102 protein-coding genes, 1 tRNA gene and 1 pseudogene (2 of these 104 only partly in view) are annotated in these 115,343 nt (G+C 64.8%); 46 read left to right on the plus strand and 58 right to left on the minus strand.

Annotated features, from left to right (window positions below):
• Nucleotides 1-452, plus strand: partial view of an NAD(+) diphosphatase gene (gene nudC, locus KWG56_RS12885; protein ID WP_219355057.1) — the 3' portion only. Its footprint begins 469 nt before the window's first position; the window shows 452 of its 921 coding nt (coding positions 470-921); the start codon falls outside the window, past its left edge; it ends in the stop codon at nt 450-452.
• Between the two features lie 160 nt (nt 453-612).
• Here the strand turns inward: nudC and KWG56_RS12890 are convergent, their stop codons facing one another.
• Nucleotides 613-1,335, minus strand: a complete 723-nt coding sequence (locus KWG56_RS12890) for a 3-deoxy-manno-octulosonate cytidylyltransferase (protein ID WP_219355058.1) — start codon at nt 1,333-1,335, stop codon at nt 613-615.
• Between the two features lie 145 nt (nt 1,336-1,480).
• Between KWG56_RS12890 and KWG56_RS12895 the strand changes: the two genes are divergently transcribed.
• Entirely contained in the window at nt 1,481-2,161 is a 681-nt protein-coding gene (locus KWG56_RS12895) for a c-type cytochrome (protein WP_219355059.1), read from the plus strand.
• Nucleotides 2,162-2,231: 70 nt separating this feature from the next.
• Here KWG56_RS12895 and KWG56_RS12900 read toward each other — a convergent pair whose 3' ends face one another.
• Nucleotides 2,232-3,017, minus strand: coding sequence for a C40 family peptidase (locus KWG56_RS12900; protein WP_219355060.1), 786 nt, complete (start codon nt 3,015-3,017; stop codon nt 2,232-2,234).
• A gap of 180 nt (nt 3,018-3,197) precedes the next feature.
• Here KWG56_RS12900 and KWG56_RS12905 point away from each other — a divergent pair, with 180 nt between their 5' ends.
• Nucleotides 3,198-3,671: a hypothetical protein gene (locus KWG56_RS12905; protein WP_219355061.1), complete on the plus strand. Its 474-nt coding sequence runs from the start codon at nt 3,198-3,200 to the stop codon at nt 3,669-3,671.
• Between the two features lie 3 nt (nt 3,672-3,674).
• On the opposite strand, the gene KWG56_RS12910 is transcribed toward KWG56_RS12905, so the two are convergent.
• A complete protein-coding gene (locus KWG56_RS12910) occupies nt 3,675-5,060 on the minus strand; it encodes a leucyl aminopeptidase family protein (protein WP_219355062.1) in 1,386 nt (461 codons plus the stop codon).
• Nucleotides 5,061-5,148: 88 nt separating this feature from the next.
• Between KWG56_RS12910 and KWG56_RS12915 the strand changes: the two genes are divergently transcribed.
• Together KWG56_RS12915 and KWG56_RS12920 are read left to right on the plus strand one after the other, a co-directional pair.
• Complete coding sequence (locus KWG56_RS12915) at nt 5,149-5,952, plus strand: tetratricopeptide repeat protein (RefSeq protein ID WP_219355063.1); 804 nt, start codon at nt 5,149-5,151, stop codon at nt 5,950-5,952.
• Between the two features lie 31 nt (nt 5,953-5,983).
• Nucleotides 5,984-6,676, plus strand: a complete 693-nt coding sequence (locus KWG56_RS12920; protein ID WP_219355064.1) for an HAD family hydrolase — start codon at nt 5,984-5,986, stop codon at nt 6,674-6,676.
• 278 nt (nt 6,677-6,954) lie between these two features.
• Here the strand turns inward: KWG56_RS12920 and KWG56_RS12925 are convergent, their stop codons facing one another.
• Nucleotides 6,955-7,449, minus strand: coding sequence for a WapI family immunity protein (locus tag KWG56_RS12925; RefSeq protein WP_219355065.1), 495 nt, complete (start codon nt 7,447-7,449; stop codon nt 6,955-6,957).
• A gap of 36 nt (nt 7,450-7,485) precedes the next feature.
• On the opposite strand from KWG56_RS12925, the gene KWG56_RS12930 reads away from it, so the two are divergent.
• The 4 genes from KWG56_RS12930 (at nt 7,486) to KWG56_RS12945 (ending at nt 11,026) form a co-directional block, all read left to right on the plus strand.
• The gene (locus KWG56_RS12930) at nt 7,486-7,956 is read left to right on the plus strand and encodes an iron-sulfur cluster assembly scaffold protein (protein WP_219355066.1); all 471 of its coding nucleotides are present in this window, start codon (nt 7,486-7,488) and stop codon (nt 7,954-7,956) included.
• Between the two features lie 78 nt (nt 7,957-8,034).
• On the plus strand, nt 8,035-8,271 hold the full coding sequence (yidD, locus tag KWG56_RS12935; RefSeq protein WP_201100996.1) for a membrane protein insertion efficiency factor YidD: 237 nt from the start codon (nt 8,035-8,037) through the stop codon (nt 8,269-8,271).
• Nucleotides 8,268-10,199: a threonine--tRNA ligase gene (thrS, locus tag KWG56_RS12940; protein WP_219355067.1), complete on the plus strand. Its 1,932-nt coding sequence runs from the start codon at nt 8,268-8,270 to the stop codon at nt 10,197-10,199. The genes yidD and thrS overlap by 4 nt, the downstream gene beginning before the upstream one ends.
• A 137-nt stretch (nt 10,200-10,336) precedes the next feature.
• On the plus strand, nt 10,337-11,026 hold the full coding sequence (locus KWG56_RS12945; RefSeq protein ID WP_219355068.1) for a hypothetical protein: 690 nt from the start codon (nt 10,337-10,339) through the stop codon (nt 11,024-11,026).
• A 263-nt stretch (nt 11,027-11,289) separates the two neighbouring features.
• Here KWG56_RS12945 and dapD read toward each other — a convergent pair whose 3' ends face one another.
• Genes dapD through argB form a run of 3 tightly spaced genes read right to left on the minus strand, consistent with a single transcriptional unit; the run spans nt 11,290 to nt 13,759 of the window.
• Nucleotides 11,290-12,162 carry a 2,3,4,5-tetrahydropyridine-2,6-dicarboxylate N-succinyltransferase gene (dapD, locus tag KWG56_RS12950; RefSeq protein ID WP_219355069.1) on the minus strand — a complete coding sequence of 291 codons (873 nt, stop codon included), beginning with the start codon at nt 12,160-12,162 and terminating at the stop codon, nt 11,290-11,292.
• On the minus strand, nt 12,159-12,833 hold the full coding sequence (locus KWG56_RS12955) for a pyrimidine 5'-nucleotidase (protein ID WP_244999511.1): 675 nt from the start codon (nt 12,831-12,833) through the stop codon (nt 12,159-12,161). Before KWG56_RS12955 ends, dapD begins: the two co-directional genes overlap by 4 nt.
• Nucleotides 12,830-13,759 carry an acetylglutamate kinase gene (gene argB / locus KWG56_RS12960; protein WP_201100992.1) on the minus strand — a complete coding sequence of 310 codons (930 nt, stop codon included), beginning with the start codon at nt 13,757-13,759 and terminating at the stop codon, nt 12,830-12,832. Before argB ends, KWG56_RS12955 begins: the two co-directional genes overlap by 4 nt.
• A gap of 142 nt (nt 13,760-13,901) precedes the next feature.
• Here argB and KWG56_RS12965 point away from each other — a divergent pair, with 142 nt between their 5' ends.
• Nucleotides 13,902-15,245, plus strand: coding sequence for a glycosyltransferase family 4 protein (locus tag KWG56_RS12965; RefSeq protein WP_219355070.1), 1,344 nt, complete (start codon nt 13,902-13,904; stop codon nt 15,243-15,245).
• A 38-nt stretch (nt 15,246-15,283) separates the two neighbouring features.
• On the opposite strand, the gene putA is transcribed toward KWG56_RS12965, so the two are convergent.
• Nucleotides 15,284-18,415 (minus strand): bifunctional proline dehydrogenase/L-glutamate gamma-semialdehyde dehydrogenase PutA, encoded by a 3,132-nt coding sequence (gene putA, locus KWG56_RS12970; RefSeq protein ID WP_219355071.1) that lies wholly within the window; start codon nt 18,413-18,415, stop codon nt 15,284-15,286.
• Nucleotides 18,416-18,525: 110 nt separating this feature from the next.
• Here putA and KWG56_RS12975 point away from each other — a divergent pair, with 110 nt between their 5' ends.
• The gene (locus tag KWG56_RS12975) at nt 18,526-18,987 is read left to right on the plus strand and encodes an Lrp/AsnC ligand binding domain-containing protein (protein WP_201099541.1); all 462 of its coding nucleotides are present in this window, start codon (nt 18,526-18,528) and stop codon (nt 18,985-18,987) included.
• 76 nt (nt 18,988-19,063) lie between these two features.
• Nucleotides 19,064-20,149 carry a glycosyltransferase family 4 protein gene (locus tag KWG56_RS12980; RefSeq protein WP_219355072.1) on the plus strand — a complete coding sequence of 362 codons (1,086 nt, stop codon included), beginning with the start codon at nt 19,064-19,066 and terminating at the stop codon, nt 20,147-20,149.
• 31 nt (nt 20,150-20,180) lie between these two features.
• Here the strand turns inward: KWG56_RS12980 and glmS are convergent, their stop codons facing one another.
• On the minus strand, nt 20,181-21,995 hold the full coding sequence (gene glmS, locus KWG56_RS12985; RefSeq protein ID WP_219355073.1) for a glutamine--fructose-6-phosphate transaminase (isomerizing): 1,815 nt from the start codon (nt 21,993-21,995) through the stop codon (nt 20,181-20,183).
• A 163-nt stretch (nt 21,996-22,158) separates the two neighbouring features.
• Here glmS and glmM point away from each other — a divergent pair, with 163 nt between their 5' ends.
• Nucleotides 22,159-23,511, plus strand: a complete 1,353-nt coding sequence (gene glmM / locus KWG56_RS12990) for a phosphoglucosamine mutase (RefSeq protein ID WP_219355074.1) — start codon at nt 22,159-22,161, stop codon at nt 23,509-23,511.
• Nucleotides 23,512-23,635: 124 nt separating this feature from the next.
• On the plus strand, nt 23,636-25,651 hold the full coding sequence (locus KWG56_RS12995) for a tetratricopeptide repeat protein (protein ID WP_219355075.1): 2,016 nt from the start codon (nt 23,636-23,638) through the stop codon (nt 25,649-25,651).
• 447 nt (nt 25,652-26,098) lie between these two features.
• On the opposite strand, the gene KWG56_RS13000 is transcribed toward KWG56_RS12995, so the two are convergent.
• Both KWG56_RS13000 and KWG56_RS13005 read right to left on the minus strand, forming a co-directional pair.
• Entirely contained in the window at nt 26,099-26,665 is a 567-nt protein-coding gene (locus tag KWG56_RS13000; protein WP_219355076.1) for a hypothetical protein, read from the minus strand.
• Nucleotides 26,666-26,789: 124 nt separating this feature from the next.
• The gene (locus KWG56_RS13005) at nt 26,790-27,062 is read right to left on the minus strand and encodes a nucleotidyltransferase family protein (protein WP_219355077.1); all 273 of its coding nucleotides are present in this window, start codon (nt 27,060-27,062) and stop codon (nt 26,790-26,792) included.
• 366 nt (nt 27,063-27,428) lie between these two features.
• Here KWG56_RS13005 and KWG56_RS13010 point away from each other — a divergent pair, with 366 nt between their 5' ends.
• The gene (locus KWG56_RS13010; RefSeq protein WP_219355078.1) at nt 27,429-28,553 is read left to right on the plus strand and encodes a Mu transposase domain-containing protein; all 1,125 of its coding nucleotides are present in this window, start codon (nt 27,429-27,431) and stop codon (nt 28,551-28,553) included.
• 3 nt (nt 28,554-28,556) lie between these two features.
• A complete protein-coding gene (locus KWG56_RS13015; RefSeq protein ID WP_219355079.1) occupies nt 28,557-29,417 on the plus strand; it encodes an ATP-binding protein in 861 nt (286 codons plus the stop codon).
• Between the two features lie 229 nt (nt 29,418-29,646).
• Here the strand turns inward: KWG56_RS13015 and KWG56_RS13020 are convergent, their stop codons facing one another.
• Together KWG56_RS13020 and KWG56_RS18990 are read right to left on the minus strand one after the other, a co-directional pair.
• Complete coding sequence (locus KWG56_RS13020) at nt 29,647-30,702, minus strand: phytanoyl-CoA dioxygenase family protein (protein ID WP_219355080.1); 1,056 nt, start codon at nt 30,700-30,702, stop codon at nt 29,647-29,649.
• Between the two features lie 207 nt (nt 30,703-30,909).
• Nucleotides 30,910-31,284, minus strand: a pseudogene (locus KWG56_RS18990) (transposase); the annotation flags it as partial.
• 254 nt (nt 31,285-31,538) lie between these two features.
• On the opposite strand from KWG56_RS18990, the gene KWG56_RS13025 reads away from it, so the two are divergent.
• Nucleotides 31,539-32,192 carry a class I SAM-dependent methyltransferase gene (locus KWG56_RS13025; protein ID WP_219355081.1) on the plus strand — a complete coding sequence of 218 codons (654 nt, stop codon included), beginning with the start codon at nt 31,539-31,541 and terminating at the stop codon, nt 32,190-32,192.
• A 49-nt stretch (nt 32,193-32,241) separates the two neighbouring features.
• On the opposite strand, the gene KWG56_RS13030 is transcribed toward KWG56_RS13025, so the two are convergent.
• From KWG56_RS13030 to KWG56_RS13045, 4 genes are all read right to left on the minus strand, one after another.
• Nucleotides 32,242-33,291 carry a glycosyltransferase family 61 protein gene (locus tag KWG56_RS13030; RefSeq protein WP_219373667.1) on the minus strand — a complete coding sequence of 350 codons (1,050 nt, stop codon included), beginning with the start codon at nt 33,289-33,291 and terminating at the stop codon, nt 32,242-32,244.
• A gap of 550 nt (nt 33,292-33,841) precedes the next feature.
• Entirely contained in the window at nt 33,842-34,000 is a 159-nt protein-coding gene (locus KWG56_RS13035; RefSeq protein ID WP_219355083.1) for a class I SAM-dependent methyltransferase, read from the minus strand.
• A 166-nt stretch (nt 34,001-34,166) separates the two neighbouring features.
• Nucleotides 34,167-35,192, minus strand: coding sequence for a hypothetical protein (locus KWG56_RS13040; RefSeq protein WP_219355084.1), 1,026 nt, complete (start codon nt 35,190-35,192; stop codon nt 34,167-34,169).
• Nucleotides 35,189-37,501: a glycosyltransferase family protein gene (locus KWG56_RS13045; protein ID WP_219355085.1), complete on the minus strand. Its 2,313-nt coding sequence runs from the start codon at nt 37,499-37,501 to the stop codon at nt 35,189-35,191. Before KWG56_RS13045 ends, KWG56_RS13040 begins: the two co-directional genes overlap by 4 nt.
• A gap of 155 nt (nt 37,502-37,656) precedes the next feature.
• On the opposite strand from KWG56_RS13045, the gene rfbC reads away from it, so the two are divergent.
• Genes rfbC through rfbA form a run of 4 tightly spaced genes read left to right on the plus strand, consistent with a single transcriptional unit; the run spans nt 37,657 to nt 41,075 of the window.
• Complete coding sequence (gene rfbC, locus KWG56_RS13050) at nt 37,657-38,229, plus strand: dTDP-4-dehydrorhamnose 3,5-epimerase (protein ID WP_219355086.1); 573 nt, start codon at nt 37,657-37,659, stop codon at nt 38,227-38,229.
• 26 nt (nt 38,230-38,255) lie between these two features.
• The gene (gene rfbB, locus KWG56_RS13055) at nt 38,256-39,311 is read left to right on the plus strand and encodes a dTDP-glucose 4,6-dehydratase (RefSeq protein ID WP_219355087.1); all 1,056 of its coding nucleotides are present in this window, start codon (nt 38,256-38,258) and stop codon (nt 39,309-39,311) included.
• A complete protein-coding gene (gene rfbD, locus KWG56_RS13060; RefSeq protein WP_219355088.1) occupies nt 39,304-40,206 on the plus strand; it encodes a dTDP-4-dehydrorhamnose reductase in 903 nt (300 codons plus the stop codon). The genes rfbB and rfbD overlap by 8 nt, the downstream gene beginning before the upstream one ends.
• Nucleotides 40,203-41,075, plus strand: a complete 873-nt coding sequence (gene rfbA / locus KWG56_RS13065) for a glucose-1-phosphate thymidylyltransferase RfbA (RefSeq protein WP_219355089.1) — start codon at nt 40,203-40,205, stop codon at nt 41,073-41,075. Before rfbD ends, rfbA begins: the two co-directional genes overlap by 4 nt.
• Here the strand turns inward: rfbA and KWG56_RS13070 are convergent.
• From KWG56_RS13070 to KWG56_RS13105, 8 genes are all read right to left on the minus strand, one after another.
• Nucleotides 41,046-42,014 carry a hypothetical protein gene (locus KWG56_RS13070; protein ID WP_219355090.1) on the minus strand — a complete coding sequence of 323 codons (969 nt, stop codon included), beginning with the start codon at nt 42,012-42,014 and terminating at the stop codon, nt 41,046-41,048. The genes rfbA and KWG56_RS13070 overlap by 30 nt on opposite strands.
• On the minus strand, nt 41,996-42,667 hold the full coding sequence (locus KWG56_RS13075) for an ABC transporter ATP-binding protein (RefSeq protein WP_219355091.1): 672 nt from the start codon (nt 42,665-42,667) through the stop codon (nt 41,996-41,998). The genes KWG56_RS13070 and KWG56_RS13075 overlap by 19 nt, the downstream gene beginning before the upstream one ends.
• Complete coding sequence (locus KWG56_RS13080; protein WP_219355092.1) at nt 42,667-43,827, minus strand: KpsE/RkpR family capsule polysaccharide export protein; 1,161 nt, start codon at nt 43,825-43,827, stop codon at nt 42,667-42,669. Before KWG56_RS13080 ends, KWG56_RS13075 begins: the two co-directional genes overlap by 1 nt.
• Before the next feature lie 40 nt (nt 43,828-43,867).
• Nucleotides 43,868-44,647 carry an ABC transporter permease gene (locus KWG56_RS13085; protein ID WP_219355093.1) on the minus strand — a complete coding sequence of 260 codons (780 nt, stop codon included), beginning with the start codon at nt 44,645-44,647 and terminating at the stop codon, nt 43,868-43,870.
• Between the two features lie 907 nt (nt 44,648-45,554).
• A complete protein-coding gene (locus KWG56_RS13090) occupies nt 45,555-46,508 on the minus strand; it encodes a right-handed parallel beta-helix repeat-containing protein (protein ID WP_219355094.1) in 954 nt (317 codons plus the stop codon).
• A 1-nt stretch (nt 46,509) separates the two neighbouring features.
• Entirely contained in the window at nt 46,510-47,322 is an 813-nt protein-coding gene (locus tag KWG56_RS13095; protein WP_244999513.1) for a phosphatase PAP2 family protein, read from the minus strand.
• Entirely contained in the window at nt 47,319-47,840 is a 522-nt protein-coding gene (locus tag KWG56_RS13100; protein ID WP_219355095.1) for a hypothetical protein, read from the minus strand. Before KWG56_RS13100 ends, KWG56_RS13095 begins: the two co-directional genes overlap by 4 nt.
• A 77-nt stretch (nt 47,841-47,917) precedes the next feature.
• A complete protein-coding gene (locus KWG56_RS13105) occupies nt 47,918-48,268 on the minus strand; it encodes a ribonuclease (protein ID WP_236261252.1) in 351 nt (116 codons plus the stop codon).
• 102 nt (nt 48,269-48,370) lie between these two features.
• Here KWG56_RS13105 and KWG56_RS13110 point away from each other — a divergent pair, with 102 nt between their 5' ends.
• On the plus strand, nt 48,371-49,369 hold the full coding sequence (locus KWG56_RS13110; protein ID WP_219355096.1) for an LLM class flavin-dependent oxidoreductase: 999 nt from the start codon (nt 48,371-48,373) through the stop codon (nt 49,367-49,369).
• 104 nt (nt 49,370-49,473) lie between these two features.
• Here the strand turns inward: KWG56_RS13110 and KWG56_RS13115 are convergent, their stop codons facing one another.
• Nucleotides 49,474-50,466 carry an alpha/beta fold hydrolase gene (locus KWG56_RS13115; protein WP_219355097.1) on the minus strand — a complete coding sequence of 331 codons (993 nt, stop codon included), beginning with the start codon at nt 50,464-50,466 and terminating at the stop codon, nt 49,474-49,476.
• Between the two features lie 47 nt (nt 50,467-50,513).
• Here KWG56_RS13115 and KWG56_RS13120 point away from each other — a divergent pair, with 47 nt between their 5' ends.
• Complete coding sequence (locus KWG56_RS13120; protein ID WP_219355098.1) at nt 50,514-51,350, plus strand: aldo/keto reductase; 837 nt, start codon at nt 50,514-50,516, stop codon at nt 51,348-51,350.
• A gap of 206 nt (nt 51,351-51,556) precedes the next feature.
• On the opposite strand, the gene KWG56_RS13125 is transcribed toward KWG56_RS13120, so the two are convergent.
• The 4 genes from KWG56_RS13125 to KWG56_RS13140 all read right to left on the minus strand — a co-directional run bounded on the left by KWG56_RS13125 (nt 51,557) and on the right by KWG56_RS13140 (nt 56,695).
• Nucleotides 51,557-53,749, minus strand: a complete 2,193-nt coding sequence (locus tag KWG56_RS13125) for a 3-hydroxyacyl-CoA dehydrogenase NAD-binding domain-containing protein (protein ID WP_219355099.1) — start codon at nt 53,747-53,749, stop codon at nt 51,557-51,559.
• A gap of 17 nt (nt 53,750-53,766) precedes the next feature.
• The gene (locus KWG56_RS13130) at nt 53,767-54,972 is read right to left on the minus strand and encodes an acetyl-CoA C-acetyltransferase (protein ID WP_201099551.1); all 1,206 of its coding nucleotides are present in this window, start codon (nt 54,970-54,972) and stop codon (nt 53,767-53,769) included.
• A 205-nt stretch (nt 54,973-55,177) separates the two neighbouring features.
• The gene (locus tag KWG56_RS13135) at nt 55,178-55,402 is read right to left on the minus strand and encodes a hypothetical protein (RefSeq protein ID WP_219355100.1); all 225 of its coding nucleotides are present in this window, start codon (nt 55,400-55,402) and stop codon (nt 55,178-55,180) included.
• 57 nt (nt 55,403-55,459) lie between these two features.
• Nucleotides 55,460-56,695 carry a PQQ-dependent sugar dehydrogenase gene (locus KWG56_RS13140; protein WP_201099553.1) on the minus strand — a complete coding sequence of 412 codons (1,236 nt, stop codon included), beginning with the start codon at nt 56,693-56,695 and terminating at the stop codon, nt 55,460-55,462.
• Between the two features lie 183 nt (nt 56,696-56,878).
• Between KWG56_RS13140 and KWG56_RS13145 the strand changes: the two genes are divergently transcribed.
• The 3 genes from KWG56_RS13145 to KWG56_RS13155 all read left to right on the plus strand — a co-directional run bounded on the left by KWG56_RS13145 (nt 56,879) and on the right by KWG56_RS13155 (nt 57,946).
• Nucleotides 56,879-56,955: transfer RNA gene (locus KWG56_RS13145), tRNA-Met, on the plus strand.
• Nucleotides 56,956-56,992: 37 nt separating this feature from the next.
• Nucleotides 56,993-57,571, plus strand: coding sequence for an NUDIX domain-containing protein (locus KWG56_RS13150; RefSeq protein WP_219355101.1), 579 nt, complete (start codon nt 56,993-56,995; stop codon nt 57,569-57,571).
• Between the two features lie 66 nt (nt 57,572-57,637).
• Entirely contained in the window at nt 57,638-57,946 is a 309-nt protein-coding gene (locus KWG56_RS13155) for a hypothetical protein (protein ID WP_219355102.1), read from the plus strand.
• Nucleotides 57,947-57,953: 7 nt separating this feature from the next.
• Here the strand turns inward: KWG56_RS13155 and KWG56_RS13160 are convergent, their stop codons facing one another.
• On the minus strand, nt 57,954-58,634 hold the full coding sequence (locus tag KWG56_RS13160) for a TlpA family protein disulfide reductase (protein ID WP_219355103.1): 681 nt from the start codon (nt 58,632-58,634) through the stop codon (nt 57,954-57,956).
• Nucleotides 58,635-58,707: 73 nt separating this feature from the next.
• Between KWG56_RS13160 and argH the strand changes: the two genes are divergently transcribed.
• The 3 genes from argH to lysA are packed head-to-tail and all read left to right on the plus strand — an operon-like array spanning nt 58,708 to nt 61,589.
• On the plus strand, nt 58,708-60,072 hold the full coding sequence (gene argH / locus KWG56_RS13165; protein ID WP_219355306.1) for an argininosuccinate lyase: 1,365 nt from the start codon (nt 58,708-58,710) through the stop codon (nt 60,070-60,072).
• Nucleotides 60,069-60,311 (plus strand): hypothetical protein, encoded by a 243-nt coding sequence (locus KWG56_RS13170; RefSeq protein WP_244999514.1) that lies wholly within the window; start codon nt 60,069-60,071, stop codon nt 60,309-60,311. The genes argH and KWG56_RS13170 overlap by 4 nt, the downstream gene beginning before the upstream one ends.
• Before the next feature lie 3 nt (nt 60,312-60,314).
• Nucleotides 60,315-61,589, plus strand: coding sequence for a diaminopimelate decarboxylase (gene lysA, locus KWG56_RS13175; RefSeq protein WP_201099557.1), 1,275 nt, complete (start codon nt 60,315-60,317; stop codon nt 61,587-61,589).
• Nucleotides 61,590-61,683: 94 nt separating this feature from the next.
• Here the strand turns inward: lysA and KWG56_RS13180 are convergent, their stop codons facing one another.
• Nucleotides 61,684-62,217, minus strand: coding sequence for a phosphoribosyltransferase (locus tag KWG56_RS13180; protein ID WP_219355104.1), 534 nt, complete (start codon nt 62,215-62,217; stop codon nt 61,684-61,686).
• 18 nt (nt 62,218-62,235) lie between these two features.
• Nucleotides 62,236-63,198, minus strand: coding sequence for an MJ0042-type zinc finger domain-containing protein (locus KWG56_RS13185; RefSeq protein WP_219355105.1), 963 nt, complete (start codon nt 63,196-63,198; stop codon nt 62,236-62,238).
• A 72-nt stretch (nt 63,199-63,270) separates the two neighbouring features.
• Between KWG56_RS13185 and KWG56_RS13190 the strand changes: the two genes are divergently transcribed.
• The 6 genes from KWG56_RS13190 to KWG56_RS13215 all read left to right on the plus strand — a co-directional run bounded on the left by KWG56_RS13190 (nt 63,271) and on the right by KWG56_RS13215 (nt 68,831).
• Nucleotides 63,271-63,990 carry a cell division ATP-binding protein FtsE gene (locus KWG56_RS13190; protein WP_201099560.1) on the plus strand — a complete coding sequence of 240 codons (720 nt, stop codon included), beginning with the start codon at nt 63,271-63,273 and terminating at the stop codon, nt 63,988-63,990.
• A complete protein-coding gene (locus KWG56_RS13195) occupies nt 63,987-64,934 on the plus strand; it encodes a cell division protein FtsX (protein WP_219355106.1) in 948 nt (315 codons plus the stop codon). Before KWG56_RS13190 ends, KWG56_RS13195 begins: the two co-directional genes overlap by 4 nt.
• Nucleotides 64,931-65,575, plus strand: coding sequence for a YdcF family protein (locus tag KWG56_RS13200; protein ID WP_219355107.1), 645 nt, complete (start codon nt 64,931-64,933; stop codon nt 65,573-65,575). Before KWG56_RS13195 ends, KWG56_RS13200 begins: the two co-directional genes overlap by 4 nt.
• Nucleotides 65,576-66,313: a lysophospholipid acyltransferase family protein gene (locus tag KWG56_RS13205; RefSeq protein WP_219355108.1), complete on the plus strand. Its 738-nt coding sequence runs from the start codon at nt 65,576-65,578 to the stop codon at nt 66,311-66,313. It abuts the gene before it with no gap.
• Between the two features lie 37 nt (nt 66,314-66,350).
• Entirely contained in the window at nt 66,351-67,130 is a 780-nt protein-coding gene (locus KWG56_RS13210; RefSeq protein WP_219355109.1) for a MipA/OmpV family protein, read from the plus strand.
• Nucleotides 67,131-67,214: 84 nt separating this feature from the next.
• Nucleotides 67,215-68,831 carry a M61 metallopeptidase family protein gene (locus KWG56_RS13215; protein WP_219355110.1) on the plus strand — a complete coding sequence of 539 codons (1,617 nt, stop codon included), beginning with the start codon at nt 67,215-67,217 and terminating at the stop codon, nt 68,829-68,831.
• A gap of 95 nt (nt 68,832-68,926) precedes the next feature.
• On the opposite strand, the gene hisC is transcribed toward KWG56_RS13215, so the two are convergent.
• From hisC to KWG56_RS13240, 5 genes are read right to left on the minus strand one after another with little or no spacing between them, the layout of a single operon-like run.
• Nucleotides 68,927-70,030 carry a histidinol-phosphate transaminase gene (gene hisC, locus KWG56_RS13220; protein ID WP_219355111.1) on the minus strand — a complete coding sequence of 368 codons (1,104 nt, stop codon included), beginning with the start codon at nt 70,028-70,030 and terminating at the stop codon, nt 68,927-68,929.
• A gap of 13 nt (nt 70,031-70,043) precedes the next feature.
• Nucleotides 70,044-70,730, minus strand: coding sequence for a hypothetical protein (locus KWG56_RS13225; RefSeq protein WP_219355112.1), 687 nt, complete (start codon nt 70,728-70,730; stop codon nt 70,044-70,046).
• The gene (locus tag KWG56_RS13230) at nt 70,730-71,782 is read right to left on the minus strand and encodes a DUF2125 domain-containing protein (RefSeq protein WP_219355113.1); all 1,053 of its coding nucleotides are present in this window, start codon (nt 71,780-71,782) and stop codon (nt 70,730-70,732) included. The genes KWG56_RS13225 and KWG56_RS13230 overlap by 1 nt, the downstream gene beginning before the upstream one ends.
• 57 nt (nt 71,783-71,839) lie before the next feature.
• Nucleotides 71,840-72,313 carry a Cys-tRNA(Pro) deacylase gene (gene ybaK / locus KWG56_RS13235; protein ID WP_219355114.1) on the minus strand — a complete coding sequence of 158 codons (474 nt, stop codon included), beginning with the start codon at nt 72,311-72,313 and terminating at the stop codon, nt 71,840-71,842.
• 1 nt (nt 72,314) lies between these two features.
• Entirely contained in the window at nt 72,315-75,170 is a 2,856-nt protein-coding gene (locus KWG56_RS13240) for an ATP-dependent DNA helicase (RefSeq protein WP_219355115.1), read from the minus strand.
• A gap of 80 nt (nt 75,171-75,250) precedes the next feature.
• Between KWG56_RS13240 and KWG56_RS13245 the strand changes: the two genes are divergently transcribed.
• The 4 genes from KWG56_RS13245 (at nt 75,251) to KWG56_RS13260 (ending at nt 80,139) form a co-directional block, all read left to right on the plus strand.
• On the plus strand, nt 75,251-75,439 hold the full coding sequence (locus KWG56_RS13245) for a hypothetical protein (RefSeq protein WP_219355116.1): 189 nt from the start codon (nt 75,251-75,253) through the stop codon (nt 75,437-75,439).
• Nucleotides 75,400-77,919: a ligase-associated DNA damage response DEXH box helicase gene (locus tag KWG56_RS13250; protein ID WP_219355117.1), complete on the plus strand. Its 2,520-nt coding sequence runs from the start codon at nt 75,400-75,402 to the stop codon at nt 77,917-77,919. Before KWG56_RS13245 ends, KWG56_RS13250 begins: the two co-directional genes overlap by 40 nt.
• Complete coding sequence (gene pdeM / locus KWG56_RS13255) at nt 77,916-78,674, plus strand: ligase-associated DNA damage response endonuclease PdeM (protein WP_219355118.1); 759 nt, start codon at nt 77,916-77,918, stop codon at nt 78,672-78,674. Before KWG56_RS13250 ends, pdeM begins: the two co-directional genes overlap by 4 nt.
• A gap of 88 nt (nt 78,675-78,762) precedes the next feature.
• A complete protein-coding gene (locus tag KWG56_RS13260) occupies nt 78,763-80,139 on the plus strand; it encodes an MATE family efflux transporter (protein WP_219355119.1) in 1,377 nt (458 codons plus the stop codon).
• A gap of 52 nt (nt 80,140-80,191) precedes the next feature.
• Here the strand turns inward: KWG56_RS13260 and KWG56_RS13265 are convergent, their stop codons facing one another.
• Complete coding sequence (locus KWG56_RS13265; protein WP_219355120.1) at nt 80,192-81,694, minus strand: MFS transporter; 1,503 nt, start codon at nt 81,692-81,694, stop codon at nt 80,192-80,194.
• A 67-nt stretch (nt 81,695-81,761) separates the two neighbouring features.
• Between KWG56_RS13265 and KWG56_RS13270 the strand changes: the two genes are divergently transcribed.
• The gene (locus KWG56_RS13270; RefSeq protein WP_219355121.1) at nt 81,762-82,775 is read left to right on the plus strand and encodes a LacI family DNA-binding transcriptional regulator; all 1,014 of its coding nucleotides are present in this window, start codon (nt 81,762-81,764) and stop codon (nt 82,773-82,775) included.
• A 51-nt stretch (nt 82,776-82,826) separates the two neighbouring features.
• Here KWG56_RS13270 and KWG56_RS13275 read toward each other — a convergent pair whose 3' ends face one another.
• The 8 genes from KWG56_RS13275 to KWG56_RS13310 all read right to left on the minus strand — a co-directional run bounded on the left by KWG56_RS13275 (nt 82,827) and on the right by KWG56_RS13310 (nt 95,727).
• Nucleotides 82,827-83,369, minus strand: coding sequence for a tetratricopeptide repeat protein (locus KWG56_RS13275; RefSeq protein ID WP_219355122.1), 543 nt, complete (start codon nt 83,367-83,369; stop codon nt 82,827-82,829).
• Nucleotides 83,370-83,580: 211 nt separating this feature from the next.
• Nucleotides 83,581-85,878, minus strand: coding sequence for a beta-glucosidase (locus KWG56_RS13280; protein WP_219355123.1), 2,298 nt, complete (start codon nt 85,876-85,878; stop codon nt 83,581-83,583).
• 175 nt (nt 85,879-86,053) lie between these two features.
• Complete coding sequence (locus KWG56_RS13285; protein ID WP_219355124.1) at nt 86,054-89,290, minus strand: TonB-dependent receptor; 3,237 nt, start codon at nt 89,288-89,290, stop codon at nt 86,054-86,056.
• Nucleotides 89,291-89,567: 277 nt separating this feature from the next.
• A complete protein-coding gene (locus KWG56_RS13290; RefSeq protein WP_244999516.1) occupies nt 89,568-91,622 on the minus strand; it encodes a glycoside hydrolase family 97 protein in 2,055 nt (684 codons plus the stop codon).
• Between the two features lie 119 nt (nt 91,623-91,741).
• Nucleotides 91,742-93,511, minus strand: a complete 1,770-nt coding sequence (locus KWG56_RS13295) for a glycosyl hydrolase family 28-related protein (RefSeq protein WP_219355125.1) — start codon at nt 93,509-93,511, stop codon at nt 91,742-91,744.
• A 199-nt stretch (nt 93,512-93,710) separates the two neighbouring features.
• Nucleotides 93,711-94,271 carry an HNH endonuclease gene (locus KWG56_RS13300; protein ID WP_219355126.1) on the minus strand — a complete coding sequence of 187 codons (561 nt, stop codon included), beginning with the start codon at nt 94,269-94,271 and terminating at the stop codon, nt 93,711-93,713.
• Between the two features lie 152 nt (nt 94,272-94,423).
• Complete coding sequence (locus tag KWG56_RS13305) at nt 94,424-95,074, minus strand: trimeric intracellular cation channel family protein (RefSeq protein WP_373274059.1); 651 nt, start codon at nt 95,072-95,074, stop codon at nt 94,424-94,426.
• Between the two features lie 11 nt (nt 95,075-95,085).
• A complete protein-coding gene (locus KWG56_RS13310) occupies nt 95,086-95,727 on the minus strand; it encodes a DNA-3-methyladenine glycosylase family protein (protein ID WP_219355128.1) in 642 nt (213 codons plus the stop codon).
• Nucleotides 95,728-95,804: 77 nt separating this feature from the next.
• Between KWG56_RS13310 and gluQRS the strand changes: the two genes are divergently transcribed.
• Nucleotides 95,805-96,665, plus strand: a complete 861-nt coding sequence (gluQRS, locus tag KWG56_RS13315) for a tRNA glutamyl-Q(34) synthetase GluQRS (protein WP_219355129.1) — start codon at nt 95,805-95,807, stop codon at nt 96,663-96,665.
• Here gluQRS and KWG56_RS13320 read toward each other — a convergent pair.
• The 3 genes from KWG56_RS13320 to KWG56_RS13330 form a co-directional block, all read right to left on the minus strand.
• Nucleotides 96,649-97,461: a TIGR02186 family protein gene (locus tag KWG56_RS13320; protein WP_219355130.1), complete on the minus strand. Its 813-nt coding sequence runs from the start codon at nt 97,459-97,461 to the stop codon at nt 96,649-96,651. The two genes, gluQRS and KWG56_RS13320, sit on opposite strands and share 17 nt — an antisense overlap.
• Nucleotides 97,461-98,384, minus strand: a complete 924-nt coding sequence (locus KWG56_RS13325; RefSeq protein ID WP_219355131.1) for a sulfite exporter TauE/SafE family protein — start codon at nt 98,382-98,384, stop codon at nt 97,461-97,463. Before KWG56_RS13325 ends, KWG56_RS13320 begins: the two co-directional genes overlap by 1 nt.
• Nucleotides 98,385-98,484: 100 nt before the next feature.
• Nucleotides 98,485-101,346: a hypothetical protein gene (locus KWG56_RS13330; protein ID WP_244999517.1), complete on the minus strand. Its 2,862-nt coding sequence runs from the start codon at nt 101,344-101,346 to the stop codon at nt 98,485-98,487.
• Nucleotides 101,347-101,564: 218 nt separating this feature from the next.
• Between KWG56_RS13330 and KWG56_RS13335 the strand changes: the two genes are divergently transcribed.
• The 3 genes from KWG56_RS13335 (at nt 101,565) to KWG56_RS13345 (ending at nt 103,210) form a co-directional block, all read left to right on the plus strand.
• Nucleotides 101,565-101,774: a hypothetical protein gene (locus tag KWG56_RS13335; RefSeq protein WP_219355133.1), complete on the plus strand. Its 210-nt coding sequence runs from the start codon at nt 101,565-101,567 to the stop codon at nt 101,772-101,774.
• A 55-nt stretch (nt 101,775-101,829) separates the two neighbouring features.
• Nucleotides 101,830-102,339, plus strand: a complete 510-nt coding sequence (locus KWG56_RS13340) for a pyridoxamine 5'-phosphate oxidase family protein (RefSeq protein WP_219355134.1) — start codon at nt 101,830-101,832, stop codon at nt 102,337-102,339.
• Between the two features lie 73 nt (nt 102,340-102,412).
• Nucleotides 102,413-103,210: a hypothetical protein gene (locus KWG56_RS13345; RefSeq protein ID WP_219355135.1), complete on the plus strand. Its 798-nt coding sequence runs from the start codon at nt 102,413-102,415 to the stop codon at nt 103,208-103,210.
• On the opposite strand, the gene argF is transcribed toward KWG56_RS13345, so the two are convergent.
• The 4 genes from argF to KWG56_RS13365 all read right to left on the minus strand — a co-directional run bounded on the left by argF (nt 103,207) and on the right by KWG56_RS13365 (nt 107,442).
• Nucleotides 103,207-104,127 (minus strand): ornithine carbamoyltransferase, encoded by a 921-nt coding sequence (argF, locus tag KWG56_RS13350; protein ID WP_219355309.1) that lies wholly within the window; start codon nt 104,125-104,127, stop codon nt 103,207-103,209. The genes KWG56_RS13345 and argF overlap by 4 nt on opposite strands.
• A 105-nt stretch (nt 104,128-104,232) precedes the next feature.
• On the minus strand, nt 104,233-105,426 hold the full coding sequence (locus KWG56_RS13355) for an aspartate aminotransferase family protein (RefSeq protein ID WP_280638384.1): 1,194 nt from the start codon (nt 105,424-105,426) through the stop codon (nt 104,233-104,235).
• A gap of 118 nt (nt 105,427-105,544) precedes the next feature.
• Nucleotides 105,545-106,567 carry a M28 family metallopeptidase gene (locus KWG56_RS13360; RefSeq protein WP_201099590.1) on the minus strand — a complete coding sequence of 341 codons (1,023 nt, stop codon included), beginning with the start codon at nt 106,565-106,567 and terminating at the stop codon, nt 105,545-105,547.
• A gap of 41 nt (nt 106,568-106,608) precedes the next feature.
• Nucleotides 106,609-107,442, minus strand: a complete 834-nt coding sequence (locus KWG56_RS13365; protein ID WP_201099591.1) for an ABC transporter permease — start codon at nt 107,440-107,442, stop codon at nt 106,609-106,611.
• 269 nt (nt 107,443-107,711) lie between these two features.
• Here KWG56_RS13365 and gcrA point away from each other — a divergent pair, with 269 nt between their 5' ends.
• Together gcrA and KWG56_RS13375 are read left to right on the plus strand one after the other, a co-directional pair.
• On the plus strand, nt 107,712-108,251 hold the full coding sequence (gcrA, locus tag KWG56_RS13370; RefSeq protein WP_201099592.1) for a cell cycle sigma 70 cofactor GcrA: 540 nt from the start codon (nt 107,712-107,714) through the stop codon (nt 108,249-108,251).
• 544 nt (nt 108,252-108,795) lie between these two features.
• Entirely contained in the window at nt 108,796-109,863 is a 1,068-nt protein-coding gene (locus KWG56_RS13375) for a LysR substrate-binding domain-containing protein (RefSeq protein ID WP_219355137.1), read from the plus strand.
• On the opposite strand, the gene KWG56_RS13380 is transcribed toward KWG56_RS13375, so the two are convergent.
• From KWG56_RS13380 to KWG56_RS13395, 4 genes are all read right to left on the minus strand, one after another.
• The gene (locus KWG56_RS13380) at nt 109,820-111,340 is read right to left on the minus strand and encodes a PepSY domain-containing protein (RefSeq protein ID WP_219355138.1); all 1,521 of its coding nucleotides are present in this window, start codon (nt 111,338-111,340) and stop codon (nt 109,820-109,822) included. The genes KWG56_RS13375 and KWG56_RS13380 overlap by 44 nt on opposite strands.
• 4 nt (nt 111,341-111,344) lie before the next feature.
• Nucleotides 111,345-113,312 (minus strand): TonB-dependent receptor plug domain-containing protein, encoded by a 1,968-nt coding sequence (locus KWG56_RS13385; protein WP_219355139.1) that lies wholly within the window; start codon nt 113,310-113,312, stop codon nt 111,345-111,347.
• Between the two features lie 206 nt (nt 113,313-113,518).
• Complete coding sequence (locus tag KWG56_RS13390; RefSeq protein ID WP_219355140.1) at nt 113,519-114,436, minus strand: hypothetical protein; 918 nt, start codon at nt 114,434-114,436, stop codon at nt 113,519-113,521.
• Nucleotides 114,437-114,450: 14 nt separating this feature from the next.
• Nucleotides 114,451-115,343, minus strand: partial view of a hypothetical protein gene (locus KWG56_RS13395; RefSeq protein WP_219355141.1) — the 3' portion only. It continues 70 nt past the right edge of the window; the window shows 893 of its 963 coding nt (coding positions 71-963); the start codon falls outside the window, past its right edge; the stop codon is at nt 114,451-114,453.

Here is a 115,343-nt window from a genome sequence, read left to right on the forward strand (position 1 = left end):
CGGCCTGCGGGACCGAACATTTCCCCCGCGTCGATCCGGTCACCATCATGCTGCCCGTCTATAAGGGCGGGCCGGAGCCGATCTGTCTTCTGGGACGTCAGGCCGCCTGGCCGCAGGGCCGGATGTCGGCCCTGGCCGGTTTCCTGGAGCCCGGCGAATCAATCGAGGAGGCTTGCGCCCGCGAGGTGAAGGAAGAGGCGGGTCTGACGGTGATCGACACGGCCTATCACTCCAGCCAGCCGTGGCCCTTCCCGTCGCAACTGATGATCGGCCTGATCGCCGAGGTGTCGGACAATCAGGCGCAACCGGACCAGACCGAGCTGGAATCCGTCGGCTGGCTGACGCGGGCCGAGGCGCGGGCGGTGCTGGCGGGCGAACACCCGACGATCCAGGCCCCGCCCCCCTTCGCCATCGCCCACAGCCTGATCAAGACCTGGGCGGAGGAGGCTTAAGGCGCAATCGGCACTCAGCGAAGACTGTCATTCCGGGGCGTCCATAGGACGAACCCGGAACCCAGGAGGCCTGCATCCGCTGCGGAATGCATCGAGCGTCACGCCTGTAGACCTGGATTCCGGGGTCTTCGCTAGCTCAGCCCCGGAATGACGATGTCGGCTAAACCAGCGCGCGGGCCGCTTCGAGGTCCGCCGGGTTGTCGACGGACAGGGGGGCCTCGTCGATGACGGCGGCCCAGATCTGCATCCCCATCTCCAAGGCGCGCAGCTGCTCCAGCTTCTCGCGCTTCTCCAGCGGCGATTGCGGCGCGTCGCAGAACCGATTCAGCGCCGCACGGCGATAGCCATAGACGCCGATGTGACGCCAGATCGGCGCCTCCCCATAAAGGGTCGAACGGGTGAAATAGAGGGCGCGGGCCTGACGCTCACCCTCAGCCAGGGCCAGCACGGCCTTGACCACGTCAGGGTTGGCGCGGTCCGAGGCGTCCGCCTCCCTCGCCACCAGGGTCGCAATGTCGCACGTCGGCTCGCCATGCAGGATGGCGGCGCAGGCGGTGGCCAGACCGGGACTGGCGAACGGCATGTCGCCCTGCACATTGATGACCGCGTCAAAATCGCCTTCAGGGTCGATGGCGTCCACGGCGGCGCGGATGCGGTCGGACCCGCTGGGCAGGTCGGGGTCGGTCAGGATCGCACGGCCGCCAATGGCTTCGATGGCCGCCACGATCTCGGGATCGCCCGCTGCGACCGCAACCGGGAGGCCCGAGGCCTCGGCCTGCTGGTAGGCGCGAACGATCATCGGCACGCCGCCGATATCGGCCAGCGGCTTGTTCGGTAGACGGGTCGCCGCCATGCGAGCGGGTATCATTATCAAAGGATTCATCGGCTTCCCTGACGACTGTCGGACCCGTCATGTGCCGGGCGCGGTTGCGAAGGCCGCGCTACCGTGCCAGAGACGCCAAGGCAAGAATATGTCCGGGGCGTGTTTTGCGAGGGGCCCGGAGCGGCAGAGGGAATCGACCAGGCGCATGAGCGGCGATCTGAAGTGGAACAAGATTTTCGGTGCGGCCCTGGGGACGGCTTTCGTCATCCTGGTCGTGCAGCAGGCTTCGGGCCTGATCTATCATTCTGAGCCCCCCGAAAAGATGGGCTATTTCGTCGACGCCCCCGATGAGGCGGCAGGCGGCGCTGCGGAAGTGGAGCTGCCGCCGGACTGGGGCACGGTCCTGCCGACGGCGGATCTGGCGGCTGGCGAGGCGGCGTTCGCGCGCTGCCAGGCCTGTCACGACGCGCACCAGGGCGGAGCCGACAAGATCGGTCCTAACCTGTACGGCGTGGTCGGCGGCCCGGTCCTGCACCGCGCAGGCTTCGCCTATTCGGACGCCATGACCAAGCACAAGGCCGATGTTCCGACCTGGAACTATGACGCCCTGAACAGCTTCATCACGGCCCCGGCCAAATATGTGCCCGGCACCAAGATGTCGTTCGCCGGCATCCGCGACACCCAGACGCGCATCAATCTGATCGCCTGGCTGCGCACCCAGGGCTCGACCAACGACCCGATCCCGGCGCCCGATCCTTCGCGTCAGCCGGGCGCGGCGGCTCCGGCTGAAGGCGCGGCCCCGGCTGAGGGCGCGGCTGGCGCAGAGGCTCCGGCGGCGGCTGCAGCGGCCCCGGCTGAAGCTCCGGCTCCTGCGGCAGCGCACTGATTCAGCGACTGAATTGAGAAGGGGCGGCTCGCAGGAGCCGCCCCTTTTTCATGCCGGTGTGTCTGAAAACTCAGAGACGGCGGAAGACGGCGGGGGCAAAGCCGTCGGCGACGAAGCGCGCCTCGACCTCGGCCAAGGTCTCGATCACCACCCCACCGCGCGAGCCGGTCGAGTGGATCAGACGCTCACCGTCGATCATCAGGGCCGAATGTCCGGTCCAATCATGATCACCTTGCGGCGCCATCCAGACGACAATGTCGCCGCGCTGCAGATCATCAGGCGCAACCGCGCGGCCCAGTTCGGCCTGAGCGTGCGAACGGCGTGGTCCGGCCAGACCACAGGCCAGCAGCGCCTGCTGCACCAGACCGGAGCAATCGGTTTCAATCGATGACCGCGCGCCCAGCGCATGAGGCCGCCCCAGCAGGCGTTCGGCCACCGCAACGGGATCACGTTCGAAATCGCCGACCGGCGCCAGATCGGCCTCGGCCAAACCTTCCGCCTCGATCACCAGAGAATTCAACGGGAGAGCCGCATCGACGGCGGCGACGCGCCGGGTCGCCAGCGGCGCGCCCTCTTTCAGACTGTCCAGCACGACCCAGCCGACCACGCCATCGCGGCGCGCCCGACCAAAGGCGCGACCACCCACCGTCTCCAGCACATCGAAAATCTCGCCGAACAGCAGCTGATCGATCCGCTCATCGCTGGACGAGAACAGGTCCGCCACCGGCGCCCGGCAATGCATGGCGTCGGTCTTGCGATACCGGTCGGCGCGCACCAGCCCCTCCAGCGCCTGTTCGGCGAGGTCGGAACGGGCGAGCAGATCGCCGGGCGGAAGAAGGTCGAGGACGTCGGTCAACGTGGGCTCGCGTCTATGGAGACCTCAGACTATCCACTGATGGCGAACCGCCCGTTAACAGCCGACGATTTTCTGAGGACAATCAACAGAACCGCGTTCGGCTTGTTTGACTGTCCGGCTTGAATGGGCAAGGGGCGCGCCCACATCGATTCCATAGGGTAAGCACATCTGGGGCCCCACATGCTGCTGATATCAAGCCTGCTCATTGCCTTCGGATTGACCCTTTTTGACCGAGGACCAATCGGCGCGTCGTTAAGACTTTGGCTGGTGGAGACGCCCGCACGTCACCTATCCCGCATCTCGCGCGGACAGGTCCTTGGCCTGCTTCTGGTCGTCGGCCTTGGCGTTCTGGCCGTCGCCCTGTTCGAGGCGGAAGGCGTGCGGATATACGCGATGGCCGCGCCAGAATTGACGGGCTGGGTGCTGATGTTCGACGTGACCGTGGTGTTCGACATGATGGCTCTGGCCATCAGCCTGCGCGCCGCAGCCAGTTGGCGCGGGCTGGTTCGTCAGATTCGGTCTGCCGTCGGTATTGCCGCACGTATGGCGACAACAGCAGTCAAGGGCGTGCGGTCGAGGGCACGGCGCATCCGACCGCTTCGACCGCCGTCCGACGAAAGCAGCGAGATAGAACCTGACGCGATCTTCGCCTGACGATCAGGCGGCGTATCGCGCCCTCAGCATGGCGTAACAGGCCCGCAGCGCCTGGGCCTCAGCGCCCTCTGGATATCCGGGGCGGGCGCGGGGGTTCCAGGCGAAGATGTCCATGTGCGCCCAGGCGCCGGTTACGGGTGCGAACTTCTGCAGGAACAGGGCGGCGGTGACCGATCCGGCCTGGGCCCAGGCCGAGGAATCGTTCTTCATGTCCGCGATCTCGGTGTCCAGCGCGGCGCGGTACCCGGCCCACAGCGGCATCCGCCACAGGGGATCGCGCACCTCAGCCGCCGCCGCCAGCAGGCTCGCCGCCAGGGCTTCGTCATCCGTATAGAGCGGCGGCAATTCCGGCCCCAGGGCGATCCGCGCCGCGCCGGTCAAGGTGGCGAAGTCCAGCGTCAGGTCCGGCGAATGCTCGCCCGCCCGCGTCAGGGCGTCGGCCAGGATCAGCCGCCCCTCAGCGTCCGTATTGCCGATCTCGATGGTCAGACCTTTTCGGCTGTTCAGAATGTCGCCGGGACGGAAGGCGTCGGCGGACACCGCATTCTCGACCGCAGCCACGATGACCACCAGCCGCACGGGCAGGTCCGCCTGCATGACCAGCCGCCCCAGCGCCAGAGCATGAGCCGATCCGCCCATGTCCTTCTTCATGTTGCGCATTCCGGCGGCGGGCTTCAGGTCCAGACCGCCGGTGTCGAACACCACCCCCTTGCCGACCAGGGCGACCAGCGGCAGGTCCGTCTGGTCCAGCTTCCAGCCGATTTCGATGACGCGCGGCGCCCGGTGCGGGGCGGCGGCGCGGCCCACGGCATGAACAGCGGGGTAGTTGTCTTCCAGCAGGGCGTCGCCCGTCGTCACCGTGATCGTCGCCCCAGCGCTTTCGGCGATCTCGCGGGCGATCGTCTCGATCTGCAACGGCCCCATGTCGGCGGCGGGGGTGTCGACCATTTCCCGCGCCAGGGCGCAGGCGGCGGCGATGCGGCTGACCTCGGCGGCGTCCAGCCCCTCGGGCGTCACCAGCCGCACCAGCCCCTTGTCCGTCCGCGCCTTGTAGCGGTCGAACACATAGGTCCCCAGCAGGAAGGCCAGCGTCGCCTGCCCCGCCTGATCCGCCGCCACATCCAGCCTGTAAACCCCGCCCGGAAGGCGCGCCGAAAGGCCGCGCGCGGACATGGGGTCGAACCGGTCGCCCGCGCCGACGATCACCTGACCCACGCCGCCCTGCGCATTCGGCACGACCAGAAACTGACCGGGCTTACCCTCGAAGGCATGGACATCGGCCCAGCGCTGCGCCGCCTCATCCAGTTGATCACCCGGGCCGACGAAACGGATCGGTATCGCGTTCGCGGTGTCTTCTGCGGCGACCAGTTGGGGGTGCAGTGCGGACATGGAGGCAAACCTTTCCGGCCATTAACCAAGATTTGACGCGAACCCGCGATTCTCAGACGCAGAACCCAGGACCGTCAGGATCCACCCCATGTCGCGCATGACCGCCCGTCTCGCAACCATCGCCCTGCTGACGCTGACCGCATCGCCCGCGCTGGCCGAGGCGCGCGCGCCTGCGGATCAGGCGGCATCCAGCCTGCGCCAGGCGTCTTCGCCCGAAATCCGCGCCACCTATGACCGGATGGACGCCCTGTCGCGCTCGGTCTTCTGGGCCAGCGAACAGGAGGCCGTGCCCAATGATCCCGTCGCCGGGGTCAGGCTGGCCCAGGCCCTGCGCGAACTGGGGCGTTACGATCAGGCGGTCGAGGCGGCGGAGACGACCCTGGCCATCCAGCCGACCAATCTGGACGCCATGCTGGAGCTCGGCCGTGCCCATATCGCTCGGGGGCAGGCCTTCTACGGCATCGGTCCACTGGAGCGGGCGCGCGACCAGGCGCCGCGCGACTGGCGCGCCTATTCCTTGCTGGGCACGGCCTATGAGCAGGTGCGCCGGTTTGACGAGGCCCGCGCCGCCTGGAACCAGGCCCTGACCCTGTCGCCGAACAATCCCGATGTGCTGGCCAACGCCGCCATGTCCGCCGCGACGCAAGGGGACGCGCCGGGCGCGGAGACCCTGCTGCGCCGCGCCGTGGCCCAGCCGAACGCCTCGCTGAAGGTCAAGCTGAACCTGGCCATGGTGCTGGGTCTGCAGGGCAAGATGGGCGAGGCGGAGCAGATTCTGCGTCGTGAAATGCCGCCCGAACAGGCCGAGCGGAACCTGCGCTGGCTGCAGGATCGCGGGTCGCCTCGCACCCCCGACGGCACGCGCACCTGGACCTCGCTGCAGGGCGGTTGATCCCGACCGGGCCGCCATGCTGATAGGGGGCATGACTTCCTCCCCCCGCGCCGCCGCCAAGACCTATCAGGCCTTCCTGTTCGACATGGACGGCACCCTGATCACCTCGACCGCCGCCGCCGAGCGGGTGTGGAGCCGCTGGGCCGAGCGGCACGGCATTGATGTCGCCGCCTTCCTGCCGACCATGCACGGGGTGCGCGCCGCCGACACCATCAGGAAACAGAACCTGCCGGACATCGACCTGGAAGCCGAGATCGCCTGGGTCGAACGTGGAGAGATCGAGGATGTGGAGGGGGTCGTTCCCATTCCCGGCGCCATCGATTTCGTCAAACGCCTGCCGCCCGACCGCTGGGCCATCGTCACCTCGGCCACCGTGCCCCTGGCCCGTGCGCGACTGACCGCCGCCGGCGTAACCCCGCCCGCCGTCTTCATCACCGCCGAGGACGTCGAAAACGGCAAGCCCGACCCGGCGGGCTATCTGAAGGCGGCGCGAACGCTGGGCTTCGACATCGCCGACTGCCTGGTGTTCGAGGACGCCGAGGCGGGGGTCCGCGCGGGCGAGGCTGCGGGCGCCGACGTGGTGGTGATCACCGCCGCCCAGCAGCACCCGCTGAAGACAAACTGGCCTGAACTGGCCGACTATGCGGATGCGGAACTGACGGTCAGCAGCACCGGCCTAAACATCATCCTGCAGCACACACCGCGAGAGGAAGTCCAACCATAGCAGGAAGACGCCCGCCACGACCCGCTGGGTCAGTTCTCTTAGACCCTCCGGGTCCATCCCTGCCGCCGACGCCCAGATATAGGCCACTACAGGGAGACGGCGATGTCGAAGACGACAATCGACACTCCGACCAGAATGACGCCCGCATTCACCAGCCCGTGACCTGTGGGCCGACATCAGCGTCATCTCGTTGGCCTGCTGTCGGATGCCCCTGTAGCCGGGCGCCCAAGACACGTGAAAAGCCTTTCATATTCAGGCAAGAACCGAATGTTGAAGCCTTAGCCTTTCACGCTCAAAGCCTGAAACCGGGACAGAATTCCCCGGCATTGCCGTACGATCGCTGGCAAGTAGGATTGATCAAGTTCGAAGCGAAACCTGTGCGACTGCGTCATATGATCGGGCGTGGCCTCAACGACGAGGGCGATCTGCCCACGCACATCGATCTCCAACACCGCCTTGATCGCAGGCTCGACCGGATACAGCTCAGCCTTTCCGCTCAAATTCTCCGACATGGCTTCAACCTGCTGCAGGAAGGCCGCCACCTCGCCCCTGCGCAACCACGGCCCACTTAGCTCGACCAAGGCGCCGGGCGCCTCGACTCTGGCGTAAATGATCAGCCAGTTTCCATCATCGCCGTCATCACTGTGCGGATGCTCTCGCCCATCCACCCAGATGGACAGTCCGCCCAGCGTCAGGTGCGCTTCAGTGTCGGGCTCGAAAAACCGCGTCATGCCGAACTCTAACTTAGCCGCAAGATCAAGCAAACCGTCCATCTTCCCCCTCGCGCGCACACGTCCTATCTTCACCCCATGATCGACGATCTCTACAGCACGCGCATCCTGACGCTGGCGGCGAACCTGCCGCACGCGGGGCGGCTGGCTGCGCCTGAAGGCACGGCGGAGCGGGTCGCCAAACTGTGCGGATCGCGGGCGACGGTCGATGTGGTGCTGGACGATCAGGGACGGATCGTTGAGTTTGCGCAGGACGTTAAGGCCTGCGCCCTGGGTCAGGCGGCGGCGGGGGTGCTGGGCCAGTCGGTGATCGGGGCCAGCGTCTCCGAGATCGCCGACGCCCGCGACGCCATGTCCGCCATGCTGAAATCCGGCGGCGACGGCCCGACCGGTCGGTTCGAGTATCTGCGCGTCCTGAAACAGGTTGCTGACTATCCCGCGCGCCACGCCTCGTCGCTGGTCGCCATCGAGGCGACGCTGGCCGCCGTCAATCAGGCGCTGGAAAAGCATCACACCAACACGCGAACTCGCCTCGCCGGCGCGGCTTGAGGCCCTGCCCGGTTGATCCCCCTGCTGTGACAGGGGATAAGCACGGCGAACCCTCATCAGCCCCCGGCGAAGGGACAAATGTCTCTCTATGAACGCGGCGTGCGCGCGGCCCATCGGGGCTACAAGCTGACGCTGTCCCCCCTGATCGGCCAGCAGTGCCGATTCCTGCCGACCTGTTCGGACTATGGGCGCGACGCCCTGATCCAGCATGGTCCGGTGCGGGGGGGATGGCTCACCGTGCGCAGGCTCTGTAAATGCCATCCTTTCGGAGGGTCGGGTTATGATCCCGTGCCCCCAGTCAAAGAAAAACGATGATCGAACTGAAATTCCCCGACGGCGCGGTGCGTCAGTATCCGCAAGGCTCGACGGGCCGCGACGTGGCCGCCGCCATTTCTCCCTCTCTGGCCAAGAAGGCGGCTCTGGTCGTCTGGAACGGCGAGAAGCGCGACCTTGACCGCGTCATCGACGGCGACGGCGATTTCCGCCTGTTGATGCGCGACGATCCTGAGGCGCTGGAGACCATCCGCCACGACGCCGCCCACGTGCTGGCCCAGGCGGTGCAGGAACTGTTCCCCGGCACCCAGGTCACCATCGGCCCGGCCATCGAGGACGGCTTCTATTACGACTTCGCCCGCGACGAACCCTTCTCGACCGACGACTTCGCCAAGATCGAAAAGAAGATGGGCGAGATCATCGACCGGGGCGCCCCGCTGGAGCGCCAGGTCTGGCTGCGCGACGAGGCCATCGCCCACTTCGAGAAAATCGGCGAAAGCTACAAGGCCGAACTGATCCGCGACCTGCCGAAGACGGAAACGATCACCGTCTATAAGCAGGGCGAATGGGCGGACCTGTGCCGCGGACCGCACTTCCCCACAACCAAGTTCGTCGGCAAGGCCTTCAAGCTGACCAAGCTGGCGGGCGCCTATTGGCGGGGCGACAGCAACCGCGCCCAGCTTCAGCGCATCTATGGCACCGCCTGGGCGACCAAGGAGGATCTGGACGCCTATCTGCTGCGGATCGAAGAGGCCGAAAAGCGCGACCACCGCAAGGTCGGCAAGGCGATGGAGCTCTTCCACATGCAGGAAGAGGGGCGCGGCATGGTCTTCTGGCACCCCAAGGGCTGGGTGCTGTGGCGCGTGCTGGAGGCCTATATGCGCCGCCGCCTGGACGCCGCCGGATACGTCGAGGTCAAGACGCCCCAGGTGCTGGACCGCAAATTCTGGGAGCAGAGCGGCCACTGGGACAAGTACCGCCCCAATATGTTCGTCTGCGAGACGGTCGAGGGCGAGACCCTGTCGCTCAAGCCGATGAACTGCCCCGGCCACGTCCAGATCTTCGATCAGGGCCAGCGGTCCTATCGCGAGCTGCCGCTGCGCATGGCCGAGTTCGGCGCCTGCCACCGCTATGAGCCGTCGGGCTCGCTGCACGGCCTGATGCGCGTGCGCGGCTTCACCCAGGACGACGCCCACATCTTCTGCCGTGAGGACCAGATCGTCGAAGAGACGGCCGAGTTCATCAAGCTGGCCCGCAGCGTCCACGCCGACCTCGGCATGGAGACCGCCTATATCAGCCTGGGCACCCGTCCCGAGAACCGGGCCGGTTCGGACGAGTTCTGGGACAAGGCCGAAGCCCTGATGCTTGAGGCCGCCCGCGCCGCCGGGACCGAACCGGTCGTGACCGAGGGCGACGGCGCCTTCTACGCGCCAAAGCTGGACTTCATCGTCAAGGACGCCATCGGCCGCGAATGGACCTGCGGCACGATCCAGCTGGACTATGTCCTGCCCGAACGTCTGGACGCGACCTATATCGCCGAAGACGGCCAGAAGCACCGCCCGGTCATGCTGCACCGCGCGATCCTGGGGTCGTTCGAACGGTTCATCGGCATCATGATCGAGAACTATGCGGGCGCCTTCCCGCTGTGGCTGGCCCCGACCCAGGCCGTGGTGGCGACCATCACGTCGGACGCCGACGGCTATGCCGAAGAGGTCACGGCCAAGTTCCGCGCGGCGGGCCTGCGCGTCGAAACCGACCTGCGCAACGAGAAGATCAACTACAAGATCCGCGAACACTCAGTCGGCAAGGTGCCCGCCATCGCCGTCGTCGGCCGCAAGGAAGCCGAAGAAGGCAAGGTCGCAATCCGCCGCCTGGGCAGCCAGGCCCAGACCATCGTCACCATCGAGGAAGCCATCGCCCTCCTCACCGACGAAGCGACGCCGCCGGATCTGAAGCGGCTCGGCCAGTAAACCGAGGCATCGCCTTTCATAACCGCCTGATGGGTGGTCAATCGATAGTGATAAACAGAGAGGGGCGGGCCGATGGCGCGTCCCTCTTGTCGTTGATACTGAGCAGTATCTCCCCCAGACCAGACACCCTCAGGCCCATGCGACACGCGACAATGATCGCCATAGCCATACTGGCGGGCGCCTGCTCGCCCCCACCAGCGCCTGAAAAGCCGTCCAAGAGCCGCACACAGCCTGAGCCCTGCATGGGGTCATCCGAGAAAAGATGCGTGGTCTATGAAACGGGCGTCTTTTCCTCAGGCCCCGACGCGGACGGTGCCGCGCTTGTCTATCAGCTTCAAGGCACAGGCCCCGCCGATCCCAAGAACAGAGCGGGTTTCTGTTACGACGGCTATTGCGCCGTAGCGGTCATTCGCCAGACAAAGGACGGCCAGCGACAACTTCTGGCCCACGCCGAAAGCCAGGACGCGCAATGGTACAATCCTCCCTATCAGACGGGAGAGCTGATTGTGTTCGAGAGCAACGCTCTCGGCAGCGGCAACTACAACGACGACATCGTCTTCCATCTTTCCAGCGACGGCCGCTATTCACGGGTCGATGTCCAATCGTGGAAAGCCGAGGTGACCGGCCTGACCCTGGCCCCTAATTCCTACTTCGACTGGCACACCGATTATCGGGCTATGGTCGGCGGGACATCCCTGCTGTCAGGCGCACCAGACGAATGGCATCGCGCCCCCAAAGGCGGATGCGCCCGCGTGTTCCTGATGCTGAAGGGCGACGCCTTGACCGTGGCGGCGCCCGCCGCGCAGATTCCCGGTGGCGGCTGCTGACCGCAAGGTTCAATCGGCATTCAACCTCAGACCGTCCTTCCGGGGCGTCCGTAGGACGAACCCGGAATCCAGGAGACTCGTAATCCAGCGCCGAATACGCCCAGCAACGACGCCGCAGCCCTGGCTTCCGGGTTCTTCGCTTCGCTCAGCCCCGGAATGACAGTCTGAGATTGCGGTCGACTGGTTCTAGCGCTGCCCGCAAACGAGAAAGCCCGCCCCAAGTGAACGGGGCGGGCTTTCTGCTATCCGAAATTCAGCGAAAATCAGTCGCGCAGCAGTTCGTTCACGCCGGTCTTCGCCCGTGTCTGAGCGTCGACCCGCTTGACGATGACGGCGCAATACAGCGACGGGCCGCCCTTGGGGTCCGGCAGAGAACCCGGCACGACGACCGAATAGGCCGGAACTTCGCCGCGGAAGACTTCGCCGGTGGCGCGGTCCACGATCTTGGTCGACCCGGACAGATAGACGCCCATGGCCAGGACCGCGCCCTCGCGCACGATCACGCCCTCGGCGACCTCGGCGCGGGCGCCGATGAAGCAGCCGTCCTCGATGATGGTGGGATTGGCCTGCAGAGGCTCCAGCACGCCGCCGATGCCCGCGCCGCCCGACAGGTGCACGTTCTTGCCGATCTGGGCGCAGGAGCCGACCGTGGCCCAGGCGTCCACCATCGTGCCCTCATCGACATAGGCGCCAATGTTCACGAACGACGGCATCAGCACGACGTTCTTGGCGATATAGGTGCCCTGACGGACGATGGCGCCCGGCACCGAGCGGAAGCCCGCCGCCTGATAATCGGCCTGACCCCATTCGCCGAACTTGTTCGGCACCTTGTCCCAGAAGGGGCCCAGCCCCGAGGCGTGGTCCGACGAGATCGGCAGGACCGGGCCGCGCGATCCGGCGCGCATGATCTGGTTGTCGTTCAGGCGGAAGGACAGCAGCACCGCCTTCTTCAGCCACTGATGCGTGGTCCAGACGCCGTTGTCGCCGCGCGAGGCCACGCGCGCCTGGCCGGAGTCCAGCAGGGCCAGCGCGCTTTCGACGGCATGGCGCACATCGCCCTGCGTCGCGGCCGAGACATTGGCGCGGTCTTCCCAGGCCGCCTCGATGACGGATTCGAGATGCGACAGGTCGGTCATGCGGCGTCCTTGAGATTCAGGTCGGAGAGGAAGTCGAGAAGATCGGGGGCGATGATGTCGATGTGGTCGCCCAACGGCTTGCCATGCCCGTCGCCGATCAGAACCGTGGTCATGCCCAGCGCCTTGGCCGGCTCCAGGTTCTTGGGCGTGTCTTCGAAAAAGGCGGCGCGGTGGGACTGGATGTCGAACCGCTCCAGCATCCGCCGGAAGGTCGCCGGGTTCGGCTTGGGCGTCAGATCCCCGTCCTCGATGGCGAAGACGCCTGCGAAACAGTCGGAAATCCCGATCCGGTCCAGCACCCGGTGCGCATAGTCGCGCGCGCCGTTGGTGAAGACGAAACACTGGCCCGGCAGGGCCTTCAGCCGTTCGGCCAGACGCGGGTTCGGCTCGACCGAATCCAGCGGCACGTCATGCACTTCCTTCAGGAAGCGGTCGGTGTCGACGGCGTAGTTGGCCATCAGGCCCGCCAGCGTCGTGCCGTGCTCGTCCAGAAACTGGCGCTGCATCACCGCCGCCTCTTCCGGCGCCAGGCCCACGGCCTCGACCACGAAGGCGTTGATCCGCGCCTGGACCAGACGCATCAGCCCCTGCTCACGCGGATAAAGGGTGTCGTCCATGTCGAACACCCAGGCGTTGACGTGGCCCAGATTGGCGGGGTTCAGGTCGGTCAAGACGCCTTCACCAGGGTGCCTGCGCCGAACTCGGTGAACAGCTCCACCAGCATGGCGTGCGACCGGCGGCCGTCCAGAATGACCACGGCCTCGACGCCCGCGCGAACCGCCGCCATCGCCGTCTCCAGCTTGGGGATCATGCCGCCCGTAGCCACGCCGGTGTCGATCAGGTTCTGCGCCTCTTCCAGCGTCATCTGGCGGATGATCTGGCCGTCCGCCCCCTTGACCCCCGGCACGTCCGTCAGCAGCAGCATGCGCTTGGCGTTCAGCGAACCGGCGATGGCGCCCGCCACCGTGTCGGCGTTGACGTTGAAGGTCTGGCCGTCCTCGGCCACGCCGATCGGGGCGATGACCGGAACCCAGTCCTCGGTCTCCGAGGCGATCAGTCCGGCGATCAGCTTCGGATCGACCTTGGTCGGTTCGCCGACATAGCCCAGATCAACCTCGTGCTCGATCATGCTGTCGGGGTCGCGCTTGGTGCGGCGCGTCTTCTCGACCGTCAGCAGACCCGCGTCCTTGCCCGACAGGCCCACGCCACGCACATCGGCTTCCTTGCCGGCCATGGTGATCCAGTGGGCGATCTCTTTGTTGACCGCGCCCGACAGCACCATCTCGGCGACTTCCATCGTCGCCGGGTCCGTGACCCGCAGGCCGTCGATGAAGCTGGATTTCACGCCCGCCTTATCCAGCATGGCGCTGATCTGCGGCCCGCCGCCGTGCACTACGACCGGGTTCACGCCCATCAGCTTCAGCAGCACGACATCGGCGGCGAATTGCTTGGCCACGGCGCTCTCGCCCATGGCGTGGCCGCCGTATTTGATGACCACGGTCTCACGGTCATAGACCTGAATATACGGCAGGGCCTCGGCGAGCGTCTTCGCCGTCTCCCAGCTGCGTTCTTCGGATTGGCGTTCGGTTTCGTTCATTGCCCGCGCGAGATAGCGGGGGTGACGCGCGGAGTCACGCCCGGAAGGGTCTTTGCCACGGTCATTCTGGTCAGGCGATCACAACACATGTTAGGTCCGACACGACCCGCACGCGGTCGAGACCTCATCGAGATGCGCGGAAATGCCTGACACGAAAGCGAAGGATCGCACTGGCCAGTCCATCTGCGTTGACGGTTTCAACCTCGCGGCGACCCAAGGCACAGGAATCGCCACATATAGCCGTAATCTGCTCAAGGCGGCTGATCGTCTAGGCTTTCGAACCGAAGCACTATTTGGGCCCACGATCCCAGCCGGGCCGTTCAAGCCTTTTGGGGAGGTGGCGATACTGGATCCGGAACGCCCCGCCACACCGCTCCGCATGGCGCAGAAGTTTGATCGCGATCTGCGGACTTTCTTCAGCCCGCAAGGCCGAACAGCTCACCCTGTCAGCATTTCCAGCGACGTGATCTGGCCCGGCGGTGAAGCCGCCCGCCCCGTCGCTGCTCAGTTCTGGGCCAGTCACAAGCTGTATTTCTACGCCAACCGCGCCTTCAAGAAGCATGGTCGCGGCACGCCAGTACATTTTGCGACCGATGAGGCCCCCGCGCCTGACGTGATGCACTGGACCACGCTTCTTCCGCTGCGCGCCCGCAATGCGCCCAACATCTACACAATCCACGACCTGATTCCTCTGCGGCTTCCGCACACGACACTGCACAACAAGCAGGTGTTCATGAACCTGTGCCGTGAAGTGGTGCGCCACGCAGATCATATCGCCGTGGTGTCAGAAGCCACGCGCCAGGACGTCATCCGCATGCTGGGCGTTCCAGAGGACCGTGTCACCAACACCTACCAGGCGGTCAGCCTGCCCGAAGCCCTGATTGATCGCCCTCAGGCCGATGTCGCCATAGAACTCGAAGCGACATTTCAGCTCGGCTGGAGCGAATATTTTCTACATTTCGGCGCCGTCGAGCCGAAGAAGAACCTGGGCCGTGTCGTCGAAGCTTATCTGGCCTCGGGCGTAAAGACGCCGCTTGTCGTCGTCGGAGGCCGGGGCTGGCTGAGCGAGCCCGAAATCGCACCCATCACACACCTGAAGTCCGTAGGCGGTCCAGGCGCTGACCGGGTCCATTTCTACGAATATATGTCATTCACCACCCTGATCAGCCTGATCCGTGGCGCTCGGGCGGTCCTGTTTCCGTCCCTGTATGAGGGATTTGGCCTTCCCGTGCTCGAAGCGATGAGCCTGGGCACACCCGTTCTGACGTCCAATCAAGGCTCTCTTCCCGAGGTCGCCGGCGACGCCGCGCTTCAGGTCGACCCTTATGACATCGATGCGCTCGCCAAAGCCGTGAGAATGATCGACGCCGACGCAGGGTGGCGCGAGGAGGCGTCTGCACGAGGTCGAACGCAAGCCGCCCTCTTCAACAACGATGCCTACGACGCCCGCTTACGTGAGTTGTACAGCAAGGTGGGCGCTGAATAGCCGTAAAAATTTTCACCGCTTCAAGCCACGAATACGATTTACAAATTCAACAGCGCCGGATCTCCCCCCTGCGCTGCAATGTTCACGCTGATCGCCTTCTCGGCAGCGTAACGGATCAGGCTGTTGGGTCCGCCAGCCTTGGGGCCAGTGCCGGACAGGCCTTCGCCGCCGAAGGGTTGGACGCCGACGACGGCGCCGGTGATGGAGCGGTTGACGTAGACGTTGCCGGCGGGGACTAGGGCGACGACTTCATCGGCGAAGGCCTCGATGCGGCTGTGGACGCCCAGGGTCAGGCCGTAGCCGCGCGCAGCCAGCTTGCCCGCGACCGTCTTCAGGTCGGACGGCGCATAGCGGTAGATGTGCAGGATAGGGCCGAACACCTCGCGCTCCAGGAAGTCGGGCGTGGGGATTTCGGCGATGGTCGGGGCGAACAGGTCGCCCTTTTCGGCGCCCAGCGGCAGGTTGGCGCGGGCGATGATCCTGGCTTCCTTGGAAAGGCGTTCGACGTGGGTTTCCAGGGCGCGGCGCGACTCCGGGTCGATGACGGGGCCGATGTCGGTCTTGGGGTCGGCGGGGTCGGCGACGGTCTGGACGGCCAGAGCGCCCTTCAGTCCCTCGATCAGGGCGTCGGCGGAATCCTTGGGCACATAAAGGACGCGCAGGGCCGAGCAGCGCTGCCCTGCTGAGCCGAAGGCCGACAGGATGACGTCATCGATGACCTGCTCCTTCAGCGCCGTGGTGTCGATGAACATGCCATTCAGGCCGCCGGTTTCGGCGATGAAGGGGATAATGGCGCCGGGGCGCGCGGCGATGGAGCGGTTGATGGCCGCGGCCGTGTCGGTGCCGCCGGTGAAGGCGACGCCGTCGATGCCCGGATGCGTGACCAGGGCCGCGCCGACCGTCTCGCCACGACCGGGAACCAGAGCCAGCAGGTCGGGGTTCAGACCCGCCCGGTGATACAGACGCACGGCCTCGGCGGCGATCAGCGGCGTCTGTTCGGCAGGCTTGGCCAGCACGGCATTGCCGGCGGCAAGCGCAGCGGCGATCTGGCCGGTGAAGATGGCCAGCGGGAAGTTCCACGGCGATATGCAGGCGAAGACGCCGCGCCCGTGCAGGATCAGCTGATTGGTTTCGCCAGTCGGGCCTTTCAGCGTCTCGGGCGCGGAGAAGTCGCGTTCAGCCAACAGCGCATAATAGCGGCAGAAGTCGGCGGCCTCGCGCACCTCGGCGACGCCGTCGTTCAGCGTCTTGCCCGCCTCGCGGCTGAGCAGGGCGATCAGACGGTCCATGTCCGCCTCCAGCGCATCACCCATGGCGCGCAGGATCACGGCGCGTTTGGCGCCGCCCTGACGGTCCCACTGAACTTGGGCGTTGCCGGCGGCTTCGACGGCGGCGTCGATGTCGGCCTCGGTCGCCTCCGACACATGACCCAGCACCTGAGTGCGGTCGAACGGATTGGTCACGTCCTGGGCGTTGATCCCGGCGCGCAAGCGTCCAGCGATCAGGGGGCCGGAGGTCAGTTTTTCACGATCGACCAGCTGCAGCGCCTTGGCGTGGGCTTCGCGGTCGGCGGCCTGGGAATAGTCGCGGCCGAGGGAGTTCTGACGATCGCCGTACATATCTTGCGGAACCGGAATCTTGGGGTGACGGTCGGGCGCCTGCTCGACCAGGGAAATGGGATCAGCCGCAACGGCCGAGGCGGGAACACGCTCGTCCAGCAGGGCGTGGACGAAGGAGGAGTTGGCGCCGTTCTCCAACAAACGGCGCACCAGATAGGGCAGCAGTTCCTCATGCCCGCCGACGGGGGCGTAGGCGCGCACAATCACCGTCTCATCGGACCATTTCTCGATGGCGGCGTCGTACAGGGCCTCGCCCATGCCGTGCAGGCGCTGATGCTCGACGGTGACGCCGCGATCGCGCGCCATGCGGCGCACGGCGGCCAGGGTGTGGGCGTTGTGGCTGGCGAACTGGGAATAGATGTCGGGCGAGGCCTCGATCATGGCGCGCGCGCAGACCAGATAGTTCAGATCGGTCGCCGTCTTGGTGGTGAAGACCGGATAATCGGTGCGGCCGAAGACCTGGGCGCGCTTGATCTCGGTGTCCCAATAGGCGCCCTTGACCAGACGCACCATCAGGCGACGGTTTGAGCGGCGGGCCAGGTCGGCGACCCGCTGGATCGTCTCCAGACCCCGCTTCTGATAGGCCTGAACCGCCAGGCCCAGACCGGTCCAGCCGCCCAGCGAGGGCTCGTGCGCCAGCCGATCCAGAAGCTTCAGCGACAGGGCCAGGCGGTCCGCCTCTTCGGCGTCCATCGTGTAGTTGATGTCGTATTTGGCCGCGATCTGGGCCAGACGAAGGATGCGGGGATACAGGGTCGCCCAGATGTCGTCCTCGTGCGTCGCCTCATAGCGGGGCGACAGGGCCGACAGCTTCACCGACACGCCGTGGCCGTGTTCCGGCCCCTGCCCCTTTGACGTCCTGCCCACCGCCTCGATGGCGTCGGCGTAGATCTTTTCATAGCGATCAGCGTCGGCGACGGTGCGGGCGCCCTCGCCCAGCATGTCGAAGCTGCACAGCCAACCTTCCTTGTTCGAGCGTTTCAGCGCCGACTGGATGGTGCGCCCGACCACGAACTGCTCGCCCATGATCTTGACGGCGGTGGCCACGGCCTGACGGATGACCGGCTCTCCGATCCGGCCCGCGATCCGCTTCAGGAAGCCGGACAGGTCGGTCTTGGCCTCATCATCCACATCGACCAGCTTGCCGGTCAGCATCAGACCCCAGGTCGAGGCGTTGACGAACAGACTGTCGGATTGGCCAAGGTGCGACGCCCAGTCGGCGGAACCGATCTTTTCCGCGATCAGACGGTCGCGCGTCTCTTCATCCGGCACGCGCAGCAGGGCCTCGGCCAGGCACATAAGGGCCAGGCCTTCACGGGTGCCCAGCGAGAACTGCTGCAGGAAGCTTTCGACCACCCCCTGTTTCTTCTGACTGCGGCGGGCGTGCTCGACCAGGGCCACCGCCTCATCCACCACCGCAGCGCGCTCAGCGGAGTTCAGCGGAATCCGCGCCAGATTGGCGGCGACGGCCTCGCGCTCATTCTGAAACTTGCGCGCATCCAGACCGTCCCATGCGGCCAGGCTCGAAGGCGTGAAGGGGGCAGTGGTCATGGCGCGGCAAATCCTGTGGATTTAAGCCCTATATGCCGGAGTTCATTGAAGGTGCTTCGTATGATAGATCAACGAGCCGATGATCATTCGTATTCAGGGGCGATTTTCCGATGATTGAAATCGACGCCGTCGACCGCCGCATCCTGCGGGTGCTGCAAACCGACGCCCGCATCTCCAACGCCGAACTGGCCCGGCGCTGCAACCTGTCGCCCGCAGCCTGTTTCGAGCGGGTCAAACGCTTGCGCGAAAAGAAGATCATCACCGGCTATGCCGCCATGATCGACCCGGCCCAGGTCGGGCGCGACCTATTGATCTTCGTCGAGGTTCTGCTGGACCGCACCACCGGCGACGTCTTCGACGCCTTCGCCGAGGCCGTCCGCACCCAGCCCGAGGTTCTGGAATGCCACATGGTCGCCGGCGGCTTCGACTATCTGATCAAGGCCCGCGTCGGCGACATGGACGCCTACCGCGCCTTCCTGGGCGACGTTCTGGTGCGGATGCCGGGCGTGCGCGAGACCCGAACCTATGCGGTTCTCGAAGAGGTGAAGTCGACGACCGTGCTGCCGATCTAGCATCCGTCTCGCCATCGTCATCCGAACCGGCTAGAAGTTCCGCTCTTGATTAACGGCTCAGGGTCCGCCCGCCTCAATGCGCATCGTTCTGGCCACCGACGCCTGGGAGCCCCAGGTCAACGGCGTCGTCCGCACCCTGACCCGCACCATCGCGGAATGCCGCGCCATGGGGCATGAGGTCGAGGTCATCGAGCCCAGCCTGTTCAAGACCATTCCCTGCCCCACCTATCCGGAAATCCGACTGGCCCTGGGCGCTGAGGAAGAGATTCGCGAAATGCTGCGCGCTTTCGAGCCCGAGGCCGTGCACATCGCCACCGAAGGCCCCATCGGCATCGCCACGCGCCGCATCTGCGTGGAGTGGAAGCTGCCGTTCACGACCAGCTATCACACCAAATTTCCGGAATATGTCTCGGCGCGTTTCCCGATCCCGGTGCAGGTCGGCTACGCCTATATGAAGTGGTTCCACAAGCCGTCGGGCCGCCTGATGGTGGCGACACCGACCCTGCGCGACGAACTGGTCGAGCACGGCTTCAAGAATGTCTCGCCCTGGTCGCGCGGCGTGGACACCGAGGTGTTCAACCCCGACCTGGAGCGCATCTATGACGAGATGGGGGGAAAAGACTGGCCCCGCCCCTTCTTCCTGAACGTCGGCCGCGTGGCCGTCGAGAAGAACATCGAATCCTTCCTCCAGTTGGACCTGCCCGGCACCAAGATCATCGTCGGCGACGGTCCTGCCCGCGCCGACCTGCAGGAGAAATATCCGGAGGCCAAGTTCCTGGGGGCCAAGTTCGGCGACGACCTGGCCCGCTGCTTCCGGGATGCCGACGTCTTCGTCTTCCCCAGTTGGACCGACACCTTCGGCCTGGTGATCCTGGAGGCCATGGCCACCGGCACGCCGGTCGCCGCCTATCCGGCCCACGGCCCGATCGACATCATCCCCGGCTCCAACGCCGGCGCGATCGACAAGGACCTGAAGACCGCCTGCCTGGAATGCCTGAAGCTCGACCGCAAGGACGTGCGCGCCTACGCCGAGAAGTTCAGCTGGCGCGCGTCCGCCGAGCAGTTCGTCGAGAACCTGCAGCCCTATCCCGAGCCCGAGCGCGGCCGTTTCTGGCGCCGCCTGCGCCGCATCGCCCGCATCCGCAAACGAGCGGCGGCCTAGAGCGCACAGAAATTCACGCCGTTGAAGTCCCTCACTCGACCGTGACGGACTTGGCCAGGTTGCGGGGCTGGTCGACGTCGGTGCCTTTCTGGACGGCGGTGTAATAGGCCAGAAGCTGCATCGGCACGGCATAGACCAGCGGCGCGATCAGGGGGTGGCAGTCGGGGGCGTCGATGCGGCGGATGCCGACGCCGTGCGGATCGGGCGCGTTCTCGGGCGTGATCATGATGACCGGGCCACCACGCGCTGCGATTTCCTGAAGGTTCGACGCGGTTTTGTCGAAGACATCGTCCAGGGGGGCCAGAGCGATGGTCGGGGTTTCTTCGTCAATCAGGGCGATGGGGCCGTGCTTCAGTTCGCCGGCGGCATAACCCTCGGCGTGGATGTAACTGATCTCCTTCAGCTTCAGCGCGCCTTCCATGGCCAGCGGGAACATGGGACCACGGCCCAGGAACAGAACGTCGGTCGCCTTTGACAACTCCTGGGTCACCGCGCGGATGGTTTCGTCCATCCGCAGGGCTTCGGCGATCACGCGCGGGCTTTCGAACAGGGCCTTGACCAGTTCCGCCTCGGCAGCCGCATCGATCCGGCCGCGCGCGACGCCCGCGGCAACGGCCAAGGCCAGCAGGGCGGCGACCTGGGCGGTGAAGGCCTTGGTCGAGGCGACGCCGATCTCCGGCCCGGCGTGGGTCGGCCACAGCACCGACGCCTCGCGCGCCATCGAAGACGTATGGACATTGACCACCGCCGCCGTCGGCAGACCCTGGGCCTTGCACCAGGTCAGGCTGGCCAGGGTGTCGGCGGTTTCGCCCGACTGGCTGACGGCGACCGCCAGCGTCGTCTTCGAGACGGCGGGCGAGCGGTAGCGGAACTCGGATGCGATCTCCACGTCGCAGGGCAGGCCCGCCAGCTTCTCGAACGCATAACGGCCGATCTGACCGGCGTAGAAGGCGGTGCCGCAGGCGACGATCTGGATGCGGTCGATGGCGGCGAAATCGACGCCCTGCGGCTTCACCTTACCGGTGACCAGATCGAGATACTCCGACAGGGTGTGCTGGACGCTGTCGGGCTGTTCATGGATTTCCTTCTCCATGAAGTGACGGTACTCGCCCTTTTCGACCATGGCCGAGGACGCAGACACCTGAACCACGGCCCGGTCGACCGGCTGGCCCGAGGCGTCGAACATTTCGGCGCCGTCGCGGGTGACGGCGACATAGTCGCCCTCTTCCAGATAGGAGATCTGCTGCGTGAAGGGGCCGACCGCCAGGGCGTCGGACCCCAGATACATCTCGCCTTCGCCCCAACCGACGACCAGCGGGCTGCCGCGACGGGCGCCCAGGATCAGGCCGTCCTCGCCGTCGATCAGAACGGCCAGGGCATAGGCCCCCGTCAGCCGATCCAGCGTGGCCTTAAAGGCCTCCATCGGCTTGCGGCCCGTCTTCAGTGCGGCGTCCAGCAGGTGGGCGATGACCTCAGTGTCGGTCTGGCTTTCGAAGACATGACCTTCAGCGGCCAGTTCAGCCTTCAGTTCGGCGAAATTCTCGATGATGCCGTTGTGGACCAGGGTCACGCGCCCGGCCTTGTGCGGGTGGGCGTTCACCGTGGTCGGCGCACCGTGGGTGGCCCAGCGGGTATGGCCGATGCCGATGGTCGCCTTCAGCGGCTCTTCCGCCAGAACGGCTTCCAGATTGCGGATCTTGCCCTTGGCCCGACGGCGCTCGACCGTGCCATCCACCATGGCGGCGACCCCGGCGGAATCATAGCCCCGGTACTCCAGCCGTTTCAGGCTGTCGATCAGGCGGGGAACAACTGGGCCGTTGCCGATGACGCCGATAATGCCGCACATGTCTGGAAGGCTCCGTAACAACGCAAAAGGGTCGCCGCTTTGCACTGAGGGCGATCCGGGGTTAAGCCACAGACCAAGCCCCATTGGCCGTCTATGCAATCTTAAGGCGCGCCGCATCAAAAAAGGGGTTTCGGAACGTTACCCGAAACAAGAGGACCTCACCTTGGGCGACAGAAAATACTTCGGCACCGACGGCATGCGTGGTCGGGCCAACACCTATCCGATGACGGCGGAAGTCGCCCTGCGCGTCGGTCTGGCGGCGGGCAAGCTGTTCCGCACCAGCGACGACCGACGTCATCTGGTGGTGATCGGCAAGGACACTCGCCTGTCGGGCTATATGATCGAACCGGCCCTGGTGGCGGGCTTTGCATCAGTCGGCATGGATGTGCGCACCTTCGGCCCCGTGCCGACGCCGGGCGTGGCCATGCTGACGCGGTCGATGCGGGCCGATCTGGGCGTGATGATCTCGGCCTCGCATAACGACTACGCCGACAACGGCATCAAGCTGTTCGGCCCGGACGGCTATAAGCTGTCCGACGAGATCGAGTTGAAGATCGAAGCCCTGATGGACGCCGGTCTGGACCAGGATCTGGCGCCGTCCAACAAGCTGGGCCGGGTCAAACGCATAGACGACGCCCAGGCCCGCTATATCGAGATCGCCAAACAGGCCTTCCCCAAACGTCTCAGCCTGCAGGGTCTGCGCATCGCCGTCGATTGCGCCAATGGCGCAGGCTACAAGGTCGCCCCCACCACCCTGTTCGAACTGGGTGCCGAGGTCTTCCCCGTCGGGGTCGAACCCAATGGCGTCAACATCAATGCCGAGTGCGGTTCGACCCATCCGGCGACCCTGTCAGAGGCGGTCAAACGCTACCGCGCCGACATCGGGATCGCCCTGGACGGGGATGCGGACCGGCTGATCATCTGCGACGAGAAGGGTCAGGTGGTGGACGGCGACCAGATCATGGCTCTGGTCGGTCTGGACTGGGCCAGACGCGGCCTGCTGACCGGCGGCGGCGTGGTCGCCACCGTCATGTCCAACCTGGGCCTGGAGCGGCGCCTGAAGTCTGAAGGCCTGTCGCTGGAGCGCACCAAGGTCGGCGACCGCTATGTGATGGCGCGGATGCGCGAAGGCGGCTTCAACATCGGCGGCGAACAGTCGGGCCACATCATCCTGCGCGATCACGCGACGACCGGCGACGGCTTGATGGCGGCGTTGCAGGTGCTGGCCGTCCTGGTCGAATCCGGCAAGCCGATGAGCGAACTGGCCCATCAGTTCGACGCCGTGCCCCAGTTGCTGGAGAATGTCCGTTTCAACGCTGGCAAGCCGCTGGAGAACGACGCCGTCGTGGCCGCCATCGCCGAAGCCGAAGCTGCGTTGAATGGTCAGGGTCGGCTGCTGGTCCGCGCGTCAGGCACCGAAAAGCTGATCCGCGTCATGGCCGAGGGCGACGACGAGGCGCTGGTGAAGCGGCTGGTGGCGGAAGTTGCCACAGCAGTGAAGACGGCAACGGCATGAGCAAGCGCACCTCACGCGCACCATGAAATAGTTTCTACTTCGACCATAGCCGTGGCACAGCCCGATGCGGCACTCGAGTTCAACCCTGAGCTCTCCGCTTGGTGAACGAATATTGGACAGTCTGATGTTTATGGAGCGCAACTTGCTAAAGCGCAGCATGCGATTTTTCTATCGGGTACGGTACGAATGGATCGGACGGCAGCCAAAGTATGCAGAAAGCCTAGCGGCGGCACGAGAGGCCAGGACGGTGGGCGATTGGGGAAATGCAGCAGTTCGCTTCGAACAGGCTCTTCGCGCTCGGCCGAATAGCGGCAGTGCTCGCCTCGGCCTCGCCCATTCGCTTAAAGAGCTTGGTAGATTAGGAGAGGCTGAAACGGTTTATCGAGAAGCTGTGAAGCGATCCCCGAAATCGGCAGATGCATATGTCGGATTAGGACATGTACTCAACTTATCAGGAAAATCCGATGAGGCAGCTATCGCTTATGCTGGCGGTGTGAAGTTGAGAGCAAAGCGTCCGCTCGCAGAATCCGCAGAACAGTGGTCTAAATTCCGCAGCACACTTGTAACTCCTCCGGTTCCCGGCATTCCGAATGCCACCCCTTTTAAAATTTTAGTAGATGGGAGAGGTATTGGGCCCTCAATCCTTCTCGCAATGATTCGAGGCCTAAACAAGCAGTCTGAGACCACATGGAGAGCGTTTTTTCTAGTTGATTCTGACGTGATGAACCATTCGGTTGCAAGCAGAATGTTCCACGACAATCGATTTTCATTCTTCGATGATATTACTGCATTCAAGTCATGTAATGACACGGACAATTTCTCTGAAATTGTCACTCTAACTTCAGGCGCCATACTTACCCCTCTAGCATTGCAATGGCTGCGCTTTGCAAGCCGGCAGCTGCCGACAGATGCAATATACGCCGACCATGATTACCATCATCAGAATAGGTATAGGACGCCGCGTTATTTTTCGCCAATTTTGTATCCGGCTCCTGCTCGTATCGACATCGAGACCTGCCTGATCGGGCCGTCAGTATGTCATTTTTCACGTCTCGATTGGAACACAGCCATAGATACGCTAAGAGACACAATAAAAGGAGACTGGATCAAGACATTAATACGAGATCATTTAGATCGTCACCTACATGTTAGGCACATCCCCTTAGTTCTCTCATCGGTATGCTCGTCCGCCGCGATCATTTCCGACTACCCACCCCAAAGAGATACCGACCCGAACCATCACCACGAACGAATAACCGTAGTAATACCCACACGCGACGAGCATGAGACCTTAGAAGCGTGCATTATTTCTCTAACAAAGCATTCCGATAGAATCGATTTGCTAGATATATTAGTTCTTGACAATCGAAGCCAACAAGAAAAGACGTTTTTGACCTTTGAGAGAATTTCATCCAACAACCCATGCAAGATAATTCCAGCAGATGAACCATTTAATTGGTCGCGCCTAAACAATATTGGAGCCAGACACGTACCTGAAGGCATCATCTTGTTTGCCAACAACGACATAGAGATGCTGTCTAGTGGGTGGGATACTCGATTGAGGGAGACGTTGGCAGATCCCGATGTCGGAGCGGTTGGCGCTCGGCTACTTTATCCGGATGGTACACTCCAGCACTCCGGCGTTGTTATGGGAGGAATATCTGGACGGCCAATACATGAAGGGCGTGGCACCTTACCAAGTGACGGCGGCCCCCTGAATCGATGGAAGCGCTCCCGAGAAGTGGCGGCAGTTACTGGCGCGTTCCTAGCTGTCCGACATGATGTGTTCGAACGCGCAGGGGGATTTGAGGAAGATTTAGCTATTGCTTATAACGATCTAGACTTTTGCCTGAAGGTCCGCGCGTGTGGCCTGTCGGTAGTTTACTGCGCCGAAATTGAAGCACTGCATTATGAGAGCAAAACTCGGGGCTTCGCGTTGACGTCAGAGAAAGCGTCATGGGATGATGAGGAGTTTCAAGAGCTAAGTGATCGATGGGGTCGTGCATGCACTACCGATCCTTACGTGAACCCGATGTGGACATTTTCTTCAGACCGATCTTTTGAATCGATACGAGAACTAACGGCTTCTGAAGCGACCGCCTCCATCGAAGGAGATTTTTTAATCCGCCACGCCGGTTGATCGTCATACGCGCCCTGACACTCATCCAAGAATAGCTACGGTCTGCCTTCAACTGTGTGAAGCCAAACAACTGGGCGCCTCTGGTCAGTTCGTGCGGACGGCTTGCGCCAAGCTGGACACGGCATCGGTCAGAGTTGTGGGGCGACAGAGCTATTCAATAAAGCGCCGTCGCCCCACAACGGAACTGACCCGCAGAAATCGGGCTGTCTAGAACTAACTGTCGGCTGCTGACTCTCAGCTGACCTTCGGCAGGTTCGCTCCTGGGCTGGCTCCACACCATCGCCACAAGCCGGGACTGGCGCTCATGTCGAGGCGTCGAGGCATCTTTTCTGAGCCGCTAGCTTCATCCCATCCGGTGGATGGCCGCATCATCAAACAGGGCAAGCTGTCTTAGACGCGCCTCAGCGGCGGCCGTGTCGCCGGTGAACCAGACAACAGCGAGATCTTTCAAGGCCCGAGTGCAGCAGACATAGAACAGTCGCCTAGCGCGCTCGACCGCTGTTTCGCGACCCTCGGCGATGTTCTTGAGATCGCGGTCCGACAACGGCTTGAGCCCGAAATATTTATCGTACGAGAATGAGTGTGGGTTCCTTCATCGCCATCAAGGACGACGAGCACCCGAGGAAACTCGGCCCCCTTGATGCCCTGCTGGGTCGAGAAGGGCGATTGCTCCTGGACGTATTGCCAGTACCCCCAGAACTGCGCGGCGGGGCACGCCAAGAAGCGCTCCATCGCCGCGATCTCTTTAGCAGCCCCCTCGTCGTCAGCGGCACCGTCCGCGTCTGCCGCCGCAGGAGCGGCTTCCAGATAAGGCGGGTTGCGTGGGTCTAGCGCGAAGATGCCGCTATCACGCAAGAGCATCAGCACCTGTTGATTTGTAGCGGCAGACCCATCCGCGAGAAGTCCCCCCAGCTCTTCGGTCAGAAGGCGTAGCCGTGCCAGCCGCGCGGCAACCTCACCTCCCGCCAAGTCCTCCTTCGCCAGCAGTGGCGACTGGGAGCGCAGGACTTGCATGACCTCGAACTCGCAGCCCTGCTTCGCTGCATCCACGAGCGGCAGAACAAACGCAAGGAAGGGCCGACAGGCCAGGCCGTGGCGTCAAAAAATCAATTCTTGAAGCTGTCCGGTGCTTGGTCGTTTAATGCCGCATACAGATCACCGAAGCCGAGACGGCGAACCGCGGTCGGAGATAATCCCGCTCGACGAGATCAACCTTAGTGCCGAGCGCTGCCGCCAGTTGCCGTTGGATGCGCGCTTGATCGATCAAGGAGAAGCGCTCGGTCGCGCTTGGCGCGATGTCGAACGCAAGGTCGACGTCCGAAGAGTCGGTCTGCGTCTCTCGCGCGACAGATCCGTACAGGCAGATAGCTCCAATGCCTTGCTCTCGAAGTGAAGGCTCCAGCTGCTTCACTGTGACGATGACCTAAATGCGGCGCATTCCTCAGCATCCCACGGAGCAAGCGACAGTGCGATAAGGCTCCACACACGCGACTATGGAATGTCCGCTATGCGTCGTTAGCGGCCGTTCTGTTGGGCCGCTCTGAACGTCCGGTTTTCGCGCCGGCGTCAGCGACCGCTTCTGGCGTACCGCGCCACGGGGCGGCTCACGGGCAGAGGGGATGACGAACGCCTGACGCTTCAAGTTTGAGCATCTTCTTCGCAAAGTTGAGCGCCTCAGCCGACGACGTCCTATCGCGACTATTGCCGAAAGTTCCGCGACTACGATGTGGCGGCCCATCCGATCATGCGACAGCGTCATCGGCCGGGCGAAACTATGATGGTCGATTTCGCCGGCTTTCGGCCTCACGGGCGCGACGATGACCCAGCCAACCTGCTCCCGTTCGAGCTATTCGTCGCGGTGCTTCCGAGCTCGGATTACACCTTCGCCTGCGTCACCCGCTCCCAGCGGGTTGCCGACTGGATCTGGGCGAACGAACAGGCGGTCCGCTTCTTCGGCGGCGCCCCCCAGGTGATCATCTCAGACAATCTCAAGGCCGCCGTTATATCCCACAAGCCCGGTCAGGACGCGGTGATCAATTCGACCTTCCAGGCCTTCTGCGATTATCACGGAACAATCGCCCGCCCGGCCCGGGCCTACAGCCCCACACACAAGGCGAAGGTGGAGATCGGCGTGAAGCTGATTCAGCGCCTGCTGCGGTTGGCGCTCGCAGATCGACCGGTGATGTCTCTCGGTGAGATGAACGTCCTGCTGGCCGGGCTGCTCGCTTGTTTGAACACCAAGGCATTGCGGCGCGCGCCCGGAGAGTCCCGCGGCACTCTTTTCGAACAACTGGATCGTCCGGCGTTGCGGCCCATCCAGGCGGAGCCGTTCGCCTGCTTCGAGGTCCGGCGTCAGCTCCTGTTGGGGCCGGATTATCGTGTCGTGCACGACCAGCGCCGGTACTCCGCGCCGCATACGCTGATCAGTTGGCGGGTCGATGTTCGCGGGAACGCCGCCACGGTCGAAATCTGGCACGACGGAAAACCGATCGCTGTTCACCCGCGGGTGGCCGTTGCGGGCGAGGCTTCAACCGACCGGCCCACATGCCGCCCAACCACTTGGCCCAGCGGGCGGGAACGACGAGGACGTTGTTCTGTGGTCCCGGCTGCAAGGTCCCGGCGTTCAGGCCGTGGTCCAGGGCGAGGCTGGACGTCCATTCTTCGGCGCCGCCAAGACCGCCGTCTATCGGTCGTTTCGCGACCTGGCAAAGCGTGTCGGTCCGGTGAGATTGGAAGCGGCCTGCGCCCGCGCGGTGCGGAGCGGCGAGCCCCGTCTAGCCATGTGCGCAACATTCTGGATCGGAACCTGGAGTTCACCGATCCGGCCGACTTCGTCACCCCAAACAACACCGCCGCCACGAATGAGAACGTGCGCGGTCCCGACTATTTCGCCGGAGCCTGATCCATGAACACCACTCACATCGTCGACAAACTCCGCGATTTCGACCTCAACGGCATGGTCGGCGCGATCGAGCACCACGGCGCTGCGCCGGCGTTCGCCGATCTTCCGTTTCAAGATCGCCTGATGCACTTCCTGCAGGCCGAGGCCGCGTACCGCGATGATCGTCGCCTGAAGCGGATTCTGAAATCCGCGCGACTGAAGATCCCGGCAGCGGCCGAGGACATCGACTACCGCTCCGCTCGCAATCTAGACCGGGCCCATATGGCCGAGCTTCCGACCTGCGCTTGGGTGCGCCAGGCTGAGAACCTGATCCTGACGGGCGCCACGGGGACCGGCAAAACCCATCTGGCGTGCGCCTTTGGCGGCCACGCCGCGCGGGTGAGCCTGACGGTGCGATACTATCGAACTCACCAGCTGCTCGGAGACATGGCGATCGCCCATCAGGACGGCAGCCTGGGCCGCTTGCGGATGTCGCTGACTCGCTTTGATCTGTTGATCCTAGATGACTTCGGCCTGACGCCGCTGACCGAGCTGGGCAAGCACGACTTGTTGGACGTCGTGGACGCCCGAACCCGCTCGGCCTCGATCCTGCTGGCGGGCCAGCTCTCGTTCAAAGAATGGCACGCCTACATCGCCGTCCGCCTGCGGAGTCCGGCACTGACCAGCGCGCCTGTCATCGGGTGTCCAGAATTGTGCCCCCTCCATTCAACCAGTCGCCAGCTGCGTGACGAGCTGCTGAACGAGGCGCTTTTCAGATCCCCCCGTTCAATGCTGGAAGCCTCGGGCGGCGCTGACCTGCACCTGAGAATTGTCTCCACGCGATGCTCAAATCCGGCTCTTGTAAGGACGAATGGAATAAGGTGACCGCACAAGGCCGATCCGCTGTGCGAGTTGAAAGCCGCTCTGACAGACCTCTGGCCCCCCAAGAAACCGGAGCTCAAACCCGGAAAGGATTTTCGTTATCGCTGCATGAGAAACTGGAGTCAGGCCGGGCCTACATGCAACATCCAGCTAATATAGGCAGTTACGACTCAAGGCATCGTAGCGTTAAAAGGCTACAAATATCCAAACTGCGAAAACGCAAATCGAATCTTCACTCACCAGGACGCAAGGCACGCCCTTCTGCACGACCATGCTTGGTCCAATGGTCGAATGCATCTTCACCCGCTGCAGCAACGTCGGGGTTAGCGCGTAGATAGGCCTCAGCATCAAAATGAGCCACAGGCTGGTTGGCCTTCACACTCCGTGGCGATACAGCCTCAATAAAGTCTTGATTGATCTTGTTTCCAAGATGAAAATTCTCTGATGGCTCGCCTGTAACAATGTTAAACGGCCGCCTGAAATCGATCAGGCCAGCAGGAAGGTCAGAATTCAATGGAGTGTAGTATGCACAATCATCGAAATAATAATGCGTAACTTGAGACCACCGCGTTTTGCTCTTATCAAGCTGGATATCTCCGCCATGAAGTAGATTTGCAGCCCATACTAACGCTTTTCCCCTAGGTATCTCCAAGCGAACGGGCTCAATATTATGCACCGCCACGAGACGACTCCACATCTCCTCAAACACAGTCTGACTTGTGGAGAATGTTTCGCTATGGCGGTGTCCAACATGTTCGTTGCTATAAACTGGCCACTTATGCGATCCCGGATAGTAGACTAGCGGCCCTTGCTGCAAGCCAACATCTTCTAGAGGGATCCACACTCCACACATAAAGCGTTCTGGCATCGATGAAAAATGCACCGAATCAGTGTGGAAATGCTGCTGCGTTCCGACCGGAAAATTAAGCGTCTGAAAGGGCCACGCTTTACGTCCATATAACGCAGTTAAAAGGTCAATCACTGTCTGGTTAACAGCCAAACGCCGCACATCATCGTTGACCTGCCAGGCATCCTGGAGGCGTAACCCAACGCCTGTAGATCGAAATGCATCCCAGTCGTAACTATCGTGAAGATCACGCATTATCCGCTCGGCGACTAAGTCGATCTCCGCATCTGGAAAATCAATTATGGCGTAGCCGTTTTGGTTAAGCTGAACGGCGGCGTCGTAGACCGCAGGCGAAGTTGAGGCCGCATCAAAAAAATCGGCGAAAAACGGCGATTCAACCTTTGGAACCCCTGGGAGGAGATTACGACGTTCTTGGGTCATTACGCACCTTTGTCCGCTCATTAGGCTCTAGTTCAGGGACTTAACATCGCGCTGCGCAGTCCTCCAATAGTCAGCTTAATCATTCTTCGATATAAAGCGGATCGCGAGCGGAACTCTGAACGTGCCCATTGCTCACTCCCATCCGCCGCTCCTCGCGATATATCCGCTGCCCCCGCGACGCTACTGGGCGAAGGCCTTAAGCCGGCCTCGCAGAACACCATCGTCCGTGCGCGCCGCCTGATAGCGCGCGCTCGTCCGATCGACGCGAGCACACGGCACGTCCGCCTTTCGCTCCGCCTCGCGCAAGCCGGCGAGCGTCACCACTTTTTCCCGGTAGGTCCTTCAGGGTCACGTTTCCAGCATCGCGACCGCCAGCATCCGCTTGTGCCGAGCATTCTCGCCCTCAAGCAACTTCAGCCGTCGGGCCTCCTACAACGTCGAGCCCGCCGAACCTGGCCCTCCACCTGTAAAAGGTCGCCCGACTTCCCCATGACGCCGACACACCCTGCGCCGCCGTCAGGCCGACTTCTGCTCCTGCAGCACCCCGTTGATCTGCCCTTTCATGAACCTCGATCGCTCCACCCTGCCCGTCCTTCGTTGCGCGGACCTTAACTATTTCCACAGGAGCCTCAGGTGGGCACATCTCTCGCGGCGCCTTTAGAGCAAAAATATTTTTCACTACCAGCCAGAACTCGTGAAACTAGGCCACCCTTCCAAGTGATCTCATTGGAATTTCGCAGCACAGGAGAAAAGGAAATGCATCACCGGCCCACTTGACATCGCCGACCTCACGATAACCAACTGAACTCCCGCGCCCAATCATAGAGCTAAATGAGATGAAATCATTAGACGAAATCGGTTTGGAACACGGCACCGACAAGGCATCCAACCACCACGACTTCCTTAGATTGTATGACAGACGCCTCTCGCGACTCAGGGATCAGTCGTTCACACTCTTAGAAATCGGCGTCTATCGTGGAGGCTCAGTTCGATCATGGTCTCAATACTTCCCCAATGCAACTATAGTTGGATTGGACATCACTGAAGAATGCGTCAAATACGCTGGCGGCAACGTCCACATTCGAATTGGCGACGCAAGCCACACCGATTTTCTCTTTAGTGTAATCCAAGAATTCGGGATTCCGACAGTCATCGTTGACGATGGCTCCCACCGATGGGATCACCAGATCACCACACTGCAAATCCTATTCCCGATTCTGAAGAAAGGCGGGACTTATATTGTAGAGGATTTGGACACGAGCTTCGACGGTCACCTAAAGAACGCAGCGTTCGACGGCCTCTCACCGATTTCGGCCTTTGATTATCTGGTCAAGATGTCACGATATGTGACGGGCGACACCGCTCTCGGAGATGAGCGTCCGCACGACTTGTTTATAGCCGACAATGCGCCTTGGGTTGGCTCGGTCGAATTCGGCCGCCGCACCGCAGTACTGTCCAAAAAGACCGACCGGCACACAGGTCCCTTTTAACCAAAAGGCCAGACGGCCGCCGTCGTGCGCGACGTCTGGTTACATTTTTCTATCCAAGATCTGCAAGTTGCTGTCGTAGGACATCGGCTTCAATCGAGAAATCGCTAACCGAGAGCGCCTCATTCCAGCGCTGAGCCGTGCCGGAAAAGCACCACCGGAAATCCTGGCCCATCTGTCCCGCGATATCCCAGAAAAAGAAATCGCATAGTCCAGGATCGAACATCAGGGTCTTACAGTCCGCACCGGCCCACATACAATTGGTGAATCCCGCCCCAAGCGTCCCCACCAATCGCCCCGCCGCCGCAAACGTATTTACCTGCTGCCGAAAGCTCATCGCCCCTGGAAACAGGACTTCATAGTCGAATTCGGAAAATATGGGCGCCAAAGCGTCCCAGTTTCGTATATTTCGGCCTTCATTTGGCGATCTAATAATCATGATCCTACGATCATAATTTTGATCTATATTCAATATAGAGATCACAAGGTCTCGAAATAGCTTAAACGTTCGCGATTTTCTAGTATTGTGCGACGATACGGATGACATATAAATAGCGCGCTCAACTCGTACGAGATCGCCCAACTTGCCTATTCTCAATTCGGCATCAATTGCCAGGGCAGCACAAACTCGCAGCACCAAGTCGGCAAACATAGCGCTTCCATAAGGCATATGAAGCCTAACGGGCCCTAACCCCGCCGCCGCCAAGTTCAACAGCCGCGGCGCACACTCGGCGAGGAAATGACCAAAGTTATCGGCGCCGGCTTTACAAAAAATTACGTCCAGTCGGCCCTGCGCTCCTAGTGTTTGATAGGCGTCGCGAGCGATCTCAATTCGGACCGACTCCGCGACTTGCGCTTGAGCAGCATAATCCACGGTCGTGAGTGGTTCAAAACCATCCCCCACGAACACATGCTTTGAATCATACACGAAGACATTCGCCATCTCGAAGTACCCCTCATCCGGGCATACAACCTTCGAGACTCCTACAACGCCCTCGACGTAGGCGCGAAAGTGATCATCCTCCCAAGAGACGTGGGATATTACAGGCAGACGTCTATTATAGGAGGTTTCAAACGACGTCGGAATAAACTTACCAAACACAGAAAAATCCTAGGTTATCGCGCGTAAGCGCTTCTGGGCACATCGGTCTCGTTACCGCTTACGCGTTTCAAGAAGCGAACCCTGAAGCCATCAATGACTGGCAAAGCAAGTATGCTCGCTTCTCCTAGAGCGCAGACGGCCTGAACGCGTCCACTGAATTCTGATCGTTGAACGCATTTGTTTCCAGCCATCGCAGATCATACCCTCTTGCCAGAAGCAATTCCCGGCAACGGCGCATAGTCTCTAGCGCGAAGACATCAAAACAGACCACCGCCTGTCGCGTTCGATCAACCGACCGCCCTCGCTATAACATCATCCTCCATGCCTTCGACATTGTTCTTTATCAATTGCGCCCTGCCAGGAATCGGCAACATCAAGCGGCACGATGAGAGTCGGATAGGCGAAGCTATCATACTGCATAGTTTGTTCAGCCCCAAGAAGGGCATCGCGTAAATTCACAGCGCCGATGCTCCAGTCTAGGTCGTCGTATGTGGGACAAACCCCACCTATCCCGGCATGCCTTCCACACGCCATCGGCATGGGTTTACAGTTAGGCTTCGACGACAGGCAGATTGGCGGAAAGCAGCATTTCCGCCAACGGATGCGCCTCGAACGCAAACACCGGCGAGCAGGGAAAGCGCGAGGCTAAAAAGAGAGCATGCGTGCCGATGTTTGCACCGACATCCAAAATCACATCGCCGTCCTTCACGGAGTGCTGACTATGCTGATTTCATATTCCGCATATCCCCCCATAAGGCCTGAGCGACCTTCCGATAACGCTATCTTTTTTGGGGACGAGTATTTGACCATACCGTGTCAGTATATTGCTCGACTTCAATATCATCGAGTATCAGCATCGGGCATTCGGCGCCAAGTTAGGCCACACCTTCATTTGACAGCCAAGACTGTAGTGTTCCCTCTCCGGAAGCGTAGGGATTTGGAAAGGCCTCCTGCAGATCCTTACGATGACGATACAGCACTCGCTGGTCCTTAGAGATGGCCACTCCGTCGTCGTAGACGCCGAACGCCCAATACCCTTGGGGAACGTCGGTGCCCGTCGCGAGCGCCACCTGATCGCGGTACCAAGCCCAGAGCTCGTACACAGGGAAATTATCTAAAGCGTATCGCTTAGTCATGACGTCGCCCAATGGCCCCAGCTTTGTGAAGTGCCAGAAGCGAAGCGGGACGCCGTTCACACGAGCCATGCCCCCATGATCGATATCGACCGTGCGATGACTAAGGTTCCAACTTGCGACGTTATAGCCCGGATCCTTCAATATTTTGACATTGTCGAAGAAGCTAGGGACGTGGTCGCACCACCTCTGATCAACAAACAGACCATTTGGAATATCATCATGGCAAAATTCAAGTAAGCGGTCGCTCCACCATTGGGCCATACGCAGACCCTCGCCTGTTGTTCGCACCGCCAGAAATCCGAGATTGTATATACCGGTCTTTAGCGAGGTGATCTCATTATCGATAATCGCAGATCGTTCCTCGTCTGGATGGGTCTGGTGCGGCGTAATGACAATTTCCGACCGCTTCAACTCTTCGGTCAACGGATCTAGTGAGTTGAACAAGCAAGTGTCAGGATCAAGATAGATGACCGCATCAGCCTTGCCCTTGCATGCTTGAAGCAGATAGGGGCCCTTTACGGCCGTGCACACCTCAATCACGTCAAGTTTAAACAACCAGCTCTCAAAATTCTCGATCCCGAGGTCCTTGGCGTAGACGATTTCGTCAATGGGCTCGTCATCGCGCCATTGAAAGCCGGGGGGCGGAACATCGGTAATCAGAGCGACGCAATGCCAGTCCGGATGGAATCGCTTAACCGATGAAAATAGAACGCGAGCCCTATTCAGATACCCAAAGGTGAAGCTGCTGTAGCATATGACGTTCATCCCGCAGTCTCACTCAAAAGATCGACGGTCATTCGACCAAACTCTACCTGAAGTCTTGATTTTGGACGTCGCTTGGCGACCCGATAGACGCTCCCATCAGCGAACATCGCCTTCAACGCCGCCTCGGTGTCAAGCACTTCGCCAACACCCGTCTCGCGTACCATGGCGGCGACATTGCCGCTTTCTCGATAAGTGAGAATTGCCGCACCGCCCGCGACCGCCTCATAGGCCGTAATGCAGAACGTCTCCGGCCAGAGCGCCCAAACCAAGGCGACATCTATATCCAACTCCCTGACAGTGCGAACCATGCAGTCCAGATCCGTCATGTTGACGAGCACTTCAGTGAACTTGATCGGCAGCCCCCCCTGTGGATTCTTTCCCAGATGATGGAACTCATAGCGATCGTCGCCTTCCAGACTTAAGGCTAGATCGCGAAAAGCGCCCCACCCCTTATGAATCGAAGGCAGGCCCAAAAAGGCAACTCTCAGCGGCCCCGGCTTCCTTGGTGCTCGTTTTGATCGCGCCCCCGGCTGAACGAGAGCGGCATGCAGATGAACCCGCGCTTCGCGAACGGGGTATGAAGACGCCGAAGCCCAGACATCCAGCGCAGATTGTGAAGGCGCGACTACGCCCATATCCAGCGCTCTAAACACCCGATCATGGCTTCGAACCTGCTCAACACGCAGTGGTCGGTACGAACAGACCATGCATGCGGTGCTATTGATCGGGGGAGCGTCACAGAACTGAACGTCGTTGCGCAACAGCGTGAAGCCCGAACAAATGCTCGCGTAATCGTGAACCCAGAACCATCCACCGCGCCCGCCGGCGGCCTGGATGACATCAATCACCCCGTCAACGCCATGTCCCAGAAGACTATGGACGGCGAATGTACAGTCCGACAGTCCGGAGGCCTTCAGACCCTTGAAGGCCTCAGCGAGGTCCACAGCCTTGAAGTGCCCCAGCAGCATGCCGTTGACCAGCACGCCGATCTTCGGCTCCGGGTCTTCCATTTCGACAACAGGCAAGGGTGCGCTTGGAAACAAGTGAATATGATCGCGCCCCATAGCCGAAACCGCTTCGGCCTCACGCATGACGACCAGCTGCACGCCCCCGAAATTGCGAGTGAAATCATCGTGGCTGACCGTAATGTAGCACGCCGCCCCCATCGAACGAGTGAGCAATCCCCCAAGATCGCCTAACCTTGCTGAGGCCGTCTGGCGAACACGCGCGACATGCCGCCGATAATCCTCCACGGTGCGGTCGATTCGTTGCAGCTTACGCAAGACGTCGAAGCGATAACCCAGCTCCTGTTTAGGCAAGCGCCCTTCAAGCCGTCCGGTCAGAAGGTAGTGGTAGAAAGGGTTTATGCCACTGGCGCGAATGTCGGGATACATTTCCAGGTAGTTCGACGTGGAGAACCTCGGATTGGGATCACGCCCCTCGCGCCAGCCCGTCAGCACGAAATGATCCAGCGCCCCCTCCTCGGTGATGTCCGGATAGAGAGAAAGATAGAACTTCGCATTGAACTCGGTTGCGACCAGGTCGCGTTCGGCGTTGAAGTCATCACCGCCGGCGTCAGTGACGCTTGGCAGACCAGCGCGACCTTCCTTACGTCCTTCCGTAAGGTAGTGTAGGAAAGGATTTACTCCCGCTTGCCCGACGTCGGGGTTGGTCGCCAGATAAAACCGCGTCGAAAACTCTGGCGAAGGATCGAGACTCATTGCCCATCCCTCAAGCAAATAATGGCGGGCAAGATCGTCCGCTTGTACGCCGTACTCGGACAACTGGGCTGAGTAACTGTCGGGATCGAGGGCCTGAGCGACCATGGCCACAGCCCAATCGTCTAGGTCCGATGCCTCGCTCAACTCAACTTGGGAGACGGTAAGCGCGATTGCCACAGAATCCACCCGAACGGGCGGCAGACCACCGAGATCCTGGATACGCTGACGTTCAAGAGCACTGGGAAACCGTTCTTCAAGGTGCCCGGATGTCACATAGTGCAAAAGAGGATTGATGCCGGACGCGACTACCTCGGGATTGGCCTGAACATAAAATCGCGTCGAAAACCACCGATTTGGGTCGCGCATCTCCGCAGCCCCATGGGTGATGTAGTGTGAAAGTGGATCCAAGCCCGCGGCCATGACATCGGGATAGGCAGCCCCGTAAAAGACTGGGTCAAACCACGCTTTGATTACAGAAGAAACATGTTCGGGAATCCCACCTGCCACTTCTATAGATGAAATGGCAGCACCGCCTGATCCCAACCCACGCTTGAACTCTTCGAGCCAGCGAAACAAACTAAACACCATATGTAGTTGCTCTTTTGCTCAGATCGCCCCGCTGATAGATTACGGCATTATCGACCCATCGCCACATGCGACGGATACCCTAAGAGCAATTTCTTGTCACGCCCGTTTCTCTCGGCTAGGAGCGATCATCCAGTCATTATTGGAGCACCTGATCATTGTCTAATCCCGTCAAACTGCTCACTGTTCCTCGATTTGGTGATGATCGCGGCTGGTTTATGGAAGTGTATTCCCAGTCTAAAGCTCAGGCGGCTGGAATTGACGACATTTTTGTTCAGGACAACCAGTCGTTCTCAGCCTTTGAGGGCACGATCCGAGGGCTGCATTTTCAGCGTCCGCCCCATGCCCAGGCCAAGCTGGTGCGCTGCGTGCGCGGGTCGATCATGGATTATGCGGTGGACATTCGCCGGGGTTCGCCGACCTATGGCCAGCACGTCTCCGCCAGACTGACCGCCGAGGGCGGCGAGCAATTGTTCGTGCCGGTCGGATTCGCCCACGCCTTCGTCACGCTCGAAGCGGATGTCGAGGTTGCCTACAAGGTCACCGACGTCTACGCGCCTGACTGCGACGGCGGCATCGTCTGGAATGACCCGACCATCGCCATCGACTGGCCGCTGCCCGCTTCCGGCGCGGTCCTGTCCGACAAGGACAGGGTTCTGCCGACCCTGGCCGAGTTCGACAGCCCCTTTGCGTATGACGGCCGACCGCTTGAGCCGCTGCCGGCGCTCTGATCCGAACTCAGACTGAGAGACACCCGATGCGTATTCTTGTCACCGGCGGCGCCGGTTTCATCGGCTCGGCCCTGGTGCGGCGGCTGATCGAGCACACCGACCACGAGGTGCTGGTGTTCGACAAACTGACCTATGCCGGGGTGCTCAGTTCACTTGAGCCGGTCGCGTCCAGCAATCGCTACAGCTTCGTTCAGGCCGACATCTGCGACGCCGACGCCGTGGCCAAGGCCCTGCACGACTTCAAGCCGGACGTGGTCGCCCACCTGGCCGCCGAGAGCCACGTCGATCGCTCGATCGACGGCCCGGGCGAGTTCATTCAGACCAATATGGTCGGCACCTTCGTCATGCTGAACCAGGCCCTGGGCTATTGGCGGGGGCTGGATGATGCGGCCAAGGCCGCCTTCCGCTTCCACCACATCTCGACCGACGAGGTGTTCGGGTCGCTCGGCGAGGACGGCTTCTTCACCGAGACCACCCCCTATGATCCGCGCTCGCCCTATTCGGCGTCCAAGGCCGGGTCGGACCACCTGGTGCGCGCCTGGGGTCATACCTACGGCCTGCCGGTGCTGGTGACCAACTGCTCCAACAACTACGGCCCCTATCATTTCCCCGAGAAACTGATCCCCCTGATCATCATCCGGGCCCTGAACGACGAGCCTTTGCCGGTCTATGGCGACGGATCGAACGTGCGCGACTGGCTGTTCGTCGACGACCACGCCCGCGCGCTCCAGACCGTGTTCGAGACCGGCACGCCGGGCGAGACCTATAATGTCGGGGGCAACGCCGAGAAGAAGAACATCGAGGTGGTCACCGCCATCTGTTCGATCCTGGATCGTCTGCGGCCCAAGACCGAAGGCCGATACGCCGACCAGATCACCTATGTGACCGACCGTCCCGGCCATGACCAGCGCTACGCCATCGACGCCTCCAAAATCCGCTCCGATCTGGACTGGACCCCGTCGGTGACCTTCGAACAGGGCATCGAACAGACAGTGACCTGGTATCTGGAGAACCAGTCCTGGTGGCAGGACATCCTGGACGCCCGCTATTCGACCCAACGTCTTGGGGTCACCAATGGCTGATCCGGTCCACATCCTGATCACCGGCGGCGCCGGGCAGGTCGGGCTGGAACTCCTCGCCGCCGCCTGGCCTGGGGGCGTGGTGCTGCATGCGCCGACGCGGGCCGAACTGGATCTGAGCGACGACGCCTCGGTCCGCACAGCCTTCGCCGCCACCCCGTTCGCCGCCGTGATCAACTCCGGCGCCCACACCGCCGTGGACAAGGCCGAGGCCGAGGTCGCCGCCGCCTTCGCCGCCAACGCCATGGGGCCGGCGGTTCTGGCCGATGCGACACGCGAGGCGGGCATCCCGCTGATCCAGGTCTCGACCGACTATGTGTTCGATGGGACCAAAGACGGGCTCTATGTCGAGACCGATCCGGTCGGGCCGCTGGGCGTCTATGGCGCCTCCAAGCTGGCCGGTGAACTGGCTGTACGCAGCGGCAATCCGCGCTCGGTCGTGCTGCGGACGGCCTGGGTGCTGAGCGTACACCGCGCCAACTTCCTCAAGACCATGCTGCGCCTCGCCGCCGACCGGCCGGTCTTGCGCGTCGTCGGCGACCAGCACGGCTGTCCGACCTCGGCGCGCGACATCGCCGCCGCACTGAAGACCATCACCCTGAGGATGATCGCCGACGAGGGCGCACCGACCGGCGTCTATCAGTTCGTCAACGCGGGCGAGACGACCTGGGCCGGGCTGGCGCGCGAGATTTTCGCCCTCAGCGCCGCGAGCGGCGGACCGTCCGCCACGGTCGAGCCCATCGCCTCATCCGAATACCCGACGCCCGCCCGGCGCCCGACCAACTCGCGCCTGTCGACCGACAAACTGACCCGCGACTACGCCATCGCGCCTCGCCCCTGGCGGGCCGCTGTCGCCGAGATCGTCAACGAATTGCTCGCCGAAAGGACCGCCGCATGAAGGGCATCATCCTGGCCGGAGGATCCGGCACGCGCCTGCATCCGATGACCCTGGTCACCTCCAAACAGCTGATGCCGGTCTACGACAAGCCGATGATCTATTATCCGCTGTCGACCCTGATGTTGGCCGGCATCCGTGAAGTGTTGATCATCTCCACGCCGCGCGACGTGCCCAGTTTCCAGGCCCTGCTAGGGGATGGATCTCAGTGGGGCATGGAGATCCAGTACGCCGTCCAGCCCAGCCCTGACGGCCTGGCTCAGGCCTATATCATCGGCGCCGACTTCGTCGGTGACAATCCGTCAGCCCTGATCCTGGGCGACAACATCTATTACGGCCACGGCATCACCGACCTGTTCACCAGCGCCATGGCTCGACCGGACGGGGCGACGGTGTTCGCCTATCACGTCAACGACCCCGAACGGTACGGCGTGGTCGCGTTCGACGAACGCATGCGCGCCCTGTCGATCGAGGAGAAGCCCGCACAACCCAAGTCGAACTGGGCGGTCACCGGGCTGTATTTCTACGACAGCGACGTGATCGAGATCGCCCGCGATCTGAAGCCCTCGCCACGCGGCGAACTGGAGATCACCGACGTCAACCGCATCTATCTGGAGCGCGGCCAACTCTCCGTCGAGATCATGGGACGCGGTTACGCCTGGCTCGACACCGGCACGCCTGACAGCCTGCTCGAAGCCGCAGAGTTCGTCCGCGTGCTGGAAAAGCGCCAGGGCTTCAAGATCGCCTGCCCAGAAGAAGTCGCCTTCCAGAAAGGCTTTATCGACGCCGCAAAGCTAGAAGAACTGGCCAAATCGTTGGGGAAAAGCAGCTACGGCCAGTACCTACGGAATGTCCTGACCAATAGCGGATAGCACACGAGAAAATGAATTTGCTTGTATTAACTTAAGCCTAGCACCGTGGAACTCGAAATAGCCCCCCATACAGCCTTCCGTTAGTTTCACCCGCAGTTCCACAGGCCCAACACTCGTAAATATGTGCGAGATTGTTAACTTAAACACCCCTTCACGTGATGGAGTTACGTCGAACGACGTGAAATCGTCACCAATACCCCACTCAATGCGGAGACCGTGGACCGATCCAGCTAGATCCATGGAAAACTGTGCGGCCACCTCCCATTCCCCAGGAGGAAGAATCATATCTGGGCCATGCACTAGAGAACGAGGCCCCCCAGTCATATCCAACTCTTGGATATTAATCCGCTCATCACGACGCCGAGGATCGTACAAAAACAGGTTGTGAGACCACTCAAACGTTGCCCCTGTCGGAGGCAATCCATTCCGGTAGACCTCAAATGCTGCAGCGGAGGCACGGTCAAGATCCGACTGCGCACCAATCATCGCTGGTTCAGGCGCCTCTACAGAGAACCCCGGAAATAGTTCGACCTGCCGCCCCGTTGATGCGAGCGAACCGTCCGTCACGATGCATGATGCCGGCGTCAGCAATGTTTCGACTAAAAGTCGAGAAGCATCGATGACAGCATCACGCCCCTGCGCCCCCGTCATCACACTCGTCTGGGGAGCTGCAGTTTGAACATCCACGACGATAAGCGCGACATGAGCCATTGCAGCAGGCTGGATGAACTTGGGATTGCTGGTGAGAAATATACGATTATCATCCGGTCCCCAATCTTCTTGGCAGTCGTCGTGGAAGACGACTAGCTTGAAGTTATGTCGTTCGGCGGCGGCGGCCAATCGATTGACCCATTCGCTCCAAGACGCGGAAGGGGTCAGAACAATGCAACGGGTCATCCAGCCTTGTTTTTGCTCTACCATCACGCAGATCTCAGCCACTGATATATGTCGATGGCCTCATGGATGTCGTCAAACAGCCGAGACTTTCCACTCTCTATCAGCAACGCTTTATCACAGTACCGTTTGAGCAAGTCGACATTATGAGAAGCCATAACAAATGCACGATTAGCGCGGGCCTCAAATAGCTCCTCGTCGCACTTTCGTGCAAACCTCGCGTCACCCACAGCTACAATCTCATCGATAAGGTAGCAGTCGAATTCAATCGCCAAAGTTAAGCCAAACGCCAACCTGGCACGCATTCCCGAGGAATAGTGCTTTACCGGCAAGCGTAGCGATCGTCCTAACTCTGCGAAAGCGTCAACCCTCTCGCGCGTTTCTTCGAAATCTTTATTATATATTCTGGAAATGAATTTGATATTATCCAGACCCGAAAGACTGCCTTGAAAACCGCCGCCAAAACCGATTGGCCACGAGGCGGTCATTCGCCAGTCTATGACACCCTCGTTCGCCGGCTGAAGCCCGCCCAACAGCCTAATCAGCGTGGATTTACCTTGGCCATTACGACCAAGAATAGCCAATCGGCCATTCTTCGGCATTTCAAAAGATAGATTCTCGAATGTCGGCTTTCTCGCTGTCCTATAGGTCAGACCAAGCGACGTTACTCGAAGACCGACGGAAGCATCATATTCCATCAATGCTGCCTATGTTCACGCACGCCCGCCCAAATCAACCATCCAACCGCGTAGGCCAGAAGACATGCCGCAAAAACAGTAAGGATTGAGATGAGCCGCTTTGGCTCCCGGGCCTCTTGGGGCAAGCTAGGCGGGACTATGCGTTCAAGGTAGAGTTGCTGTCGGCGGGCTTCACTTTCCGCCGCGATCAACCCCGCAGTCGCGTGAGTTAACTCCTCAGCCGCCAATCCCCGCTTTAGGTTAAGCTCTTCGTAAACGCCGACCTTCGGCGCAAGCGAGTTCTGGTTTCCCGCTATCTTAGATCTAGCGTTTTCGATTTCGGACTCATATGCGGCAATCCGTCCGTCCATAGCAGGAAGTGCGGGACTTGATGGGGCAGAACTAGCGATCTGGCTGCGCTCCGCACGCAGCTCTGCCAAACTTGCCATTAGCGCCCCGATCATCTGCGAGCTTTCCGTCGCCGTCCTAGTTGGATCTATAAATTGCTCCCTATTTCGAAAAGACGTAAGCTCGCTCTGTATTGCGGAGAGTCGTGATTGGGCCTGTTGTTGGGCCGTCCTGGCTTCGTTGACAGCATTCTGGGAAGAACGCCGGTTTAGGCGGTTAACGAGGTTTTCACCGCCGTTAAGCAGTGCGGAAGCAATGTTCTGGGCGTCATGAGGCTGGAACGCTTCAACGCGTAATGTGCTTATGCCAGTCGTCGAGTCGTACCCTACAGTCACAAACCGCTTCATGGCGTCTTGCAAACCTTCCGCGGATAAGCTCTCACCGAACCGGGGATAGCGAGAAAACATATCAATCGTTGTTCCGCCAAAGGTGCGCCTCAAGTCGAAGCGGGATTCAAGTTCGCGGACGGCATCTACCGAGGCAATGTATTCATGGACTGCAAACGCGTCAGTTTGGCCAGCGCTCAAACCAACTCCCTGAAGCGCAATGCCGAAGCTGGAAGGAGCCCCCCCTCCGCTCGCCGTCCGCACGACAAAGCGAGCTTCGGACACATAACGCGGCGAAGCAATGAGCAGAAAGTAAATCGCTGCAATAAGCGTCGGCAATGCCACAAATATAACCAGCCCCCACGGCATTTCTGGGAGAGACTTCGACTTCTGATGAGTCAAAGCCTTTCGGAATGGGCCAATATACTCAAGTTTCGGTTCGTTCATCGGAAGTCCATAGGGAATTCTTGGGTGAGATAGATCTCTATCATTCAATGTCGACGCGGCTACGAGCGTCCGCAAGAAGTATCAGAGCTGCAAAGTTCAAAACACCGCCCACCATGATTGCGTACCACGCATTAAAGTGCGTAGGAACAAATTCGCCGAAAACTCCAGCACGGACCATCTCAATACCGTGTGGGAAAGGGAGAAGAAGGTACGGCTCTCGATATTTGTTCGGAATCCACTCAACCATGAAAAATGCGCCGGAAATCGGGATCAGCGTATACTGGATTAGTGGAACTAGTCGCTCCATGACCTCGGACCTAAGCGAGAGAGCCGCTAGAGACAAGGCAAATCCGGTGCTTATCCAGCACATGATCATCCAACCGCCAAGAAGCAGACCCCAGTCTTTTGGTGGAGTTACTTGCCCCATAATTATGAGGACGGCATACACAACGACGAATGCTGCAGTTGAACCCAAAAACTCAAGCAGGTTCCTAGTAATATAAACTGAAAGCACGTTGATCTGGCGGTGATACAGTAGCCCGATGTTACCTTGCAGCGCTCCTAGTGAGTAGGCGCTTTGGTGGCGCAAGAGGAGCAAACACATATATCCCGTCATAACGAAAGGCCCGAGCCGCACGCCGTGCTCGTATTCCGGCTTGAGGAGCGACCACATAACAAGCACCCCGATGCAAAACATGAGGGGCTCGCCGATCAGCCATAGAAATCCAAGCCCTTCCCGCCCGAAGCGGGTTACCGTTTCCCGCAGCATCAGAGCCTTGATGACTCTCACGTTCCGGGCGGCGAATTCAAAACTGCTCATTAGAGTCGTACGCGCTCCGAGACCCGCGTGGAGTTCGCGGACCATAGCGATTGACGCTAACCATGCAAGGACTAGGTCAATCATCACCGTTCAGGCAACTCTTACGAGTTCGATAGCCATCGCACTTTAAAGTAGGGTGGGTTTACCTCGCCTTCCGAGAGACTAAGCGATTCAAGGCAAACCGTCTGCCCGCACCGGACGCCGCTCCAATTGGCGCGCGTCGCGGCGGCTTTGCGCTCCTCCCATTCACCGACATTCCACAGGATATCGCGCAGATTTTCAGAGAGGATACAAAAGCCGTGGCTGTCTCGCTGAGCCCATCTGCGAACCCAAAATGGACTAGCCATCGTAGGGCATTGGCTCTTTCTCCGCTTTCCAGGCCCTTGAGGTTAACCTGTCCGTCACCTTGGCTGAACAAAGGCGCGTCATCCATCGCGTCAACCGGTCCGCCGTTAGTTCACGAGTGAAGGCCGTACAGTCGGATCGCGGGGGAAGAATTTCGGTGGCCAGGGCCTCACACCGGCTGCGCAGGCCTTGCGACGATAACCGTGACTGAGGACGAGGACGCGCCAATTGTCGCGTACCCGCTTAAATGATGTGTAGATGGGACCGTCCGGTTTCGTAGTGCGTCACCGCAAGCCATTCGAGCACCGCGCCGGTGTCGAGCTCAACCTGTTTCATCATCTGACGGGCGAACTGCCTGACGTCCGAGAGTTCTGGGCCATCCTCTGGGTTCACGACAATCCGGTAATGACGGCGGTCATCGCCCCTCCGATCGACCTCCACACCTTGACATTAGACCGATCCTCCTGTGGCACGAAAAACGCTGCTCTCGCCCCCTCTACGCCGGTGCCCTCCCTCCTGTCCGAAGTATCGCGCACAGGGGGGGCTGAGCCTGCCCAAACGGCTATTCAGTGCGGTTGTCAGCGACTCGGTTGTGGGTCGCCCCGTCGCCGTCATCGACACTGGATCCGAACGGATAGCCCGCATCCGCTGCGCAATAGGGTCGCCGTCCTTCACGTGACCCCACCACGACCGTGCGAGGCCGCAGCCAGTTGGCCCCGCTGAAGATATTGCCGGTGACCTGGTTGTAGGATGGCGTCTGATGCCGGATCACGCCGTCCTCGCCGCAGTTGCGATACAGAAAGACTCCGCCGCGCCCGCCCAGGGCGAAGCGGTTGCCGGTGATCTGATTATAGGCGGAGCCATCCACGGCGATCTGTTCGCGGCCCGTGCGGATGTCGAAACGGTTGTCGCGGATATCGGCGCCTCGGCTCTCGGCGTCCAGATAGACGACGGTGGAGGTGGAGCGGCCCGTGAAGGTCGATCCGATCAACTGCGTCCCCGACGCCCCCGGCCCGACATAGAGGGGAATGGTCCCGGTCGCCTCGAACCGGATGCGGCTCAGCGTCACGTTCAAAGGCGCCGCCGCCTGGGCTGCGTGGGTGTGATCCGCCTTGCGCGATGAGGCCAGAAGATCACGCATCGATCCGCCCGCCCCCATGCCCCAGATACGGACATTGCCGACGACGGTGCAGTTGCTCAGGCTCACTCCGACGGGGGGACGCCAGACGTCTCCGTCACGCCGCGACCAGATGGCCACTGTGGGGTTGCGCGGTCCGGCCACGCCCGACGGCGCGATGCGTCCGCCGCCGCAGTCCAGGCCCGCGCCCGAGGCTTCCGGTCCTTCGATCAGCACGCGCCGAGGCACCGTCGATCCCGACAGCACGGCCCGGCAGGTCAGGCGATAAGGCTGGGCGGACGGCGTCGTCAGGTCCCGGATTTCAGCCGCCGTGCAGGCCCGTGCAGCCGGGGGCGGTTCAGCAGCCTGCATCGCCAGAGCCGCCAGCAGCGCGATCATTCTAGGGCAGAATGGTCGGCAAGACCGCGCGCTCTGCGGCGCAACCGGGATTGGTCAGGCCCTTGGCGCGCGCAACGGCCAGTTCAGCCCGCGCCGCACCCAGGTCGGCCTGGAAGGCTGGTGTGGCGACGGCCTGGGCGGTCGCGGCCCTGCCGATGGCCTCGCCCGTGGCGACATCGCTGGGATAATGCATCCCACAGACCAGACGGCTGACGCCCAGTTCATGACCAACGCCACGCACGGCCTCGGCCCGTTCGGGATCGATTGCGGCGAAGGCCTCGCCGTAAGCCGCGCCGACGGCTGCGCTGCCGGACGGATAGGAGGCGGATTTGCGGCCCGCCTCGCTGACCACCTGACAGGCGCGGCGCTGCGGATCGTCGCCGACGGGGCGAGGCCGCGCCGCGCGGCGCTTGACCTGCTCAGCCACGCTCTCGGCGTCATGGAAGACCCGCGCCATCAGCCGGTCCAGGTTGGGCGTCTCGGTCGCGCCGAACCGCACGCCCAGCGCACAGTCGAAATGCTGCATCGCCAGCGGCGGACGCAACTCCGCATGGGCGGTCGCCATCAGCCAGCGGTCCGTGTCTTCGAACGCCCGATACCGGGCCGATGTCGCCTTGTCGCCCAGATCGGCCTCAGAGGCCGGGAGAGGCGGCGGCGGAACCGCATCGGCCAGCCGCGCCAGATCGCCCGCCGTCAGATAGCCGGTCGAAACCTCAGTCAGCTTGGGCGCGCGGTTCTCGGTGGGCGCACAGGCAACCAGGACCATCAGCAGCCCCGCCGCGCCGAAGACGCCGACCGGACCGCTACGGCTCACTGGCCTTCGCTCCAGGTCAGTTGAACCGAGGTGGCGCCGCCGTCGCCCGGCGCCGCCACGACCTGAAGCCGTGGTCCGTCATTGGCCTCGCCCGCCGCGCCATAGGCCCGGGCGTCGCCCTGATTCAGCCCCATGACCGAACGCATGCCCGCCGCCTCGGCGCGCTCCTTGTAAAAGGCCACGATCTCGTCAGGGCTGGCGGACGTGCGGAAGGTGACCAGGCCGCCCGCGCCTGCGTCGCCCGCGCCGATGGTGGGACGTCCATCCAGTTCGGCGCCCGGATACAGGGCCGCATAGGCCGGCGCGCCCGGAAGGGCCGGAATCACCGTCGCCGCCGTCGATGCCGCCGCCGCGCCAGCCCCCGTCGCTGGCTGCGCCGCCGCGTCCGAGGCCGCAGGCGCGGCGGTCGGGGCGTTCAGACCAATGTCGGAAGACGCTTCAGGCTTTTCCGCACGGTCGCTGCAACCCGCCAGGCAAAACAGAACTGCGGCGGTCGAAACCGCCAGACGGCGTATCATCGGGGGTGATTTCCCTTGGGCTCGATAGTCGAAGGCGCACCGTGGCGCCTCCATGCGGCGGCAGCAAGGCGCGAACGTCAGTCCTCGCCTCTGGCGCCCTCCGCCGGATCGCCGCCGTCGCCGTCAAACCGGCGTCCTGAGCCTTCGACCGCATCCGGTCCGGCGTTGGACGGCGAGTCGGGATCAGCGGATTCCCGGCCCTCTTCGGCCAGTCTGGCGTTGATGGCCGCCGAATCAGGATCATCGTCCGATCCGCTGGCCGACCCGCCGCGCAAGGATCCCGCACGGGTGTCGGAACCCGAGTCCGAGCCGTCCAGCGCGTCGATCAGCGTATCGGCCTTGTGGCCCCGGTCCGGCTTCTCGCCCATCTCGGCGGCTTCCAGCGCATCCTGGCCCTCACGGTCGGTCGGCGGGGGTTGATCGGTCATCACGGCGCTCCTTGTCGGTCTGAGTAAGGGGTCTCAGTTTAAAGTCGCCGCGTCTGTTGCGGTTCCCCTTGAACCGGCAAAGCCAGTTCCGATCTAACGGCCATGATCCCGTTCTCAGTCCTCGACCTGTCCCCCATCGTCGAAGGCGGCGACGCCCGCCGCGCGCTCGATGAAACCCTCGCCCTGGCCCAGGCCGCAGACCGTCTGGGCTACCAGCGGTTCTGGCTGGCCGAGCACCACAATATGCCCGGCATCGCCAGCGCGGCGACCGCCCTGGTCATCGGCCATGTGGCGGCTGGGACCGAGCGCATCCGCATCGGATCGGGCGGCGTCATGCTGCCCAACCACGCCCCTCTGGTCGTCGCCGAACAGTTCGGCACGCTGGAGACCCTGTACCCCGACCGCATCGACCTGGGCCTTGGCCGCGCGCCCGGCACGGACGGCGCCACGGCCCGCGCCCTGCGCCGCTATTTCGAGGGCGCCGACCAGTTTCCGCGCGATGTGGTCGAATTGATCCAGTGGTTCGAACCGGCGGCTGAGAACCAGCCTGTCCGCGCCGTCCCCGGCGCTGGTCTGCGGGTGCCGATCTGGCTTCTGGGCTCCAGCCTGTTCAGCGCGCAGCTGGCCGGTCAGCTGGGCCTGCCCTACGCCTTCGCCAGCCATTTCGCGCCTGAGCTGCTGCTGGAGGCCTTGGCGCTTTATCGACGCGAGTTCGTTCCGTCCGACCGTCTGGCCAAGCCCCACGCCATGGCCGCCATCAATGTCTTCGCCGCCGATACGGATGAGGAGGGCAAGCGCCTGTCCACCTCGATGCAGCAGAGCTTTGCACGCCTGACCTCGGGCAAGCCCGGCAAGCTGCCCCCGCCCGTCGACGACATCGAGGCCATCCTGACCCCGCAGCAGATCGCGGGCGCCAAGAGCCGCCTGATCTATTCCGCCGTGGGCGGGCCGGAGACAGTCCAGAAACAGATCGCCGACTTCATCGCCCTGACGCAGGTGGACGAACTGATGGTCACCGGCATGATGTTCGACAACGCTGCCCGGATTCGCGGCCTGGAGATCATCGCTGACGTGCGTGAGCGGCTGGAGAAGGCGACCTGATCTTCCTTCTCCCGGTGGGAGAAGGTGGCTCGCGCAGCGAGACGGATGAGGGTCCGCTCCCCCTCACCCTTTCGCGCCAGGACGGCGGCGAAGCCGCCGTGCGCTCAAGCCCTCTCCCGACGGGAGAGGGGTAGCGAAGTCAGAAACTCCAGCAGCAGGGCGTTCACCTCGTCCGCCCGCTCCTGCTGGATCCAGTGGCCCGCGCCCGGCACGACCACGGTGCGGGTCAGGTTGGGAACCCAGTCCTTCAGGCCTGCCTCCGCCGATCCGGCATAGTGACGGACCGGGTCGTCGGCGCCGACCACGAACAGGGCGGGCGGGAGGATCTTCTGACCCTGCACAAAGGCTGTCAGCGACCAGTTCAGGTCCAGCGCCCGATACCAGTTCAACGGCCCGTCGAACCCGCCCGCGGCAAAGGCCGAGACATAGTCCTCGAAATGATCCTCGCTCATCCAGGGCGGCAGGGTGGCGGCGTCATCGACGGTTTCCAGCAGGTCCACGCCCTCGGGCATGAAGCCGGTCGAGCGTTTGTCGGCGGGCGTGGCCCCGTCATAGGCCCAGAACAGCTTCCTCAATGTCGTCGCCGGATCGGCCTGCAGGGCCAGATGGGCGTCGCGCGCCTGGAAACGGCTGATGTAGAGATCGCCCAGCCCGGCGCGTTTCGAGATGGCGGCCATGGCGGGGGTCGGGGGTCCGTTGGAACGGCGCGGCTGGAACGGCACCGACAGGCCGGCGACCGCCGTGAACAGGTCCGGCCGCAACAGGGCGCAGTGCCAGGCCACGGGCGCGCCCCAGTCATGGCCCACCACCACGCAGTTTAGCTTGCCCAGCGCCCGAACCAGATCGACCATGTCCCCGACCAGATTCAGGATCGAATAGTCCGATGCTTGCTGCGGTTTTTCGGTCCCGCCATATCCGCGCATGTCCGGGGCCGCGACGTGGTATCCTGCCTGCGAAAGCGCCTGAACCTGCGCCAACCAACTGACGCCCAGTTCAGGAAACCCGTGGATCAGCAAGACCAGCGGCGCATCGGCCTTGTGGCCCGCCTCCAGCACCTGTTGGATCAAGCCGTCGGTCTTGATAAGCCGCGTGCGCATTCCAACCTCCGGACGGCTGTTTAGCCGCCTCATAAATCAGGACGGACATGACCCGCCTCGTTACTTTTGCAGACGGTACGACCGTTCCGGCCCTGGGCCAAGGCACATGGGAGATGGGCGACGACCCCGCCTGGCGCGACGCCGAACAGCAGGCGCTGGAGCGGGGCATCGACCTAGGCATGACCCTGATCGACACGGCTGAACTGTACGGTGACGGACGTTCGGAGCGTCTGGTGGGCGAGGTCATCGCGGGGCGCCGCGACGAGGTCTTCATCGTCTCCAAGGTGCGGCCCGAGAACGCCTCGGAAATGAAGATGATGCTGTCGTGCGAGAAGTCGCTGGAGCGGCTGGGGATCGACCGGATCGACCTCTATCTGCTGCACTGGGAGGGCCGGGTGCCGCTGGAAGAGACGGTCGACGCCTTCCGCGAACTGGTGGACGAGGGGATGATCGCCCGCTGGGGCGTGTCCAACCTGGACCTGCGCACGATGGAGCGGCTGATGCAGATCGACGGCGCCGAGGAATGCGCCTCGAACCAACTGCTCTATAATCTGGGTTCGCGCGGGATCGAGTACGACCTGCTGCCGTGGATGCAGTCGCGCGATATGCCGATGATGGCCTATTCGCCGCTGGGGCGCGGCGGCCTGCTGGAGCATCCGCTGATCGTGGACATCGCCGACCGCCACAGCGCCGAACCGGCCCAGGTGGCCCTGGCCGCCGTTCTCAGAAACGACGGGATCATCGCCATTCCCAAGGCCGCGTCTGTCGAACACGTCGAAGCCAATGCCGATGCGCTGGAGATCCAGTTCGACATCGAGGACCTGGAACGGCTGGATCAGGCCTTCCCCCCGCCGACGCAGGAAACCCCGCTGGAGATGATCTAATTCCCTCTCCCATTGGGAGAGGACTTGAGCGCACGAGTGCGCAGCAATCGTTCTTGCGCGAAAGGGTGAGGTCGCGATGGCGCCAACAAGCCCCCCGACCGGCCCTCATCCGGCCCTGTGGGCCACCTTCTCCCAACGGGAGAAGGAATAAAGAAAAGAGCCGGGAGTGATCCCGGCCCTTTCCATTTTCAGTCTTCAGGCGGTGATCAGGCCGCCTTCTTCTCCGGCGCTAACTTGCCGTAGAAGGTCTCGTTCTTGGCGGCCATGTCGCGCAGCAGCTGCGGGACCTTGAAGCGGTCGCCGTAGGACGCCGCTAGGCGATCCGCCGTCTCGACGAACTTGGCCAGGCCGATGCCGTCGATGAAGCTGATCGGCCCCCCGGTCCAGGGCGCGAAGCCCCAGCCCAGGATGGCGCCCAGATCGGCCTCGCGCGGGTCGTCGATGACGCCCTCTTCCCAGCAGCGGGCCACTTCGACGGCCTGACGGTACAGCAGACGCGTCTTCAGCTCATCGATCTGCGCCAGGGCGGTCGGCTCCTCAGGCTTGTCGATGCCCTTGGTGGTCGGCGCCAGTTCGGACAGACCGGCCCAGATCGTCTTGGGCTTGGTGTCGTAGTCGTAGAAGCCCTTGCCGTTCTTGCGGCCATAACGTCCGCCCTCAACCATGGTGGCGACGATCTTCTCGCCTTCGTTGGGCACGTATTTGTCGCCCAGGTCTTCGCGGGTCTGTTTGGCGATCTTGTAGCTGAGGTCCAGCGCCACATCGTCGTGCATTTCCAGCGGACCGCGCGGCATGCCGGTCATGCGGCCGACGTTGTCGATCAGGGCCGGGCCGTAACCCTCCTCCAGCAACGCCATGCCTTCCATCAGGAAGGTGGAGAAGCAGCGCGAGGTGTAGAAGCCGCGGCTGTCGTTGACGACGATCGGCGTCTTCTTGATCTTCAGCACATAGTCCAGCGCCTTGGCGATGGCGGCGTCGCCCGTCTTTTCACCCAGGATGATCTCGACCAGCATCATCTTGTCGACAGGCGAGAAGAAGTGAATGCCGATGAAGTCTTCCGGACGCACCGAGGCTTCGGCCAGGCCGGTGATCGGCAGGGTCGAGGTGTTGGAGCCGAAGACGGCGCCCTCAGCCAGTTGCGCCTCGGCGCGCTTGGTCACGTCGGCCTTGATCTCGCGGCTTTCGAACACGGCCTCGACCACCAGGTCGGAGCCCTTGATCAGGTCATAGTCCGTCGTCGCCGTGACCAGGGCCAGGGTGGCGTCGTACTTGTCCTGGGTCATCTGACCGCGCGACAGGCGCTTCTTCAGCAGTTCCTCGACGTGGGCCTTGCCCTTGTCGGCGGCTTCCTGGCTCTGGTCGATCAGCACGGTCTCGATGCCGGCCATGACCTGAACATAGGCGATGCCTGCGCCCATCATGCCCGCGCCGATGACGGTGACCTTCTTGGGATCAGACTTCGGCACGCCCGCCGGACGCACCGCGCCCTTGTCCAGTTCCTGCTTGGACAGGAACAGCGAGCGGATCATGGCCTGGGCCTGCGGCGTCATCAGGGTCTTGATGAAGTAGCGGGTCTCGATGCGCAGCGCGGCGTCGATCGGAACCTGCGTGCCTTCGAACACGGCCTTCATCAGATTCACCACGGCCGGATAGTTGCCGTAGGACTGTTTGCGCAACATGGCGTTGCCGACCATGAAGTTCTGGATGCCGGCCGGATGGAAGGGGCCGCCGCCGGGCAGTTTGAAGGACTTCTCGTCCCACGGCTGCACGGCCTTGCCGCCGTTCTTGATCCAGGTCTTGGCGGCCTCGACCGACTGACCTTTTTCAACGACCTCATGAACGATGCCTGCGCCCTTGGCGTCATTGGGACGGAAGGACTTGCCTTCGCTCATGGCCATCATGGCGTTCTGCACGCCGATCAGGCGCGTCAGGCGCTGGGTGCCGCCGCCGCCGGGGAACAGGCCGACCTTGATCTCGGGCAGGCCCAGCTGGATCTTGTTGTCGTTCTCGACCACGCGGTAGTGGGTCGCCAGAGTGAACTCCAGGCCGCCGCCGAGCGCCAGGCCGTTGATGGCCGTGGCGATGGGCTTGCCCAGGGTCTCCAGCGCGCGGAAGGCGCCGTTCAGCTTCCATCCGGCGTCAAACGCCTTTTGCAGGTCGCCGCCGCCCGACAGGACGCCGCCGGCCATGTCGCCGAGGTCCGCACCTGCGCAGAAGCCCGAAGCCTTGCCCGAGGTGATGACCGCGCCCTTGATGGCGTCGTCGGTCTTGATGCGTTCAACAAGTTGCGGAATTTCCGCCATGACCGAGCTGGTCAGGGTGTTCATCGAACGGCCCGGCACGTCGAAGGTGACGAGCGCGATACCGTCGGCGTCGACGTCGATCTTGAAGTTTTCCATAGTCTATCGCTCCCGGATCAGACGCGTTCGATGACGGTGGCGGTGCCCATGCCGCCGCCGATGCAGAGGGTGACCAGAGCGGTCGACTTGTTCGAGCGTTCCAGCTCGTCCAGGGCGATGCCGGTGATCATGGCGCCGGTGGCGCCCAGCGGGTGCCCCATCGAGATGCCGCCGCCGTTCACATTCATCTTGGCGTGGTCGATGTTCAGGGCCTGCATGTAGCGCAGGACGACGGCGGCAAAGGCCTCGTTCAGCTCCCACAGGTCGATGTCGTCGGGCGTCATGCCCAGCTTGCCCAGCAGTTTGCGGGTCACATACTCAGGGCCGGTCAGCATGATCGACGGCTCAGAGCCGATCGAGGCGCCGCCCAGGATCTTGGCGCGCGGCTTCAGGCCCAGGGCCTTGCCGGCTTCCAGCGAACCGATCAGCACGCCCGCCGAACCATCCACGATGCCCGACGAGTTGCCGGGGGTGTGGACGTGGTTGACGCGCTCGACCTCAGGGTAGCGCTGGCCGATCACGCCGTCGAAGGCCATTTCGCCCATCATGGCGAAGGAGGGGTTCAATGCGCCCAGAGCCTGCATGTCCGAGTTCGGACGCACGGTCTCGTCGTGGTCCAGAATGGTCAGGCCCAGCTGGTCCTTGACCGCGATGACCGAGTTCTTGAAGCGGCCCTCGGCCCAGGCCTTGGCGGCGCGCTTGTGGCTTTCGACCGAATAGGCGTCCACGTCGGCGCGGCTGAAGCCGTATTTCGTGGCGATCATGTCCGCCGACACGCCCTGCGGCACGAAATAGGTGGGGAAGGCCGAAGACGGATCAGTCGGCCAGGCGCCCATGTCCGAACCCATCGGCACGCGGCTCATGACCTCGACGCCGCCGCCGACGGCGAAATCAGCCTCGCCGGACTTCACCTTGGCGGTGGCCATGTTCACGGCTTCCAGGCCCGAGGCGCAGAAGCGGTTGATCTGAACGCCCGCCGTATATTGCGACCAGCCTGCGGTCAGAACGGCGGTGCGGGCGATGTCGGCGCCCAGTTCGCCCACCGGCGTCACGCAGCCCAGGATCACGTCATCGACCTTGGAGGTGTCCAGATCGTTGCGGTCGCGCAGGGCTTCCAGAACCTGAGAAGCCAGCGACAGGCCGGTGATCTCGTGCAGCGAGCCGTCCTTCTTACCCTTGCCGCGCGGGGTGCGGACGGCGTCATAGATATAGGCGTCAGCCATGAGAATGCGTCTCCAATAAAGGACGGGTCTAAGCTCGGACGCCAAGAACCCTACGTTTACGTCAACGTCAAGTAATAAGCCGCGTGATGCGGCGCCATGGCGCCGGATGGTTTCCAGACGCGAAAAACCCGCCACGCGGAAACGCGCGGCGGGTCATGTTGTTCGTAAGTTTAAAGAGCAGACTTTCGGGGGACGCGCCCTTCCGTCAGCGCGGCTGTGAGAGGCGAGAAGCGCCGCCGGTGATGGTGCAGGCGTATTCGGTTTCCGGCCTGCCCGTCTGCAGACCCGTCGGCGTCAGGATGCCCTGACGCTCGGTGCAGATCTTCTCAAGGGCGTTCATGTCTTTCTGGTACTGGCTGACGCCGCCCGTAGTGCCGCACGCCGCCAGCAAGGGCATGGCGATCATGGCGGACAGAATTAGGATACGCATGGCTGCTCCTGTTTCCTGAAACGCGATGCGTTCCAACACCCCCCCGGCGACGCCAGGTTACTGCGCCAGAGACAGCCTGACCAGCTTGCCGTTGCGCTCATCCGAGATTGCCCAGACAGATCCGTCCGGTCCGACAGCCACATCGCGGATACGCTCGCCCAGATCACTCAGCAGCCGCTCTTCGCCCACGACGCGGTCGTTCTGGATCACCAGACGGGCGATGTGTTTCTCTCTCAGACCCGCAACCAGCAGATTGCCGTTCCAGTTGGGGAACATCGGCCCTTCATAGAAGACGGCTCCGCCCGGCGCGATGACGGGATCCCAGTAATAGACCGGCTGCTCGGTTCCCGGATGCTGGGTCGCGCCCTCGCCGATCTGCGCGCCACCGTATTCGACGCCATAGGCGGCGTCCGGCCAGCCGTAGTTCAGGCCCGGCTTATCCAGATTGACCTCATCGCCACCCTGAGCCCCGTGTTCCACGGTCCAGACCGCGCCTGTGCCGGGCTGAATGGCGACGCCCTGCGCATTGCGGTGGCCGAAACTCCAGATTTCAGGCCGCGCGCCCGCCTGCCCGACGAAGGGATTGTCCTGCGGCACGGAGCCGTCGGCGTTGATGCGGATCGTCTTGCCCAGGTGCGAGCTCAGATCCTGGGCCTGGGGCCGCATCGGCTTGTCGGAGCGCTCGCCCACGGTGATGAACAGCGTGCCGTCCGGGGCAAAGGCCAGGGACGAGCCGAAATGCTTGTCGCCGTCATAGGTCGGTTGGACGCGGAAGATGACCTGGACATTCTCGACCCGGCTTAGATCATCGGACAGCCGCGCCCGCGCCACCGCCGTGCCGTTTCCACCCTGACGCGGCTCGGCGTAGCTCCAGTAGATCAGGCGGTCCTGACCGAAGGTCGGGCTGGTGATCACATCCAGAAGACCGCCCTGACCGCGCGCATCCACGGCGGGCAGGCCCTGAACCGGATCGCTGATCTGACCTTCAGCCGTCACCACGCGCAGACGCCCCGGCTTTTCCGTCACCAGCCAGCGCCCGTCCGGCAGCAGGGCCAGGCCCCATGGGTTCTGCAACCCCTCGGCCACCACCGTGTGCATCAGCCGCGCCTGGGTCACCACGCCGGGCGCGCGGGTCTGGCCGGCGAAAGCGGGCTTCTGGTCCGAGTTATTGGCCGGGCGCGTCTCCAGCGGCGCGCCGGTCTGGACCGGCGCGCCGGACGATTCGCCATTGGCGCCGCAGGCGGCGGCAAGGACAAGCAGAGAGGTCGAGGCGGCGACGGCGATCAGGCGCATGACAGGGCTCCGGTCTGAATTTCGGGTTCGTCTGAAAACAGAAGCTTCAGGGTTAGCGTTCCCGATCCAGCCCGTCTTGCGCTCAATCGCCGCACAATGGCGCGGAACACGACTTGAACCGGACGCGCGGCGGCGATATAGGCACGCCTCTTCCGCGCGGACCGATCCGGCGGCGGGACCCTTGGTTGGGTAGCTCAGATGGTTAGAGCGGTGGATTCATAACCCACAGGTCGGCGGTTCGATCCCGCCTCCAACCACCACCTCCCCCTTTTCGCCATTCGTGCTAAGGCGCAGCGCATGGCCAAACTGATCTCCACCGACATCCTCTATAAAGGCTGGTCCACCCTGTATCGGGCGACCATCGAGCTGGACGACGGCTTGCGTCTGGCGCGCGAGGTCGAGGATCATGGCGCGGCGGTCGCTGTCCTGCCCTATGACCCGGAACGGCGCGTCGCCCTGTTGGTGCGCCAGTTGCGCAATGGGCCGCTGGTGGCGGGCGCCGAAGAGCCACGCCTGCTGGAAGCCCCCGCCGGACTGATCGATTCGGGCGAGGACGCGGCCACCGCCGGACGGCGCGAAGCCATGGAGGAAGTCGGCGTCGAGATCGGCGAACTGGAGCCGCTGGGCGTCAGCTTCTCCTGCCCTGGCGTCTCGACCGAGCGGATCAGCCTGTATCTGGGCCAGTATGGACAGGCGGATCGGATCGCTGAAGGCGGCGGCCTGGCTTCGGAGCATGAGAATATCGAGGTGGTCGAACTGCCGCTGGCGGAACTGGCGCGTCTGGCCGATGCGGGCGAACTGGCGGACCTGAAGACCCTGGCCCTGACGCTGCACCTGCGCCTGCGCAGGCCGGACCTGTTCGACGCCGCACCTTGAGGCGCGCAACCGGGATCGCCGCACCGCGTTATCCGATACGGTTCAACCCTGACCGGAGATTCGAAGATGTCGCCGCGCAAACCCGCCCTGATCGCCGCCTTTGCCATGCTGACGCTTGGCGCCGCCGCCTGCACCCAGGCGGAACAGAACAAGGCCGAACAAAAGGCTGACACGGCCGCCAAGGACACCAAGGCCGCCGCCGCCCAGGCCGGTGAAGTGGTCGAGTCCGGCGCCATGAAGGCGGCTCAGGCCGTCGAGAGCGGCGCGGGCAAGGTCGCCGACAAGCTGGAGGACAATCAGGCCAAGGCCGCCGCCGAAGGCCGCCCCGGCGCCGTCGATCCGGCGACCGATCAGCGTGTGCCCGCCAAGAAATAGGCCCGCGTCAGCCTGCGGGCGCTTCGACGCCTTGCGCCGGACGGCCCTCGGCCAGCAGGGCGTCGATCAGGGCGTGCGCCTCGGCGCTGTCCCAATCGGCGCCGCCTGAGAAGACCGCGCGGATGCGGCCTTCGCGGTCCAGGAAGATGGTGCTGGGCATCGCGCCCTTGCCCGGGAACTCGAACGGCAGCTGGAAACGCATGTCGCTGTAGAAGGGCAGAGGCGCATGGTCGGCCATGAAGCCCTTGGCCTCGGTCGCCGCCTCCGGCGTCGCATCAACATTGATCGGCAGAACGATCAGGTCCGTATCCGCCCGATAGGTTTTGGCCAGGGCCGCCAGGGTCGGCATCTCTTCGCGGCAGGGGGCGCACCACATGGCCCACAGATTGACCACCACCACCTTGCCCCGGAAGGCGTCGAAGCGCACCGCCGTGCCATTGCGGTCGCGGAACATGTATTCCGGCGCCGGTTTCAGCTCAGCCGGGGTCTGCAACGCGGCCAGAGGGCCCACAGCGTAGCGCGACAGCTCGCTTTTCGGCGCTTCGGACGTCTTTGCGGCCTCAGAGGCTTGCGTGTCCTGCCGATGATTGGCGTATAGCGACATCGCCATTCCCCAGGCGCCGGCGAGCGTGCTGACCAGCACGATCGCGCCGATGCCTGCCCAGATCGCCTTTCTCGAGCCGCTCATGACTGAATCCACCTCTGCCGACACCAAACAACAAGGCGGATCGACTGCGCCGGTCCGGCCTGCGGGTCAAGACATGTGGGGCGGACGCTTTTCGTCGCGCCCCGCCGAAATCATGCAGGCGATCAATGTCTCAATCGGCGTGGACCAGCGCCTGTGGCGTCAGGATCTGGCCGGTTCGCGCGCCCACTGCCGGATGCTGGCCAAACAGGGCATCCTGCAACAGGCCGACGCCGACGCCATTCTGGGCGGACTGGACGCCATCGAATCCGAGATCACGGGCGGGACCTTCCCCTTCCGCGACCAGTTCGAGGACATCCACATGAATGTGGAGGCGCGCCTGAATGAGCTGATCGGCGAACCGTCGGGCCGCCTGCACACGGCCCGCAGCCGCAATGATCAGGTGGCGCTGGACTTCCGCCTATGGGTCCGCGACGCCTGCGACCGCTCGGTCGCCCAGCTCAAGGGCCTGCAGGCCGCCTTGCTGGACCGCGCCGAACAGCACGCAGGCGACCTGATGCCGGGCTTCACCCATCTTCAGACCGCCCAGCCCGTGACCCTGGGCCACCACCTGATGGCCTATGTGGAGATGTTCGGCCGTGACGCAGGCCGCTTCAATGACGCCCGCGTCCGCATGAACGAAAGCCCGCTGGGCGCGGCGGCCCTGGCCGGTTCGCCCTTCCCCATCGACCGCCACATGACGGCCCAGGAACTGGGCTTCGACCGGCCTATGGCCAACAGCCTGGACGCCGTGTCGGACCGCGACTTCGCACTGGAAAGCCTGGCCGCCGCCTCGATCACGGCGGGCCACCTGTCGCGTCTGGCCGAAGAGATCGTGGTCTGGATGACGCCGATGTTCGGTTTCGCCACTCTTCCCGACGACCTGACCACCGGCTCGTCGATCATGCCGCAGAAGCGCAACCCCGACGCCGCCGAACTGGTGCGCGCCAAGACGGGCCGGATCATGGGTTCGCTGGTCGCCCTGTCCACGGTGATGAAGGGCCTGCCTCTGGCCTATTCCAAGGACATGCAGGAGGACAAGCCGCCGGTGTTCGAGGCCTTCGACGCCCTGGATCTGGCCCTGAACGCCATGACCGCCATGGTCGCGGCGCTTCGTCCCAACACAGAGCGGATGGCCGCAGCCGCAGGCGCGGGCTTCTCGACCGCCACCGATCTGGCCGACTGGCTGGTGCGCGAACTGAACCTGCCGTTCCGCAAGGCGCACCATGTCACCGGTGCCGCAGTGAAACAGGCGGAAAGCCTGGGCGTGGACCTGTCGCAATTGCCGCTGGCCGAACTGCAGAAACTGGAGCCAGGCGTCACCGAAGCGGTCTACAAGGTCCTGACCGCCGAGGCTTCGTGCCAAAGCCGCCAAAGCTATGGAGGCACCGCGCCGGAACAGGTCCGTGCGCGCATCGCCGACTGGAGGAACCGTCTGTGACCCTGATCCGCAAGACCAGCCTGATCGCCGTGGGCGCTCTGGCCCTCATGGCCTCCGCCTGCGGGCGCATGGCCGATCTGGAATCACCGCGTCCGGCGCCGGAACGCGCCACGCGCGACCGCTGGGCCAGTCACCTGCCCGAACCCGCCACCGTCAACCGCCCGTCCAGCAGCATCCCCATCGACGGCGGCCCCTCCAACCCGATCGGCGCCGGCGCCGCACAGAACGATCCACGTTAAACCTTGCACCATTTCGATCTCAAGGACGGCGCCCTGCATGCCGAGGGCGTACCGCTGGACACCCTGGCCGACGAGGTGGGGACGCCCGTCTATGTCTATTCCACCGCCACGCTGAAGCGGCACTACAGCCTGCTGCGCACCGCCGCCGACGCCCATACGGACGCGCTGGGCGAGGCCCTGATCGCCTTTGCGGTCAAGGCCAACTCCAACCTGTCGGTGCTGGCGACCCTGGCCAAGCTGGGCTCGGGCGCGGACACGGTGTCGGAAGGTGAAATCCGTCGCGCCTTGGCGGCGGGCATTCCGGCCGAGCGGATCATCTTCTCCGGCGTGGGCAAGACCGATCCCGAACTGGCCTTCGCCATTGCTGTCGGCGTGCGCCAGATCAATATCGAATCCGGTGCGGAGCTGGACCGCCTGATCCAGGTCGCCGCCATGATGAACGCCAGCCCGGCCATCGCCGTGCGCGTCAATCCGAACATCGGCGCGGGCGGTCACGCCAAGATCACAACCGGCGGCAAGGGCGACAAGTTCGGCGTGCCGGTCGAGGAGGCGTATGAACTCTACGCCCGCGCCTCCGCCTCGCCCCATGTCACGCCCGTGGGCCTGGCCTGCCACATCGGCAGCCAGATCACCGACCTGACGCCGCTGGAGGCCGCCTTCCGCGTGCTGGCGCAGATGACGCACAAGCTGCGCGCCGATGGTCATGCCGTGACCCGGCTGGATCTGGGCGGCGGTCTGGGCGTGCCCTATTCCGGCGGGGTGAACCCGCCCTCGCCTGCCGAATATGTGGCCATGGCCGCCCGCGTGTTGGAAGGTCTGGAGGTCGAGGCAGCGTTCGAGCCGGGCCGTCTGCTGGCCGCCAATGCCGGCATTCTTCTGACCGAGGTTGTTCAGGTCAACGAACGGTCCGACGGACGGCGTTTCCTGGTGCTGGACGCGGCAATGAACGACCTGATGCGCCCGGCCCTCTATGACGCCTTCCACGACATCGCGCCCGTGCGCCCCCGCGAAGGCGCGGCCATGGACTATGATGTGGTCGGCCCTGTCTGCGAGACCGGCGACACCTTCGCCCGCGACCGCTCCCTGCCGCCGCTGGAGGCCGAGGATCTGGTCGTCATGACCGGCGCTGGCGCTTACGGCGCGGTCATGGCCAGCGAATACAACAGCCGACCTCTAGTGCCGGAAGTCCTGGTCGACGGCGACAAGTGGGCGATCATCCGCGCCCGCCCGACCTATGAGGAAATGCTGGACCGCGAGCCTTTCGCAGACTGGCTCTAGTCGTGTGGCGAGTGATTAGCGGCGAGTGGTGAGTAGAGGCTGCTGGACGTCTGTCCGACCTCGTCACTCGCCGCTCTCTACTCGCCACTTAGGATCAATCCATCGCGCAGATGTCGGGCAGGCCGCGCAGCGATCCGGCGTGATCCAGTCCGTAGCCGACCAGGAAGCGGTTCGGCGCCTCCCAGCCGACGAAGTCCGGCTCGGGCGCGCGGGGCTTGGGCCAGGGCTTGCGGGCGAAGACGCAGGTCAGGACCTCTGACGCCCCGCCCTCCTTGGCGATGCGCACAGCCTCGGCCAGCGACAGGCCGGTGTCGAACACATCATCCAGGATCAGCACCCGGCGGCCGGCGATCGGACGCTGGAAGGGCGCATAGACGTTGATCTGCCCCCGGCTGGTCTTGTCATCGCCATAAGACGACAGCCACAGGGCGTCGAAACGGATGTTCCGGCCCACGCGTGACAGGGCGCGGGTCAGGTCGGCGGCGAACCACAGACCGCCGGTCAGCAGCACGGTCGCCACCGTATCATCGTCGATGACAGGTGCGATGCGGTCCGCCAGGTCGGCGACGATGCGGGCGATGTCGGCCTCGGGCAGAAGAACCGTCGGCGTCGGGGAGGTGTCAGCCATGATGCGAGGCGATACCGCCTAGCCGTGGCCCGTGTCCACCATGTGAATCGGTTTGGCCTCAACCGGAGGCGTCACGCTCTGGCCGCCGACGCCGGGCGCCGTCGCCGGACGCAGGCCGTTGGCCGCCGCCGAACCCGGCGCCGGAGCCACCTCCGTCGGAGGGAAGGGCGCAGGCCCGCGCGAGACATCGGCGTTGAGGACCGGCGCACGGGACACCACCGACAGGCCGTTGGCGTCGGCCTGACGCTGCGACGCGGGCTGATTCGCGCGAGCCTTGGACGCAGGGGCGACGGCGAGGAAATTCACCCCGATGTCGGCGGTCGCCTGGCCCGGATCGGCGATGAGGGCGGCGAAACCCTGAACCTTGCCGGGCAGGACCGGCGCGGCGTCGATCTGCACCACCTTGATGCCGATCTCGGCCCCGTGCTCGTCCAGCAGGGATACGCGGATCGGCGGGGCGACGATTTCCCGGTCGCGCACATTCCTCAGGGCGCCGGACACCACCACCATGCCGGGGCTGCTGGGCACGTCCTTGGCGCTCAGGGCCTCGAAATCCAGACCCACCGCATTCACCGGCGCGCCGACATTGGCGTAGGCGGCGGCGGCGCGCGGGAAAATCTCGACCACCTCCACGCGGAACAGGAAGGCGGAAATGATCAGGGCGGCGAAGACGCTGGCCAGTCCGGCCCAGACGGCGCCATGGGTCGCCGCCCGACGCAGGCGACGCTGCTGTTCGGCGCGGGCGCGGAAGGCCCGGGGCAGTTCGGGCGCCGGGGTCTCGGCCAGGCTGGCCGGTTCAGCCTCGGGTTCAGTCCTGTGAATGACGCTGGGTTCAGGCGCGACGGTCAATTCCAGCGGCTCGTCATTGGTCGCGCGCCAGACTTCGCCGCACGATTGGCAGCGCACCTTGCGGCCATTTGGACCGACAGTGTCGTCCGCAATGAAATAGCTGGTGGCGCAGGACGGGCAGGTCAGTATCATGTCGTCTGACTGCGAGGCTTGCGCCCCCTCCCGAGAGGCGCGATCTCGCACCCCGTCCCTGAAACCAAGCCCATGCCGTCCTCGCCCGCAAGCGCCGTCGAAACCACCGCCACGCCCGAGACCGTCCGCCTGTCGGGCGTTGGTTTCGGCTATGCGGGCGCGCCTGACGTTCTGCGAGACGTTAACCTCATTTTGCCGCGAGGCTCTTTCCACTTCCTTACCGGACCGTCGGGGGCGGGAAAGTCGTCGCTGCTGCGGCTTCTGACCCTGGCCGAACGGCCGCGAAAGGGCACAATCCGCCTGTTCGGCGCAGATGTCACGCAGATCGAACGGCGTGATATTCCCGCCTTCCGCCGCCGCATGGGTGTCGTCTTCCAGGAGTTTCACCTGCTCGACCACCTGTCAGCCTTTGAAAACGCGGCCCTGCCGCTGCGGCTGACGCATCAGCGTGAGGCGGCCTATGCCGCCGATGTGGCCGAGATGCTGAAGTGGGTGGGCCTGGGCGACCGCATGGACGCCCTGCCGCCCGCCCTGTCCGGCGGCGAGAAACAACGGCTGGCCATCGCCCGCGCCGTCATCACCCGCCCCGGCCTGATCGTCGCCGACGAACCGACCGGCAGCGTGGACGGCGTGATGGCCGAAAAGCTGCTGCGCCTGTTCCAGTCGCTGAACCGGCTGGGTGCCACGGTCCTGATCGCCAGCCACGACCAGGCCCTGGCCGAACGCTCCGGCGCGCGCGTGCTGCGGTTGGACCGGGGGCGGCTGGCGCCGACGGAGCGCGCCGCCGCATGATCCGTCTGTCTGTCCTGCGCCTGCCCTCTCTGCGCCTTTCGAGTCTGGGCCTTTCGGGCTTTCGCCTGCCCTCCGGCCGTCCCGGCCTGCTGCCCCCCGCCGCTGCGGGCGAGCCGTGGCTGATGACGGTCATCGCCGTGCTGTGCTTCCTGGCCTGTCTGGCCGCCGTCGCCGCCTCCGCCGCCGACCGCGCCGCCCACGGCTGGGCCCGGCAGCTGGGATCGGAGGCCACGGTCCAGGTCCGCCCCCGCGTGGGCGAGACCGGCGACACCGCCGCCGCCCGCGCCGCCGAGACCCTGGCCGGGGTCGACGGGGTCGAGGAGGCCGCCGCCCTGTCGCGCAAGGACGCCGAGGATCTGCTGCGCCCCTGGCTGGGCGACGCCGTCCTGCCCGACCTGCCCCTGCCGCATCTGGTGACCGTGCGTCTGAAGGCGGACGCGCCCGCCAGCGCCGTCACCCTGAGCCGCGCCCTGGCCGCCGCCGGACTGGACGCCACCGTCGACGACCACAGCCTGTGGCGCGGCGAGGTGGAACGCTCGGCCGCACTGATCACCACCCTGGCCGGGGCCGCCTTCCTGGCCACCGCTTTCGCCGCCGCCGCCGCCATCGCCTACGCCACCCGTGCGGGCCTGGCCGCCGGTCGCGGCGTGATCGAGACCCTGAGCCTGAACGGCGCCACCGACGGCCGGATCGCCTGGCTGTTCCAGCGCCGTTTCGCCCTCCTGGCGGCGGGCGCAGGGGCCATCGGCGCCCTGCTGGCGGCGCTTCTGCTGGGCTTCCTGCGTTTCCTGGGCGGGTCGGGCGGCCTGAGCCAGGCCCTGCCCATCGCCTGGGGCGATCTGCTGCTGCTCTCGCCATGCCCGCTGCTGGCCGCTACGGTGGCGCTTCTCGCGGCCAGATTCGCCGCCATGCAGGTATTGGGATCGGCAAGAGGCAAGGGATGAGGCTGCTGACCGTCATCGGCGTCGTCGCCCTGATCTGGCTGGTCGGCCTGTTCGCCTTCGCACATCGGGTGCGCGAGCTGACGCCCGCCGACGATCCCGCGCGCGCCGACGCCATCGTGGCCCTGACCGGCCCCTCGGCCGAACGGGTCAACGCCGCCATCCGCCTGCTGGAGCAGGGCAAGGGCGAGCGGGTGCTGATCTCGGGCGTCAACCGCGAGGTCCGCCGCCAGGAGCTGCGCGAACTGACCCCCGGCTCGACCAAATTGTTCAACTGCTGCGTCGACCTGGGCTTCGAGGCCGAGGACACGGTCGGCAACGCCCAGGAGATCGCCTCATGGGCCCGGGCCAAGGGCTACACCCACCTGATCGTGGTCACCTCGGACTATCATATGCCGCGTTCGCTGGTTGAGCTGCGCGGCCAGCTGCCGGGCGTGGAGCTGACGCCCTTTGCTGTTTCGACGCCGTCGCTGGACAATGCGCGCTGGTGGCGGGCCGTGGTTTCCGCGCGGCGCATGACGCTGGAATACATGAAATATCTGACCGCGCTGGGCCGCGAGGGGGTGCGTCGCCTGACGCGCGACCGCTCCACCGTCCGGGCCGTCGCCGCCGATGCGGACACACCAGAAAAGGCGCCCGCCTAAGTGAACACCCTGCGCTCTCTCCTCTTCACGGCCTGGCTCTATCTGTCGATGCCCGTCGTCGCCATCGGCCTGTCGCCCGCCCTTCTGATGCCGCACAGCGTCGTTCGCGGCGTCATCAAGCTGTGGGCCAGGAGCGTTCTGTTCGGCCTGCGCTGGATCGCGGGCGTGAAGGTCGAGTTCCGAGGGCTGGAGAACCGCCCGTCCGGCGCCGCCTTGGTGGCGTCCAAGCACCAGGGCATGCTGGACATTGTCGCCCTGCTGGCGGTGCTGCCGGACGCGTGCTTCGTCATGAAGAAGGAGCTGATGCCCCTGCCCTTCTTCGGCTGGTTCGCCTGGAAGGCCAAGATGATCGCCGTGGACCGCGCCGGCCACGCCAAGGCGCTGAAGGACATGACCCGTCAGGCCAAGGACCGCCTGGCCGAAGGCCGCCAGATCGTCATCTTCCCGGAAGGCACGCGCAACGCGCCTGGCGTTCCCGGCGACTACAAGCCCGGCGTCGCCGCCATCTATCGCGATCTGGAAGGCCCCTGCTGGCCCGTCGCCACCAACTCCGGCGTCCACTGGCCCGCCCACGGTTTCCGTCGTTATCCGGGCACCGTGGTGTTCGAGTTTCTGGAGCCCATTCCGGCCCAGTTGAAGCGGGGCGCCATGATGTCGTTGCTGGAAAGCCGCATCGAGACGGCTTCGACCGCCTTATTGGAGCCAAAAACCGCGCTAGTGCATTCCGCACCGGCCTGATCCTCCCCGCGTTCGGGCGCCGCAATGGAAACGCCCGATGATCCGCACCCTTATTCTCACCGCCGCATTCGCCGCCGTCGCCGGATCGGCCCTGGCCCAGTCCCAGCCCTATGAGGACGTCGAGGCGCCCAAGACCTGGCGGGTCGAGGTCGGCGGAGGGATCACCCACGGCTTCAGCCCCACCGGCAATACGGGCGACGACATCAACTACACCGCCTGGGGTTCGGCCAACTACAAGAACATCTTCTACGCCAACGGCCTGGACGGCCTGGGCTGGAATGCGATCAAGACCGACGACTTCAACGCCGGGGTCCAGCTGCGTCCCCGCTTCTCGGCGGGCAAGATCGAGGGCTCCAGCCTGGATCGCCCCGGCCTGGGCGCCGACGCCGCCCTGTACGCCTACAAGCGTTTCGGCGGGATCGTGGTCGGCGGCCATGTGGCCCAGGACGTCAGCGGCGACGACGCGGGAATGCAGTATTTCGCCTCGGTCGGCCATCAGCGCGTGACCCCGGTCGGTCTGCTGCGCGTCAGCGGCTATGTCACCGGCGGCAATGACGAGCGCCTGCAACGCTACTTCGGCGTCACCCCGGAACAGGCGCCGGGCAGCGGCTATCAACCCTACCAGGCGTCCGGCGGCCTGTCGGGCGCCGGGGCCGTGGCCTTCCTCGCCATCCCGGTCGGCACGCGCTTCGGCGTCGGCGGCTTCGTCAACTACGAACAGCGCCTGGGCGACACCAAGAACAGCCCGCTGGTCGACGACGACCACGTCTGGCGCGCAGGCCTGATCGGCGTGGTGCGGTTCTCCAGCGCGGACTGAAGACGCTTACCGATATTTCACTCGCCAATCGGTGTGTGCTGGCTGAAACACCCGGTCGATACGGATGACCGACGCAGTGAGATCATGAGCTTCAAAACCAGGCTGGCCTGCACCTTGGCGACCGCAGCCCTGATGGGCGCGGCCCCGCTGGCCGCCCCTATGTCAGCACAGGCGCAGTCCGTCACGCTGAAGCCAACCACAGACGGGCTGAGCGCGAGCATACGCCTGACGACGCCGACCACCCGGTTCAGGTTTCAGGACGCCGGTGTGGCGCGCGACGACTGGATCGCCCCGACACGGGACGCCCAGACACGGGACGCCCGGCTGAGCGGCGACGCAGTTGAAGGCGCCGGCGACGCCTTCGATCGGTTCACCCTGCTGTTGAAGCCAGACACCACCGAAGAAGGGCGCGGCTATATCGCCGTGACCCGCGTGGGCGACGGCTATCTGCTCTTCGCCCCGGCCCTGACCGGTGCGGACGATATGCTGCGACTCACCCTCGACGCGCCCCAGACCTGGACCCTGTGGCCCGCGAACGACGTCAGCGGCTATGTCTATGTCGGTCCCGCCGCCCGGATCGAACAACGCGTGGGCGGGGCCGCGATCATGGCGCCCGGCCTGTCGCCCCAGGTGCGGACAACCGCGCTGGACACCCTCGACACGGCCGTCAACTTCTTCGGCCACAGGTTCGGCGCACCGCCCAAGCCGCCGACTCTGGTGTTCACGGATCAGGGCGCGGGCCCCATATCCTTCCGCGCCGACGTGACCGACACAGAGGTCATCTCCGCCCGTCTGCACGGCGACGACTGGGCCGAGCCGACGGACAGCGCCCTTTCGGACATCCGCCTGCTGGTCTTCCATGAATCCGTCCATCTGTGGAACAGCCATTTCGCCGTCCCCGCCGAGGGCTCGCCCTGGCTGCATGAAGGAGGGGCGCAGTATCTGGCCCTGGTCGCCGCCTCTTCGACCGGCGTGCTGAACCACGAGGACGGCCTGGACGCGATCAGCGCCAGCCTGACCAACTGTCGCCGTGCTGTGGGGCAGAGCCGCAGCCTTGCCGAACGCATCGCGGGCGGCCCGGCCATGTACGACTGCGGCGTGACGATCCAGTGGCTGGCAGATCTGGAGTTGCGCCATGCCTCAAACGGCCAGCGCGGCGTCATCGACGTTTGGCGCGACCTGATCGCCCAGGCCCGTGCGGGACGCCCCGATTATGGTCCCGCCGACTTCGTGAGCGCCCTGCCCGCCGGGTCGGCGGTCCCGGCATTGTTCGACGCCCCCGCAGATCAGCGCTGGTCTGCGCTTGAGGCGCGCCTGACCGCCCTTGGAGTCCGTTGGGAGAACCGGCCCTCGCGCCAGACCTATCTGATGGCGGCCCTGTCGCACCTGAACGCCAGCAACTGCGCGCCGGGGGTGAGCAAGGGCTATTATCTGCGCGACGGCTATGTCCAGATGGACAATGATGCGGCCTGCGGCGCCTTGGCGGGCGATCTTGAGTTGGGCAAGATCGAAGGCTTCGATCCCATGGCCGACGCCCGGCCGATGTTCGAAGCGGTTCAGACCCGGTGCGCAGCCGGCGAACCCGTCCGCTTCACCGCACGCGGCCAGACCACAGTGCGCGAGGCCCTGTGCAAGACCCCGCTGGCCACGCCTCTGGCCTATGCCCTGACCATCGCGCCGCCGTTGGCGACGCAGGACTGACCGGCATGGTGCGCGTTTCCAAGCTGGATTGAGCCTCAAACACCCTTTGTGCGCCGCTCGCGCCAGGCCGGACGCGAGCGGCGCACAATCACGACCTACTGCGCCGCGAACTCGCTCAACGCATCGATCACTGCGCGGTTCTGGTCTTCCGTGCCGATGGTTATGCGCAGGGCCTGCGGCAGGCCATAGCCGCCGACGGGGCGGACGATGATGCCCTTGGTGTTCAGATAGTCGTTGGCGGCGGCGGCGCGGTCGGCGTCCTCGAACACCACCAGCACGAAGTTGCCTGCGCTGGGCAGAACCTCAAAGCCGAAGCCGCGCAGGGCCTGGGTCAGGCGCGGCTTCCAGTTGGTCACCAGATCGCGCGACGCCGTCTGGTGCGCGGTATCGGAAAGGGCCGCCGTCGCCGCCTCCAGACCGGGCACGGAGACGTTGAACGGCAGACGGATGCGGTCGATGGCCTCGGCCACCGCCAGCGGCGCATAGCCGAAGCCGATGCGCAAACCGCCCAGACCGTGAATCTTCGAGAAGGTGCGGGTGACGACGATGTTCGACGCCGCCGTGGCCAGCGGGAAGGACGTCTCCCAGTCGGCCTCGGTCACATATTCGGCATAGGCCTCGTCGACGACCAGAATGACGTGCGACGGCAGGGCGGCGTGCAGGCGGCGGATCTCCTCGCCCGTGTTGTAGCTGCCGGTCGGGTTCGACGGGTTGGAGACATAGACGATCTTGGTCCGCTCATCGACCTGGGCCAGCAGGGCGTCGACCTCGGCCTTGTAGTCCGGCTCGGGCGCCAGCTTGACCTGGGCTTCGCAGCCAAGGGCGCTGATCCGATAGGCGAGGAACCCGTACTGACCGCAGACGATATTGTCGCCCGCCGTCAGATAGGTCTGGTTCAGCAGGGCGAAGACCTCGTCCGAACCATTGCCGAAAATCAGGCGTTCGGGCTCCAGCCCGTGCAGTTCGGCGACGGCGGCGCGCAGCTTGCTGGCCCGGCCATCGGGATAGATGTGGATGTTCCTGACGGCGGCCTTATAGGCGGCGCGCGCCTTTTCGCCCGCACCCAGCATGTTCTCGTTCGAGGACAGCTTCATCGGCTCGGCCACCCCGGCGATGGACGACTTGCCGCCGACATAGGGCGCGATGTCGAGGATGCCGGGCTTCGCCACGGGGCCTTGTGGTGCGGTCGCGTCGGTCATGAAATGCCTTGAGTCAGAAGATGGGGGTAGCGCCGATGACGCCGGTCAGGCGGCCGGGGGCGTCGCTCAGCCGTCCGTCCTCGGGTTGCACATAGCCCGTCAGCACAAACAGCTTCAAGCCGCCTGCCGCCGCCAGCGGGTCCGCGATCAGGCCGGACTGGCCCAGGGCGTCGACAATGCGGGCGTCGGGCAGGCCGCTGTCCGTGACCCAGAAGCTGCGGTCGTCGCCGGTCGGGCCGGACTGCTCCCTGGACACCAGAAAGGCCTGCGGGCGCGCGCGCCGGTCATCCGGCAGGGCGGCGATGATCCGCAGGTCGGGTCGCGCCAGCAGCCGCCCCCACCATGGGCGATCCGATGACAGGTCCAGCAGGCCGCGCGCCCCGGCATCCACCGCCTTCAACACCTCATCCGCCGCCATGGATCGGGCGGACAGGCCGTAACGATCCGCCGCCAGCACAGTGGCCAGACCGCCGCTGGCGGCCATCACGGGACCGCCCGCCGCCTCGATCCGACCCCACAGGGCTTTCAGCACGGCAGCCTCAGCAGGCGAGACGCCGTTCAGCAGTTGGCGCAAGGCGATGGCGCCCGCATCCGTGCGATCACGCGGCCCAGCGGCGACACGGGCGCGCACGGCCTCAACCACCGCCCGGTCCAGCGCCAGCAGGGCTTCGTCAGGCTGGGGTTCGTCGAGCAGGCCCATCAGAACAGCTTGGGCGCCGGGGCCAGCGAGAACGGCCCCAGCCAGGCGCGCCCATCGCGGAACACCAGGGTCAGGGCCATGTCGTCCTTGCCTGCCGCCTGAGTCGCGCCTGCCGCCGCCGCGGCGCCCGCCGCCCCGATCCGGTTGGCGACGCCGCCGCGCGATTCCAGCAGACCGGACAGGGCGGGCAGCGGCTTTTGCGACTGCAGCGCCACCTGGCCGATCAGCCGCCCGTCCGCATCGGCGCGCAGGACATCGCTGCTCAGGGTGGCGCGACTGGCCCCGGCCTGAATATCGCCGCGCAGATTGCGGAAGGTTCCGCCCCCCCGCGTCCAGACCGAGAAGACCCCCGCCGCATCGCCGCCCTTCAGCAGACTGGCCTGGCCGATGGTGGCCTCAAGCTGCAGGGTCAGCATGCCGTCCTGCGCGAAGCCCTCGACAGGACCATCGGCGCGGCCCTGGCCGTCCACCAGACGAAACATGACGTCGATGTCGTCACCCGGCGTGGTCGAAGCGGCCAGATGCGGGCGGGTGTAGAACTCGATCCGCGCGGCGCGGGCAATGGGGAAGGGCTCGCCCTGAGGCGCCACGGTGAAGACCGGATTGACCATCTCCAGCGCCAGATTGGGCCAGCGCTGGTCGATGCCGCTGGCGCTCATGCGGATGGCGTCGCCTGCGACCGCCACCTCGCCCTTGCCTGCCCGGGTCAGCACCAGCCCCTGCGGCGCGACGATCACCCATTTGGTCGGCTGATAGGCATTGGCCTCGGCCGCCAGCTCCAGCGCCGACACCGCATGATGCGACGGCGCGCCGATGGTCACGTCGCGCAGACCCACGCGGGCGCGGAACGGCCAGCCGGATATGGTCTTCTCGGAAAAGCGGACATCCCAGCCCGCCTGACGCATGGCGGCCGCCTGGGTCTCGATCTGTCTGTCGATCTGGTGCGTCAGATAGATCCACCAGCCCGTCCACGCCGCCAAGGCCAGCAACACGATGATAAAGGGCGCATATAGGCCCTTGCGGCTGTGCGGCTTGGTCGGGGCGTCAGTCATGCGATCTCCGGGTTCAACGCCCTATAGCGCAAGGATCGGCGCCGACATAAGAGCGGTTCAGGCGGTCAGGTCCGCCAGACTGGCCCCCGCAGCACGCACGGCCTCGTCCGGCGCGACCCCCAGCAGCAGGCCGCGCTGGCCGCCGTTGATCAGCACCTGGTCGAACAGGATGGCCGTCTCGTCCATCACCGTCGGCACGGACTTGCGCTGGCCGAAGGGGCTGACGCCGCCGACCTTGTAGCCGGTCAGGCGTTCGGCGTCGGCGGGCTTCATCATCTGGGCCGACTTGGCCCCAAGCGCCGCCGCCAGCTTCTTCATGCTGACCTCGCAGTCCGAGGGCACGATGACGCAGGCGGGCTTGCCGTCCGCCAGGGTCATCAGCGTCTTGAACACCTGTTCCGACGCCTTGCCCAAGGCCTGCGCCGCCTGCAGTCCCACGCGCGGCGCGTCGGGATCATAGTCATAGGGGAACAGCTCAAATGCGATCCCGGCCTTGGTCAGGGCTAGGGTCGCGGGCGTGGTCTTCGACATTTCAGGTCGTCTCGGGATTGAGGAAGGTCTTGGTCAGCTCGACCGCATCGGCCAGCCCCATGCGCTGCACCTCGGTTCCCGGCGGCAGACTGGCGAACAGGCGGGTGGGGGTGGCGGCGTCCAGCATCAGGAACACCCCCTTGTCGTCGCCGCGCCGGATCAGCCGACCGAAGGCCTGGCCGATGCGGGCGCGGGCGATGGCGTCGTCATAACCCTTTCCGCCCAACCGTTCACGCCGCGCCTTGTGCAGCAGGTCCGGGCGCGGCCACGGCACACGGTCGAAGGCCAGAACCCGTAAAGACCGCCCCGGCACATCGACCCCGTCGCGCACGGCGTCGGTGCCCAGCAGGCATGAGTTCTCCTCGACCCTGAACATGTCCACCAGCGCCCCGACCTCCAGCGGATCGACGTGCTGGGCGTAAAGCGGCAGGCCCGATTTCGCCAGATCCGGCCCCAGCCGCTCATAGACCGCCTTCAGACGACGGATGGCGGTGAACAGGCCCAGCCCCCCGCCGCCCGCCGCCAGGAACAGTTCGCGCATCGCCGCCGCCGTCTGGCGCGGATCATCCTTGACCAGATCATTGACGACGATGACCCGGCTGTTGGCGGCGTAGTCGAACGGGCTTTCGACCTTCAGGGTGCGGGGCGGATCGATCAGGCGCGCCGATCCGGTCCGCATCCGCGCCAGATCGAACGGATCATCCTGCAAGGGATCGGACAGGGTCGCCGAGGTCACCAGCACCCCGTGCGACGGCACGATCACGGCGGCCTCCAAGGGCACGGTCGGGTCGATCCAGTGGCGACGCAGGGCCACGTCGTGGATGCGGCCAAAGGCCGTCTCCGCCGACAGCCAGTCGACGAAATCGGGGTCCGGCTGGTCGCCGCCGTCCTCCAGCGCCGCCAGCATAGAGCGCCAGCCCGGCAGGGTCATGCGGGCGCGCCGGTCCAGACCGCGCAAGGCCCCTTCGATCCGCGACCGCTGCGAACCGTCCAGTTCCGCCGCCTCATCGTCCAGAATGTCTTCCAGGTGCCGCGACAGGGCCAGAAGCGGCGCCTCAATGGCCGCCAGCGCCTGGGCCGCCGCGCGCGCGGCCTCGGCCACCGGCTCGGTCACCGGCTTCAGCGCGCATTCCATGCCGAACTCGGCGCCGCCATAAGGATTGGTCTCGGCGGTGCGCGCCCTGAGCTGGTTCAGGGCGGCGGCCAGAAACGCCTCAATCGGCCCGATGGGGTTCACCTCGCCCGAGGCGGGCGCGACCCGGCCCGACACGCCCTCGCCCGGCAGGCTGGCGGCGGCGCGCACGGCGTCCTGCAGCGATTTCAGCGCCGTCTCATTGTCATTGACCATGTCGCCCAGACGCTGTTCCAGCCCGCGCCCGCGACGGCCCTTGCCCTCCGGCCCGCGTATCCAGCGGCGCAGTTCCGCCGCCTCTTGCCCGGACAGACAGGCGGAGAAGGCGCTGTCGGCGGCGTCGAACAGGTGGTGGCCCTCGTCAAAGACGATCCGTTTCAGGGCCGCCGTCTCGCCGTCCTGTTTCTGGCCTCGCGCCGAACGCGCGCCGTCGAACGCGGCCTGGGTCAGGACCAGGGCGTGATTGGCCACCACGATGTCGGCCTTGCGGCTGGCGCGGATGGTCTTTTCGACGAAACAGGTGCGGTAGTGCGGGCAGGCGGCGTGGACGCATTCGCCGCGCCGATCCACCAGATTGGCCGCCCCCGCCGCGTGGGCTGCAGGCAGGGCGAACAGGCCGGGCAGCCAACCGGGGAAGTCCCCGCCCGTCATGTCGCCGTCACGCGTATGCACCGCCCAGCGGCCGGCCAAAGCCAGCCCGATCAGGTCGCCGTTCCCCAGTTGGGCCGCCTGCACCATGTCCTGCAGGTTCAGGACGCACAGGTAGTTTTCGCGGCCCTTGCGGATCACCGCCTTCTTCCTGCGCTCGGCCGGATCGGGCCACAGCGAATGGCTTTCGCGGTCGATCTGGCGTTGCAGGGCGCGGGTGTAGGTCGAAATCCACGCCGCCCCCTGGTTCCGCTCGGCCCACAGGGAGGCGGGCGCCAGATAGCCCAGGGTCTTGCCCGTGCCCGTCCCCGCCTCAGCCAGCAGAACGCGGGGCCGCCCCTCTTCGTTACGCGGCGAAAAGGCGAAGGCGGCCTCGGCGGCGTAGTCGGACTGGGTCGGGCGCGTCTCATCCAGCCCCGAGGCCTGCAGCAGTTTCTCCAGCCGGATGCGGGCGCTCTCGCTGTCGACCGGCGCGGACCCGGCCTCGCCGCGCGGGGCCTCGTCCTCCCACTCCGTCAGGCGCGTCCAGACATCCAGACCCGAGCCGCGATGCTGGCGGATACGCACCCCGCCCGCCTCCAGCGCCTGCACGACACGTTCGCCCCAAGCCCAGCCCGCGCGCTGCATCGTCAGGGCCAGGACATAGGCGGCCTCGCGTTCCGGATAGGCGGGCGCGGCCAGTTCGCCCAGCAGGGCGGCGGCGGCGTCACGCAGGGCCGTGGCCTGTTCCTCGGGCGACTTCGGCTCCGCCCGCCCCAGCGCCAGGGCCAGTCCCGTCGGCGACGGAGCGCAGAACCGCGCCGGGCGCACGAAGGCGTACAGCTCCAGCACATCCATCAGATCGGACGACCGGGGCGGCGGCGTCAGGCCCAGCCGTCGCGCCGTCAGGGACGCATGGGCGACCAGAACCGGCCCGGCGGTGAAGAAGCCTTCGGCCGCGCCGCGCCCGATCTTTCGCGCGCCCGCCTCATCGCAGACGGCCCCCGCCCCCGGCGGCGTCGCCAGCGCAGGCGGCAGGTCCAGCCGAAGTTCGGGCCCCGTTCGGGTCGTTTCTGCAATGACGGATTCGTCTGACACAGCTGATAGATAGCGAGCCTGAGACCGAAACGGAACGGGAACATCTAGCGACCGACGCTCCGGCGCGCTAATTGTAAGCCATGGCCGCCAAGACGAAGCTTCTGACACCCAAGGGCCTGTTGGCCGTGATCCTGCTGGCGGCGGCGCTCGTCTCCCTGATCGGGTTCGCCGTCTGGCCGATGCTTGGCGCCGCTCTGGCTCAGGATTCCTGCCTCGATGCGGGCGGGGCATGGAACGGTCGGGCCTGTGTGGGCGCTCGGTTGGGGTGACGCCGCTTCCCCCGCTTTTCGCCGACTGGTTCGCCAGCCGCGGCTGGTCGCCCCGGCGACATCAGCTGGAGATGGTCGCCGCCGCCGAGGCCGGTTCGCACGCCCTGCTGGTCGCCCCGACCGGCGGGGGCAAGACGCTGGCGGGGTTTCTGCCCAGCCTGATCGATCTGGCGGAACGCGGGCCGCGCCCCGCGACCGGCCCGGGGTCTGGGGTCCACACCCTGTATCTGTCCCCGCTGAAGGCCCTGACCACCGACGTCGAACGCAACCTGATGACGCCGATCCGCGAGATCGGGCTGAACATCCATGTCGAGACCCGCACCGGCGACACCAAACAGTCCAAGCGCCAACGCCAGCGCGATTTCCCGCCCGACATCCTGCTGACCACGCCCGAACAACTGGCCCTGTTCTGCGCCTGGGAAGGCGCGCGATCCTATTTCGCCGATCTGAAATGCGTCGTGCTGGACGAGGTGCACGCGATCTGGAGCGGCAAGCGCGGCGATCTGCTGGCCCTGGGGCTGGCGCGGCTGCAGAGTTTCGCACCCGCGATGCGCCGCGTGGGATTGAGCGCCACCATCGAAGATCCCGACCTGATCCGGGAATGGCTCAGCCCGTCTGCGCTAACGGGAGAAGACGGCGTGACGCTGGTGCGCGGCGATCCCGGCGCCCCTGCGGTGATCGATGTGCTGATTTCGGAGGGCAAGGTGCCGTGGGCGGGCCACACCGGCCAACACGCCATCCCCGAGGTCTATGCCGCCATCCAGCGCGCCCGCCTGGCCCTGATCTTCGTCAATACGCGCTGGCAGTCCGAGTTCGTCTTCCAGCAGCTGTGGGCCGTTAATGACGACAATCTGCCCATCGGCCTGCACCACGGATCACTGGCCGCCGAACAGAGGCGCAAGATCGAGGCGGCAATGGCGCGGGGCGACCTGCGGGCCGTGGTCTGCACCTCGACGCTGGACCTAGGGATCGACTGGGGCGACGTGGACCTGGTCATCCAGATGGCGGCGCCCAAGGGCTCCAGCCGTCTGGTCCAGCGCATCGGCCGCGCCAACCACCGGCTGGACGAGCCGTCGCGCGCTCTCTTGGTGCCCGCCAGTCGGTTCGAAATGCTGGAATGCCAGGCCGCGCGCGAGGCTGTCGCCGACAACGCCTTCGACTGGGAGCCGGTCCATATCGGCACACTGGACACCCTGGCCCAGCACGTCATGGGCGTGGCCTGTTCCGAGCCGTTCGACATGCAGGCGCTCCATGACGAAATCCGCACCTGCGGACCCTATCGCGACCTGACCTGGGAGCAGTTCGAGGAGGTCGTGGATTTTGTGGCCACAGGCGGATACGCCCTGCGGACCTACGACCGGTTCGCCCGCATCGTCCGCACACAGAATGGCCAGTGGAAGGTCCGCAATCAGCATATCGCCCAGCGCCACCGCATGAACGTCGGGGCCATCGTCTCCGCCGGAAATCTGAACGTGCGCGTGGCGTCGCGGCGGGGCGGCGGCGGAACCCGCGCCTGGGTCGGCGGGCGCAAGGTGGGCGAGGCCGAGGAATGGTATTTCGAACAGCTGACGCCGGGCGACACCTTCCTGTTCGCCGGTCAGGTCTGGGCCTTTCAGGGCATCACCGGGACCGACGCCCTGGTCACCCACGCCAATGACAAGGACCCGAAGATCCCCTCCTGGGGCGGGGCCAAATTCCCGCTGTCGACCTCGCTGGCCGACCGGGTGCGCACCATGGTGCAGGACCGCGACCACTGGCGCGTCCTGCCGCCCGACGTGCAGGAGTGGCTGGAGCTGCAGGAGACGCGCTCGGTCATTCCGGATGCCGAATCCATGCTGGTCGAGACCTTCCCGCGCGGCAATCGCCACTTCATGGTCGCCTATCCGTTCGAGGGGCGGCTGGCCCACACCACCCTGTGCATGCTGCTGACACGGCGGCTGGACCGGCTGGGCGTCGGCCCATTGGGCTTTGTCGTCACGGACTATTCATTCGCCATCTGGTCGATCAAGCCGATGGACCGGATCGATCTGGACGCCCTGTTCCAGCCCGACATTCTGGGCGACGACCTGGAGGCCTGGCTGGAGGAAAGCTTCATGATGAAGCGGTCCTTCCGCAACTGCGCCCTGATCTCGGGCCTGATCGAGCGTCGCCTGCCGGGCGCGGAGAAGACGGGGCGTCAGGTCACCTTCTCCACCGACCTGATCTATGACGTGCTGCGCCGCCACCAGCCCGATCATCTGCTGCTGAAGACCGCCCGCGCCGATGCGGCGTCGGGCCTGCTGGACGTGGCGCGCCTGGGTCAGATGCTGACGCGGATCGAGGGCCGCATACGCCCCATCGCCCTGTCCCGCCCGTCGCCGTTCAGCGTGCCGGTCTTGGTGCAGATCGGGCGCGAGCGCGTGGGCGGGGACACCGCCGAAATGATCCTGGACGAAAGCGCCGACGCCCTGATCGCCGAAGTGATGGAAGACGCCGCGTGAACGCCGCCCTGCGCCAGACCCTGTCGCCCGCCCGCAAGCCCTGCGGCGCCCTGCGCGTGCTGATCGCGGGCGAGACCTGCGACCTGCGTTGCTCCGGGGCCCTGTGGCTGCCGGCCTATCGGACCCTGATCGCCGCCGACCTGCATCTGGAGAAGGGCTCCGCCTTCGCCGCACGCGGCCAGTTGCTGCCCCCCTATGACAGCCGCGCCACCCTGGACCGGCTGGAGGCCGAGATCGCCGAGTTGAATCCTGACACGGTCATCCTGCTGGGCGACAGCTTCCATGACGCCCGGGCCATCGCCCGCATGGCCGCCGCCGACCGAGCGCGGCTGGACCGGCTGGCGGCGGGTCGCGACTGGCTGTGGCTGGAGGGCAACCACGACCGCGAGGCCCTGGCGCAGATGGGGGCCGACGTACGTCTGCCCGGCGCCGTCGTCGGTGACATCAGCCTGGGTGCGCTGCGCCTCACCCACGAGCCGGAACCTCTCGCCACCGCCGACAACCGCCATGGCGAGGTCGCCGGGCACCTGCACCCCTCGGCCCGCGTCGTCGCCTATGGCCGAGGCGTGCGCCGCCCCTGTTTCATCACGGACGGTTCGCGCCTGATCCTGCCCGCCTTCGGCGCCTTCACCGGCGGGCTCAGCGTGCGTGACCCTGCTATCGCCGACCTGTTCGCCCGCGAACCCCTGATCGCCGCCCTGGGCCGTGACCGGGTCCACGCCCTGGCCTGGAAGAAGCTGTCCGGCGACCGATAATAAAACCCGGGTGATATTGATTTGGGCGTAAGCTGCCGCTAAGGGGCGCATCCACGCTGCGGATCGCCGCGCGTTCAGGACACGTCGAATGCAACACGATCTCACACAGGGCTCTATCACCCGGCGCCTGCTCGGGATGGCGTTCTTCATCGGGCTGGGACTGATGTTCCAGACGCTCTATTATCTGATCGACCTCTATTTCGTGGGGCGGATCGGACCGGCGGCCCTGGCGGGAGTCGGCCTGGCGGGCGTGGTCTTCTTCCTGGTCATGGCCGCGTCGCAGATGGTGACGGTCGGAACCATGTCCCTGATGGCCCGCGCCATCGGCGCCGGGGACCATGCGGGCGCCGAGGCGATCTATCGCCAGGCCATGTTGTTGTCGGTCGTGCTGGCCGTCTCGACCCTGATCGCGGGATACGCCTTTGGCGGCATGGCGATGCGCAGCCTTTCGGCCGACCCGCTGACGGCGAAGGAAGGCGCGGCCTATCTGCACGGCTTCCTGCCCGCTCTGGCCCTGATGTTCCCGACCGGAACCATGGGCGCCGCCCTGCGCGCGGCAGGGGTCGTGCGTCCGACCATGATGGTCCAGTCGGCCACCGTCCTGCTGAACGCCGTGCTCGCCCCCGTGCTGATCGCAGGCTGGGGTCTGGGACTGCCGCTGGGAGCCTTCGGCGCCGGTCTGGCCAGCGCGATTGCGGCGCTGGCGGGCTTCGTCGGGGCGGTCGTGATCTTCAGCCGCGTCCAGACCGTGATCGCCCAGCCCATGCGCCTGACGCCGCCCGATAGCGCGGTCCTGCGCCGCATCGTCGGCATCGGTTTCCCGGCGGGCGCGCAGTTCCTGCTGCTGTTCGTCTCGATGAGCCTGACCTACGGCTTCATCCAGCATTTCGGCGCCGAGGCCCAGGCCGGGTTCGGCGTGGGATCGCGGGTCATGCAGGCCGTCTTCCTGCCCGCCATGGCCATCGCCTTTGCGGTCGGCCCCATCGCCGGTCAGAACTATGGCGCGGGCCAGTTCAGCCGCGTCGTCCGCACCGTGCGCGACGCGGCGGCGATCGGCTCGGGCATCATGCTGGCCCTGACCCTGGTCTGCCAGTGGAACGCACCCCTGCTGGTCGCCCCCTTCGCCGCCGACCCCGCGACCGCCACTATCGCCGCCCACTATCTGAAAATCGTCTCTCTGGTCTTCGTGGCCTCGGGACTGGCCTTCACCGCATCCGGCGCCTTTCAGGCCCTGGGCGACACCCGCCCATCGCTGATCGGCGGCGCGGTTAGGCTTGCTGTCTATGCGGGATCGATGGTCTTCCTGGTCACCCAGCCGTGGAGCAGGCTCGAACATTTCTGGTGGGCCGCCGCCGTCGCCTCGGCCGCCCAGGCCGCCGTCGTCATCCTGTTCCTGCTGCGCCAGATGAAGACCAAGCTGTCAGGCGCGGACAGGACAGCCCCCGCCGCGGCAAGCGCAGAATAAAAAAGACCCGGACGACGGCGCGAACCGTCGTCCGGGTCAGGCGGCTCAGTCCTTAAGGCAGGGCGCGGAAACGCACCGCCAAGCTGTCGCTTCGCAAGCGCAGCGCCAGAACCGCGGCGATGAAGAACGACAACCCGGCCAACGGCAGAACCAGATGCATGCGCCCTTCGAACACGCGCTGGACCACGACGCCCAGCAGACTGGCGCCGACAAGCTGAGGCAGCACCAGGAAGATATTATGCACCCCCAGATTGACGCCGACCCTGTCGGCCGGGCTGGCGGCTGCGACAATCGCATAGGGGGCGGACAGAATGGACGCCCAGGCCAGGCCGACGCCCGCCCAGGGCAGGACCAGCATCCCTCCGCCTGGAACCAGGCTCATCGAGGCGAAACACAGGGCGCCGATCGCCAGACAGGCGGCGTGGCAGCGCGCGCCCCCGATCTTCCTGACGAACCACGGCAGGAACATAGCCGCCCCGATCGCCACCGCGTCCTGAACCCCGAACAGCACCCCGACCCAGTCCGCAGCGGCTTCATAGACGGGCGATCCGGGCCTGGCGTTTCCATACTGATGCGCGGCGATGCTGGGCACAGCATAGACCCACAGAGTGAAGAGCGCGAACCAGGTGAAGAACTGCACCATGGCCAGGCGGCGCATGATCACAGGCATGGCCGCTATGGACGCCACGATCCCCAGCACGCCCGTCAAGGGACGCGAGGGGTCACGCCGTCCGCGAATGAAGACCGCCCTCTGCAATACGCCATACAGGGCGAGCACGCCCGCCAGCAGATAGACCTCGCGACGCACGTCGAGAATGGCGGCGACCGCGGCGACGGCGACGCCCGCCGCCACCCACAGGCCCGGCCTGAGGCGGCACTCCTCAATGGTCACGCCCTGTACGACGTCGGCGTGCGACGAGCCTGCCTCCCGGGTTCTGGCCAGGGTCCACGTCACCGCCGCCAGGAAGACGACCGCCCCCACCAGGAAGGCCAGGCGCCAGCTGGGACCGACATCAAGCCCCTGCGCGCTGCTGGACGTCAGCCGGGTCAACAGCCATGGCAGACAGGAGGCGAAGATCGCCCCCGCGCCGATGAACAGCACCTGCAAGGCGTAGGCGCGGTTCAGATCCTCCTTGCCGACAAGATCGGCGACCAGGGCCCGCATCGGCTGCATCGCGACATTCACCGACAGGGTCAGCAGCCACAGGGCCAGCACGGCCGTGGACAGGCTGCCCGCGCAGCCCATCAGCACCATGGCGGCGGCGGTCATGAGCGCACCGAGCGCAATATAGGGCCGTCGACGTCCGAACCGCCCGCGGGTCCGGTCGCTCAGCCAACCCACGACCGGATGCACCAGCAGACCCGTCACCGGCGCGGCGATCCAGAGCAAAGGCAGGTCCGCCATCTCCGCGCCCAGAGACTGGAAAACACGACTGGTCGCCACGCCCTGCAGGCCCCAGACGATCTGGACGCCGAACAGACCTGCGCTGGCGTTCGCAACCAGGGCCAGGGCCTTGGAATTGCTCTTCCCTCGATCCCGTTTCTGGTCCGTCAACGCTTCGCCTCCCCAGGCCTTGCAAGCGGACTGTCCCGCCCGCGTCGCACCGTGTAGGTTGATTGTGATGACCAGCGGCGGCAACCGAAAAACGACCCTTGACGATCTTGCACGTCTTGCAGGAGTGTCTCCATCGACCGTCTCGCGCGCGCTGAACGATCACGCCCTGATCAGCGTCCCGACCAAGCAGCGCATCTGGGCTCTGGCGCGCGAACACGATTATGCGTTCAAATCGACCCTGCCGCGACCAGCGCTCGGCGGCGGCGGCTCGATCTCGATCGTCACCCCCTATAATCGCGGGCGGCCCCTGCCCCTGTCGCACCCCTTCTTCCTGGAACTGCTCGCCAGCATCGGGGAGGCGGCGCGGGCGCGCGACTGTGACTTCACCGTCAGCCATGCGGCCGCTGGTTCCTTGCAGGATCTGAAGGACGCCACCAACACCGGCACGACCAGCGGCGTCATCTTCCTGGGCCAGGCAGCCCTGCATGACGCCTTCAACGAACTGGCCGACACCAAGGCCCGTTTCGTCGTCTGGGGCGCCCACCTGCCCGGGCAACGCTATCGTTCGGTCGGATCGGACAATGTCGTCGGCGGACGCCGCGCGACCCAACATATCGCGCGCGGCGGACGCAGGCGCATCCTGTTCCTGGGCGGCACGGACCCGGAAGCCGACCAGCGCCGCCTCGGCTATCTGGAAGCCCTGGCCGCCTCGGACATCGCAGTGGACAACCGACTGATGGTCCAGGTCGAGTTCGAACTGGAATCCGCCGAACGCGCCGTGGCCCAACTCATCGAGAGCGGCGTCAAGTTCGACGGCCTGTTCGCCACCAGCGACCTGATGGCGCTGGGCGCCATCAAGGCCATCCGGCGGGCCGGCCTGTCAGTACCGGAAGACGTGTCGGTCGTCGGCTATGACGACATGCTGCTGGCCCGCCTCAGCACCCCGACCCTGACCACCATCCGCCAGGACACCTATGAAGCCGGCCGACTGATGGTCGCCAGCCTGCTTGATCCCAAGCTGTTCAAAGGCCGAGGCGTCCTGCCGACCGAACTGATCGTCCGCGAATCCTGCGGATCCTGAACGCCGCCTTCTGGCTTCAGATCGACGCCCCGCCCAAAGGAAACACCGCGCCTATAGTCTAGGGCTGGATCGTCGGAGGCGAATAGGCTTCAAAATCATCGGCGACATGCGAAAACTTGGCGACGGCGACGGCGACGGCGACGGCGACGGCGACGGCGACGGCGGCGGCTTTCTCGGCTCGCCCTTCTTCGATCCGTCCCAGAGCTTCCAACGCCAACCCCGCCCGTACCGGGCCCCCACGTATTCGGAACTGGCGGCCAATACAGCGTCGTAGGCCGTCAGGGCCGCCGCCGCATCACCCATTTGAAGCAGCACTCGCGCGCGGCTGTCCTGAATGTGCAGCGCCTCCGGCGAAATGACCAAGGCTGCATCACAGTCCTTGAGCGCCTGATCCAGCAGGACGCCCGTGGTCGCAGCAGTCCAGCACAGGTTGTTGAGGACTTCGGCGTCATCGACGGCTTTGACCCGGGCCGTAGCGAAATCCTGGGCAGCGAGGTCCAGTCGCCCCAGTTGGATGGCGGCCTTTGCGCGATAGATCAGAATGCCTTGCGAGCGTTCCTCATCCAGGGCCAGTACCTTGTCCAATAGGTCCATGGCGATCGCCTTTGATGATCACCATGCTCATGGCAGGTGGAGAGAACGGTTGATCCGAAGGCGACCCAGGTAGAGTTGCGAATGCGGCAAGCCTCATCCGCACGGATTGAGGTCGTTGATCAACTCGCCCCAAGGAATAGAAGCCCCAAGGAATAGAACCCCGGCAAAGGCGTCGGAACAACGCTGACGATGCTCCGACGCCCGCTCTGTCTTACGGTTGGCGCGTCCAGGCGTTCAGATGAGCCGAACCCTTCAACGCCTCGTCTCCCACATGGCGGCCGACATACAGGGGATAGGATCCGGCCGCGATGCGCCAGCCCGGATTGGCCGCGTCATAGTCGGCGATGATGCGCGGCTCGGCGGTCACCGTGACGCGACGCGTCTGGCCTGGTTGCAGTTCAACCTTCTCAAAACCGATCAGACGCAGCGTCGGGCGCGCCTGCCCCGCACGGAGATAGACCTGAGGCGCATCGGCGCCTGCGCGGCGGCCGGTGTTGGTGACATCGAAGCTGACCGTCAGACGGTCGCCGTCCTCGACCCGCAGGTTGGAGTAACGGAAATCGGTGTAGGACAGGCCGTAGCCGAACGGGAACAGCGGGCGATGCCCCTGCTGGTCGTACCAGCGATAGCCGACGGCTGCGCCCTCGACGTAGGGCTGCTCCCAGCTGTCGAATGCTGGCGGCTGGCGCTGATCGAAGCGCGCGGCCTCGACCGCCTTCTGAAGCTGGATGCCCGGCACTTCGGGACGCGGGGCCTGATCAATTCTGGCGGGGAAGGTCATGGGCAGGCGGCCCGACGGGTTCACCTTGCCGAACAGGACATTGGCGATCGCCGGTCCGCCGCGCTGGCCGGAGTACCAGGCCTGGACCACGGCGTTGACCTGGTTCAACCACGGCATCAGCACCGGGCCGCCGGTCTCCAGAACCACGACTGTCTTCTTGCCCGAGGCCGAGACGGCGTTGATCAGGTCGTCCTGATTGTCCGGCAGGTCGATGGTCTCGGAATCCTCGGCCTCCGTCTGCCAATGCCAAGCGAAGACGATGGCGACGTCGGCCTCGGCGGCGGCGCGGGCGGCTGCGGCGCGATCCTTGCCGTCCAGATAGACCACCTCAGCGTTTGGCGCTGCGGCGCGAATGGCGTCCAGCGGCGAGGATTTGTGCCAGGTCATCCGCACGAAGCCGTGGGACTCCCCGACCTCGAACGCATATTCCTGAACCCCGCCGACGGAACGAACCTGCGAAGAGCCGCCCCCGGACATGACGCCATAGTCGGCGCGGCCGCCAATGACGGCGATCTTGCGGGCCGTGGCCAGCAGCGGCAAGGCGCCGCCATCATTCTTCAGCAGGACGATGCCCGCCTCGGCCATGGTCTGGGCCACGTCGGCGTTGGCCTCGTAGTCGATCGGCTGCTCGTTCGCTGGCGTCGGATGGTCGATCAGGCCGGTCTGGATCACGCCGTACAGGATGCGTCGCACCATGTCGTCCAGCCGCGCCTGCTTGACCTCGCCGGCGTCAATGGCCGCGCGCAGGTCGTCGCCGAAATAGATCTGGCGATCCAGTTCCTGTCCCGACTGCTGGTCCAAACCGGCGTTGGCCGCCTTGACCGTAGAATGGACCGCGCCCCAGTCGGACATGACAAAGCCCGGATAGTTCCAGTCGCGCTTCAGCACCTGGTTCAGCAGATGGTCGTTCTCGCACGCCCAGTCGCCATTGACCTTGTTATAGGCGCACATCACCGAGGCTGGGTGGCTGCGCTCAATGGCGATCTGGAAAGCCAGCAGATCGCTTTCGCGATGCGCCGCTTCGTCGATCACACCGTCGATGATGTGACGCCCTGTCTCCTGCGGATTCAGGCTGAAGTGTTTGATGGTCGAGATGATGTGGTTGGACTGAACGCCGCGGATCTGCTCGGCGGCCATCAGCGCCGCCAGCCAGGGGTCTTCGCCCAGGTATTCGAAATTACGGCCCGCCCACGGATCGCGGGTCAGGTTCACGCCGCCCGCCAGCAGCACGTTGAAGGTCTTGGCGCGCGCCTCGGCGCCGATCATTGCGCCGCCACGATAGGCCAGTTGCGGATCAAAAGTGGCGGCCAGCGCCAGGCCGGAAGGCAGAGCCGTCGCCGTGTCGCCCTTGCGCTGTTCGACCTGATTGGCGACGCCCAGGCTGGCGTCGCTCTCGCGAAGATTGGGTATGCCCAGGCGCGGCACCCCGGTCACATAGCCTGCCGAGGGGATCATGTCGTCCAGGGGCGCGCCCGGCGTCCGGTCGGCGAACGGCGGGAAATAGCCGTGGACCATCAGCAGTTTCTCGGCCTCGGTCATCTGCTTGACCAGGGCGTCGGCGCGGTCCCAGACCGGGTCGTTGACGCGCGCCGCCAGCGGCGGGCTGTCCGGCGTCGGCATGGTCTGGGCGACGGCGGTTTGCGCCAGTCCAAAGGCGGCCAGGGCCAGCACGGCGGCAGCGGCATGGATGCGCAGGGCGCGGCGGGTCGATTGATGGCGTCGGGTCATGGAACTCTCTCTAAGTCGCATCTTGGGGAGGGTTCGAACGGCGACCCGGAAACGGAACCGCCCGAAGGAAACTGCGCGCTGATCTGACCGGAGGCGGCGCGACGCCCTGTCCGGAAAAAAGAACGCGCCGTCCCGAAGGACGGCGCGTCGGCGAGGCCGAAGCCCCGCCAGTTGCTCAGTAACGGAAACGAACGCCCAGAACGAAGCGGCGGTCGGAGCGCAGCCAGGCGTTCGGCATCAGGGTGCCGCCTTGTGCTGCGTCCGTGACCTGCTGGAACAGCTTGGTTTCGGTCGACAGCAGATTGCTGCCCTGCAGGCTGATTTCCAGACGGTCGTTCAGGTTGTAGCGGATCGAACCATCCAGGAAGCCGGTGTCGTCCTGCCAGATCGGCAAGAAGACGCAGCAGTCGACCGCGTTGACCAGATAGTCCGAACGCCAGTTGTAGGCCAGACGCGCCGCCCAGGGACCGCGCTCGTACATGCCGACCAGGTTGTACTGGTGCTCCGACAGGCCTTCCAGGCGGTCAACACCCAGAACAGTGCCGCCCGAACCCGGTTGGGCCGTCGTGCCGTCAGAACCGCCCGTCACCGACTTGACGTTGGTGTTGGTCACGCCGCTGTTGTCGATCCAGGTGTAGTTGGCCTGGATGCCCAGCCCCGCCCACGGTCCCGGCAGGAAGTCGAAGAACTGCTGGTAGGCGAACTCGAAGCCGGCGACCTTGGCGCCTGCACCGTTCATCGGACCACGGAAGTCGACGCTGCGCGTCACGCCGTTGTTGGTGACGTCCAGCGTATAGCCGCCGTACTGAATATAGTTGTCGAACTTCTTGTAGAAGGCGGTGGCGGTGAACGAGCCGGCGTTGGCGAAGTAGTGCTCGATCGCCAGGTCGAACTGATCCGCCGTTATCGGCTTCAGATACGGGTTGTAGGCGCTGGCCTGGTAGGTCGGATTGACGCCGGTGATGACGCCGGCCGAGTTCTTGATCCAGCGCGGATCGGTCGGGTCGCTGCCCGGAAGGCTGCGGCCCAGGCTGACGTAGTTCTTCATCAGCCCGATGTCCGGACGGGACATGGCGCGCGAAGCGGCGAAGCGAACCACCCACTGCGGCGCGACGTCGATCTTCAGGTTGAAGCTCGGCAGCCAGTTGCGGTGCGTGGCGTTGGCCGTGCTGGCCGTGCCGCCGCCCGAGTTGAACGCGATTTCCTCCGGCGACAGATAGCAGCCGATCGTCTTGGGAACGCTGGGAACGCCCGGCACCGGCACGATGTCGCGGCATTCCAGGTCGCCTGTCGTGAAGGCGATCGGATAGGCGATGGACCCGGTGCTGGAGTTCTTGGTCTCCACATAGCGGACGCCGATGTTGCCCGACACCGGCACGCCGCCGATCAGGGCCTCCGGACCGCCGAAGCGCAGCATGGCGTAGGCGGCGTAGCTTTCTTCCTGAACCTTGTTCAACTCTTCCGCACGGAAGCAGCCATCGACACGACCCGTGCGCTCGCAGATCGGGGCCCACTGATCCTGACCCGCGCCGAGGTTCGCATAGCTCAGTTGGTTCGCGGCGCCTTCAGCCAGTCGATCCAGGTTGAAGAAGACGTATTCGCCGTTCGACCCCAGGAAGCTGTTGCCGAACTGGCGGGTCTCATAGAGGCCCGTCGGATAACCCTTGAAGTTTCCGTCCGGCGCATGCTTGTCGATGTTCCAGAAGCGGTACTGTTCTTCCCAGAAATTATAGGTGTTGGCGATATTGCCCCAGTTGAATCCGCTGAAACGGACCGTCTGGTTGCGGTCGGCATAACGCACGCCCGCCGAAATCGCGTTGAACCAGGGATTGTCGAAATCGTACCGAACGTCCGCGCGCAGAGCCAGTTCATGGCCCTCGTCGTCTTCGATGTGGTCCATCACGTGGTTGTAGCGATAGTTGTTCGGGTTGGTCAGGCCGCCCGGCGACTGATTGATGTTGGTCGGCGCACTGAAGCTGATCTTCGGACGGCTGCCCGAGGCGTCAAGCGTCAGATTGGCGAAGGAATACTGGGCGACTTCGATGTCGTAAGCTTTGACCGTGGAGTCGACGTATTGCGCATCGAAGCTGGCGTGCAGTTTGTCGCTGATGCGCCACTTCAGGTTCAGCGCCAGATCCTGCGTCATGTTCTCCTGGCGGTTGAAGCGCGTCACCGCGTTCAGTTCGCCCGCCTTGAAGGAGTTCTCGCAGCCCGTGTACCAATAGCAGACATTCAACATCGGCTGACCGGCGCTGTTGCGTGCAATGTTCATCGAGGCGGCGTTGTCAGCCCCCCAGTAGCCTGTATCGACCTGCTGAAGCAGCAAGGTGCCGTTCTGGAACAAGCCGTCTGCGCCGAAGGTGAAGGGCTTGCCGTTCAGACCCGGCGTCGGGATATGCGGCGAGCGCGCGCCGCCCGGCGTATAGACGAAGTCGACCGGCACGGCCCACATGTCGGCGCCCAGTGAGACGATGCCGCGCTCGCGCCACTCGTTGGTGTATTCTGAGCGGTTGTATTGGCCCGTCAGCTCGAATTGACCGTCATTGCTGCGCCACTGACCGGCCAGGGCGATGCCGTCGCGCTGACGCTTGTATTCGGTCTGACGGTTGCTGACGCTGGACGGGATATACTTCCGGCCCGGACCGAAGACGTTGTCGAAGATGCCCATGCGGCCGTACTGGATCACTTCCGACTGGGTCGTCACTTCCGAGTGGGCCAGATTCACCAGGAAGCCGAACTGTCCGTACTGGGTCTCCCAACGGTCGCTGTAGATGCCCGAGACTTCCGGCGTGTATTTCTGCGACAGGTCGCCATAGTTCACCGTGCCGGAAACCTGCAGCAGGCGGCCCGAAGAATCGAACGGCGTGCGGGTGCGCAGGTTGATCGTGCCGGCGATGCCGCCTTCGATCAGTTCTGCCGTCTGGTTCTTGTAGGTGTCGACGCCCTGCATCAGCTCAGGCGAGATGTCGCCCCAGCTCAGACCGCGCGACGAGTTGGCGCTGAAGCTGTCGCGGCCGTTATATTCCGAACGCACCTGAGACAGGCCGCGCACGATCACGCCCGACGGCTCGGCGCCATAGTGGGAGGCGTCATCGGTGGCGGTGAAACGGTTGACGGTCACGCCGGGAACGCGCTGCAGGGCCTCTGCCACCGACTTGTCGGGGAAGGCGCCGATATCAGTTGCGGTGATGGTGTCCACCACAGTGTCCGCGTTACGACGCGCCTCTTGCGAGGTTTGCAGCGCGCGACGCGTGCCCGTGACCAGGACTTCGCCGACTTCAGCCGCATCATCCTGATCAGTCGCGGCAGCCTGCTGCGCCATGGCCAGCGACGGCGCAGCGACAGCGGCGAATGCGCCGAGCACCAGCACGGACACGCCGTGCTTCAGCGAACGCGAACGCCCGCTCGACATTCTTTTTCCAACCATGTTGGACATATCTATCCCTCCCTAAGAGGGTCAGCGGCAAAGCCGACCCTTAGTTTTTTTGCTTATGTTGAACGTCATTTTGCTGAGCAGCCAATCCGGCAACACAGCGCCCCTACTCATCTCAATACTGAGTTGAAATCGCACCAATACACACAAGAATAATCGTATCTACCGGAACCGCGAGGCGGTACTCTTGCCCTCACGGGAAGCGCAAACCAAATACAGCCCTCCCTTTAATGCAGAGAAACAAAACCAGATAAGATTACTCGTTCAGTGCACGGAAACGGATCGCTTGACCGCCACCCGGCCCCATCGCCACGTTCAGCACATCATGCGAGGTGACGATCTGCCTGGCCGTTTCAAAGGCATAGGGATTGGTCAGATAGTCCGCTCCAGGAGCGTCGCGATAGATCTGCGCCTCGTAACGCTTGGCCGGGTCCAGGAAGTCCAGCTTGACCGGCAGAGTGCGCGCCTGTTCGTCGGTGACGGCCCCCAGGAACCAGTCCGAACCCCCGCGCTGCTGACGCGCGATCACGGTGTAGTCGCCAATCTTGGAGTCCAGGGTCCGGGTCGTTTCCCAATCCGTCGGCACGTCCAGGATGAACTGGAAGGCGTCCGAATGCTTGGCGTAGTTTTCGGGCAGGTCAGCGGCCATCTGCACCGGGCTGTAAAGCACCACATACAGAGCCAACTGGGTCGCCAGCGTCGACTGAACCCGCTCGTTCACATCCGTCTTGCCGAAGGTCAGGTCGAAGATGCCCGGCGTATAGTCCATCGGACCAGCCAGCATCCGCGTGAACGGCAGGATGGTGACGTGTTCCGGCGGATTGGTCGGACGCCCCCAGGCGTTGAACTCCTGCCCACGAGCGCCTTCACGGCTGATCATGGTCGGATAGGTGCGACGCATGCCCGTATCCTTGACCGGCTCGTGCGCGTTCAGGGCGATATTGCGCTGAGCGGCCTCAAGGGCGGCGCGCAGTTCGTGCTCGACACGGTACTGGCCCGCGAACCATTCATGCTGCGGCGTGCCGTCGGCGTTGAAGCCGCGCACGATCGTGCCGCTGGGCCGCACATAGCCGGTCTTGATCACATGAACGCCGACGCTTTGGTACAGGTCGTAGCCCGCCTCCATCTGCGCCTCATAGTTCGGCACAGCGCCGCCCGTCTCATGGTGGCCGATGATGTTCGTGCCTTTGGACTGGGCGTAGGCGGCCAGTCCGGGCAGGTCGAAATCGGGATAGGATTGGGTGAAGTTGAACTTGTCGCCATTGGCGACCCAGTCGCCGTCCCAACCCAGGTTCCAGCCCTCGACCAGCACCCCGTTGAAGCCGTTGGCGGCGGCGAAGTCGATGTAGCGGCGCACGTTGGCGTTATTGGCGCCGTGCATCTCGCCCGAGCCCCAGGTCGACTTGTTCAGGTGCATCTCCCACCAGACGCCGACATATTTACCGGGCTGGAACCAGGAGATGTCGCCCAGCTTGTTCGGCTCGTTCAGGTTCAGTTCGATGCGCGAATCCGCCAGGGCGGCTGGCGAATCTCCCACCAGAACCATACGCCAGGGGGTTTCGAACGGACCGGTGCGATATACGAGCGTGCCGTCCGACCACGGCATCAGATCGGCCTTGAACTGGTTCTCCCCGGTCCGCTTCAGGTTCATGCTGGCGTATTGCGTCAGCGCGGCCTCGTGGATCGACAGATAGGTTCCGCCGGCCCCCTCAAGGGTGAAGGGCGTCTCAGCCAGGCCCACCTCGTTCAGCGGACTCTTTTGATACAGATATTCGTCCCGCTCGGGACCACGCGCCGGATACCACCAGGCGTCATACGAACCGATCAGATTGAACTGCGTCGCTTCATCCGTGATGGCGACTGCCTCTTGCGCGCCCAAGGACTTGTAGTCGTAGCGGAAGCCGAAGCCGTCATCGAACACGCGGACGACCAGATCATAGGGCGTCGCTCCCCGGCGCCCCGCCAGCGACACCCGCGCCTCGTTGTGGTGATCGCGAATAACGCGCTGCTCGCCCCACGGCTGCTCCCAGGTCGCATCCTTGGAATCGCGGGTTACGCGCACGATGCGGTTGACCGGCGTCGTCGAACGGTCGCGCAGCGTCAAACCCAGAGCTGAGGGCGCGATCAAGGGCTGACCATTGCGCGACACGACGTAGTGCGCGCCGTCAGCGCCGGTTTGCACGCAGAATGTCAGGGCCTGATTGGGCGACGACACACAGGCGCTGTCATCCGCCGCAACAGCCTGCCCGGAGAAAGCCAAAACACTGCTCATCGCAGCGCCCGCCATCAGGCATCCCAACAGTCTTTGCATGCATCCTCCGCAAGATTTTGCGCTCTGATAATGACCGGCGCACTTACCCTTAGGGCTGACGCTATAAGGCTCTCATGTCAAGTTAACGCAATCAAACGTAACAATGCGTGTCCCGAAGGTCACTGTTTATGCAAGTTCTTGCATTTCCGAGGCTGAACCCAACCGTGGTCGCCCGCCCCCAGTCGGATGACGAAGTCTGCGCCGCAAATATGCACGCCAGGGTCTGTCACGCCGCGCGCTGTGACGTTGTCGAAACGCGCCTCGCCCGGCGCCTGCACCTGAAACGCGACGTCCCCTGCACCATCGATTTCGATGCCATCGAACCGCAATCCCGTGATCGGATGCTGACCAACGACGTGCAACGCTGGGTAAGCGCTATCGACGATCCGATTATTCGTAAAACGGATGTCAGCGGCGATAGGCTTGTCCAACGCGAACAGCCACAGGGCGCCGATGCCGTAACGCCAGTTCGGGTCAAGCACGCCGCTTCGCAGGATGGTGTTGTCCGACACCCGGATCACACCTTCGAATGGCGTAGCCTCGAATCGCGCGCCAAGATGGATGCCACCGCCGCTTAGGGTGTCCACCAGCAGATTGCCCTCAACCGTAATGTCGCGCCCGCCATAGACGGCGATGCCATTGGCCAGGGTCGGTGCGATAATCGTATTGCGGCGATAGACGATGTCGTGGTCTGCGCCAGGGTTCGACCATAGCGCCAGGCCATCATCCCCCGCTCCGCGCACAAACACGTGCTCGACCAATGCGTTGCTCACGCCGTTGCGCAGGTTGATCCCGTCCGCCGCCACATCGAGGATCCGCAGATTACGCATCGTCAGGCCGTCGAACGGCCCATCCAACCAGGCCCCGACTTTGACGTGCTGCAGCCAGAGATTCTCGATCAGCGATCCGTCACCGTACCCGCCGCCCAATGCATTGACCTGGGCATGATCATCGCGGTGAGCGACCCGACCAAAGATCGCCAGATCACGGATCGTCACGGCCCGTCCGGGCCCACCGCCCTCGCGCTCGCCATACAGACCCACACCGTCGCCGGTCAGGACCGTGCGCCATTGGCCCGCCCCGTACAGGGCTACGCGGTCCATCAGAATGTGCCGCTCGATCCGGTACTCGCCCTCGGGCGCAAAGACGGGACGCCCTGCGGCGCGCGCAGCCGCAATCGCCGCATCAAATGCGTCAGCCGATGATGCGGCACCCGTGAGGTCGGCACCAAAATCCAACACCGACAAGGCATTCGCCGGAGCCGGAACAGGTTCAGGAACCCGCTCGTAGTCGATCAGATCGATAACGGCCCATTCAACGCCCGCATCCTCCGGAAGGGTCAGCCTTAGCCGCCCGCCGATCGGAATAATCTGCGCCAGATGCAAGCGCACATGGCTGAACACATGATGCCCCCTGCCCTCGTGGGCATCCGCCGGATTCCGGGTGAAGGGATAACGGCCATAATACCAGTTATAACGCGACGAAATCGGCGCCCGATCGACAAGCACGCCATCGACGGACACCGTCAGATCCGCGTCCACCCCGCCGCCGCCTGGCGCATCCGGCAAGGCGTAACGAATGGTCAATCCATCCGCTGGCGCAGCCAGAACCACCTCGACATATTGCCCTGGCGCCAGTTGCACCGCTCGTCGGCCAGAGGCTTCGGCCGCCACCGAACCGAAAGCGAGGTCGGGGCCGATCACAAGCCCGTTCGTCACACCATTCTCGGCTTCCACCTCCAGGAATGACACTTCGGCGCCACGCCCAGCGACCGTTTCAGGCGCCTCGGCCGCGACGGTTATGGGCGTCGCCTGCCCGGCCAAGAATGCGCTGAAAGCAAGAATGGCGAGCATGGCGACTTTCCCTGAGAACGCGATCCGGTGGCGCACATCCGCACACCCGTCAGCAAGACTTGCTGCTGTCAGGCGCCGATCAGCCTGCGTGGCGGACGCGGATAAACGATTGTCATCAACACGTCTGCTGCATCATCGCCGCAGCCCCAAAGAACGCTGCGCAATAGCCCTTCAGTTCACCGCGAACCTGGCTTCCAAAACATCAACGGGAAACACCGAAGAACACCGGCAAACCCTAGGGTTCGAGCTCGATGTCCCAGTAGAGGTAGTCCAGCCAGCTTTGGTGCAGGTAGTGGGGCGGGAAGCGGCGGCCGGCTTCCTGAAGTTGCCAGGCGTTGGGGCGGTAGGGTTCGCGGCGGATCGGCATCAGGGCCTGGCGCGGGGTGCGGCCGCCCTTGCGCAGATTGCAGGGCCCGCAGGCGGCGACGATGTTCTCCCAGGTCGTGCGCCCGCCGTGCGAGCGGGGGATGACGTGGTCGAAGGTCAGCTCCACGGACTCGCCGCAGTACTGGCAGGCGAAGCCGTCGCGCAGGAAGACGTTGAACCGGGTGAAGGCCGGATGCCGGTCCTGATCGACATAGGATTTCAGCGCAATCACGCTGGGAAGCTGCATCTCCATCGACGGAGAACGCACCACCTTGTCGTATAGGGACACCACATCGACGCGGTCCTGATAGACCGCCTTGACCGCCTCCTCCCATGGCCAGAGGGACAGCGGATAATAGGACAGCGGCCTGAAATCAGCGTTCAGGACCAGGGCGGGAAACCCGGAGGGCGGTCGATGGAGAACCTGCATCAGGCCCTCCCGCGCGGACGGGGGGATATCGAGGCGACAGGAGTGAGGACACGTCTCCTTCCCTAGTCTTATGCGATCAGCCTACGCGTGATTCCCGCTCATCGCCATGACCAGAGTGCAGCGTTTTCGTGACGCGACCCCATAAAATGCAATCAGGCGCGGCTGGGGAAGGCCGGCAGGGTCCAGCCCCAGCGCAGGGCCGCCGCGCGCAGGGTGAAACCCGCCAGAGCCGCCGCGATGGCGCACGGCCACAGCGGAAGCTCGAACGCACGCAGGATCATATAGACGGTCGCCGCCAGGATCGCCGCCGTGACGTTGATCTCTCGCCGCAGCAGGATTGACGGCTGGCCGGCCAGGGTGTCGCGAACCACCCCGCCGAAACAGGCCGTCAGCGCCCCCATGACGATGCAGATCAGCGGCGGCGCATTGACCGCCTCGGCCTTGGCAGCGCCCAGCACCCCGTAAGCCGCCAGACCCGCCGCATCCAACCACAGCAGGGCGCGGAACCGCCAGTCCCTCTGGCCCAGCAGCCAGATGCCGACCGCCGCGATCAGGCAGACGGCGATATAGCGCCAGTCCTTCACCCAGAAGACCGGCAGGCCCAACAACAGGTCGCGCAGCGTCCCCCCGCCCACGCCGGTGATGGCGCCGAAGAAGGCGAAGGTGACCACGTCATGCTTTTCGCGCGCAGCCGCCAGGGCGCCCGTCGCGGCGAAGACGGCGACGCCTGCGAAATCAAGCGCGCTGAGCACAGTCTGGGGATCGCGCAGGGGCTCGGTCAGGACCGGGTCGATGGGCGTCACGGGTCGTCTCCTCAGAGCGCGATTTCGCCGCGCCTGACACCGCCATACCATCCCCAGAGCAGATGCGCCGCCACCGCGCGATGCGGACGCCAGATTTCCGCGCGGACATAGGCCTGTTTCTCGTTCGGGCGCGCCTCGACGCCGTCCGCCCACCGCATCGCCTCCTGCAGGGCGATGTCCGCGCCCGGAAAGACGTCCAACCGGTTTTCGCAGAACATCAGATAGGTTTCCGCTGTCCAGCGGCCGACGCCTTTGATCGCGGTCAGGGCGGCGATGGCATCTTCATCGGACAGGGCCGCCATATGGGTCAGGTCGATGCGCCCTTCGACCTGGGCCAGGGCGATCTCGCGGCCATAGCTGGCCTTGGGGCGCGACAGGCCCAGCGCCCTCAGGCCTTCGACGTCCAGCGCAAGCACGGCTTGCGGCGTCACCACGCCGCCCAGCCCCGCCACGGTCCGCGCCCAGATGGCGGCGGCGGAGGCCACCGAGACCTGCTGCTCCACGATCATGCGGAACAGGCCCTCATAGCCGCCGGGCCGGGCGCGCCATTCGAACACCGGCGTATGGGCATGGGCGCGCGCCAGGGTCGGATCGGCGGCGGCCAGAGCTTGCCGTGCGGCGGCGATCTGATCGGGGGTTGGAACCGGGTTCATGCCGCCTCATACGATCCGGCCGAGGGGGCGCATAGCGGGGGCTGCTGTCCGCGTCCGGAAACCGCTAGTCTCACGCCATGTTCGCCACGCGCTTCGCCCCCTCGCCCACAGGACGCATGCATAAGGGTCACGCCTTCTCGGCGCTGACAGCCTGGACGGCGGCCAAGGCGGCAGGCGGGCGGTTCGTGCTGCGGATCGAGGACATCGACCCGACCCGCTGCAAGCCCGAGTTCGAGACGGCGATTTCTGAGGATCTGGCTTGGCTGGGGCTGGAGTGGGAAATGCCCGTGCGGCGGCAATCGGATCATCTGGCCGACTATGCCGCCGTGATCGAGAGGCTGAGCCAACGCGGTCTGCTCTATCGCTGCTTCCGTACACGGAAGGAAATTCTCGAAGCCATCGGCGACGCCCCCCACGGCGCGATGGAGACGGCGCGGCCGGGACCGCACTCGCCGCAGGAAGAAGCCCGCCTGCTGGAGGAAGGCCGCGCCTTCGCCTGGCGTCTGTCGCTCGACCGCGCGCGCGCGGCCCTGGGCGAGGATCAGTGGAACAGCCTCAGCTTCATCGAAGAAGGCCAAGGCCCGAACGGTGAAACCGGCGTCGTCTCGGCTCGCCCCGGTGCGGCGGGCGACGTGGTCCTGGCCCGGAAAGACACGGGCGTCGCCTATCATCTGGCCGTCACCCACGACGACGCCTTGCAGGGGATCAGCCATGTCATCCGGGGTGTTGACCTGTTCGAGGCCACCCACGTCCAGCGGCTGATTCAGACCCTGATGGGCTGGCCCGCCCCGACCTATCGCCATCATCGGCTGATCACGGGGCCGGACGGGCGGCGTTACGCCAAGCGCGACCAGTCGGTGACGCTGGCTGAACTGCGGGCGGGCGGCCTGACGCCCCAGGCCCTGCGCGCGGAGTTGGGCTTCAGCTCCGGCGGCTGAAGATGCGCGAGGCGCCATATCCGGTCAGGGCCGCCAGGATGACGCACAGCACCCCGTACAGCCATGGGCGGCGATGGGCGAACTCATAGATGTCGCGCTCCAGCCCCACCTTCTCGACCGTCAGGGTCAGGTTGGAAACCGACTTCGGCTCGCCGTCCTGGAACAGCCAGACCTCGGCGTAGTATTTGCCGGTCGGGGCGACGGTGGGCAGTTTGACCTCGGCGCGGAACAGGCCGCGATCGACGAACTCCACCCCCTTGGGGTCGGTGTCATACAGTTGGGCCGCCTCTTTCAGCCGGATCACGGCGCGGCGCCATTCCAGATAATCCTCGCCCAGACGACTGACGACCACGTCGCGCACGCCGTAGCGGGTGACGGTCGAGGCCTCTTCCGGCGCGTCGATGCGCAGGTGGTCGACGCCCACGCCCAGACGCCGCAACTGGCCGAAGTCGGCGATGTCCGACAGGGGACGCGTCGAGGCCGTCATGTAGAATCCGGGCGCCCCCTGGAACAGGACCGGGCGGCTGTTCAGCCAGACGCCCATGTTGCGGGTCTTCTTGACCAGTCGAACCGGCGCATCCGGCCCGCGCACGACGACCACTACATCGGCGGGATCAGGCGTCGGGTTGAACACCGCGCCATACAGGACGATCGATGCGCCCCGGAAACTGGAATCGACATGAACCTGGGCGTCCGTCAGGGCGGCGGCGACGCGCAGGTCGTCCGTCGTGGCCTCTGACCGATCCGGGGGCGGGGCCGCGATGGCTGGCGGTGGCTGAGGAAGCGCCTGGAACATCAGTCGGCGATCCCCGGCGCCAGCAGGAAGATGTCGCTGGGCCGCACGAACAGCTCAAGCCCCATCTGGATGCCGACCAGCAGCACGATCAGGCCCAGCGCCGCCCGCAGCTCCTCGGCCCGGAACCGGCCCGCGAACCGCGCTCCGACCTGGGCGCCGATCACCCCGCCCAGCAGCAGGATGGTGGACAGGACGATGTCGACCGTCTGGTTGCGTCCCGCCTGAAGGATGGTGGTGATTGCCGTGGTGATGATGATCTGGAACAGGCTGGTGCCGACCACGGCCCCGGCCCGCATACGCAGGATATAGAGCATGGCGGGCACCAGGATGAAGCCGCCCCCCACCCCCATGATGGCCGACAGAACGCCCGCAAACACGCCCAGGCCGAACGGCGGCAGGGTGCTGATGTAGAGGCCCGACTTGGGAAACTTCATCTTGAACGGCAGGCCGTACAGCCACATCGGGCGGCGACGTTCCTTGCGCGGGGCGGGCGTGCCGCGACGACGGCGCAGGATCTCGGTCAGGCTCTCGTTCAGCATCAATGTGCCGATGGCGCCCAGGAAGACCAGATAGGACAGGGCCACCACCAGATCGGCCTGCCCCAGCAGGCGCAGATAGCGGAACAGCTCCACCCCCACGAGGGCCCCCATCGCCCCGCCGCCGGCCATGACCGCACCCATCTTGAAATCGACCGATCCCTGCCCGGCGTAGCGGATGACGCCCGAGGTCGAGGAGGCGACGACGTGGCTGGCCTGGCTGGCGACGGCGACGGTCGGGGGAATGCCCAGGAAAACCAGGATCGGGGCCATCAGGAAGCCGCCGCCAATGCCGAACAGACCGGACACGAATCCGACCACCGCCCCCAGGATCACCAGGGTCGGCCAGTTCACCGAAACCTCGGCGATCGGCAGATAGATATCCAAAGGACGCGCCTTCGGCTGGAGCGGACACAAGGGCGCCGGACGGCGACGTGGCGGTCTTAGCGGCCCGGGCGGCGTCAGGCCACCCGCAGCGCGCGAATGGTCAGCCCTGGGCCGCCGAAGCAGCCGATGGCGCAGCGGACGCGGCCTGGGCCTGATAGGCGTCGGCGGCGGCGCGGGCGGCGCGCTGGGCCGTGGCGCTGGCCGCAGGCGTCAGGCGCGTCAGGGCCTCCTGCGCGCCCGTGTCGCCAGCCCGCGCCGCGATCGTGTACCACTTCAGGGCCTCGGTCGTGTTGCGGGCGATGCCGTCGGCGCCGTTCTCATACAGACGGGCGACATTGAACTGGCTGTCCACCAGGCCATGCTCTGCCGCGTGCTGCAGCCAGATCAGGGCCTCCGGGCGGTTCTTCACCCCGCCCACGCCGTCGTACAACTGCATGGCGTAGAAATGCATGCCCTTGGCGTCGCCGCCCTCGGCGGCGCGGCGCGCCCACTGACGGCTCTCGATCAGATTGACGCCGACGCCGTTCTCGCCGGACTGATAAAGCGCCGCCAGATGCGCCTGGGCCGGACCATAGTTCTGGTTGGCTGCACGCTTCAGGGTGTCGATGCCGACGGCGTCGCCCGCCTGCAACTGCTGAACCGCCTTGGCGTAGTCGTCGGCGCCCGTGTTCGCCCCAGCCGTCAGGCGCGCGTCGCCCGACGTCATGGCCAGGGCGGCGATGGGCGCCGCCGCGTCGCTGTCGGCCTTTGCGCCGAAGTCCGGCATGGCGAAGTCAGGCAGGCCTGCGCCCCCGGTCAGGGCGCTGTAGCCGAACATGCCGCCGCCCGTCAGAGCGACTGCCGTGACAGAGGCCAGCAGGGTCTTGCGGACGGTCGAGCCTTCGCGGGCCGCCTGTTTGTCCAGACGTTCCTGAAGCTTGGATTTCCCACCGCGCGGCTTGAGGCCGAAGCCCTGACGCGCCGCCGGCTCGTCGGCCGAGGCCGCCATGGCGGCGCGGGCGGCGTCGATGGCGCCGCGCGTGCTGGCGCCACGCCCTGCCGCAGCCGCCGCACTCATGCTGGCCTGTAGTTGGCGCTGATCGACGAAGTCCGTCTCGCCGTCGAAATCGACATCCCCGGCGTCGAAACCGTCGAAGTCGTCACGCACGGGACGCGAAGCGCGGGGCGCGTCCGCCGGGCTGGAAATCGCCTCCAACACATCATCGACATCGGCGCCGCCGAAACCGCCGAACGGCTGGATGATGCGCTCGCTCGGGGTCGGTGCAGGCGCCGCATTGTGGGCCTGCAGTTCCAGCTCGTCTTCAAGATCGCGCGACGCCTCGAACCGGGGCGTGACGATGTCGGAGGCGGCGCCCGGGAAGGGTTCGGCGACCGCAGCCTCCGGCGTCACGGGATCGGCTGACCAGTCGTCGGCCTCAAAGGAGTCTTCAGGAAAGGCGGCGGCGCGCCAGTCGGCGGCGGGGGATGCCGACCGCACAGGCTCAGGCGCCGTGCGTTCAGCAACCGCGCGCGGCGTCTCGGCGACGAACAGTGAATCCAGGCTGTCCATCGGACGTTCCGGCGCGGGAGCAGCGGCGCGGGCCTCGATGGTTTCGCGCGCCTCCGCCAGCAGGCGCGCCGTGCGCTCCTCGCTCTGGCGCATCCGTTCGGCCAACTCGCCCGAAGCCCGGTCATAGCGCTGCTCGATCTTGTCCGAGCTTTCGACCAGGCGGCGGCCGATGTCTTCCAGCGCCTGCTGCGAGCGGCGCTCGGACTGGGCGATGCGGTCGCTGAGGCGATCCGAAATCCGGGTGATCTCGCCGCCCAGCTTCTCCAGCGCCAGGGCGTTGCGGTCGTCGGCCGCCGTCAGCCTCTGGTCGACGCGTTCGACATGGCGGGCGAAATTCTCTTCGACACGGGCCGTCACCGCGCGGGTCACGGCGTCGGCGCGGGCAGCCTCTCCGGTCTCCACGCCCTGCACGCGGGCGTTAAGGTTCTGGGCGATGCGCAGGACCTCGCGGCCCATGGCTTCGATGCCGTGCGCGCCCTTTTCCTCCGACAGCTTCAACTGGTCGCCGAAGGTCTGCACCGTGCGTTCGATCCGGTCGATGCGGGCGCCGGTTTCGGCTACGTCCAGCCGCTGCATCATTTCAGAGCGGTTGGCGTCGATCTGGCGCGACAGGCTCTCGGCCAGCTTCTCGAAACGAGCGGCGTCGCGGGCGCCTTCGGGTTCGATACGCCCCTCGGCGGCGCGCATCCGCTGGTCCAGTTCGGCGAACGAGCGCTCTAGCGTCTTCAAGGCCTCGGTCGTGCGGCTCTGCGCCTGGTCCAGACGCGCGCCGACCTGGGCCAGCAGGTCCGTGCCGACGCCGGGACCGGCGGCCTTCTCGACCGCTTCCATGCGCTGACGCAGATCAACGGCGCTCGCGCGCTGGCGCTCTTCGATGTCGTAAAGACGCCCGGTCAGCGAACCCAGCGCGGTCTCGACCTTGTTGAAGTTTTCCTGGGTGCTCGGCCCCGTATCCCGCTCGAAAGCGCGCAGACGGCGATGGCCCTCGCGCAACTCCTCGGCGATGTCGTCAAGGCGGCGGGTGTAGGTCTTGCCTTCTTCCTCCTGCCCGTCGAGGCGGCGCACCAGTCCCGACACGGCCTGATCCACGCCCTGGATCGCCAGGGTCGAGCGGCGTTCGGCCGCCTCAAGGCGCGCGGCGATGACGTCGATCGAGGCGCTGATGCGGTGCAGACTGTCTTCGCTGGTCGTGTCGTAGGCGTCGTCCAGGCGGCGCGAGCGTCCCCGGCGTTCATAGGTTTCGGCCATGTGCGGACGACGCGCCAACGGCACCACGCCGTCGTCCTCGTCCTCCATGATCATGGAGTTCAACCACTCGCCCAGGGTCATCCCGGAACGCCGCGCAAGATCCTTTGCGACCTCACGCGCCTTGGGGTCGATGCCCTTAACGCTCCACGGCGCTGCTGCGCTCACTGATTCGACTCCCGGCCCATAGTCGGAGGCTATACTCTCCATATCAGGGGTGTAAACTCATGGTTAACCCCAATATCTAGCAACGGTCGGTCAATCCTGTGGACAGCACGACGGATGCCTGATGCTTGTGGCTCCAGTATGGTTAACGCATGATGAAGCTTAACCATTCGGCAAGGGTTTGACTTGCCAAGACCTCGACCTTTCGCCACCTGCGCCTCATGACCCTGACAACCACCCTCATTCTTCTGGGCGCCGCCGTCGCCGTCATGGTTTTCTGCGGCTGGCGCGGCGCCCGCGCGCCCGATCCCTTCAAGGGGCCACGCATGATCCCGTGGCGCTTCCTGATGATCGGGGCGGCGGCGGCGGCCATGCTGCTGCTGATCCACCTGGCGACCCTGTTCGGCGCCGCCCGCGCGCCCTGGGTCTGAGGAACCCCTGGCGCTGCGAACAGTTGGTCCTGCACCCCAAAAGCAGGAGACGATCATGGCCGAGACGCTGACCCCCGCCGAGGCGGAGACGGAATTCTGGAAAAGCCTGAAGGAATCCAACACCGGCATGCTGGGATTGGACAGGCCCGGCTATCACCATCAGCCGATGACCGGATTTGGCGAGCCGGAGGTCGGCGCCATCTGGTTCTTCACCCGCACGGACACGGATTTCGCGCGTGACGTGGCCGCAGGCGGCCAGGGCGGCGGGGTGCTGGGCATGTTCTGCTATCAGGCCAAGGACCAGAAGGTTCAGGCCTGCTTCCACGGCGCCCTGTCCATTGACGCCGACCGCGCCCGCATCGACAAATACTGGAACCCCGTCGTCGCCGCCTGGTATCCAGAGGGCAAGGACGACCCCCACCTGACCCTGATCCGCTTCGACGCCGAACACGGCCGGGTCTGGGTGTCGAACAAGGGCGCTTTAGGCTTTGGCTATGAAGTGCTGAAGGCCAATCTGACCAAGACAACGCCAGACGCCGGCGGCGTCGCGGACGTGAACCTGTAGGGTCAGGACAGTCGCCGCAATTTCGCCGCCGAGAGACACCCTTCTTGCAATCTGGACTTGAGAGGGGTGTCTCGTGATCGCCATCGTCGTAGCCGCCGCCGGGCTGATCTGCACCCCGCCGCAGGGCACAGATCAACTGCTTGCACGCTCGGAACGGGTCATAATGGTGGGGGAAATCCACGGCACAGCCGAAGCGCCTCACGCTATTGGCGAAATCGCCTGTGCCGCGTCCGAGCAAGAACCGGTCGTGGTCGCACTGGAGCTAGAGGACACCCTTCAACCGATACTGGACGCCTTTATCGCGGCCCCAGATGCGGCCACCGCCTTTGCGACACTGGAAGGTTCAACGCTCCTTAATCGCGCAGTTCAGGACGGGCGCACCAGCGAAGGGCTGTTGGCGTTGTTGCACCGGGTGCGTGTTTTGAAAGGCTCGGGACGTGACATCGCCTTGCATGCTTTTCAGCCCTCCAGCATTGGGCGCGGAGACAGCCTGGATCAGGCTTGGTACGAGTTAAACATGGGCTATGTGCTGGGACAGGCTCGACAGAAGAGGCCAGACGCGCGGGTTATCGCCCTGGCCGGTAATATTCACGCGCAAAAGACGCCGTTCGCCCGTTATCCCGATATCGGACTGCCCGCCGCTGGTCATCTGCCTGCCCGTGAGACTCTGAGTTTCGAGATCGCCCAGCAGGGCGGCGCCTCATGGAGTTGCGAGGCGGATGAATGCGGCGTGAGCCCGTCTCTCGTAAGCTACGACGTGGACGCCCGCGGCATCATCTGGTCGCCCGCCGAAGACGGCGGGTTCGACGGCGTGCTGGCGCTAGGGCCATGGACAGCATCACCGCCGATAGAAGCCAAGACCCAAAACTAGCCCGCGAAACACCAGGCCAGCACGGCCTTCTGGGCGTGGATGCGGTTTTCGGCCTCGTCCCAGACCAGCGAGCGCAGCCCGTCGATCACTTCGTCGGTGACTTCCTCGCCGCGGTGGGCGGGCAGGCAGTGCAGGAAGACGGCGTCAGGGGCAGCCAGGGCCATCAGGGCTTCGTCGACGCCATAGGCCTCGAACGCCGCCAGACGCGCTTCATAATCCTGATCGCCCATCGACACCCAGGTGTCGGTGACCACCACATCAGCGCCGCGCACCGCCTCACGCGGGTCGCTGGTCAGGGAGACGGAGGCGCCGCCCTTCTCCAGATCGCGCAGATCGGGATGATATTCCGCGGGGCACGCGACGTTCAGGTGGAAGCCGAACTTGGGCGCGGCGTGTATGAAGCTGTGGCAGACGTTGTTGCCGTCGCCGACCCAGGCGATGGTCTTGCCTGCGATGGGGCCGATATGTTCCTCGATCGTCTGCAGATCCGCCAGGATCTGGCAGGGATGCGAACGGTCAGTCAGGCCATTGACCACCGGCACGGTCGAGACGCGGGCGAAGCGTTCGACGTCCTCGTGATTGTTGGCGCGGATCATCACCGCATCGACCATGCGCGACAGGACGCGGGCGGTGTCCTCGACCGGCTCGCCCCGGCCCAGCTGCATGTCGGAGGCGGTGGCGATGATCGAGGCGCCGCCCAGCTGGCGGATGGCGGCGTCGAAGCTGAAGCGGGTGCGGGTCGAGTTCTTCTCGAACACCATGGCCAGGACACGCTCCTTGCCCGGCGCGTCGGCGTCGGGACGGCCCTGCGGCCAGCCTTTTCGCGCGGCCTTGCGGGCGTGGGCGTCGTCCAGAATGGCGCGAAGCTCAGCGGCTTCGAGCCGGTGAATGTCCAGAAAGTGCCGAACCATCTCGATCTCCAGACCCTCTCCCGGCGGGAGAGGGAGGGGCCGCCGCAACCAACGGCGGAAGGGTGAGGAAAGATCGGGACCGGGCAGACGCCGGTCCCTGTGTCCTTGACGTCAGGCCGTCAGCTTCTCGCGAGCGGCCATGCAGGCGCCTTCAAGGCGGGTGATGGCCTCGCGCGCTTCGTCCAGCGTCAGGTTCAGCGGCGGCAGAAGGCGGATGCAGTTGTCGCCGCCGCCCGCGACCAGAAGCTGCTGGCTATCGCGCGCCAGGGCCATGAACTCGCGATTGTTCGGGACCAGCTTGACCCCGATCAGCAGGCCCTTGCCGCGCACGTCCACGATCACGTCAGGGAAACGTTCCTGCAGGCCCGCCAGCTGCTGTTTCAGATAGCCTGCGATCTCGGCGACATTGTTCAGGGTCTCGGCCGAGTTGATCAGCGACAGGGCCTTCTGGCCGACCGCCATGGCCAGCGGGTTGCCGCCGAAGGTCGAGCCGTGGACGCCCGCCGTCATGCCCGACGCCGCCTTGCTGGTCGCCAGGCAGGCGCCGATGGGGAAGCCGCCGCCCAGGGCCTTGGCCACCGCCATGATGTCCGGCGCCATATCAGCCCATTCATGGGCCCACAGCTTGCCGGTCCGGCCCATGCCGCACTGAACCTCGTCGAAGATGATCAGCACGCCGTTGGCGTCGGCCTGTTCGCGCATCCAGCGCAGTTCCTCGACCGGCGTCTCGCGGCAACCGCCCTCGCCCTGAACAGGCTCCAGGATCACGGCGGCCGTGGTCGGGTTTTCAAAGGCGGCCTTCAGCGCGTCCTTGTCGCCCCACTTCAGCTGGTGGAAACCCTGCATCGGCGGGCCGAAGCCCTCGGTGTAGCTGGGGTTGGCGGCGGCGTTGATCGCGCCATAGGTCCGGCCGTGGAACGAGCCGTCAAAGCCGTAGATGTCGATCCGCTCGGGCTGGCCGTTGGCCGAGTGATATTTGCGCGCCGTCTTCAGCGCACACTCCACCGCCTCGGTGCCCGAGTTGGTGAAGAAGACCACGTCGGCGAAGCTGCTTTCGCACAGGGCGTCGGCCAGGGCTTCCTGGCCCGGAATGCGGAAGATGTTGGACACGTGCCACAGCTTTTCGGCCTGATCCTTGACCGCCTGGACCAGTTCGGGGTGGGCGTGGCCCAGGCCGTTGGTCGAGATGCCGGCGACGCAATCGAGATACTCGGTCCCGTCGGTCGACCACAGGCGTGCGCCTCGGCCGCGTTCCACTTCCAGCGGCGCGCGATTGTAGACACCCATCAGATGGTTCGTGGACACGGGACTAAGACCTCCAAAAGCGAGACGGCCCCGCCGCGAGCGCGACGGAGCCGGATTGATACGGACAGGCGTTGTCGGATTAGTGACAGGCTTAGTCAACACCGACACGGACGGGCCGTTACTCTGACGAAGGCGCCTCGGCTTCGCCGTCCGGCGCGACAGCCGGCTCGTCGGTTTCATCCGGTTCGACCTCCTCCGGCTCCACCAGGGGGGCAGGCGGGCGCAACGACACCAGCTTCTTGTCCAGGTTCAGCGCGAGGTCGGCGATGAACAGGCCGAAACGGGCGACGTCGGCGCCCTTCAGATAGGACAGCTTGTCCTCGGTCGTATGGATGCGCTGGAACACCGTCGGGACGAAACCCTCGCGCAGACCGTTGTCCTGACCGCCGTTGAAAGCCAGCCACATCTGGCGCGCGCCGATTGCGTCCTGGGTTCCCAGCGACACCACCGGCACGCCCGCCTCCGAGAAGACCCGGTCGTCGCTGGGTGGATAGACGGGGAAGCCTTCGCAGTCGAAGCCGCGTTCGGCGCACAGGTTGCGCAGGGTCTCCAGCACGAAGTCCGACTGGTCGCCGTTGTTCTCGCCATACATGATCGTCTCGCCATAGGCGGCGACGTCGGCGTTGATCACGGCCGCGATGCGGTCCTTGTCGTGATGCTCCAGAAAGGCCTTGGCGCCCAGCAGGCCCAGTTCTTCCTGATCGGTGAAGACGAAGACGAAGCGATGGCCGACCGGCTGACCTTCCAGACCCATGTCCAGGATCTTGGCGGCCTCCATCATGGCCATGACCGAGCCGACATTGTCGACAATGCCCTGCGACAGACTTCCGTCCTTCAGCTTCACCGCATCATAGTGGGCGGTCAGGACGATGTCCTGGTCGCCCTCGCCCGCCGTGACGATGACATTGGCGCCTTCCATCGGCCCCGTCGCGCGGTTGCCGCCCTGGAAGACCTGGATCTCCGGCGTCAGGCCCAGGGTGGTCAGGAAGCCGACCAGAACCTGGGTGCGCTCGGCGTTGGTGGGTTTGATGAACTGGCGCGCGCCGGCGACGATGTCGGCGCGGTCGCTGGCGCCCTCCTGAGCCAATGCAGGCGCGGCGGCGAACAGCACCGTGGCGGCGACGAGCGAACGGAACAGCATGACGGATCTTTCCGAAAAGGCGATCCGCCCGTGGTAGCGATCTAGCTCTTCAGACGCCAGCCTGAACGGAAGACCAGCCAGCAAACCGTTCCCATCACCGCCATCAGCACCGCCGATCCGACCACCCCGACCGCCAGATTGCTCTCGGCATGGCCGATGAAGCCGTAACGGAAGCCGTCGATCAGATAGAAGAAGGGATTGTAGTGACTGATCGAGCGGAACGGCTCGGGCAGGTTGTCGACCAGATAGAAGGTGCCGGACAGGAAGGTCATCGGCATGACGATGAAGTTCTGGACCGCCGCCAGGTGATCGAACTTCTCGCTCCACAGGCCCGCCAGGACTCCAGTCATGCCCATGATGAAGCTGGCCGCCAGAGCGAACCAGATGACGGCCAAGATGTTGGCCACGCCCAGGGGCGCGAACGGCAGGACGCACAGCGCCGTCACCAGACCCACCGCCAGACCGCGCGTCGCGGCGCCCAGCGTAAAGCCCAGCGTCAGCTCCAGCGGGCTGAGCGGCGGCGTCAGGAAGTCCGTCGCCGTGCCCATGATCTTGGCCTGGATCAGGCTGGACGAGGCGTTGGCGAAGGCGTTGTTCAGCATGGCCATCATGATCAGGCCGGGCGCCACGAACAGGGCGAAGGGCGTGCCGTGCAGCGGCGGACGCGCGTTCTGCAGGGCCACCACGAAGACCAGCATGTAAAGAAGCGTCGTCACCACCGGCGCCGCCACCGTCTGGGCGCCGACCTTCCAGAAGCGGCGCACCTCGCGCAGATACAGGGTCTGCACCCCGATCCAGTTGATCCCCGGATAGCGACGCGGCTGCGGCAATCCAGCGGGACGGGTGGAGATCAGGTCAGGCGTCGTCTCGGTCATGGGCCGCCAGATGCGCTCTACGCTCCCGCTTCGCAAGGGCGCTGCGGGCGGTTCGCGGCGCATGGCGAGCAAACAAGGGACAAACGCGGCCCCGCCCGCCGCTCGAATTCATCTTAACCTTAACGATGATTCAATATCTGGTTTCTGTGGACAGGATGATTCGCACATCTTGCGTCTCTTAACGGCTGGTTTACGATTAGTTGTAGGTCAAGCCCTTCTGAGAGGCGCCGGGCCCTAGATATTGAATCAATTACTCGCTGGAGGACGCCATGACCGCAGGCTGGACCGACGACCGCGTAGGCGCGCTGAAGAAGCTCTGGCTGGAAGGCCAATCCGCGAGCCAGATCGCCAAGCAGCTGGGCGGCGGCGTGACCCGCAACGCCGTGATCGGCAAGGTGCACCGTCTGGGCCTGTCGGGCCGCGCCGCGCCGTCGCAACCGGCGCGCACCGCCGCGACCACCTTCCGCACCACCCGTCCGCGCCCGGCGCCGACCGTTGCGGCCGCCCCGGCCCAACCGGCGGCTCCGCGTCGTCTTGAGGCTGTGCAGCCCAAGCCGATCCAGCCCGTCGCCCCGGCGCCCGCGCCGATCCCCGACCTGCCCGGCACCGCCACGGTGATGACTCTGGGCGCGCACATGTGCAAATGGCCGATCGGCGACCCGTCGTCGCGTGAGTTCAGCTTCTGCGGCCGTCGCGCCTCGGAAGGCGTCTATTGCATCGAACACGCCCGCGTCGCCTACCAGCCGCAGATCAAGCGCGGCAAGGAAAGCGGTTCGGACCTGGCCCGCAGCCTGCGTCGTTACATCTAAAGAGCGCTATCGCTCGCCGTGCGGCGGCTTGCTGCTTGAGCGCGGCGCTTCGTGCACCGAACGCGCTCAAGCCGTGAGCGAACCGCGTCGCGAACATAGCGCGCAAAAAGAGATGCTCCTTAGGGAGCCGCCTTCCCCCTCGCCGGCCTGCGCAAGCGGCCGGCGAGATTCCGGGGGCGGGGCTGCGGTTCATCCGGGTTGACGCAGCCCCATCCACCTTTCCCCGACATCATTGCGATCCTCTGCACTTGCGGACGGACCATCCCAGTGAACTGGCCCACCCGGCTTATCGTGTGGCATCGCCCCGCCAGTTCTCAGGTTGCAGAATGCTGCAACCTGAAATGTAACGTTAGAATTGCTGTTGCAACCGTAACAATTCCTAGCTTTCCGGTAGATTTTCCCCGTTCCACAAAGGCACGGGGGATGAGGAGAAGACAGGGCGGCGCCAGCCTGGCCCTGGGTCTCCCCTTTCCCGGTCCGGAAGGGGAACAGACACAGTGCGCATCAACGGATTTCAGGATCAATCGCGATCAGGGCTGGCGCGATGACGCTGGTCCAGCTTCGCTATCTGATCGCGGTGGTGGATGCGAACCTCAACATCACGGCGGCGGCGGCGCGTCTGAACGCGACCCAGCCGGGCATATCCAAACAGCTGAAACTGCTGGAAGACGAGCTGGGCTTTCAGGTCTTCGTGCGCAAGGGCAAGAGCCTGGAGCGGACCACGCCCGCCGGCGTCGAGGTGATCGATCGCGCCCGCAGCGTTCTGGTCGAGACGGACAACATCCGGTCCCTGGCGGCGGATTTCCAGCAGCAGAGCGACGGCGAACTGCACATCATCGCCACCCAGACCCAGGCGCGCCTGTTCCTGCCGCGCGTGCTGGGCGTGTTGAAGGCCCAGTATCCGGCGCTGGGCATCCGCCAGTCCTACTTCAGCGAGAACCCGGCGGCTTCGGCCTCGGAATCCGAGTCCGTCGATCTGTCCGTCGTCAGCGCCAGCGAACATGAGAGCGTCGGATCGCCCGCCATCCCGTTGTATCGCTGGCGACGCAGCCTGCTGGTTCCGGCGGGCCATCCGCTGACGCGTTTGGGACGCGCCATCACCCTGGCCGACATCGCCGAGCATCCGCTGGTGTCCTATCCGTCGATGGCGCGAGCGGGATCCAGCGTGTCGCGCGCCTTCACCCTGTCCAGCCTGACCCCGCGTTTCGTCGGCACGGCCCAGGACCCGGAACTGATCAAGTCCTATGTCCGCTCGGGTCTGGGCGTCGGCCTGATCGCCGAAATGGCGGTTTCGGCCAGCGATGGGGCAGACCTTGTCGCCATCGACATCGGCGACCTTTTGCCGACCTGCACCGCCTGGGCGGTGCTGCGGCGCGATACGGTGGCGCGGCGCTATACGCTGGACCTGCTGCGGCTGCTGGCGCCCCGCTATTCGCTGCAGGACATCAGCCGCCTGTTGCGGGACGGCCGCCCCCTGCCCGACCGGCCCGCGCCCTGGTGGAGCGATGTTCAGGCGCATGAGCCTGTCGTTCCGCTCCACCCTGCGCCTGTGCCTGCGCCCAGCAACGTCACCGCCTTTCCCGCCGCCCACGTCCGAAGAGGCGGCTGCTGAGATCAGCCAGGCCCCAGCGCAGCGCGGTCAGGTCGCGCTTGGTGCGGCGGATGCTCATCCAGGCCCCGGTGCCGCACACCAGGGTCACCCCTGCCAGCAGCAGGATCGCCAGACCGTCCCACAGCGGACGGGCGCGCACCACGTCCAGACTGTGCAGGCCGTTCCGCCACCAGCGCGAGGCGCGCGACGAGGCGTCGGCGATGCGGACCACCTCTGCGGTCTTGGGGTCGACGTAGAGGCGCGTAGCCTGATCATCCTGCAGGATGGCGCGATAGACCGGCCAGGCGACCGGGGTCTTGAAGCCGTAATAATAGGCGTCCGCCTTGGTCAGCAGGTCGAACTGGGCGATGGGCGCGGACGCATTGTTTTCTATGACGGCGCGGACAGCGGCGGCCTCCAACGGCTGAACCGGACCTGCGACCGTCCAGCGTTGCACCACGCCCTGCGGCCCGACGGTCACGCCTGACAGTTCGCCGCCAAAGGTCGCGGAGCGAAGCTGCGCCACGCCGCGCCCCGGCGCCGAGGCATGACCGACCCGGGCGATCAGTCCCTTGGCCTCGGCCCAGGTGTGGGTTCCCGTCAGCGACCGGCGCAGATTGTTGGGCGTTCCGTCCAGCAGGCCCCACGGGTTCATGGTCAGCAGGCCGCTCAGCACCCAGGTCAGGGTGAATAGGCCGAAGACCAGACCGATGATGTGGTGCCAGTACCAAAGCCCCCGGAACGGCGACCACCGTCCGTTCTTGCGCCGCCCGAACCGGGAAATCCCCACATAGAGGCCCGTCACGGTCAGAAAGACGCCCGCCACCGAGGCCCAGATCACCACCTGGGTCCACAGCGCCCCGTTGGAACGCAGAACGGTCGGGTACAGCCAGTGCGGAATGGCCCCGAACCAGGACAGGACCCGCTCGCGCCGGTTGGTGTCCTGAACCACCTCGCCCGAGGCGGCGGAGACATAGATCTCGGACCCCGCCGGATCATTGACCGTGATCTGATAAAGGGGGGCGCGACGCCCAGCCTGAATAGTCCACTGATCGACCTTGTCCAGACGCCGCGCGACCAGAGCGCCTTCGAGACCGTGTCGGGCCGCATATTCAGCGGCGACCTGACGAACCTGGGCGTCGTCGAGCGTTTTCACGGGCTCGCCTGTACGCAGATTATAGGATCCCGTCGGCGCGTTCTGGACGGCGGCGCCCCGACGCGGCGTGCCGGAGAAACGGATCACCGGATCACCGCCCAGCATCTCGACCCGGAAGCCCGGTACGATCTGATCGTCCGTGAACGGAAGACGATCCAGATCGCAGCAGGCCGACAGGTCGAGCGGCTGCAATCCCTCCAGCCGCTCTGCATCCGTCAGGGAGGGGAAGCCCTGATAGAGCATGACGAAGCCGGACAGACACCACAGCGTCATCAGCAGACCGACGCCGACGCCAAGGTAACGGTGGACCACCAGCAATCCACGAGAGAGCAGCCTGATCATGACGTCAGAAGCTCTGGCTCAGGCTGACATAGAAGGTCCGGGGCGCACCCAGACGGTGATAGAGGAACCGCGTGCTGGGCGACGATCCGGTCAGCACCGCCGATGCGACCGAGGTGGCGTAGTTGGTGTCGAACAGGTTCTCGACCCGCACATTCAGACGACGCGTGCGGTTGGACGGGTCCAGCCAGACATGGCCGCCCAGATTGGCCACCCAGTAGTCGCCGTAAGCCTGGGTCCCGAAGCCTGACACCACCGACTCCGTCTGGCCGATGTATTTGGCCGACAGGTCTGCGCCGAACGGACCCTCCGAGCGCCACGACAGGATCGCCTTGCCCGAATGTTCTGGGCGTCCCGCGATCTGGACATTCGTGCCGCGCGCCCGCTCCTGGCTGTAGGTGTAGCTGAGCAGATAGTTGAACCCGGCGCCCAGCGGGCCGCGCGTCGTGACCTCGAACCCTCGCGCCTTCACCTCGGCGTCGATATTGACGAACAGGCTGGGATAACCCGCCGGCGGATTGGAGGTGTCGCTGGTGATCAGATTGTCGATCCGACGATCCCAGCCCGAAATCAGCCAGGCCTGGTCGCCGATCCGACCCGACAGGCCGACATTGATGTTGAAGCTCTCCTCCGGTTTCAGGGCCGGATTCCCGCGCGAGCAGCACAGGTCGATGCCGTAAAGCTGCTGCGCGTCCGGCAGCAGGAAGGACGTGCCGACCATGGCGTCGAAATGCAGATTGTCGGTGATGTCATAGGCCCCCGACAGGTTCCACACGGTGGAGTCCGTCTTGGGCGTGCTGTTGACCCGCACCCCCGCCGCCAGACGCAGCTTGCGCGAGAAGTCGTCGGTGGTGCGGATCTGGCCGAAGGCGGCGTGGACCTGTTCCGTCTCGCCCGCGATCAGCAGGACGTCGTCGCGCCCGCGATAGTTCTGGAACTCGTATCCGACCGTATAGGCCAGTCCCTTGTTCAGCTTCAGCTCGGCCATCGCATTCAGGCCGAAGTCCTCATAGCCCCAATAGGCCGAGGGCGCGGGACGGGTGTAATAGTCGGTGTCCCACTGGTGGTGATAGGCCTTCAGATACAGCTGGACCCGATCCGACGGCGTATAGTCCAGCCGTCCGATGGCGATGGTCTCCTTGCGGTCGTTGACCGACACGCCGCGCACTGACGGATAGTCCAGCTTGGCGTCCGTCAGGATGTACTGGGCCGTCAGATGCAGGTCGTCGGTGAAGGCGTAGCCGTATTTCAGGCCCAGGCTTCGCACGTCATAGGTGCGGTTCTTCAGGTCCGTATTGGGCTGATAGGCGTCATACAGCTCATAGCCGTCCGACTGGTCGCGAGAGCCCCACAGGACCACGCGGTGACGACCGACGCCGCCGCCGACCGATCCGTTCAGGTGAGAACCGTCATTGGAATCCAGACCGGCGGACACAGCGCCCTTCCATTCTTCGGTGAAGGGACGGGTCACGACATTGATCACGCCCGCGACCGCCTGGGTGCCGTAGAACAGGCCCTGCCCGCCCTTCAGCACCTCGACCCGCTCGACCATCGAGGCCGGCAGGGTGTCGGCGGGGCTGGTGGAGTTGTAGAGCCGGTTGCCGATGCGCACGCCGTCGATGGTCCACAGCACGTCACTGTTGCGCGAGCCCTGCAGCGAGATGTTGGCGTAGCTGAAGGCGCCCGCCTGGGTGCTGACGGTGACGCCGGGAACCAGAAGCTCCAGCGCCTGGACCACGTCGATGAAGCCGCTGTCCTTGATCTGTTTGGCCGTGACGATCTCCAGCGGCGAACCATATTGGGCCAGCGTCAGCGGCAGGGTCTGCTCCAGATTCTGGGCGACCACCTCGACATCATCGACAGCAGCGGGCCGAACGTCCGGCTCCCTCCTGGGCGGCGTGCTCTGGGCCATGGCGGACGCCGCCGAAGCCAGAAGCAGAGCCTTCGTCGTCAAGGCGACATACGCGTATTTCATTGATGGAACCCCCGTAGACATCGGAGGGGTTAAGGCGCTTAAAATCACCCAATGTATTGTTATTTATATGTTATTTTTGTTCCGTAACGTTACGGCCTGTAACCTTGGAAGCTGCTCGGCTCAGACGAAAACCGCTCCCCGGCTGGTCAGAAAAAAGGCCGCCATGCGCGGGGCATGACGGCCTTTGATCGGCTCAGGTCCTGGGATCAGTTCTTGTCCAGAACATCCGCATAGGCTTCGGGTCCGGGCGGGGCATCGGGCAGCACCGCATTGGTGTAGCCAAAGCCTCGGTTGCCGTCGGGACCGATGACCCCGGCGCCGGGACCAATATGTTCGGCGGCGTTGTTGGTCTCATTGCAGGGGTATTCACCCTGCCCCTGACCGCGATCCGCGCGCGTCCAAGTCCGGTTGAAGCTGATCGGACGGGTGTAGTATTTCGGGTCCGTGATCGTCATCGCCAGGTTCAGCGTATGATAGTCGGGACGCGACCAACGCTCGATCACCACCGTCTGGCTGCTGGTCGGATTGCCGTTCTCGTCCAGCCAGATGTGATCGCTGGAGCTGTCGCGCAGCCCCCGCGTCTCAATGACCAGAACATCACCTTCCCAATGCCCCAGCCCCGTGCCGAAATACTTCTGCTCGATCCGTGCGGGGAAGCTCAGGTTTGCGCCGATCGTGGCGACCCGGTGGGTGTTGTAGTTATAGAAGGTGCCGAACCGCTCCGGCGTGTGCAGGATCTCGAAGGCCAGGCCGCTGGCGTTGTGGCGCGGAATGCCGCCCAGAATGCAGATCGATTCCGGGTCGACGGTGTGGTTCTGGCTATAGACCAGCGCCCGCAGGCCGACGGCGTTGAACGGCAGGATGAAGTTCGGCTCGTCCTTGCCCATGTTGCCGCCCGGCAGGCCGGGGGTGCGGACCGGCCGCCACAGACCCGACAGGTCCGGCTTTCCATCTATACCCAGCGGTGTGGCGACCTTGGGCCCCGTGTGCAGGGTTCCCGGCGTGGCGACCGAGGATTCCTCTTCCGGCGGCGGCGCGGCCTGTTGGGCGTAGGCGGTGGCGGCGGTCACGGCCAGGGCGGCGACGGACCCGGCGCAGAGCCAGGCGGCGAGACTGCGTTTCATGTTCTGGCTCCGGTTCACGGCTGCACCGGCAGGTCGGACGGCTTGGGTTTGTTGGCGCGGAACAGCCAGTAGCCGACGCCCCGCGTGCCCTCGACGGCGCCCAGCGGCAGGTCGGGGGTGATCTGGTTATTGGGGCCATAGCCCCGGTTGCCGTTCGGCCCGATGGGACCGGGGCCGCGCTCCAGATGCTTCAGGATCCAGGGCGTGTTCCACTCGCAGGAGAACTCCTGCAGGTGCTCGCCTTCCGGCGCCAGCACCCAGCTGCGGCGATAGGTGATCGGACGGCTGTAATAGCGCGGGTCCGTATAGGTCAGCTCCAGATTCAGGTGATTGCGGTCCGGACGGCTCCAGCGCTCGACCACCACCGCATCGGCGCTGATCGGATTGGCGTTGTCGTCCAGCCACAGATTGCCCGCCGAACTGTCGTGGAAGCCCGAGCTCTCGATCACCAGGACATCGCCGTCCCAATGGCCCAGGGCGTTGCCCAGATATTTGGGGTCCTGCTCCGGATCGCGCGCACGCCCGTCCAGCCAGACCCAGCGGTGCCAGCTGAGCTGGTGCAGGGTCGCCAGGCGATCCGGCGTCTGCAGGATTTCAAACGGCAGCACGCTGGTCAGCAGACGCGGGATGCCCGTGATCAGGCAGCGCGCCTCCGGGTCGATCACCGTCTGGTTGAAGGCCAGGGCCTCACGTCCGGCGGACGTCAGCGGCGGGACGAAGCCCGGCTCGTCCTTGGCCAGATTGCCGTCCGGCTTGCCGTCCTCATGCAGCAGCTTCCAATAGCCGGTCAGCACAGGCTTGCCGTCCGCGCCGCGCGGCGTGGCGACCACCGGGCCGGTGTAGGGCTGGCCAAGAATCTGTTGTTGCGCCGGGGCCGTCTGGGCGGTCGCATGGCCCGCCACGGCTG

The sequence above is a fragment of the Brevundimonas nasdae genome (genome assembly GCF_019395145.1).
GTDB lineage: Bacteria > Pseudomonadota > Alphaproteobacteria > Caulobacterales > Caulobacteraceae > Brevundimonas > Brevundimonas nasdae.

Bases quoted from the DNA above. Each gene is read 5' to 3' on its own strand.
- KWG56_RS12890 (WP_219355058.1), bottom strand. From the start codon at position 1,335: ATGAATCCTTTGATAATGATACCCGCTCGCATGGCGGCGACCCGTCTA.
- KWG56_RS12895 (WP_219355059.1), top strand. From the start codon at position 1,481: ATGAGCGGCGATCTGAAGTGGAACAAGATTTTCGGTGCGGCCCTGGGG.
- KWG56_RS12905 (WP_219355061.1), top strand. From the start codon at position 3,198: ATGCTGCTGATATCAAGCCTGCTCATTGCCTTCGGATTGACCCTTTTT.
- KWG56_RS12910 (WP_219355062.1), bottom strand. From the start codon at position 5,060: ATGTCCGCACTGCACCCCCAACTGGTCGCCGCAGAAGACACCGCGAAC.
- KWG56_RS12915 (WP_219355063.1), top strand. From the start codon at position 5,149: ATGTCGCGCATGACCGCCCGTCTCGCAACCATCGCCCTGCTGACGCTG.
- KWG56_RS12920 (WP_219355064.1), top strand. From the start codon at position 5,984: ATGACTTCCTCCCCCCGCGCCGCCGCCAAGACCTATCAGGCCTTCCTG.
- KWG56_RS12925 (WP_219355065.1), bottom strand. From the start codon at position 7,449: ATGGACGGTTTGCTTGATCTTGCGGCTAAGTTAGAGTTCGGCATGACG.
- KWG56_RS12930 (WP_219355066.1), top strand. From the start codon at position 7,486: ATGATCGACGATCTCTACAGCACGCGCATCCTGACGCTGGCGGCGAAC.
- yidD (WP_201100996.1), top strand. From the start codon at position 8,035: ATGTCTCTCTATGAACGCGGCGTGCGCGCGGCCCATCGGGGCTACAAG.
- thrS (WP_219355067.1), top strand. From the start codon at position 8,268: ATGATCGAACTGAAATTCCCCGACGGCGCGGTGCGTCAGTATCCGCAA.
- KWG56_RS12945 (WP_219355068.1), top strand. From the start codon at position 10,337: ATGCGACACGCGACAATGATCGCCATAGCCATACTGGCGGGCGCCTGC.
- dapD (WP_219355069.1), bottom strand. From the start codon at position 12,162: ATGACCGACCTGTCGCATCTCGAATCCGTCATCGAGGCGGCCTGGGAA.
- argB (WP_201100992.1), bottom strand. From the start codon at position 13,759: ATGAACGAAACCGAACGCCAATCCGAAGAACGCAGCTGGGAGACGGCG.
- KWG56_RS12965 (WP_219355070.1), top strand. From the start codon at position 13,902: ATGCCTGACACGAAAGCGAAGGATCGCACTGGCCAGTCCATCTGCGTT.
- putA (WP_219355071.1), bottom strand. From the start codon at position 18,415: ATGACCACTGCCCCCTTCACGCCTTCGAGCCTGGCCGCATGGGACGGT.
- KWG56_RS12975 (WP_201099541.1), top strand. From the start codon at position 18,526: ATGATTGAAATCGACGCCGTCGACCGCCGCATCCTGCGGGTGCTGCAA.
- KWG56_RS12980 (WP_219355072.1), top strand. From the start codon at position 19,064: ATGCGCATCGTTCTGGCCACCGACGCCTGGGAGCCCCAGGTCAACGGC.
- glmS (WP_219355073.1), bottom strand. From the start codon at position 21,995: ATGTGCGGCATTATCGGCGTCATCGGCAACGGCCCAGTTGTTCCCCGC.
- KWG56_RS12995 (WP_219355075.1), top strand. From the start codon at position 23,636: ATGTTTATGGAGCGCAACTTGCTAAAGCGCAGCATGCGATTTTTCTAT.
- KWG56_RS13000 (WP_219355076.1), bottom strand. From the start codon at position 26,665: ATGCAAGTCCTGCGCTCCCAGTCGCCACTGCTGGCGAAGGAGGACTTG.
- KWG56_RS13010 (WP_219355078.1), top strand. From the start codon at position 27,429: ATGGTCGATTTCGCCGGCTTTCGGCCTCACGGGCGCGACGATGACCCA.
- KWG56_RS13015 (WP_219355079.1), top strand. From the start codon at position 28,557: ATGAACACCACTCACATCGTCGACAAACTCCGCGATTTCGACCTCAAC.
- KWG56_RS13020 (WP_219355080.1), bottom strand. From the start codon at position 30,702: ATGACCCAAGAACGTCGTAATCTCCTCCCAGGGGTTCCAAAGGTTGAA.
- KWG56_RS13025 (WP_219355081.1), top strand. From the start codon at position 31,539: ATGAAATCATTAGACGAAATCGGTTTGGAACACGGCACCGACAAGGCA.
- KWG56_RS13040 (WP_219355084.1), bottom strand. From the start codon at position 35,192: ATGAACGTCATATGCTACAGCAGCTTCACCTTTGGGTATCTGAATAGG.
- KWG56_RS13045 (WP_219355085.1), bottom strand. From the start codon at position 37,501: ATGGTGTTTAGTTTGTTTCGCTGGCTCGAAGAGTTCAAGCGTGGGTTG.
- rfbB (WP_219355087.1), top strand. From the start codon at position 38,256: ATGCGTATTCTTGTCACCGGCGGCGCCGGTTTCATCGGCTCGGCCCTG.
- rfbD (WP_219355088.1), top strand. From the start codon at position 39,304: ATGGCTGATCCGGTCCACATCCTGATCACCGGCGGCGCCGGGCAGGTC.
- rfbA (WP_219355089.1), top strand. From the start codon at position 40,203: ATGAAGGGCATCATCCTGGCCGGAGGATCCGGCACGCGCCTGCATCCG.
- KWG56_RS13075 (WP_219355091.1), bottom strand. From the start codon at position 42,667: ATGGAATATGATGCTTCCGTCGGTCTTCGAGTAACGTCGCTTGGTCTG.
- KWG56_RS13080 (WP_219355092.1), bottom strand. From the start codon at position 43,827: ATGAACGAACCGAAACTTGAGTATATTGGCCCATTCCGAAAGGCTTTG.
- KWG56_RS13085 (WP_219355093.1), bottom strand. From the start codon at position 44,647: ATGAGCAGTTTTGAATTCGCCGCCCGGAACGTGAGAGTCATCAAGGCT.
- KWG56_RS13090 (WP_219355094.1), bottom strand. From the start codon at position 46,508: ATGATCGCGCTGCTGGCGGCTCTGGCGATGCAGGCTGCTGAACCGCCC.
- KWG56_RS13100 (WP_219355095.1), bottom strand. From the start codon at position 47,840: ATGATACGCCGTCTGGCGGTTTCGACCGCCGCAGTTCTGTTTTGCCTG.
- KWG56_RS13105 (WP_236261252.1), bottom strand. From the start codon at position 48,268: ATGACCGATCAACCCCCGCCGACCGACCGTGAGGGCCAGGATGCGCTG.
- KWG56_RS13110 (WP_219355096.1), top strand. From the start codon at position 48,371: ATGATCCCGTTCTCAGTCCTCGACCTGTCCCCCATCGTCGAAGGCGGC.
- KWG56_RS13115 (WP_219355097.1), bottom strand. From the start codon at position 50,466: ATGCGCACGCGGCTTATCAAGACCGACGGCTTGATCCAACAGGTGCTG.
- KWG56_RS13120 (WP_219355098.1), top strand. From the start codon at position 50,514: ATGACCCGCCTCGTTACTTTTGCAGACGGTACGACCGTTCCGGCCCTG.
- KWG56_RS13125 (WP_219355099.1), bottom strand. From the start codon at position 53,749: ATGGAAAACTTCAAGATCGACGTCGACGCCGACGGTATCGCGCTCGTC.
- KWG56_RS13130 (WP_201099551.1), bottom strand. From the start codon at position 54,972: ATGGCTGACGCCTATATCTATGACGCCGTCCGCACCCCGCGCGGCAAG.
- KWG56_RS13135 (WP_219355100.1), bottom strand. From the start codon at position 55,402: ATGCGTATCCTAATTCTGTCCGCCATGATCGCCATGCCCTTGCTGGCG.
- KWG56_RS13140 (WP_201099553.1), bottom strand. From the start codon at position 56,695: ATGCGCCTGATCGCCGTCGCCGCCTCGACCTCTCTGCTTGTCCTTGCC.
- KWG56_RS13150 (WP_219355101.1), top strand. From the start codon at position 56,993: ATGGCCAAACTGATCTCCACCGACATCCTCTATAAAGGCTGGTCCACC.
- KWG56_RS13155 (WP_219355102.1), top strand. From the start codon at position 57,638: ATGTCGCCGCGCAAACCCGCCCTGATCGCCGCCTTTGCCATGCTGACG.
- KWG56_RS13160 (WP_219355103.1), bottom strand. From the start codon at position 58,634: ATGAGCGGCTCGAGAAAGGCGATCTGGGCAGGCATCGGCGCGATCGTG.
- argH (WP_219355306.1), top strand. From the start codon at position 58,708: ATGTGGGGCGGACGCTTTTCGTCGCGCCCCGCCGAAATCATGCAGGCG.
- KWG56_RS13180 (WP_219355104.1), bottom strand. From the start codon at position 62,217: ATGGCTGACACCTCCCCGACGCCGACGGTTCTTCTGCCCGAGGCCGAC.
- KWG56_RS13185 (WP_219355105.1), bottom strand. From the start codon at position 63,198: ATGATACTGACCTGCCCGTCCTGCGCCACCAGCTATTTCATTGCGGAC.
- KWG56_RS13190 (WP_201099560.1), top strand. From the start codon at position 63,271: ATGCCGTCCTCGCCCGCAAGCGCCGTCGAAACCACCGCCACGCCCGAG.
- KWG56_RS13195 (WP_219355106.1), top strand. From the start codon at position 63,987: ATGATCCGTCTGTCTGTCCTGCGCCTGCCCTCTCTGCGCCTTTCGAGT.
- KWG56_RS13200 (WP_219355107.1), top strand. From the start codon at position 64,931: ATGAGGCTGCTGACCGTCATCGGCGTCGTCGCCCTGATCTGGCTGGTC.
- KWG56_RS13210 (WP_219355109.1), top strand. From the start codon at position 66,351: ATGATCCGCACCCTTATTCTCACCGCCGCATTCGCCGCCGTCGCCGGA.
- KWG56_RS13215 (WP_219355110.1), top strand. From the start codon at position 67,215: ATGAGCTTCAAAACCAGGCTGGCCTGCACCTTGGCGACCGCAGCCCTG.
- hisC (WP_219355111.1), bottom strand. From the start codon at position 70,030: ATGACCGACGCGACCGCACCACAAGGCCCCGTGGCGAAGCCCGGCATC.
- KWG56_RS13225 (WP_219355112.1), bottom strand. From the start codon at position 70,730: ATGGGCCTGCTCGACGAACCCCAGCCTGACGAAGCCCTGCTGGCGCTG.
- KWG56_RS13230 (WP_219355113.1), bottom strand. From the start codon at position 71,782: ATGACTGACGCCCCGACCAAGCCGCACAGCCGCAAGGGCCTATATGCG.
- ybaK (WP_219355114.1), bottom strand. From the start codon at position 72,313: ATGTCGAAGACCACGCCCGCGACCCTAGCCCTGACCAAGGCCGGGATC.
- KWG56_RS13245 (WP_219355116.1), top strand. From the start codon at position 75,251: ATGGCCGCCAAGACGAAGCTTCTGACACCCAAGGGCCTGTTGGCCGTG.
- KWG56_RS13250 (WP_219355117.1), top strand. From the start codon at position 75,400: ATGGAACGGTCGGGCCTGTGTGGGCGCTCGGTTGGGGTGACGCCGCTT.
- KWG56_RS13260 (WP_219355119.1), top strand. From the start codon at position 78,763: ATGCAACACGATCTCACACAGGGCTCTATCACCCGGCGCCTGCTCGGG.
- KWG56_RS13270 (WP_219355121.1), top strand. From the start codon at position 81,762: ATGACCAGCGGCGGCAACCGAAAAACGACCCTTGACGATCTTGCACGT.
- KWG56_RS13275 (WP_219355122.1), bottom strand. From the start codon at position 83,369: ATGGACCTATTGGACAAGGTACTGGCCCTGGATGAGGAACGCTCGCAA.
- KWG56_RS13280 (WP_219355123.1), bottom strand. From the start codon at position 85,878: ATGACCCGACGCCATCAATCGACCCGCCGCGCCCTGCGCATCCATGCC.
- KWG56_RS13285 (WP_219355124.1), bottom strand. From the start codon at position 89,290: ATGTCGAGCGGGCGTTCGCGTTCGCTGAAGCACGGCGTGTCCGTGCTG.
- KWG56_RS13290 (WP_244999516.1), bottom strand. From the start codon at position 91,622: ATGCAAAGACTGTTGGGATGCCTGATGGCGGGCGCTGCGATGAGCAGT.
- KWG56_RS13300 (WP_219355126.1), bottom strand. From the start codon at position 94,271: ATGCAGGTTCTCCATCGACCGCCCTCCGGGTTTCCCGCCCTGGTCCTG.
- KWG56_RS13310 (WP_219355128.1), bottom strand. From the start codon at position 95,727: ATGAACCCGGTTCCAACCCCCGATCAGATCGCCGCCGCACGGCAAGCT.
- gluQRS (WP_219355129.1), top strand. From the start codon at position 95,805: ATGTTCGCCACGCGCTTCGCCCCCTCGCCCACAGGACGCATGCATAAG.
- KWG56_RS13320 (WP_219355130.1), bottom strand. From the start codon at position 97,461: ATGTTCCAGGCGCTTCCTCAGCCACCGCCAGCCATCGCGGCCCCGCCC.
- KWG56_RS13335 (WP_219355133.1), top strand. From the start codon at position 101,565: ATGACCCTGACAACCACCCTCATTCTTCTGGGCGCCGCCGTCGCCGTC.
- KWG56_RS13340 (WP_219355134.1), top strand. From the start codon at position 101,830: ATGGCCGAGACGCTGACCCCCGCCGAGGCGGAGACGGAATTCTGGAAA.
- KWG56_RS13360 (WP_201099590.1), bottom strand. From the start codon at position 106,567: ATGCTGTTCCGTTCGCTCGTCGCCGCCACGGTGCTGTTCGCCGCCGCG.
- KWG56_RS13365 (WP_201099591.1), bottom strand. From the start codon at position 107,442: ATGACCGAGACGACGCCTGACCTGATCTCCACCCGTCCCGCTGGATTG.
- gcrA (WP_201099592.1), top strand. From the start codon at position 107,712: ATGACCGCAGGCTGGACCGACGACCGCGTAGGCGCGCTGAAGAAGCTC.
- KWG56_RS13375 (WP_219355137.1), top strand. From the start codon at position 108,796: ATGACGCTGGTCCAGCTTCGCTATCTGATCGCGGTGGTGGATGCGAAC.
- KWG56_RS13380 (WP_219355138.1), bottom strand. From the start codon at position 111,340: ATGATCAGGCTGCTCTCTCGTGGATTGCTGGTGGTCCACCGTTACCTT.
- KWG56_RS13385 (WP_219355139.1), bottom strand. From the start codon at position 113,312: ATGAAATACGCGTATGTCGCCTTGACGACGAAGGCTCTGCTTCTGGCT.
- KWG56_RS13390 (WP_219355140.1), bottom strand. From the start codon at position 114,436: ATGAAACGCAGTCTCGCCGCCTGGCTCTGCGCCGGGTCCGTCGCCGCC.